This is a genomic window from Bradyrhizobium sp. WSM2254 (assembly GCF_000472645.1).
Lineage (GTDB): Bacteria > Pseudomonadota > Alphaproteobacteria > Rhizobiales > Xanthobacteraceae > Bradyrhizobium > Bradyrhizobium niftali.
Genome location: NZ_AXAB01000046.1, coordinates 1 through 82,146 on the forward strand (window position 1 = coordinate 1; position 82,146 = coordinate 82,146).

Here is an 82,146-nt window from a genome sequence, read left to right on the forward strand (position 1 = left end):
CGACAGCGTCTTCGCATGGCTTCGGGTGCGAGCACACGCCAGCTCTCGAAGGCCCAGCGAGGACGTGCGCGGACGGCGAAGTCGTGTGGTCCTGACGCCCGGGGTCTGTGCGTCAAGTCTCGTGGTGATGTGCGCTGCCCGANCGGACGCGCACATCAGCCATCCGCGAGGCGACGGGGGCAATAGTGCATCGCTCCCCGGGGAGAGCACGAAGGACACCGTTAAAACCATTCGCGCAGGGAAGGCCGGGCGATCCGGCGAAACCTGTGGTCCACCCCGTGTGCATCTTTTGTAGCGCACGGACCTGCGGGTGCCAGCCGGCGCCCGGCCTTCCCTGCGCCCTTGTCTTTGCGAGGGCCCTTGCGAGAAGCAAAACTCGGGCGCTATCCGCCGCGAGAATGCGAACGCTCGCCCGCTGTTTGAAACGTGTATCGGCACGACGGCAAGTCTTGCCCCACTCTCGGTGTCATCGCCCGGCTTGACCGGGCGATCCAGTACTCCGAAACGGCCGTGATTGAATCGATCGGCCGCGGCGTACTGGATGCCCCGCCTTCGCGGGGCATGACACCGTTGTTATAACGCTATCGCATCATCATCCGCGCAATCGCCTCGCCGATCACCACCGTCGTGAAGTGGGTGTTGGCGCGGCAATCCGACGGCATGATCGAGGCGTCGGCGACGCGCAAGCCCGCGATGCCCTTCACCGTGCCGTCGGGGTTGACGACACCGTCGGCGTTGTTGACGCCGCTCATGCGGCAGCTGCCGGCGGCGTGTTGGATGTCTCCGGTCTCACGGCGCAGCAGCGCATCGAGCTCGTGATCAGGCAAGGCCGCAGCTTGCGGAAGCGTCAGATCGGTGTCGGTCAGCCTGATCCGGTCGGCAATGCCTGACAGCGCCGGCTGGGAGGTGATCACGGCCAGTCGCTTCACCGCATCCATCATGCGCAGCATGTCGCGGGGATCGGCCAGCATGTTCTCCTCGACAACGGGATCAATCGCGGGATCGGTCGAGGCCAGTTTAAGCGTGCCCCGCGAATAGGCGTTGAACAGTCCGGCGCCGATCGCGCCGGGCACGCCGATGCCGCGGTGGTTGAAGGCGATCAGGATCATGTCGCGCTTGCCGCCATTGGCGAGCCCCGAGGAATAGGTCACGCAGCAATTGGTGTGGCGGGTGTCCGGGTCGGTGGGACGCAGGTTTTCGTGGAGCTGGATCGTGGCGCGAAACAGCGGATGGTCGAAGAAGTGGCGGCCGACCGGCAGATCGCGCTCGACCGCAATCCCCATCGCCTTCAACTCGTCGGCCGGGCCGATGCCCGAGCGCAGCAGGATCGCCGGGCTGTGGATGGCGCCAGCGCAGAGCACGATCTGGCGCGCACCGATATCGCTCGTGCCCTGCCCCTCGATGTGAACGCGGACGCCGGTCGCCCGGCCGTCGCTGATCAGCACGCGATCGACCAGCGCATGCCCGCGAATTTCCAGATTGGCGCGGCCGCGCGCGGGCTCGAGGTAGCCCTCATTGGTCGTGATGCGGCGGCTATCGCGGCTGTTGATGGGGTAGCAGGCGACGCCCTCGCCGTCAGGGCCGTTGACGTCGGCGCACCAGGGATAGCCGCTCGCCAGCGCCGCATCGCGCAAGCCGCGATCGATCGGGCCCCATGTCTCGGGCGGCGCGCGATAGACCGGCAGCGGTCCGCCGCGTCCATGTCCCTCGGCGTCGCCGAATTCCATGTCGTCCTCGATCACCGAGAACAGCGGCATCACTTCTTTCGCCGACCAGCCGGTGCAGCCATTGGCCGCCCATTCGTCGAAGGCGTCCGCAACGCCGCGGATGGCGATCTGGCCGTTCATCATCGATGAGCCGCCCAGCCCCTTGCCGCGCCAGTAGAAGCGCGGCTCCTGCCCGGCCACGCGGCGCGTCAGGAGATCAGGCCACTGCCATTTCTCCTGATACTCGCGCTTGTGGATGATCGGGATGGGATTCGGCGTCATCACTTCCCAGGGCGCATCAATGGCGCGCCAGTCGAGGCCGGCTTCGAGCAGCAGGACGCGACGTGCGGGATCCTCGGAGAGCCGTGCCGCAACAGCGGCGCCGGCGGAGCCGCCGCCGACAACAATGACATCGTACATCGTGTTACTTCTCAACGTTCCAGAACACCGGGATGGCGGACGGTATCAGATTGCGCAGCGCCGCGCGAGAAAGCGCCGGCTGGGCGAACTGGCCCCACGGAATCCCGGGCGCCTGATCGTACATCACCGTCTGAATCTCGGCCGCGATCTTCTTGCGGTCCTCCTCGGCAGGCGCCTTGGCGAAGGCTTCCATGAGTGGCGTGATGCGCGCATCGCATTGCCAGCCGGTGAAGTCGGCGCAATTGAAGGCGACCATGACGTTGGTCAGCGGCGAGCCGAGATCGAAGCCGCCGGCGTGAACGCCATAGACGCTCCAGCCCTCCTTCTTGGCGCGGCGCGCCAGCACGCTGGCCCAATCCATCACCTGGAGATCGACGTTGAAACCCGCCTGCTTCAGCCGCTCGGCCAGCACCTGTGCCGAGACGCGTGGCGCTTCGAGGTCGTTGGCCTCCATGACGACAACGGGCTCGCCGGCATATTTCGTCGCCTTCAGCGCGGCCTTCGCCGCTTCGATCGACGGCTTGGCGGCGGCTTCCGTGCCGGCCTTGCTGTCATAGGTGGTGCCGCACGTGAAGAAGGTCGCGCAGGGCGTGGCGTATTTGGCATCGAGACCGAGCGCATCCAGCACTTCGCGCTGGTCGACCAGCTTCCACAGCACGCGCCGGATCGCGGGATCGTCGAACGGTTTCGACGCGGCGTTGAGGCGATAGGCCCCTGCGAACATGTTGCCGCCGGTGAAATTGACCAGCTTGACGCGGGAGTTCTTCTCCAGCGTCGGCAGCAGATCGAACGGCGCGTATTGCATGAAGTCGACCTCGCCGGCCTGGAGCGCGGAAGCCGCGGTCGCACCATCAGGAATAACGCGGATCTCGAGCGTGTCGACATTGACGCGCTTGCCGCCGGCGAGGAAGTCGGCGGGCTCGGGGCGCGGCACATAGTCGGCGAATTTCTTCAGGATCATGCGGTCGCCGGTGCGGTGATCGGCCTTGCTGTAGACGAACGGGCCGGAGCCGACGATCTCGGTGATGCGCTGGTCGCCGGGCGTCCTGGCGATGCGCTCGGGCATCATGAAGGCGACCGGGCTGACGGGATTGCCGAGCGCGTCAATGACGAGGCCGGACGGCTCCTTCAGCGTCAGCACGAACGTCTTGGCGTCCGTCGGCTCGAGCGAGGCCGTGATGGCGAAGATGCGGCGGCCGAGCGCGCTGCGGGTGCCCCAGCGACGCAGCGAGGCCACGCAATCGGCCGCCGTGACCGGCTGGCCGTCATGCCATTTCAAGCCGTCGCGCAGCGTGAAGCTGTAAGTCAGGCCGTCGGGCGAGACCTTCCAGTCCTGCACCATCTGCGGCTTGATCTCGCCCCTGGAATCCTTCGCGAACAGCGTGTCGAACACCATGTAGCCGAACGTGCGCGAAATATAGGCCGTGGAGAAATGCGGATCGAGCGTGACGATCTCCGCCTCGAGCACCGCGACGAGATTGCCCGCCGCATGCGCAGGCGCCGCCACCAGCGCGAGGGCGAACAGCGCCGGAATGAAAGACTTTGGTTTGAACATTGGGGCCTTTTGCCTGTTGACGAGACGTTTGCAGTCGCCAGGAAAAAGCAATGTTCGTGCCCGATCGACGCAGGCACTCATGCGCTCACGACTATCAGCCAAGCGTTTGCGCGCCACACCGCCGGTGTCATCGCCCGGCTTGACCGGGCGATCCAGTATTCCAGAGACGACTGAGGGATCCGGAATGGAGGAGCGATGCACTCGCCGCTCGTCATTGCGAGCCAACGGGTCCGCGCAAAGCGCGGCCCGATGGCTCGCAATGACGATGTGGAGGCGACGTCGCGCTACACCCTCAATCGTCATGCCCGGGCTTGACCCGGGCATCCACGTCTCTTCTCAATCGCGGCGGCGCGTGGATGGCCGGGTCAAGCCCGGCCATGACGATGTGGCGAGAGCCCGCCCTACCCGATCCCCCGGCCGAACTTGTTCGACTTCGGGAATCCCTTCGGCGGCAGGCGGCCGGCGTCGGCGCGGGTGCCCTGCCACTCGGCGAGCTCCTTCATGGTCGCGGAGAATTCGCGACCGGCGGAGTCCTTCCAGGTCAGGCCAGCCTTGGCGTCGAACACGACGACGTCGGAGAGACCACCGTCCTTGTACTTCTGCAGGCGGACGCCTCGGCCGCGGGCCATCTCCGGGACCTGGTCGAGCGGGAATACCAGCATCTTGCGGTTCTCGCCGATGACCGCGACGGTGTTGCCGACCACCTCGGTGACCGTGCGTGCCTCGTTCGGCATGTCGACGTTGAGGACCTGCTTGCCCTTCTTGGTGGTGCCGACGCAATCGTCCTCGTTGACGACGAAGCCCTGGCCCTCGTGGCTCGCGACCAGGAATTTGCGTCCACCCTTGTTGACGAACAGCGCGACGGGTGCCGCCTCCTGCTCGAGGTCGATGAACAGGCGGATCGGCTCGCCATGACCGCGCCCGCCCGGAAGTTTCGCGACATCGAGCGAGTAGAACTTGCCGTTGGTGGCGAACAGCAGCAGCTTCGACGTCGTCTCCGCGAAGAACGCGAAGCCGAGCTTGTCGTCCTGCTTGAAGGCAAGGCCCGAGAGATCCTCGACATGCCCCTTCATGGTGCGGATCCAGCCCTTGTCGGAGACGACGACCGTCACCGGCTCGCGCTCGACGAAGGCCTCCTCGATCGCGGCAAGATCGTGCTCGGGCGCATCGGCAAAGGTGGTGCGGCGCTTGCCGAGCGGGGTCTTCGGCCCGAACATGTCGCGGAGCTTGCCGACCTGCTCGCCGACCTTCTTCCACTGCTCGGCTTCCGAGGCGAGCACCGCATTGATGCCCTTGAGCTCGTTGCGCAGGTTCTTGTCCTCGGTGCGGATCTCCATTTCCTCGAGCTTGCGCAACGAGCGGAGCCGCATGTTGAGGATGGCTTCGGCCTGCACCTCGGTGAGCTTGAACGCCTTCATCAGCGCCGGCTTCGGCTCATCCTCGGTGCGGATGATCTTGATCACCTTGTCGATGTTCAGATAGGCGATCAGGAAGCCGCCGAGAACTTCCAGCCGATGCTCGATCTGCGCCTTGCGGTAGTTGCTGCGCCGGATCAGGACGTCGCGCAGATGGTCGAGCCATTCGCGCAAGCACTCCGCGAGCCCCACGACCTTGGGGATGCGGCCCTTGATCAGCACGTTGAGGTTCAGCGGAATCTTGTTTTCGAGCTCGGTCAGCCGGAACAGCGATTCCATCATCAGCGCCGGATCGACGTTCTTCGACTTCGGCTCGATCACGATGCGGACGTCTTCGGCCGACTCGTCCCTGACGTCGCCGACCAGCGGCAGCTTCTTCTGGTCCTGGAGCTCGGCGATCTTCTCGATCAGGCGCGACTTCTGCACCAGGAAGGGGATCTCGGTGACGACGACGACCCAGGTGCCGCGTGCGCCCTCTTCCTGCTCCCACCTGGCGCGAACGCGGAACGAGCCGCGGCCGGTCGTGTAGGCTTCGGCGATCGCCTGCTTGGAATCGACGCAGATGCCGCCGGTCGGAAAGTCCGGGCCCTTGACCCACTTCAGCAGCGCCTTGGACTTCGCGTCGGGCTTCTCGATCAGATGCAGCGCGGCGTCGCAGAGCTCGGCGGCGTTGTGCGGCGGGATCGAGGTCGCCATGCCGACCGCGATGCCCTGCGCGCCGTTGGCGAGCAGGTTCGGGAAGCCGCCGGGCAGGACGACCGGCTCCTTCGACTGGCCGTCGTAATTGGGACGGAATTCAACGCCGTCCTCGTCGATGCCCTCGAGCAGAAGCCGCGCGACATCGGTCATGCGCGCTTCGGTGTAGCGGTAGGCGGCGGGGTTATCGCCGTCGATATTGCCGAAATTGCCCTGGCCGTCGACCAGCGGGTAGCGCGAGGAGAAATCCTGCGCGAGGCGCACCATGGCGTCGTAGATCGCTTGGTCGCCATGCGGATGGAACGAGCCCATCACGTCGCCGACGATCTTGGCGGATTTCTTGAAGGCGGTGCCGGGGTCGAGCCTGAGCAGGCGCATGCCGTAGAGGATGCGCCGGTGCACCGGCTTCAGGCCGTCGCGTGCGTCCGGCAGCGCACGATGCATGATGGTGGAGAGCGCATAGGCGAGATAGCGCTCTTCCAGCGCCTCGCGCAGCGGCACCTCATGGATTTCGGCCGGTTCCGGCGGAATCAATCGTTTTCCCATGCCGCCCGGTTAAACCGTGGAAGCGAATCGGGCAAGGATGGATTGGTTCCCTGTGGGCGGCTTACTGCCCCGCCCAGCCGGCGGTCACAGTCTGGGTGGAGTGGGGATTTTGGGCCTGTGTGGTGGTCGGCGCGTTGGCCAAGCAGCGCCGGGCGGCCTCGATTTCCGCTTCCGTCGCGCCCTTGGACCGGGCCCATGCCTCTGCGGCTGCTGCCGAATATTTGGCCACGTAGAACCTGACGACCGTGCAGGAGGCACGGCGAACCAGTCCTGTTTGCTCGCCTGCGAGGGCGTCCGGCGCCAGCGCGATCAGCGCTGCCGACACAATAAGTCCCTTGATCAGCATCAGGTTTATCCCCGGGTTGGAACCCCACGGGCCAATCCGGGAAACCCGGTTTGGTTCCGGGATATTTCATCTGATCAGGCAATACAGAGCCGCGCTGACGTCATGGCGCCGGGATCGCAGCCCTCGCCTGCTGCCGCGTCAAGGCATTGATGAAGCCGGCCCGCGCGTCGGAATGGACCTGCCCGCGCGGCTCCAGCACGTGGCGCAGCAGAAACAATCCGGTCAGCCGAAAACCGTCCTGGAGATCCTGGTCGGTGAGTTCGCTCGCGGTTTCGCCCTGGCGCAAGAACGGCGGCAGGCGCAGCAGCCGGTCGCGCCATGGCTCGCCCGCGCCGCGCGACACCGCGCCGCCGGACTTCGGCGAAACGTAGATCAGGTCCGTGGTCTCCCCGGTTACCGCGCAATTGTCCAGCGCGAGCCCGAAGCCGAGCTCGGCGAGCATCGCCAGCTCGAAATGGATCACGTGGACGGCGGCGCTGCCGATGTCGTCGAAATCGTCGAGCGAATGTTCGAGCAGCGCAAAGATTTCCTCGTGCGGATCGCGCTCGGGAAGGAGCCGCGCAATCGAGGCCAGATGGGTGACGCCGTAGACGCCGTGGGACGATGCCAGCAGCGTGGCCGCACGCAGCTTCAGGCCCTCGACCGCGTAGGTGCCGAGATGCTCGTCGAGCCGCGCCCGCCACACCGCGCTGACGCTGTTGCCCGGTTGCAGCAAGGGCCGCATCCGCGAGCCGGCACCGCCGCGGACGAGACCGAGATGACGGCCGTGTTCGCGCGTCAGCAGCTCGACGATGGCGCTGCTCTCGCCATGCCGCCGCACCCCCAGCACGATGCCTTCGTCGGTCCATTCCATTTAAGGAAGTCTAGCATTTCGAGCGACCGTAGGGTGGGCAAAGCGAAGCGTGCCCACCAATTTTGATCCCCCGCGATCGTGGTGGGCACAGCGCGCAAGGGCGCGCCTTTGCCCACCTACGGCACCGCGCAAAACCTCACGCGTTGAACCAGCCCTGCGCGTCGCCGCTGAAGGAGAAATACAGGCCCATCGTGGTCAGCACGCAGGAGACGATCTCGATGGCGCTGTCGAGCTCCATGCCCTTCTCGCCGATGATCTGGCCGAGCGAGATCACCGACAGCACCAAGGCTGCGGCCAGCACCCAGCGCGGCCAGTTCTTGCGCCAACGCGCAGCGAGCCAGACGAAATAGACCAGCAGCAGGATCATGCCGCCGGCGAGCAGCGTCGCCGTCATGATCATCTGCTCGGTCATCTCGGCATTGGGCGTGCGGTCCTGCACCGCCACCGACAGCGCATCCAGCATCAACGACGCATAGAGCAGCGCTTCGAAGCGCCGGACGTTCGTGGGCACGCTCATCAGATACCGATCTGTTCTTGCTTATTCTTTGGGAAATTCCAGGCCCATCTCGCGATAGCGATCGGGATCGTCGCCCCAGTTCTCGCGCACCTTGACGAACAGGAACAGGTGCACCGGCACGCCGAGGATCTCACTAATCTCCTTGCGCGAATCCGCGCCGATCGACTTGATGGTGGCGCCGCCCTTGCCGAGCACGATCTTGCGCTGGCTTTCGCGCTCGACGAAGATCGTCTGCTCGATCCGCACCGACTTGTCCTTGCGCTCCTCCCACTTGTCGGTCTCGACCGTGGACTGGTAGGGCAATTCCTGGTGCAGCTTGCGATAGATCTTCTCGCGCGTGATCTCGGCCGCCAGGTGCCGCATCGGCGCGTCCGACATCTGGTCCTCGGGATAGAGGAACGGCCCCGGCGGCACCATCTCGGCAAGTGTATTCCTGAGATCATCGACACCGTCGCCGGAGATCGCCGCGATCATGAAGGTCTTGGCGAACGGCATGCGCTCGTTGGCGGCCTGCGCCAGCGCCAGCAGCTTCTCGCGCTGGACCAGGTCGACCTTGTTGATGACCAGGATCTTCTCGTGATTGACGCTGGCCGCCTTGGCGAGGATCGCCTCGGCCTCCTCGTCGATGCCGGTCTTGGCGTCCAGCAGCACGCAGACGAGATCGGCGTCATGCGCCCCGCTCCAGGCGGTCGAGACCATGGCCCGGTCCAGCCTGCGCTTGGGCGAGAAGATGCCGGGCGTGTCGACCAGGATGATCTGCGCGTTGTTCTCGATGACGATGCCGCGGATCAGCGCGCGCGTGGTCTGCACCTTGCGCGAGACGATCGTGACCTTGGCGCCGACCAGCGCGTTGACCAGCGTGGACTTGCCGACATTCGGTGCGCCAATGAGCGCAACGAAGCCGCAGCGCGTCGCAGCGGGCGCCTCGCCGCTTGCTTCAACCGTCATTGCCGCCGCCAACGCCTTCACGTTCGATCATCACCGAGGCCGCCACCTTCTCTGCCGCGCGCTTGCTGCCGCCGATGCCTTCGGCCGGCGCCAGTCCCGGCAGGTCCACCGCGACGCGGAACTGCGGATCGTGATGCGGGCCGGTGCGCTCGACCTCGCGATAGACCGGCGTCGGCAGGCCCTTCCCCTGCGCCCATTCCTGGAGCACGGTCTTGGGATCGCGCAACGGACGCCGCGGCTTGTGCATGCGCTCGGTCCAGTTGCGCTTGACGAATTCGGCCGCCGCCGCATGGCCGCCGTCGAGGAAGATGGCGCCGATCACGGCCTCGCAGATGTCGCCGAGCACGCTCTTGCGCAGGCGGGCGTCGGCGCTGGGGCCGACCGAACCGAGCTTGATGTCGTCGAGCAGCCCGAGCGACTTGGCGACGTCGGCACAGCTCTCCTTGCGCACCAGTTCGGCGAGCCGCTTGGACAGCTCGCCTTCGTCGGCGTTCGGGAATGCGTGGTAGAGCATGTCGGAAACGACCAGCCCGAGCACGTGGTCGCCGAGGAATTCCAGCCGCTGATAGCTGTCGCCGCGCTTGCGCCCGGACTTCAGCGCCGAGACATGCGTGATCGCCTGGATCAGCTGGTTCGGATCCGCAAAGCTATAACCAATGCGCGCCTCGAGTGCCGCATTCGCGTCAGTCGCCTTGGCCTTGCGTACCCGCTTCTTCTTCGCAGGCGTCTTCGGTGCAGCTTCGCCCTCAGGAGCGGCTTGCGCCTCGATAGGTTGGGTCGCGATGTCCTTGGCTTCGTCTTTCATCGGACGATTTTGAAGAAGCGATTCCAGCGCACCGCCCACGGCCAGCGCCAGAACATCCAGGCATGCTCGCCTTCGGCGATGGAGAAGAAGATCATCTGGGCTCGGCCGATCAAATTCTCCTGCGGCACATAGCCGACCTGGCCGAGGAAGCGGCTGTCGGTGGAATTGTCGCGATTGTCGCCCATCATGAAGAAATGGCCTGCTGGCACCGTGTAGACGTTGGTGGTGTCCATGTAGCCGTTGTCGGCGCAATCCAGCGTCTCATAGGACACGCCGTTCGGCAGCGTTTCCTTCCAGCGCTTCACCCGGGAGATGCCGCCGCCTTCGGAGCCGCACGGATCCTCGCCGACATATTCGCTCATGCGCTGCCGCTCGACCGGGGTGTCGTTGATGTAGAGCAGCCCGTCCTTCATCTGGACGCGGTCGCCGGGAAGCCCGATCACGCGCTTGATGTAGTCGGTGGAATCGTCCTTGGGCAGGCGAAACACGACGATGTCGCCGCGGTTCGGATCCGAGCCCCAGAGCCGCCCCGAGAACAGCGGCGGCGAGAACGGGATCGAGTAGTGGCTATAGCCGTAGGAATATTTCGAGACGAACAGATAGTCGCCGACCAGCAGCGTCGCCTTCATCGAGCCGGACGGGATGTTGAACGGCTGGAACAGAAAAGTGCGGATCACGAGCGCGATCAGGAGAGCGTGGATCACGACCCGGATCGTTTCGCCGACGCCGCTTTCAGTTTTCGTTCCCGAAGTCACGCTCATTGCTCTCTCAATTCCGGCCGGCGGTCACAGAGCGCCCTCCTCCCGCGAACAGCCCATTGCTTCGCGGCCCAAGGAGATTGTCCTGATTCTGATAATGAGGGCCAATTCCGGCGTAAAGCCGAATTCGCCCAGCCTGATTTGCGTCCGCGGACTTTTAGACGGTTGTCGGAGACCACGCAATCAAGGATCGCATCAAAACTGCATAAGATATTGATCTTTAACAAGAATTATAAAATGACCCCGGAACGGTCAGGGCTTGGCCAGCGGAACGGCTGAAATGATGACGAAGGCCTGTGCGAGCGGCCAGTCATCGGTGATCGACAGGTCGATCCTCGCCTCGAAGCCAGCAGGCGTCAGGGCCTGGAGCCGAGCCAGGGCACCGCCGGTCAGCTGCATCGTCGGCCGTCCCCCAGGCAGGTTGACCACCCCCATGTCGCGCCACCAGACGCCGAGCCTGATGCCGGTGCCGAGCGCCTTCGAGCAGGCCTCCTTGGCGGCAAAGCGCTTGGCGTAGGTCGCCACCACCATCTTCTCGTTCTTGGCGCGCCGCTCCGCCTTGGCCCGCTCAGCCGCGGTGAAGATGCGGTCGAGGAAACGCTCGCCGTGGCGCTCGATCACTTTGCCGACGCGGGTGATGTCGATCAGGTCGGAGCCGATGCCGATGATCATGCCCGGCTCCGTCCGCGGTCCATCGCCGCGCGCATGCTGCGCACCGTCTCGGCAAGACCGACGAACAGCGCCTCGCCGATCATGTAGTAGCCGATGTTGAGCTCCATGATCTCGGGCAACGCCGCAATCGTCTCCGCCGTCGCGTAGTCGAGCCCGTGGCCGGCGTGAACCTCCAGCCCCGCTTCCTTCGCCAGCTTCACGCCCGCCACGATCCGCTGCCATTCGGCGTCGGCCTTCGCGGTGTGGCTATCGACCACGGCGTCGCACCAGGCGCCGGTGTGAATCTCGATCACGGGCGCGCGCAGCCGCGCCGCCATCTCGATCTGCGCAGGGTCGGCGGCGATGAACAGCGAGACGCGGATGCCGGCATCGTTCAGCCGCGCGATGTAGGGCGCGAGCGCATTGTGCTGGCCGACCACGTCCAGTCCGCCCTCGGTCGTCACCTCCTGCCGGCGCTCCGGCACGAGGCACACCGCATGCGGCCTGGTGGCGAGCGAGATGCGCATCATGTCGTCGGTCGCCGCCATCTCGAAATTGAGCGGCTTGGAGATCTCGGCCTTCAGCCGCGCCATGTCCTCGTCGCGGATGTGCCGGCGATCCTCGCGCAGATGCGCGGTGATGCCGTCGGCGCCGGCCTCGATTGCCAGCAGCGCGGCGCGCACCGGATCGGGATTGCGGCCGCCGCGCGCGTTACGCAGGGTCGCGACATGGTCGACATTGACGCCGAGGCGGAGCGGAGAAGCGGGCATTGCAAGGCTCACAAAGGTAACATTTCTCAACTTGTCATGCGCGGGCCTGACCCGCGCATCCATCCTCTTCGAAGAGATGGGTTGCCGGGTCAAGCCCGGCAACGACGAGCTTCATCCATTAACACGTTCGACGCGGGCGACGACCGCCTTCGCGCGCAACTGGGCCAGGATCGCGCTCAGGTGCTTCAGGTCGTAGACTTCGAGATCGATCGTCGTCTCCGTGAAGTCCGGAGAGCGGCGCTGCATGCTGATGTTGTCGATGTTGCCGTCGTGCTCGGCGATCACGGTCGCGATCTGCGCGAGCGCGCCGGGCTCGTTGACGTTCTCGACCCTGATACGGGCCGGGAAGCGCTGCGGCGCGGTGTCCTCGATGTCCCAGCGCACGTCGAGCCAGCGCTCCGGCTCCTCCTCGAAATCCTTCAGCGCCGGCGCCTGGATCGGGTAGATGGTGATGCCCTCGCCCGGCGTGACGATGCCGACGATGCGGTCGCCGGGTACCGCGCCGCCGTTCGGCGCGAACTTCACCGGCAGGTCGGAATTGATGCCGCGGATCGGGATCGCGACCGGGGTTCGCGGCGGCTCGGAGGCCGCCTTCTCCTTGAGCTTGGCGGCGAGCCCCTTCTTGATGCCGTAGCGGGCGACGCGCTCCTCCTTGTAGTCGGGATACATCGCGCGCGCGACGTGGGAGGCCTTGATCTCGCCGCGCCCCACGGCCGCCATGACGTCCTCGATCGAGGTGCGCGCAAGCCGCGGCAGCGCGCCCTTGAGCTTGTCGTCGGCGTATTCGATCTTGGCGCGCTCGAACAGGCGCTCGACGATGCGCCGGCCGAGACCGACATATTGGTCGCGCACGGCGGTGCGCGTGGCGCGGCGGATCGCGGCGCGCGCCTTGCCGGTGACCGCGAGCGTTTCCCAGGCCGAAGGCGGCGCCGATTGCGCCTCCGAGGTCAGCACCTCGACCTCGTCGCCGTTCTGCAACTCCGACGACAGCGGCGAGAACTTGCCGTTGATCTTGCAGCCCACCGCGCTGTTGCCGACATCGGTATGCACCGCATAGGCGAAGTCGATCACGTTGGCATGGCGCGGCAGCGCGATCAGCTTGCCCTTCGGGGTGAAGCAGAACACCTGGTCGTGGAACAACTCAAGCTTGGTGTGCTCGAGGAATTCCTCGGGGTTGGCACTCTCCGAGAGGATTCCGACGGTGTGGCGCAGCCAGGCGAACGCGTTGGATTCGCGCTTGAGGAACTCGGTCGGCGAGCCCGCGCCTTCCTTGTAGAACACGTGCGCGGCGATACCGCGCTCGGCGATCTGGTCCATCGCCTCGGTGCGGATCTGGAGCTCGGCGCGCTGGTTGCCCGGACCGATCACGGTGGTGTGGATCGAGCGGTAGTCGTTCTGCTTCGGCGTCGAGATGTAGTCCTTGAAACGCCCCGGCACGACCGGCCAGGTGGTGTGGACGATGCCGAGCGCGCGGTAGCAGGCCTCGACGTCGTTCACGACGACACGGAAGCCGAAGATGTCGGACAATTGCTCGAAGCCGACCGATTTGCGCTCCATCTTGGTCCAGATCGAGAACGGCTTCTTGCGGCGACCATAGACCCGCGCGCCAAGGCCCCGGTGGCGCAGATTGTTGGAGAGCTGGGCCTCGATCTCGCCGATCAGATTGCGGTTGCGCTCGGCGAGCGCATCGAGCCGCTGCATCACCACCGAATAGGCCTCGGGGTCGAGCGTGCGGAAGGACAGATCCTCCAGCTCCTCGCGCATTTCCTGCATGCCCATGCGCCCGGCGAGCGGCGCGTAGATGTCGAGCGTCTCCTCGGCAATGCGCCTGCGCGATTCCGTCGGCACGAATTCCAGCGTGCGCATGTTGTGCAGGCGGTCGGCGAGCTTGACCAGGAGCACGCGGACATCGTCGGCAATCGCCAGCAACAATTTGCGCAGGTTCTCGGCCTGCTTGGCCTCGCGCGACACCAGCTCCAGCCGTTTCAGCTTGGTCAGGCCCTCGACCAGCGCGCCGATCTCGGGCCCGAATATCTGGTCGATCTCGGCCCGCGTCGCTTCGGTGTCCTCGATCGTGTCGTGCAGCAGCGCGGCCACGATGGTGGCGTCGTCGAGCTTCAGGTCGGTGAGAATCGCCGCCACTTCGAGCGGATGCGAGAAGTACGGATCGCCCGAGGCCCGCGTCTGCGAGCCGTGCGCCTTCATGGCGTAGACATAGGCGCGGTTCAGCAGATCTTCGTTGGTGTTGGGATTGTAGGACCTGACGCGCTCGACGAGGTCATATTGACGCATCATGCGCGCACGCGGCTTGGCCGGGCGCGCCACCGGCGCAGTCGGGGCCACGGCAACCGATTCGGTTGCGGCCTGCATCTGCGTTGGTCTGCGGCGTCGATACACCATGCCGTCCTGCCTTCAAACGGACCTCAAGGCGGCCCGTTGTATACATCTTAGCTCCGATCCCGCGCGCGTCCGATCAATTCGGTGACAGGCGCGCAGCGCGAACCGGCAACACTATGGTAACCACGAAAACGCCAACAAAAGCAAAGGCCCGAACACAGGTTCGGGCCTTTGATAAGATCACAAGAATTCGACGATTGCGACGGGACGATCTACTCGTCCTCCTCGGGCTGCTCTTCCGGCGGCGCGAGGCCTTCGAGGCCCTTCAGGAGCTCCTCTTCGGTCATGCGCTCAACGGCAACTTCGGTATCGTCCGCATCGACGCTGGCGCCGGCGGAACCGATCAGCGGCACCGTGTCGGGCTCGGGCTCGTCGACCTCGACGAACTTCTGGAGCGAGTGCACCAGCTCCTCGCGGAGGTCCTCCGGAGAGATGGTCTGGTCCGCAATTTCACGCAGAGACACAACAGGGTTCTTGTCGTTATCGCGGTCAACCGTTAGTTGTGAACCCGACGAAATCATGCGGGCACGGTGGGCGGCCAGCAGGACCAGGTCAAACCGGTTATCGACCTTGTCGATGCAATCTTCTACGGTGACGCGAGCCATGGACTGTCGCTCCGTTGTGGGTGGGACGAAATATGTGGATGATTGGGGCTAGTTATAGGGACCAAGACAATTTCGCAAGGCCAATTTGTGATTTGGCCTCGCCAAATGGCTCTGCTACCCCCACATTGGGGCTGGGATGGGCGATTTCCAGGGCTGCCATTGAGGGCGGCCCCGGGTGTTTGAGAGTTCGCCATAACTATACCTTGATTGCCCCGACTTCTCCGGATTTGCGGTTTCGACGGGTTTCGGCGGCACTCTAGAACTGCGCGGCCTGCTGCAGCGCCAACAATAAACGATCAATCACGAGCACTTCGCGAGCAAACTGAATGTCACTTTCTCCTACCAACAAGATCGCGCTCTTCATCGACGGGGCCAATCTCTACGCGACGGCGAAAACTCTGGGCTTCGACATCGACTACAAGCGCCTGCTGAAGGAGTTTCAGAGCCGCGGGACGCTGTTGCGGGCGTTCTACTACACCGCCATCATCGAGGATCAGGAATACTCCTCGATCCGCCCGCTGATCGACTGGCTGGACTACAACGGCTACACCGTCGTCACCAAGGCGACCAAGGAGTTCATCGACGCCTCCGGCCGCCGCAAGGTCAAGGGCAACATGGACATCGAGCTCGCCGTGGACGCCATGGAGCTCGCCGAGCACATCGACCAGATGGTGCTGTTCTCCGGTGACGGCGACTTCCGCTCCCTGGTCGAGGCCGTCCAGCGCCGCGGCGTACGGGTCACGGTGGTCTCGACCATCGCCAGCCAGCCGCCGATGATCGCCGACGAGCTGCGCCGCCAGGCCGACGTCTTCACCGACCTCGTCGAGCTGCAGTCCAAGCTCGGCCGCGACCCGTCCGAACGCCCCGCCCCGCGCGATCGCGGCGATCGCGAGGCCCGCCACCACGCCCCGCAATTCCTCCAGCGCGCGACCACGATGGCGCCGAGGGGCGATGACGACTTTGAGGAGTGAGGCGGCCCGGTCAGGCCGCCAGCCCCCCACCCTCGTCCCCGACCGTGACTGTCCGCTCTGTCCGCGCCTTGTCGCCTTTCGCGAGGCGAACCGCGCGCGCGAGCCGTCCTGGCATAACGCCCCGGTCGCGCCCTTCGGTGACATCAAGGCGCGTCTCCTGATCGTTGGCCTCGCGCCGGGCATGCAGGGCGCCAACCGCACCGGCCGTCCCTTCACCGGCGACTACGCCGGCGACCTGCTCTACGCCACGCTGCTCGAATACGGCTTTGCCAAGGGAACCTACCAGGCGCGTCCCGATGACGGGCTGAAGCTGATCGACTGCCGCATCGCCAATGCCGTGCATTGCGTTCCGCCGCAGAACAAGCCGCTGCCGGTCGAGATCAACACCTGCCGCCAGTTCCTCGCGGCAAATCTCGCGACGATGCCGAAGCTGCGCGCGATCGTCGCGCTTGGACGCATTGCTCACGACACGGTGCTCAAGCCGCTGAACCTGAAGGCCTCGCAAGCCCCCTTCGGCCACGGCGCGGTGCATCATGCCGGCGCGTTCAGGCTCTACGACAGCTATCACTGCTCGCGCTACAACACGAACACCGGCGTGCTGACGCCGGACATGTTCCGGTCCGTGTTCGCGAAGGTGAAGGCCGACCTGGATTAGCCCTTGGACTAGCCCTTGACGGGATTGGCCTTCAGCCAGTCCAGGACATCGCCGGCGTTCCGGTCGGGCGGAAACACCGGATAGAACACATGCGTGACCTTGGCGTCGTCGATGATCAGCGCAAGGCGCTTGATCAGCGTCAGGCCTGCGACCTCCATGGTCGGCAGTTTGAGGGCGCTCGTCAGCGCCAGCTTCTCGTCCGACAGCACCGGAAACGGCAGATGCAGGCGCGAGGCCATCTCGGTCTGGTATGCGTTGCTCTGGGTCGAGAGGCCGTACACTTGAGCGGCGCCGGCGGCCTTCAGCTCGGCGAACAGATCGCGAAACGCACAGGTCTGCGGCGTGCAGCCGCGCGCGCCCGGGATCATGTCCCAATCGTCAACCAGCGAGATCTTGCCGGGCTCGCCGGTGCGGGGATAGGCGAACACCACGGTTCGGCCGGAGAGCGCCGACAGCATGACTGATGTGTCGTCGGTCGCGAGCAGGCCGATCGCGGGTAGCGTCATGCCCGGCAGATGCGCGGCGCCGCCATCATCGACCGGCGCCGGAATCTTGCTCCAGTCAACCTCGAGCAGGTTCTTCTGATTCATCCCGCTATCCCCTCGCCCTGAGCAGGCGGCCCTTCTCCCGGCTCCAGTCGCGCTTCTTCTCGGTCTCGCGCTTGTCGTGCAGCTTCTTGCCTTTGGCAACCGCCAGCTGCAGCTTGGCCCGACCGCGCTCGTTGAAGTAGAGCTTGAGCGGGATCAGCGTCATGCCCTCGCGGTCCACCGCGCCGATCAGCTTGTTGATCTGCCGGCGATGGAGCAGCAGCTTTCGCGGCCGTTTGGGCTCGTGGTTGAAGCGGTTGCCCTGGAGGTATTCGGGAATGGTGGCGTTGATCAGCCAGATCTCGCCGTTCTTCGAGTCGGCGTAGGATTCCGCGATCGTGCTCTTGCCGTTGCGGATCGACTTGACCTCGGTGCCGGTCAGCGCAATGCCCGCCTCGATCGTATCCTCGATCGCATAGTTGAAGCGGGCCTTGCGATTTTCCGCCATGACCTTGATCGGTCGTTCGTTCTTATCGGCCATGACCTTCAAAAACCTGGCAAAAAAAACCGAGTGAGATACGCGCGGACGCTAACAGTTTGGGTGAAGCGCGCGCGTCAAGACTTCTTGAGGAGATCGCGGATCTCGGTCAGCAGCTCGACCTCGGCCGACGGCTTCGGTGGAGCGGCCGGTGCCGCCTCCTCCTTGCGCTTCAGCGTGTTGATGGCGCGGATCACCAGGAACAGCACGAAGGCAATGATGATGAAGTTGATCGTCAGCGTGAGGAAGCTGCCCCAAGCCAAGACCGCGCCTTGCTTTTTGGCATCCGCTAAGTTGGTGGCGGTGACCGCTTTCGACAAGGGGGTGAAGTAGTTCGAGAAGTCGAGGCCGCCGGTGACGGCGCCGATCAACGGCATGATCACGTCGCCGACCAGCGAAGTGACGATCGCGCCGAAGGCCGCGCCGATGATGACGCCGACCGCGAGATCGACGACGTTGCCCTTCATGGCGAATTCGCGGAACTCCTTGAGCATCCGCCTGCCCTTTTCATCGACCCCGCTCATGAAAGGCTCCCCGGAAAGGCTGCCGCGTCAGTTGATCAGGCCGGCGTGAACCATGGCGCTGCGCACGGCAACGCGCGTCGGCTCGGACACCGGCACCATCGGCAGCCGCAGCGTCTCGTCGAGCTTGCCGAGCAGCGACATCGCATACTTGATCGGCGCCGGATTGCTCTCGATGAAGAGGTTGTTGTGCAGCGGCATCAGCTTGTCGTGCAGCTTCAGCGCGGTGGCGTGATCGCCCTTCTGCCAGGCGGCGTGGAACTCCGAGCACAGCCGCGGCGCGACGTTCGAGGTCACCGAGATGCAGCCATGGCCGCCATGGGCCATGTAGCCGAGGATGGTCGCGTCCTCGCCCGAGAGCTGGTTGAAATCCTCGCCCATCGCCGCACGCTGCTGCGACACGCGGACCATGCTGGCGGTAGCGTCCTTGACGCCGGCGATGTTCTTCAGCTCCCACAGCCGCTTCATGGTGTCGACCGACATGTCGATCACCGAGCGCGGCGGGATGTTGTAGATGATGATCGGAATCCCGATCGCATCGTTGATCGCCTTGAAGTGCTGGTACATCCCTTCCTGGGTCGGCTTGTTGTAATAGGGCGTCACCACCAGCACGGCGTCCGCGCCCGCCTTCTCGGCGTGCTGGGCCAGCTCGATCGCCTCCTTGGTCGAGTTGGAGCCGGCACCGGCGACCACGGGCACGCGGCCCTTGGCCTCCTCGATGCACCACTCGACGACCTTCTTGTGCTCGTCATGGCTGAGTGTCGGGCTCTCGCCGGTCGTGCCGACCGGGACCAGGCCGTTGGTGCCCTCGGAAATCTGCCAGTTGACCAGGGAGCGGAACGCCGCCTCGTCGAGCGAGCCGTTCTTGAACGGCGTGACCAAGGCGGTGAACGACCCCCGGAATTTCGTCTTGGCTGCCATGGACTTCCTCCGTACGCGGCGAGTTTTGAGAGCAAGCCCCATTCATATCGGGTCTATCCCGCCGGTAAAAGGGCCGCTCCCGTGCGACGCACCGTTTAGGCCGCGATTTTGCCGCGGTGATGGTGCAAACCCGCCCGCGGTAAGCGGCTGTTGGTATTTTGTCCGCATATTCAATCAAATTCAGCTAGATCTTGAGCCACTTGACTGATTCGGGGCGACGAAACGCCGTGACCTCATTTCCTCGTGCCACATGGCGATCCACCGGTCTGGTCGTGTGCCTGATGGCAGGCCTGTCGGTCGGCTGCGCCGCCTGGGCCAAGTCCAATGAGACACCTGCCGAAGGGGCCAAGGACACCGCGAAGCCAGCCGCCAAGGACGCCACGAAGGGATCCGGCAAAGGATCGGCCAAGGACACAGCGAAGGAAACAGCCAAGGGAACCGGCAAGGACACAGCGAAGGCCGCGAGCAAGGGGACGGCTGGCGCCCCGGCCAAGGATGCCGCGAAGAAACCGGCCCAGAATGCCGGCAAGGATGCTGGCAAGGAACCCGCCAAGGACAAGCCCAAGCCTGCGGCAGCGGCGCCCGCGCCGAAATCGCAGCCGACCGCCAACGGCTCAGCCCCCAAAGCCGCCCCCGCGCCGGCCGCAACGGCCACCGTCAGACCTGCCGCCGCTCCGGCCGCCAAACCGATCGCAGCTCCCGTGCTGGCTCCCGCGACCCGCCAGCACGCGACGCCGCGCAAGCCGGTCACGCCGGCCGCGGTCGCTGCGACCTCCTCGACGTCGCAAGCCGACAAGGACACGCTCGAGAACGTCATCGACCTCGTGCGCAAGCGCAAGGCGGCCGACACCACCAATTACGCTGCCTCGATCTCGGATCCCGTTGCGCGAAAGCTCGCCGAATGGATCATCCTGCGCAGCGAGGACAACGGCGCGACCGTGGAACGCTACCGCGCCTTCCTCTCCGCCAATCCAAGCTGGCCGTCGCAGACCTTCCTGCGCCGCCGGCTCGAGGCTGCGATGTGGGACGACAGGCGCGATGATTCAGTTGCGTGGTCATGGTTCGAGAACGAATCTCCAGTGTCCGCCAAGGGCCGCTTCACGCTCGCCAAAGCGATGCTGGCGCGCGGCGACCGCGCCAATGCCGAGCGGCTGGTGCGCGAGGCCTGGCGCAGCGATCCGATGTCGGAGGACACCGAGAACAACGCGCTCGACCAGTTCGGCGCCCTGCTGACGCCGGGCGACCAGAAGGCGCGGATGGACACCCTGCTCTACGGCAGCGAGAACGAGGCCGCGCTGCGTGCCGCAAAACGTCTCGGCGCCGGCTATGTCGCGCTCGCCAAGGCCCGCATCGCCGCCGTCAAGAAGGCGCCGAACGCGCACGCCTTGCTCGACGCGGTGCCGCGCGAGCTGCACAACGATCCCGGCTTCATCTTCAGCAAAATCCAGCTCCTGCGCCGCGAGGAGAAGTTTGCGGAAGCGGCCCAGCTCATGCTGTCGGCGCCGAAGGATCCGAACCGGCTCTACAATCTCGACGAATGGTGGATCGAGCGGCGCCTGCTCGCGCGCAAGATGATCGACACCGAGGAATTCCGCAGCGCCTATCTGATCGCGCGCGACGCGGCGCTGCCCTCGCGTGACATCTACAAGACCGAGCAGGAGTTCACCGCCGGCTGGATCGCGCTGCGCTTCCTCAACGATCCCGCCACCGCCACCCAGCATTTTGCCCGCATCGGCGTCGGCAGCGTCAATCCGACCACGCTGGCGCGCGCCGGCTATTGGCAGGGTCGCGCCGCGGAAGCCGCTGGCCGTCAGCAGGAGGCGCGCAATGCCTATGCGCGGGCCGCCGAGCAGTCCACGAGCTATTACGGCCAGCTCGCACGCGCCAAGCTCAGTCTGCCGCAGATCGAGCTCAACAGTCAGCCGCGCGGCCGTGGCGCCGAACGGCTGGAGATCGTGCGCGCCGCGCAGCTGCTCTACGAGCTCGACGAACGCGAGATGGCGGTGCCCATGCTCGCCGACATGGGCGAGAATGGAGATCCCGAGGCGTTGGCCGGCCTCGGCGAGCTGACCCAGCGCCACAGCGATGCGCGCGGCATGCTGCTGCTCGGCAAGGCCGCGCTCAACCGCGGCCTGCCGTTCGACTTCTACGCCTATCCCGTCAACGGCATCCCGCAGTTCACGCCGATCGGCCCCGAGGTAGAGCGCAGCATCGTCTATGCGATCGCGCGGCAGGAGAGTGCGTTCAATCCCTCGGTGGTCTCGCCGGCGCAGGCCTATGGGCTGATGCAGGTGACGCCGGACGCCGCACGCTATGTCTGCAAGCGGCACGGCGCGACTTACGATCTCGGGCGGCTGAAGAACGATTCGGTCTACAACGCCACGCTCGGCTCGGCCGAGCTCGGCGGGCTGCTCGAGGATTATCGCGGCTCCTACATCATGACCTTTGCCGCCTACAATGCCGGCCGCGGCAGCGTGAAGAAGTGGGTCGACCGGTACGGCGATCCGCGCGACCCCAAGGTCGATGCGGTGGACTGGGTTGAGCTCATTCCATTCTCCGAGACGCGCAACTACGTGCAGCGGATCATGGAGAACCTTCAGGTCTACCGCGCCCGCTTCGGCGGCGGCACGCGGTTGCAGATCGAGGCCGATTTGCGCCGCGGCACCGGCAGCGTGGAATAGCGGGGCTGGATCGACCCGGCTTGGTCCTGAGCCGTGGCAGCGATGCAGCAAAGCTTCGGGGTAGAATGTCGTTACGGGGCGGACGGCCTCGCGATAGGGCTGGAACAAGCATGACCAATAGCAGTTGGTTAGCCCTCACGAACCCGGAGAGGTCTCATGTTCCGCGTGGTCGGTGTGCCCATGTTCGCAGCCGTGGCCTTGTCCGGCTTGGTCGTTGCCGGCTCGCCCGCCCACGGCAAGAATCGTCACCATTCCCAGCCGCAGGCAACCGGCCTTCAGGATCGTTATTGCCTGCAAGGACGGCGTTGGGGCTACCCTGGCAACTGCCTGTTTTCCACCTACAGCCAGTGTATGGCGACTGCTTCGGGCACAATCGATTCCTGCGGTTTGAATCCAACCTACGCCTTCCAGGAATGGAAGGGACCCAGATGATCGTCTGATCGCTCTCGTTGAGCGGTCAGACCGCACGGAAGCTGCGGGGCCCGATTTCGCAGAGGATTTCGATTCTCACCCGGCCGGAGCGGACCGGCCGCGGGGCGCGCGAGCCGGACCAGCTGAACCCGGCGGGGACCAATACGGGTTGTCCATGCACATCGCTGACAACCCCATCGCGGCAGCCCTGCAGTCTTCCCACGATAGGTAGCTGCAGTAGATCCTGTTGCTGCCGCCCCACTCCCATTTCTGGAGGCACACGGGATAGCGCGGATCCAGGGGTTCAGCAGCCGCCGGCGCGAAGAACGGGGTGAGCGCAGCGACCATGGATGCCGCACCCAGCACGCTCAGCACCCGTCTCCAGATCCTCGAAAAATTCACGCTCAGAAACTCCCGTACCGCGCGCAGACGAACGATCTGCCTTTTAGACGGTCTCCGCGAGACCCACAAAGAAAAACCCCGGCAGTTTCCTGCCGGGGTTCGCAGATCAGTCAGACGACCGATCTTAGAAGTTGCGCTGAGCGCGGAGGAGCAACTGGAGGTTGCCCTGATCCTTCAGCTCGTAGGTGGCGACCGGCTTCGCAACCGCGGCGTTCGCCGTGGCAGCGCCCGTGATCGTGCCCGAGTACTTCTGGTCGAGCCAGACGTAGCTCAGGTCGGCAGTGAAGGCCAGGTTCTTGACCGGGGTCCAGACCACGTTGCCGCCGACAACCGCGAGGTTGAAGTCCGGGTTACACGTGGCAGTGGCGGCGCCGAAGGCGGCGACGAAGTTGGCGCAGATCAGAGCCTTGCCCGTGTCGCCGTAGCGAAGCGAAGCGTAAGCACCATAGATCGACGAAGCCCAGTTCGGGGACCAGTTGTGGGTGTAACCACCGCGGAAGCCCCAGGTCTTGACCGTGTCGATACCGGTACCGGTACCGAAGACGCCATCAGCGAGACCGGCGAAGCCGAGGCTCTGATAGGCGATGCCGCTGCCACCGTAGATGTAGATGTTCTGCGGGAACAGGCTCTGGAAGTTGTAGCGGGTCGCACCGTCGGTGTAGACGGCCTGCAAGTTGATCGAGTCACCCGCACCAGTCGGGATGTTCTTGATCGACAAGGCACCCTGCACCGCAAAGCCCCACTTGTCGTCGGGATGGCCGGTCGGCTCCGTCGTGCCGTAGTAGGCAGTGTGGAGTTCGTGCGCGGCAACCGAGAACTGGGCAAGACCCCAGGCCTGGTCAACGCGAACCTGACCGACGATGTCGGGAGTACGCGTGCCACCCCAATCGTTGGTGCCGTAGATGCCCTGGATGAAGGCAGCGCCAGCAGCCGAAGCCGAGGTGAAGCCGCTGAGACCACCAGCAGTGATGCTGGCGTTATAGAGGTTCGTCTGGCCGCCAGCGGCGGTCGTCAGGTCCTGCAACGCCACCGAAGCGGTGATGCCCTGGCCGAAATCAGCCGTGTAGGCGACCTGGTTCACACCGGTCACGTTGTTGCTGCCGCCCGGAAGGAAGTCGGGACCACCAGCCGGATAGCTCTGCCACGGTGCGTCGAAGATCGAGACCGTGCGGCCGAAGGTGAAACCAGCGAACTGGATGAACGCATGGTAGAGGCCAAGCGTAGCCGAGCCGGTCGAGAACGCCGACGGGTTGCTGGCGGTGGTCGCCTGGCTATCCCAGGAGAAGATCATATCGGCGTAGGTGCGCACCACGCCATACTCGGTCGCCGTCCGCGTATCGACGGTGAAGTCCATACGAGCGCGGCTCTGGTAGTAGTTGTCCAGACGGTTGTTGCCACCGCCGGGAGCGCCCTGGCCGATGCCGTAGTCGCTGTTCGTGTTCCCCAGCATGTCCGCACGGACGTAGCCGCCGAACTTGATGCAGGTGTCAGTGCCCGGCATGTAGTAGAAACCGGCTCCGTACAGGGAGCAGATCTTCACGTATTCGACCGCCTTGGCCTTCACGGGAAGATCGGCTGCCTGAGCTCCGCCAACGGCGATCAGACCCGCCGCCGTACCGAGCAAAAGGCTCTTAAAGTTCATGTTAAACCTCCAAGTTTGCTCTATAGGGAAGGTTCCGGATCCGCTGGGTGACGACACCCTAAGGTTGGTTCCCTTGTCCCTTGTAACCACCGCTTAGCCGCTTCGCGCTTTCGGACACACCCGCTGAAAACGCGAGGGACTTAAGCGAACCACCTAGAACGGGACGACCTCGGGATGCCCCCCTCCGTCGCTCGCTCACAATTACTGAACGTCTTTGCACACACAACAAAAGAACGCTTCGGACCGGGCCTCAAACACGTGTTTTCCGATGGGTGTTGCACAAATAACACGCAGTTGTGATCGACGCGCCCGCGTAACCGACTGAAAAACATAGAGAAATTTCTCCAGTTCCAGCCGCCTTGAAAAATCCCCGGTTTGGGCACCGCTCTCTATGGCGCTGCTGCGCCTCCGTCCCACTCGAATCGAGCGGGCGAATCCCCGCCGAATCTGTGCGGCCGCTCCTTCAGGCAAAAAGCCGAATAGTCACATGGAACACGGCTGGGAACATCGAGAACCAGGCATCGGCTACTCGCGGCTCGATCCGGATCAACCGATCGGCCGGTGTTCCAACCATCAGACGGATCGTACCGAGGACACCTCGATGTGATCGGGCGGCAATCCGGCGCGATACCGCCGAACCATGGCCTCAAACGCTTGTTCCAGGTTTCGGGCAAGCAGAGACGTATCGAACAGCGGCATCGTATGACGACGCTTTTCCAGAGTTTCCCTGATGCCGCGGAGCTTTTCGCGATCTAGCGCCAGTTCAATCGCGCGTTCCTCATATTCATCGCGAGAATGCGTGATGAGTTCGACCAATCCGAGAGCATGCAGCAGGCTGGCTGCGACCCGGCCTGCATAGGTTTCTCCGGCCAGCGTCAGCACGGGCAGGCCGGCCCAGAGAGCGTCGCCTGCGGTGGTGTGGGCATTGTACGGCAGCGCGTCCAGGAACAGGTCTGCCAGGCCGTGACGCGCCAGGTGATCCGCGGTCGAGGCAACGCGCGTCGCAAAGACCAGGCGCTGGGGATCGATGCCGCTTGCCTCGGCCGCTCTCCGCAAATTGGATTTTGCGACATCCTGGAGATCGGAAAGCCAGACGACGGAGCCGTCGACCTCCTTCAGGATGCGCATCCAGCTCCCAAAGGTCGCAGGATTGAGTTTGTAGGCGTTGTTGAAAGCGCAGAAGACGATGCCTTCGGCAGGCAATCCCTGCGCCCGCCTGTCGAGCCCGGCATGCGAGATCGCGCGTCCCTCCGCATCGTGAGGCATGAAGCAATGCGGCAGCCAGGCGACCTTCTCTGAAAAGTGCTTGCGGTCCTCGGCAGGAATGACCCGCTCGTCGGCGATCACATAATCCAGCAATCCGCCGCCGACGGTGCCGGCAAAGCCGAGATAACCTGCGAGAATTGGAGCTGGCCGCTGCGCGAGAACAGCGAGCCGCGCTCCGAGCGTATGCCCCATCAGGTCCACGAGGATGTCGATTTTGGCCGCCTTGATGCAGCCCATGATTTCATCGTCGCTCCGCCCGAAGAGATCGGTAAACTGGTCGAAGCTCCGCTCCAATCGCGCACGCAGATCGCTGTCGTCGGTCGGGCCGATCGAGAAACCATGCGTTTCAAATCGGGTGCGATCGTGGGCCTCGAAAAGACCTGCGGCCAGATAGCTGACCGGATGGGTGCGAAAATCCCCCGACAGGTAACCGATGCGGATCTTGTCCGCCTGAACGGGAACAGCGTCGACGGATTTACGCGCGGCAAGACCGAGCATCCTTTCGATCCAGAAATCGGCGCTTCGTCGCTGGTCCTCGGCCGATGCCGCAATCGAGAGCAGCGCAAACGGCTGACAGCCCCCCTCGCCCGCACGAATGGATGCGATCAAGCGCGTTCTTTCAGCCTCTATCTCTGTCCAGTCGCAGCAATTCAGCTTCGAATAGAGCCTCGCGCCTTCCACCCCGGGCAGGTCGCGATTGAGCGAGAACGCCCTGTCGAAGGCCGCGAACGCGTCGTCGTGGCGACGAAGGTCGGCGAAGATGTTCCCTCGCCCGAACCAGGCCTCCGCCAGGTCGGACCTGATGGACAGCGCCTTGTCGTAGCCGTCGAGCGCCTCCCCGTAGCGCTTGACGTCGGCGAAAACATTGCCTCGGCCCAGCCAGGCTTCCGCCCGGTCCGGCGCGATGGAGAGCGCCTTGTCGTAGGCGGCGAGCGCATCATCGTGACGCCGCAGATCCAGGAAGACATTGCCGCGGCCGAGCCAGGCTTCGGCCGAATTCGCTTTGCTCGAGAGCACCGCGTCGTAGAGCGCGAGGGCATCGTCGTGGCGCTTGAGGGCCGTGAAGACGTTGCCGCGGCCAACCACGGCTTGGATTGAATCCGGCTTGATCGAAAGGGCTTTGCCGTAGGCCGTGAGCGCTTCGTCATAGCGCTTGAGATCCGCGTTGACGTTGCCCCGGCCAAGCCAGGCGGCGGCCGATTGAGGGGCGATGCCGAGTGCGCGGTCGTAGGACGCGTCGGCATCCGCGTAGCGCCTGAGCTCGTACAGGACATTGCCCCTGCCGATCCAGCCCTCCGCCAGATCGCCCCTGATGGAGAGTGCCCTGTCGTAGGCGGCAAGAGCCTCGTCGCGGCGCCCGCCACGAGCCAGCGCCGTGCCGCGGCCGAGCCAGGCTTCCGCCAGTTCGGGCCTGACGGAGAGCACACGGTCATAGGCGGCCAACGCCTCGGCATGGCGCCCGAGTTCGAGCAGCGACTTGCCCTTGTTCGCATGAGCGTCGGCGTAGTTCGGATCGAGGGCAATCGATCTGTCGAAGTCGGATATGGCCGCTTCGTATTGGCCGAGATCGTTGCAGGCTACGCCGCGGTTGTTCCAGCTCTCGCGCACATTTGGATTGAGCCGCAAGGCCCTGGTGAATTGCTCGTGCGCGAGCGCGGGCTTGCCAAGCTGCTTCGCGATCAGCCCGTAATTGTAGAAGGAAACATCCGATCCCTGGTTGAGCTTGACGGCGCGCGCGATGAATGGCTCGGCCTCGGCGAACCGGTTCGTGTTCACCAGAACGATCGTCAGCAGGTTGAGCGCAGGCACATGCGACGGCTCGGACTTGATGACCCGCCTGAAGCCCTCTTCAGCCTTCTTGAGATCGCGCGCATTGAGGGCCGAGAGCGCCTCATTGAAGATTGCTGCAATGTTCTTCATCGACGGGAACAGACCTCTTGCACGGCGTCCCACTACGTCCACGGATCGACGTCGCGCTCAGCACCCAAACCATGCCCATATCCGCCCAATCGAGCGAAAGACCGGTGAAGTACCTCACGCCGGCGCGGTTGAACATACGCCGGGCACTATGTTTTCTCGGGCAAGGCGCAGGGGATAAGGTCCATTAGGCCGGGAGGACCTCGGCAGAGCCGGATTTGACGGTTCCAGGACTTCCTCACGGCGATTCGCCGAGCTGCAAACCGGCCGCCGCGGACCATGTGGGATGGTAAGGCCGGGGATGCTCCGCCCTTCAGCCCATCCGGACCGCCGAGCGCGCGGTCAATCCGCGAAAAATGGAAGATATTTCAATTGGATGCATCTGGCGGAGACGGAGGGATTCGAACCCTCGATAGGCCTTTACAAGCCTATAACGGTTTAGCAAACCGCCGCCTTCAGCCACTCGGCCACGTCTCCAACGCGCCGGGTATGCCCGACACGGCGGCGGGCTGCAAGCGGCAGAATTGGGACGAGCGGGTTTCTTTGCACATGAAAGCTCTGGCCGTGATGAAAGAAGGGCGGGCGGGACTGGCTGACGCCCCGGGCCGGCGGGCCGTCATCACGCCCGCATAGCGGGCAGCCCTCGCGTCGGTTGGCCGGCATCGAGATTGTCATGCGTGAAATCTCGGCCCGAGCGCGATAGTTTCGTGCCTCGAAGCGCGGCGGCGCGGCCGTTGTTCTCTCCGGCGAAGGCGGCTAGAGTTTTTGCACCAGTTCGCCAAAGCACAGCCCCGTCATCGGGGTCCAGAAACCCAATCACATGTCGCAGCACAGCCGCAACAAGGGAGCTTCGGCCCCCTCCTCACTCCATCCGTCGACTGTTCTGGACCAGGCAATTGCGGCGCACCGTGCGGGCAATGTGTCGGATGCGGAGCGGGCCTACACGGCGATCCTGAAGGGAAGCAGAACGCACCCCGTCGCGCTCCACATGCTTGGGCTGTTGCACGCACAGCGCGGCAATTTCGCGGATGCCGAGCCATTGCTCAAGAAAGCTGTCCGCGTCGATCCCGGCAATCCCGACGTCCTCTTCAACTATGCCAACGTGCTGCGTGCATTGGACAAGACGGACGATGCGCTCGACTGGCTTGCGAAAGCGATTGCCCTGGCGCCGAACTTCGCCGGTGCGCATCTCAATCGCGGAGCGATCCTGATGGCACGGAAGGAGCTTCACGATGCCATCGCGGAATTTGATCGCGCCATTGCGATCGCGCCGTCGAGCGCAGCGTTCGCAAATCGAGGTAGCGCGTTTCACCAGCTCGGTCGGCTCGACGAAGCGCATGACAGCTACCAAAGGGCCGTCGAGCTCGGACCGTCGAATCCACAGAACCATTTCCTGTTGTCTGAAGTCCTTACCCAGATGGGCCGGCACGACGAAGCGATCGGAGCGCTCGAAAGAACGGTCGCGCTGGATAAGGCTTTCCCGTTCGCATTGAGCAAGCTCGTTGGTTCCAGGCGCAAGCGTGCCGACTGGCGCAATTTCGAACGTGAACAGGCCGCCCTGGACGAGGCCGTCGAAACCGGCGTGGCGGTCGACCCCTTCACCTTCTTTCATGCCTCGTCGTCTCCCGCACACCAATTGACCTGTGCGAAGACATATGTCGCCAACGTCGCCCCGGAACGGGGTGCAGCGATATCTGGAACGCCGTCACCGGCTTCCCGGCTGCGGGTCGCGTACCTGTCTGCCGATTTTTACAATCACGCCACCGCGCATTTGATGGCCGGAGTTTTCGAGGAGCACGACCGCGAGCGCTTCGAAATTAGCGCCATCTCCTACGGACCGGATGACCGCGGCGAGATGCGCGGCCGCCTGAAGGCAGCATTCGAGCGCTTCGAAGACGTCAGCCATCTTCCCGACGAGGACGTGGTCGAGCTGATACGCCAGCTCAACATCGAGGTCCTCGTCGATCTGGGAGGCTTCACCGCCGGTGCGCGGCCGAAGATCCTGGCGAGCCGGGCGGCTCCCATCCAGGTCAACTATCTCGGCTTTCCCGGCACAATGGGCGCGCCATATATCGACTACGTCATGGCCGACCGGATCGTCATCCCCGAAGGAGAGCAGAAGCATTACGCCGAGAAGGTGATTTATCTCCCCGACAGCTATCAGGCGACCGACGCGAGGCGACCGCCCCTGCCAAATGGTCCCACCCGGAGCGAGGTCGGTCTACCGGAAGACGCATTCGTCTACTGCGCGTTCAACAGAGCGTCCAAGATCACGCCCGTGCTGTTCGATGTCTGGATGAGGCTGCTGACCAAGACCGCGGGCAGCGTCCTTTGGCTGCTTGATGGGGACCCGATCGCTAGGGAGAACCTGAGGCGTGAAGCCGTTGCGCGCGGCATCGCCGCCGACAGGATCGTGTTCGCCCCACTCGTCCCTGCCGACGAACATCTGGCGCGCCACCAACTCGCCGATCTGTTCCTGGACACATTGCCCTACAACGCCCATACCGGGGCCAGCGACGCCCTTTGGGCCGGCTTGCCGGTCCTGACCTGCCTCGGCACCGCCTTTGCGGGACGTGTTGCAGCCAGTCTCCTGAATGCGGTTGGCCTTCCTGAGCTAGTGACGCGATCGCTGGACGAATATGAGGACTTGGCGCTTCAGATCGCGCGTGATTCCGAACTTCGAACCGCCCTCAAGAGCAAGTTGGCGGCACGTCGGACCACTTGGCCTCTGTTCGATACTGCCCGGATGACGCGACACATCGAAAAAGCCTTCAATGAAATGTGGCGCCGCCACTACGCTGGCGAGGCGCCGGCCTCGTTTGCCGTCTAAATCTCATCATGAGGTCGCTTGGCGTGAAGCCTCATGTCATTCCTTCCATGGGCTTCTCCGCGCATGACTGACAACGAACCGGACCTTCTAAACAACCTCATCCGGCCGGCACGGCTGACCTCGGTGGTTGATGTCGGGGCCAATCCGATCGATGGCGAGCCGCCCTACAAGGCGATGCTGCAACGAAGACTTTGTACCGTCGTTGGCTTTGAACCGCAGGACGAAGCGCTTGCAGAGCTCAATGCCCGCAAGAGCGACCTCGAGAGCTACTATCACTATGTCGTTGGGAATGGGCACAAGGCAAAGCTGCGTCTGTGCCGACTCCCGGGAATGACGAGCCTGCTGCTTCCGGATCAGAATGTGCTGTCGCATTTTGCGAAATTTTCCGAATGGGGCAGCGTGGTCAGCGAACATCCGGTCCAGACCCGCCGGCTCGACGATATTGCCGAAATCCGGGATCTGGATTTCCTGAAAATTGACGTTCAGGGCTCCGAATTAGCAATTTTCGGAAGCGGACGGGAAAAGCTGAAGCAGGCGGTCGCCGTCCAAACGGAGGTCTCGTTTCTTTGTTTCTACAAGGACCAGCCAACATTCGGCGATATTGATGGCGAACTGCGCAAGCAGGGGTTCATTCCTCACGCTTTTACGGCCGTCAAACAGCGCATGATCGCTCCATTGAGCGACCCATCCAATCACCATGCGGCCATGAACCAGCTACTGGAGGCCGATATCGTCTATGTGCGAAACTTCATGCGGCCGGCTGCCATGACGGTCGAGCAACTCAAGCATCTCGCAATGATCGCTCATCATTGCTACCGCTCGTTCGACCTTGCCGCGAACTGCGTTCACCACCTGATTGCGCGGAAGGCGATCCCCGATCAGTCGATTCACGATTACATGGCGTCGATCCAGCTTCCGCAACGCTGAACTGATTGCACGATCGCGGGACGCGTATGAGTGCGCGTCGGTCGGCTCGACGAAGCGGCCTCGTTTGCAATATCGCTGCGAGCTCGCCTTGGCGCGCAATCGCACCGACCGGTCGAAGTCCAGTTCCCCGGGTCGGGGTGAATCGCTCAGTGGGTGGAAACCCACGCCCTCGCCTCGCGCTGAGCGGCCGAAATCTCGGCGTCCGACATCTGCCCGGCGACTTCCTGGCGCAGCGCCACGGCGTCCTTGCGGCCCTTCAGGGCGGCGAGGTTGAACCATTTGTGCGCGGCGACGAGATCGACGAGGCCGGCGCGGCCGCTCGCCCAATAGATCCCGCGCTCGAACAGCACGTCCGACAGCGCGCTCGCGTCGATCGGCGTCGCGGTCTCCAGATCGAAAGTACCCTGAAACATAACGCATCCCCTGTTTTCTTATGCCGCCTCGTTCCCCCGAGCGCGGCTCCCGTCCAACTCTGATTTGCGTGATCCCTTCTGGGATCATGCGCCGTTCAACTCTCCCCATGCCGTTTGCCGGCTTGTTGGAGGCGATGATGGCGGGCAAATTTGAATGGCAGTTTAAGTATCGCGATGAAGCAGACGTAAACGCGGGCCGCCGGCGCCCGCATGGAGAATGCAAAAAGCCTCCGTTTTGCAGGCACTTCTGCAATTCGTCAGATTTGGTTTACCTTGGGATTTTCGGACAACGATAACCATCGCGCGCGGTGGCGGGGCGCTGCGGCGTACATTCCGCCACTCATTGTCGTCACCCGCGACCCGGCCACGCCGGGGCTTGCGGTCCTGGGACGCTGAAGCTTCAGCCAACGGCTGGCGGGTGACCCGGTACTCCGCAGACGCCAGTCATCTATCAAGAGCCGCGGCGTGCTGGATCGCCGGTCGGAACCGGGCGATGGGTCCGCAAATGGGGAAACGGCGCGCGGACGCCGCGCAACGACAAGGCCGCAGCCCTCGCCTGCCCCGAGGCAATGCACAGCGGCAGCGCGGTCACGTCGCGATCAGATCGGCAATGTCGGGAAAAGGAATGCCGTCAATACCCCGGCCTCAGGAGAACGAGGGCGTCGGCGAACACGTCAGGACCAGATTTCACTTTGACCGCGAGGCTACTCGTGAAATTGCAGAACCGAAAGAATCAGCCCCGCACCGAACGAAGAAAACTCGTTTCTTCTGCCGGACCGTGAAGAGAACGATCCGACCGTTGACCTGATGTCTCGCCGACACCCTCTATCGTCGACCAGAACCTTCTAGGAGGCGCTGATGACGTGCCGGCTGTCTAGCAGCCGGCAACTTCAGAAGTCGAAGTTACTTCTTCTTCTTCGCGACCTTGCGGGTCTTCTTCGCAGTCTTCTTCACTGCGCTCTTCGCCTTCTTCGCCTTCTTCGCTTTCTTGGCCATGTTGCCCTCCGATGTGTGAGATGGCTTTAATCGCTGCGTGCACTCGGGGATCGAGATGCACACTCATCCCGAATACACCAACACGACGAAAAAAACAGCTTCTCGCTTAAAGAAGTGTTGACGCAGCAAGGCGCGTGCGCTTGGCCAGCGCGACGCAAGCACACTGCATGACGCGTTCGCGCGATCGCGGAGAGCGGGCGCATCATCGGCGTTTGCGAGAGTAATGATTGCAAGAAAACACTATGCAGAAAGTATTTTCCTGCACTCACGCATTGCGCATGACCGGCGCGACGACGCGTGTCGCGACGCGCGGGATCGCCTCGCGAAGGCGTTTCGCGGACTCTGAGTCGCAGATTTTGGCAACGAAAATATTTTCATGCTTAACGGCGCGAGCGCTCGTCGGAGCGTGTGCAAGCCGCCGTTTTGCGCGAATCGCGTGACGGCGATTCGGTCGCCGCGGAGCTGTCGATCGGGATGAAGTTTGCCGCCGAGGACGCGCGCGAGCGTCGCATCGCGAACCGAAGGCGAGGTGACGAAGCGTGTCCGTCACCTCGTCCGAACGCGTGAGGCTAGACGCCGAGCTTGGACTTGAGCAGCTCGTTGACGCTTTGCGGGTTGGCCTTGCCGCCGGACGCCTTCATCACCTGGCCGACGAACCAGCCGAGCGACTGCGGCTTGTCCTTGACCTGCGCGGCCTTGTCGGGATTGGCCGCGATGATGTCGTCGACCACCTTCTCGATCGCCGAGAGGTCGGTGACCTGCTTCATGCCGCGGCTCTCCACCAGCGCGCGGGGATCGCCGCCTTCCTGCCAGACGATCTCGAACAGATCCTTGGCGATCTTGCCTGAGATCGTGCCCTCGCCGATCAGGTCGATGATCCCTGAGAGCTGCTCGGCGCTGACGGGAGAGTCCGTAATATCCCGGCCTTCCTTGTTGAGACGGCCGAACAGCTCGTTGATCACCCAGTTCGCCGCCATCTTGCCGTCGCGGGCGCGGTTGCCGAGCCTGTCGAGCACGGTCTCGTAGAACACCGCGCTCTCGCGCTCGGCGACCAGCACGCTCGCGTCGTAGGCCGACAGGCCGAAATCGGCGACGAAGCGCGTCTTCTTCTGGTCCGGCAGCTCGGGCAGCTTCGCCTTCAGCTCGTCGACGAGGTCTTGCGAGAACTCCAGCGGCAGCAGATCGGGATCGGGGAAGTAGCGGTAGTCATGCGCCTCTTCCTTCGACCGCATCGAGCGCGTCTCGCCCTTGTTGGGGTCGTAGAGCCGCGTTTCCTGGTCGATCTGCCCGCCGTCCTCGAGGATCTCGATCTGGCGCCGCGCCTCGTACTCGATCGCCTGTCCGATGAAGTTGATCGAGTTCATGTTCTTGATCTCGCAGCGGGTGCCGAGCGGCGCGCCCGGCTTGCGCACGGAGACGTTGACGTCGGCGCGCAAGGATCCCTTCTCCATGTCGCCGTCACAGGTGCCGAGATAGCGCAGGATCGAGCGCAGCTTGGTCACATAGGCCTTGGCCTGCTCGGCATCGCGGATGTCGGGCTTGGAGACGATCTCCATCAGCGCCACGCCGCAGCGGTTGAGATCGACAAAGGACATGGTCGGCGACTGGTCATGCAGCAACTTGCCCGCATCCTGCTCCAGATGCAGCCGCTCGATACCGATGGTGGCCGTCTTGCCGCCGTCCAGCTCGACGACGACCTCGCCCTCGCCGACGATCGGCGACTTGTACTGGCTGATCTGGTAGCCCTGCGGCGAGTCCGGATAGAAATAGTTCTTGCGGTCGAACACCGAGCGCAGATTGATCTTTGCGTTGAGACCGAGCCCGGTCCGGACAGCCTGCCTGACGCATTCCTCGTTGATCACAGGCAGCATGCCCGGCATCGCGGCGTCCACCAGCGACACGTGGCTGTTCGGCTCGCCGCCGAACGTGGTGGAGGCACCCGAGAACAGCTTCGAGTTCGACGTCACCTGGGCATGGATCTCCATGCCGATGACCATCTCCCAGTCGCCGGTTGAGCCTTTGAGCAGTTTGTGAGGTGTCGCGTCAGCGTTCATGGCGAAGATATCGTTCTGTGCTGGAGGATGCGGGTCGGACCCCGGCCAGGCGGGAGCTACCACGCTAACTAATTAAGCCGGCGCGGAAAGCGATGCAACCTGGCCCCCGCTCCCCAACCGGCCGAATTGGGCGTGAAACTGCACGCAATCCGTGCCATGACAACCCTAAATGGATCGAGGCGGGAGGGACATGATGGGCGAGCTATCGCTCCGGATGACTGACGGGACGCATATCGTTGTGCCGGCCACGCTCGGCGCCATCACCACTTATGTCATCCTCGAGCAGGAATCGTGGTTCGAGAAGGAGACGGCGTTTCTCGCAAGCTGGCTAAAGCCGGGCATGACCGTGCTCGACATCGGGGCCAATCTCGGCGTCTACAGCCTGCCGATGGCGCGGTTGCTCGCGCCTCATGGCCAGGTGTTCGCCTATGAACCAGCCAGCGAGCCGCGCCGCCTGCTCGCGCTCAGCAAGGCCAAGAACGAGGCCACCAACCTGCATGTCGTCGCCGCCGCGCTGTCCGACGGTGAGCGCGAGGGTCAGCTGGTGCTGGGCAGCTCCAGCGAGCTCAACTCGCTGCAAGGCAGCGGTCCCAGCGAAAGCGTTCAGATCACGTCGCTCGACGCCGAACAGAAGTCAAGGAACTGGGGCGCCATCGACTTCGTCAAGATCGACGCGGAAGGAGAGGAAGAGCGCATTCTGGCCGGCGCGCAGGCATTTTTTTCCGAGCACTCGCCCCTGGTGATGTTCGAGATCAAAGCCGGCGAGAAGCACAACGACGGCCTGCCGGCAGCGTTCGCCAGTCTCGGCTTCGGCATCTACCGGCTTCTCGGCGGCGCACCCGTCCTGGTACCGGTCAAGATCGGCGAGCCGCTCGATCCCTACGAGCTCAACCTGTTCGCAGCCAAACCCGAGCGCGCCGCAGCACTCGCAGGCGAGGGTTTCCTGATCGAGACCATTCCGGTGTGGGAGCCCGACGACACCGCACGCGACTGGGCGCTTGCGCAGTTCAAGGCGCAATCCTTTGCGCCGATTTTCAATGCGCTGCCCGGCGGCGCCGCGGCTCAGGACCCGATCTATCGCGACGCTCTTGCCGGCTATGCGATCTGGCGCTCCCAGGAGCACGCATGGCCTCAGCGTTACGCGGCGCTGAAGTTCGCTTGCGATACGCTCGGCGCGCTCTGTCAGCAGCAAGCTTCGCTGTCGCGCCTTTCGACGCTCGCCCGCATCGCCTCGGACATCGGCAACCGCACGATGGCCGTCAACGCGCTGCGGTTCGTGGCGGAGGTGCTCAAGGGCGGCAAAGGCCGCATCCTGGAACCATTCTGGCCGGCAAGTCCGAGGTTCGACCATCTTGCGCCCGGGGACAACGTCGTCGGCTGGTTCGTGGCTGCAGCGCTCGAGCGGTTCGAACAGCTCGCGTCGTTCTCCTCATGCTTTGCACCGCCTTCCGTCGATCTCGACTGGCTGGCAAAGCAGCCGCTGGTTGCCACCGAGATCGAACGCCGCCGTGTTCTCCAGCGGGCACGCGCAGGTCAAAAGGTCGCGGTGCCATCGCGTCTGCGCAGGGCGGCGCCGGACCACCTCAACGCCGCGGCCTGGCGCGCCGGCGTAGTGCCCAACACGAGCCTGTGAAGGCTCAGGCGCGCCCCGTTTCGAGCAGCGCCGCCGCGATCCGCTGCCACTCCGCTTCCAGCGAATCCTTTGCCGCCGGCTGGCCGGCCTGGCGGTACCAGTAGCCGGCGTTACCGAGATCGCCTTCGACGCGGTGGAGATAGGCGTGCACCCAGGCGGCCTCGCGGCTGCTCTCGTCCTGGACGATCTTGTGCGCGCGGTCCCAGTCGCCCTTCGCCGCCCACCAGAGACCGGCGAGCGGCGCGTTCAGGTCCGGCGCCGGCGCTGCGCCGTCGAGGCTCGCGATGAAGGCGGCGACATTCACCACCACCTCGCGGGCGTGAAGCGGCCGGCGGCCTGCTCGATCACCTCGCCGAGCGAGAACAGCGTCTCCTCGTCGAAGGGACGGCCGATCAATTGCAGGCCGAGCGGCAGGCCCTGCGCGTCCTTGCCGGCGGGCACGGCGATCCCGGGCAGGCCCGCCATGTTCACGGTCACCGTGAAGATGTCGTTGAGATACATCTCGACCGGGTCGGCGCCGCCCTTCTCGCCGATGCCGAAGGCCGCCGACGGCGTCGCCGGCGTCAGGATCGCGTTGACGCCCTTGGCGAAGCAATCCTCGAAGTCCTTCTTGATCAGCGTGCGCACCTTCTGCGCGCGCAGATAATAGGCGTCGTAATAGCCGGCCGAGAGCACGTAGGTGCCGATCATGACGCGGCGGCGCACTTCGGCGCCAAAGCCTTCGGCGCGGGTGTTCTCGTACAGCTCGATGATGTTTTTGCCCTGATCGCGCAGGCCGTAGCGCACGCCGTCGTAGCGCGCGAGGTTGGACGACGCCTCCGCCGGTGCCACGATGTAATAGGCCGGCAGCGCATATTTGGTGTGCGGCAGCGACACTTCGACCAGCTCGGCGCCGGCCGCCTTCAGCCAGGCCGCGCCCTCGCTCCACAGCTTCTCGATCTCGGCCGGCATGCCGTCGAGACGATATTCCTTGGGGATGCCGATCTTGATGCCCTTCACGGACTTGCCGATCGCGGCCTCATAGTCCGGCACGGGAATGTCGACCGACGTCGTGTCCTTCGGATCGTGCCCGGCCATCGAGCGCAGCAGCATCGCGCTGTCGCGCACGCTGCGCGCGATGGGACCTGCCTGGTCGAGCGAGGAGGCAAAGGCGACGATGCCCCAGCGCGAGCAGCGACCGTAGGTCGGCTTGATGCCGACGGTCGCGGTGAACGCCGCCGGCTGGCGGATCGAGCCGCCGGTGTCGGTCGCGGTCGCGCCCATGCACAGCAGCGCCGCCACGGCCGAGGCCGAACCACCGGACGAGCCGCCCGGCACCAGCGTCGTGTTGCTGCCGTCACGCCGCCACGGATTGCCGACGGGACCGAAGCACGAGGTCTCGTTGGCCGAGCCCATCGCGAACTCGTCATTGTTGAGCTTGCCGAGCATCACCGCGCCGTCGCGCCAGAGCTGCGAGGTGATGGTGGACTCGTAGGTCGGCACGAAATTGCCGAGGATCTTCGAGCACGCCGTGGTGCGCACGCCCTTGGTCGCGAACAGGTCCTTGATGCCCAGCGGGATGCCGGCGAGCGGGCCGCCCTCACCCTTGGCGATCTTCTCGTCCACGGCCTTCGCCATGTCACGCGCCTGGTCGGGCGTCTCCATGACGAAGGCATTGAGCACGCGCGCGGCTTCGATCGCGGACAGATGCGCGTCGGTCAGCTCGAGTGACGTGAAAGTCTTGGCCGCGAGACCCTTGCGGGCCTCGGCGAGCGTCAGTGATGTCAAATCGGTCATTTATTGATCGGGCTGCAGAAGAACGGAGACAGGGTTTTGTCGTTGGCCGGATCGTCCTTCTTGGCGGCCGCTTTGGCGGCGGCCTCGATCTCGTCGAGCACGGCATTGACGGCGACATTGGGATCGGCAGCCTTGCCCTGCCGCTCCATCTTGTCGAGATAGTTCATGTAGGCCTGGTAGGCCTTCTCATCGTCGCAAAGCAGGCACATCGGACAACGTCCTGAATTAGAGACTTACTCGACGACCTTCGGCACCAGGAAGAAGTGACCTTCGGTCGCGGGCGCGTTGGCAACGATATCGTCGGCGACCTCGCCGTCGTTGACCACGTCCTGCCGCTTCTTCATCTGCATCGGGGTGACCGAGGTCATGGGCTCCACGCCCTCGACATTGACCTCCGAGAGCTGCTCGACAAAGGCGAGCATGGCGTTGAGCTCGCCCTGCAGATGCGGAACCTCGTCCTCGGAAACCGCGATGCGCGCCAGATGCGCGATGCGGCGGACGGTAGTGGCGTCGACGGACATTATATAAGGCCTCTCACGGCAAAACCTAACCGCCGTATAGCAGAGGCCGCTTTTGCGCCGCAACCGGCGCTCCCGCCTATCTCCCGCCTATCCAGCGAGCGCCTTAAGGCGAGCCAAGGCCGATTTGGCCAGATCCCGGGTCAATTCGGCCGCGGGGATCTCGCGGCCCAGGGCGACGGCCTGGCCGGCCCAGAGGTTGGTGAAATCCACCCTGCCCTGCTTTTCGGCAGCCGCCTTGAGCGGCCCCAGTGCGGTCGCGGCATGGGGAAAGGGAGGCGCATCGGGCGAGATCGGGCCCGCCTCGCGCATCAGGCGGTTCTGCACGCCCCGCGCCGGACGGCCGGTCATGACATTGGTGATGACGGTGGAATCGTCACGCGCTTCAGAAAGCGCCTTGCGGCCACCCGCGCTGACCTTGGATTCCGGGCAGCGCAGAAACGCGCTGCCGATCTGCACGCCGGAGGCACCGAGCGCAAGGGCCGCGGCAATGCCGCGCCCGTCGGCGATGCCACCGGCCGCGATCACCGGCACCTTCACGGCATCGGCGACCTGCGGCACCAGTGCGAAGGTGCCGGGCTGCTCGGCAATCTTGTCGGTCAGGAACATGCCGCGATGGCCGCCCGCCTCGGCGCCTTGCGCGATCACGGCGTCGGCGCCGTGCTGCTCGAGCCAGACCGCTTCCTTCACCGTCGTGGCGGAGGAGATGACGAGACAGCCGGCCGCCTTGACGCGCTTGAGCAGCGCTTGCTCCGGCAGACCGAAATGGAAGCTGACGACCTCCGGCTTCAGCTCCTCGACGACCTCGCAGAAGGCTGCGTCGAATGGCGCACGGTTGGCCGCGGCGATCGGTGCCGCCGGATCGAGGCCATGTTCAGTGTAATAGAGGGCGAGCCGCTGCTTCCACCGCGCTTCGGCATCCGTCGTGAGATCGACCGGCGTATGGCAGAAGAAGTTCATGTTGACCGGCGCCTTCACGCGCTGGCGGATGAGACCAACCTGCTCGCGCGCCTTCTCCGCCGAGATCATCGCGCAGGGCAGCGACCCCAGCGCCCCGCCCTGTGCAGCCGCGATCACCAGCTCCGCATCCATCACGCCGGCCATCGGCGCCAGCACGATCGGGAATTCGGTCTTGAAGAGGTCGATCAGTCGACGGTCAGGCCACATGGTTCTCGCCTCATGTTCGCTCTTCCCTCTCCCCTTGTGGGAGAGGGTGGATCGCCGCGCAGCGGCGAGACGGGTGAGGGGTTTGCATCCGCGGAGACAGACCCCTCATCCGGCGCGGATTGCATCCGCGCCACCTTCTCCCACAAGGGGAGAAGGAAAAGAAGAAACCGAATTGCGCCGGCCAGCAAGATGCTGCTCGGCTTCGGTCGCGATCCGCTCCACGATCTCGACCGCGGGTGGGATATCATGGATCAGGCCGACGGCCTCGCCCGCGATCACCGCGGCGATGTCGAAATTGCCGGCCGCCTTTGCCGCGGCATACTGCGCCGCGACCGTGGCGACATTCTGCATCAGCTCGACCTCGCGCCCGATCCAGCGCCTGGCGTGGTCGTTGACCAGGCACCGGCCGGTAAACGGCGCCGGCCAGACATTGTTGCGTGACAGGTCGAAGATGATGCCGCGCACGGTCGAGCCGCTGCTTGCCGCGCAAATTCGCCGCTTGGCCTCGTCGGCGCCGTCGGCCTCCTCGCTCGCATAGAAGCGCGTGCCGAGCAGCACGCCGCTCGCGCCCAGCATCATCATGGCGGCGAGACCGCGCCCGTCGGCGATGCCGCCGGCCGCCACCACGGGCACACGGCCCGCCGCGAGATCGACGATGGCAGGCACGAGATCGATGCTGGTGCGTGACGCGCCGTGACCGCCCGCCTCCGTGCCCTGCGCGACCAGGATATCGGCGCCGGCATCGAGCGCCTGCCGCGCCATTGCCTCGTCCTGCACCTGGCAGATCAGGCGCGCTCCCGCGGATCTGATCTTGGGTGCGAACGGCGCGGGATCGCCGAAGGACAGCATGATCGCGGATGGTCTGGCGGCGAGCGCGATGTCGAGCAGCTCGGGCCGCTTGGCGAGGCTCCAGGTGATGAAGCCGACACCGAACGGCGCGCGCAGGCCGGCGAGCAGAGCGGTCTCCCGCTCCAGCCAGATCCTCTCGCCGTAGCCGCCGCCCAGAATGCCGAAGCCTCCGGCGCGGCTGACGGCGGCCACCAGACGGCTGCCCGCGACGACATCCATCGGCGCCAGCAAGATGGGATGCCTGATCTCCAGCAGGCTCGTCAGCGGCGTCGCAATGGGCATGGCTCTCCCCGATCTGGACAGTGAGACTAAGCGCGACTAGCATTCTCGAAAAATGAATTGTTGCGAACGCTGCCATCACAAAAGCGAAACGACGCCATGGAACTCAGCGATATCCAGACCTTCGCCGCCGTCGCCCGTACCGGCGGCATCACCCGCGCTGCCGAGGAGCTCAACACGGTGCAGTCCAACGTCACCCAGCGCGTGAAGGCGCTGGAGGCGGAGATCGGCACGCCGCTGTTCGAACGCCACAGCCGCGGCATGACGCTGACCGGCGCCGGCAAACGCCTCCTGCCCTACGCGCAACGGATGGCCGCGCTATCGCGCGAGGCCGTGCTCGCCGCACGCGACGACGGCGAGCCGAAGGGACCGCTGGCGATCGGTTCGATGGAAACGACGGCCGCCGTGCGGCTGCCGCCGCTGCTCGCCGATTTCCACCGCCGCTTCCCGGCCGTGCGCCTCTCCTTGCGCACGGCGACGACGGCCGACCTCGTCGCTGGCGTGCTCGAAGGCACGCTCGACGGCGCCTTCGTCGCAGGTCCCATCGCGCATGCCGACCTCACCGCGACCAGCGCGTTCCGCGAAGAGCTGGTGCTGGTCAGCGCGCGGCGCTGGAGCTCGCTCGCGGAGCTGCGCGCCGGCACGCCGGAGTCCGGTCCGACGGCGCTGGTGTTCCGCACCGGCTGCACCTATCGCCAGCGGCTTGAGCAGATCTTCGTCGAGTTCGGCTGGCCGTCGGCCGCACGCTTCGAGCTCGGCACGCTCGACGGCATGATCGGCTGCGTCGCCGCCGACATGGGCGTGACGCTGCTGCCGCGCACGGTGGTCGAGCGCAGCGCGATGAACGGCAGCGTGTCGATCCACCCGCTGAGCACCTCGCACGCGCGCGTCGAGACGCTCTTCATCCAGCGCGGCGCCGGACATCAATACAGCGCGCTTCAAGGCTTTGCGGCCTGCCTGAAGACGGATGACGACGTCATCGCGGCCTGACGCAGGCGCGGGTGTTCCACGCCGCGAAATTCACTGTCACAAATCTGTCGTACTTGAATCGATCCAAGCGGCGCGCAGCTGATGCTGCGTTCAGCCGTCGCAGCACGGCACATCGAAAAGCTTTGAAGGCCGCGGATTTTCTACGTTAGGATGCGCGACTAGCCAGCGCAAAAACCATAACGAAGCCAAAACATCGGGAGGACTATCGATGCGCAATACGCTCGTGTTGTGCTGTGTCGCTGCGTTGTCGGCGACGATCGAAACAGCAAGCGCCCAGGACTGGACCAAATCGAAATGGGGGCCGAACGACGAGATCGGCGCCGCCAACTACATGACGCCCGAACTCGTGGTGAAAGCGGCATCGCTGGTGAAGACCGGCAAGACCTACGCACTCGGCATTCCCGTCACGTCCAGCACGCCGGCCTATCCGCCACGCACCTTCAAGATCACCGTGGTGCAGCCGGGACAGGCCGGCAGCCCGGGTCTCGGTCCCAACAAGGCCACCTACAATGACGACATCCTCGACACCTGGGTTGGCATCGGCAGCCAGCTCGACGGGCTCGGCCATCTCGGCGTCGAGCACGTCTATTACAACGGCAACAAGCTCGCCGATTTCGCCGATCCGAACGGGCTGAAGAAGCTCGGCATCGAGAAAGTGCCGCCGATGGTCACCCGCGGCGTGCTGCTCGACATGGCCGCCTATTTCAAAACCGACGTGGTGAAGGAAGGCACCGCCTTCAACGTCAAGGAGATCGAGGAAGCCGCCAAGCAGCAGAACGTCGAGATCCGCCAGGGCGACGTCGTGCTGTTCCACACCGGCTGGCTCAGCCTGATCGGCAAGGACGACAAGCGCTACTCGGCCGGCGAGCCGGGTCTCGGCGTCGAAGGCGCGAAGTACCTCACCGGCAAGGGCGTCGTCGCGATCGGCGCCGACACCTGGGCGCTCGAGGTGCTGCCGTTCGAGTCCAAGAACGTGTTCGAGGTGCACCAGATCCTGCTCGCCATGAACGGGACCTACATCCTCGAGAACATGGACACCGCCGCGCTCGCTCGCGACAAGGGCTATGAATTCCTGTTCGTGCTCGGACAGCCGCGCTGGACCGGCGGCGTGCAGGCGATGATCAACCCGATCGCGATCCGCTGACCTGAGACCCGGGCGAGGAACTTGCGGCAGGTCCCTCGCCCGCCCCTTCCGTCAGCGCGGCCTCAGATGCCACCGCCGCAATGCAACCACGGCCCAGATCGCCTCGACGAGACCGAACGGCCAGGCGCCCTGCAGGAAGCCGTAGGCGGAGCCCAGCGCACAGGACATCGCGAATAGCAGCACGAACCGGTGGCTGCGATCCTCCAGGGCATAGCAGACCAGCATCGCCGTCACGGCAAACAGGCCGAATAGTGTCAGTGCATCCATTGTTACCGGTTCACCCCGCAGCGCGACGCGTGTTATGCGCTAACGCCATGCCCGCTCTTATCCTGCCCCTCGTCGACGCTGCAACCCACTGGCCCGAACGCGGAGGGCTGATCGGCCTCGACCTCGGCACCAAGACCATTGGTGTTGCCGTGTCCAATCCGGACCGGCGGCTGGCGACCGGCGTCGAGACCATTCAGCGCAAGCAATTCAAGCAGGACGCGGCGCGGCTCCTGGCGATTGCGACCGAGCGCAAGGTGGTCGGCTTCGTGCTCGGCCTGCCCATCAACATGGACGGCAGCGAGGGCCCGCGCGCGCAATCGACCCGTGCCTTCGCTCGCAACCTCGCCAATCTCACCACGCTCCCCATCGGCCTCTGGGACGAGCGGCTATCGACCGCGGCGGTCGAACGCGAATTGATCGGCATGGATGTCAGCCGGGCCAAGCGCGCCGAAGTGATCGACGAGCACGCCGCGATCTTCATCCTGCAAGGCGCGCTCGACCGGCTCGCCAATTTGCGTTCAACCTGACCCCGGAAGCGGCAAGATGGCATCGCCGGCGAGCCTAGGGATTTCGACCGTCGCGGCCGTCGGCGCTTTGCTCCTTGTCCTCGCCGCGCCGCGCTCCCTTGCCGCCGACGACCATGCCATGTCGGAGCTCAAGGGCACGTGGTCCGGGACGTTCAATCAGTATTCGCATGACATCAACGGCAGCTTCCCGGTCAAGCTGACCATCGAAGCCATCTCCGGAACCGAATTCACGGGCACCATGGACTGGCCGACCTTCGACAATACCCGGACAAGGGTGAAGGGAATGGTCGACGGCACGCTGATCAAATGGACCGAGACAGAATATCTGAGAGGCGACGACGCCGTCCTCGGCGGACTTTACGTCGCGCATTTCAAGGCGGACGACGAGATCGGCGGCGACTGGATGGACCCGAAGCACACCATCACGCCAAAGGGCCCCCGCTACGGGACGCGAGGAGCCGACTTCGTTCTGAAAAAGGAATAGGCGCCCGCCATGGCCGTCGTGATCGCGGCGCTGCTGCCGGTCTTCATCCTCATCGTGCTCGGCGTCGTGCTCCGGCACAGCCTGATGCGGCTGGATACGCAATGGCACGGGCTGGAGCGGCTGACCTATTTCGTGCTGTTTCCGATGCTGCTGATCCAGACGCTGGTGAAGGCCGACCTTTCCAAGGTGCCGGTCGCCGGCGTCGGCGGCGCGCTGCTGCTGTCGGCGCTGGCGATGTCGCTGCTCTGCCTCGCACTGCGCCCCGCGCTGGCGCGGCTCGACATCGACGGCCCCGCCTTCACCTCGATCTTCCAGGGCGCGACGCGCTGGCAGACCTATGTGGCGCTCTCCGTCTCCGCCAACATGTTCGGCGATGTCGGGCTGGCGCTGGCATCCGTCGCGATGGTCGCGATCATCCCGCTGGTCAACGTGTTCAGCGTCGCCGTGCTCGCCCATTATGCCGCGCCGGAAAAACAGTCCGCACGCGCGATCGTGACGACGGTGATCCGCAATCCTCTGATATGGGCCTGCGCGATCGGCCTCCTCGTCAATCTCATGCACCTGCCGCTGCCGAACATCTGGCATGAAGTTGCGGACGCGCTGAGCCGGTCATCCCTGGCGATCGGCCTGCTCGTCACCGGTGCGGGCCTGCATCTGAAGGGCCTCCTGCGTCCCAGCCTGAGTGCGACGATCGGCGTCGCCTTCAAGCTGGTCCTGATGCCTGTGCTGGCGCTGGCACTTGCGGCCTGGTTCGGGCTGTCGGGCAACAGTCTGGCAATCGTCGCGATCTGTGCGGCGGTGCCGACCTCCCCCAGCGCCTATGTGCTGGCCCGCCAGATGGGCGGCGATGCGCCGCTACTGGCGCAGATCATCACACTGCAGACCATCCTGGCGGCGGTCACGATGCCGATCGCGATCGCGCTGGTGGCCTGAGGCGGGCCTGGCGGCGGTTCAGCCCCCCAGCCACATCGTCAGCACCACCGCAGTCATGTTGTTCAGCGCGTGCAGCACGATCGTGAGCCAGAGCGAGTTGGCGCGATGGCGCATGTAGCCGAACCACAGGCCGATGGTGAAGACCTCGGCGAGGAAGTACATGTCGTACTGAAGATGCACGACCGTCCACACCAGCGACGACAGGATGATCGCGCCGGGCACGCGCAGGAAGCTCGCCAACCAGCCGCGATAGAGGAAGCCGCGTGCCAGCACCTCTTCCGACATCGGCGCCGCCACGCTGAAGGCGAACAGCAGCAGGATGGCCGCGCCCTTGTCGCGGCCCGATTGCAACAGATCGGTCATGAAGCCCGGTGTCGCCTCGCGGCCGAGGCTCCGCGACATCGTCTCCCAGGCCAGCACGACCAGGATAAGCCCGACCACGCCGAACAGAAGCTGCTTCCAGGACGGCCAATGCAGCGCGAGATAGTCGACGAAGGAGGCCTTCTTGATGCGGATGGCGAGCCATACCGCCGCCAGCGTCGCCGGCAGGCCCACAATGACCGACAGCGCGAGCGCTGCCGGCTCGCGGCCGACCGACTGGATCGAGGCCATGTCGATCGGAAGGCCGCGCAGCGCGGCCAGCAGCAGGATCGCCCCGACCTGGCCGACGAACATCGCGACGAAGATGAGAAGGCCCCACAGCGCCGTACCGAAGAACTTCCAGACGCGCGGCGCGGGATCCGCGGGCGTCATGATCAGTGGCGGATGCTCGGGATTGAGGGAGTCCATCAGGGGGCTTTCGTCAGGGGCGGCGAAACATCGGAGGGTCGTCATGCCCGGGCTTGTCCCGCCTGCGAGGCCGAAGCCGCTTCGGCGCGGCGAAGGCCCGGGCATCCACGTTCTTCATGCCGCGCAGCAAGACGTGGATGGCCGGGTCAAGCCCGGCCATGACGGAATGGAGAGAGCTCGTCCCTTTCAAGGCAGCGCCCTCTCCAGTAGCGCGCGCACGTCACCGCTCTCAAGCTCCACCGCGCCGTACATGCTGGCGTGGGTGGTGGCGAGGCGCGTGGCCGCGAACAGTTCGGCATGGCGCGGCGACACGCCGTTGAGCGCCGCGGCCGCCGCAAGCAGTGCCAGCTTCTCGACCGCGAGCCGCGCGACGCGCTCGCCGTCGGCGCGGCGGAAGGTCTTGCCGATAAACGCCGCCGCCTCGCCTGTCCCCGGCAGAGCTTTGGTCTCGGCGGCAAGCGATTGCAGCACCGCCGTCGCCGCCTCCGGCTCGCGCGAGAGCGCGCGCAGCACGTCGAGGCACATCACGTTGCCCGAGCCTTCCCAGATCGCGTTGACCGGCGACTCCCGGTAGTGGCGCGCCAGAATGCCGTCCTCGACATAGCCGTTGCCGCCCAGGCATTCCATCGCCTCGTAGAGGAAAGCGGGCGCGCTCTTGCAGGTCCAGTATTTGATCGCGGGCGTGAGCAGCCGCATATAGGCGGCCTCCGCCGCATCGTGCGGGGTGCGATCGAAGGCGCGGCAGAGCCGCATCACCAGGGCGACGCTGGCCTCCACATGCAGCGCCATGTCCGACAGCACCGCCTGCATCAAGGGCTGATCGGCCAGATGCTTCTGGAACACGCTGCGGTGACGCGCATGATGCAGCGCATGCGCGAGCCCCGAGCGCATCAGGCCGGTGGAGGCAATCGCGCAATCCTGCCGCGTCAGCTGCACCATCTGGATGATGGTGCGGATGCCCTTGCCCGCCTCGCCGACCGCTTGCGCATAAGCGCCGACGAACTCGACCTCGGAGGACGCATTGGAGCGATTGCCGAGCTTGTCCTTCAGCCGCTGGAACTGGATCGCATTGACGGACCCGTCGGGCGCAAAACGCGGCATGAAGAAGCAGGTCAGCCCCTCATCGGCCTGCGCCAGCACCAGGAACGCATCGCACATCGGCGCCGACATGAACCATTTGTGGCCGGTGATGCGATAGGCGTCGCCGTCACGCACCGCGCGCGTCATGTTGGCGCGCACGTCGGTGCCGCCCTGCTTCTCGGTCATGCCCATGCCGAGCGTCATGCCGCGCTTGTCCCACCACGGCGCGAATGTCGGATCGTAGCTCTTGGTCGCCAGCACCGGCATCACGCGCGCGAGCAGATCAGGCTGCATCGCCAGCGCGGCGACGGAAGCGCGCGTCATCGTGATGGGACAGAGATGCCCGGTCTCGACTTGCGAGGCGATGTAGAATTTTGCGGCGCGAATGACCTCGGCGGCATCACCCGCCGGCTTCCCCTCCGCCGTCCAGGTCGAATTGTGCACGCCCGCATGCGCGCTATGCGCCATCAGCTCGTGATAGGCAGGATGAAACTCGACCTGGTCGCGGCGATTGCCCTTGGCGTCGAAGCTGCGCAGTTTGGGCTTGTTCTCATTCGCCACGCGCCCGCGATCGGCCATCGCGGCCGAGCCCCAGTGCTTGCCGAACTCGGACAGCTCCCGCTCCGCCGTAGCGCCGCCATTGGCCTTGACCGCCTCGACCAGCGGCCGGTCCACGGCGAACAGATCGACATCCTCGAACGGCGGCGATTGGTTGAAAACCTCGTGAGTTGCGAAGCTGGGCTGGGTCATCTTGCTTCCCCGGCGCGGAATCAGTTCCGCCGCGGCTGGATCGGGAAATCATAGGCCGCCCCGCCTGCGCCCGGCAGGGAAAAATGCCACCACTCCTTCGAATAGTTCACAAAGCCTTGCTTGGCCATCGCAGCCACCAGCCGCTTGCGCCAGGCGCGCTGGTCCGGTGTGATCGACGGTGCTGCGGTATGGCCCTTCGCGTCCGTACAGTCGTAGCCGGTGCCCATGTCCACGCTGCCCTCCGGCGGCCGCGCCTCAACCGGCGCGGTGCAGTCGGCATAGGTTTTCGACGGATCATATTTGCCGGCGTTGTCGGCTTTGAGATCGACCAAGGTGAGATCGAGCGCCGCGCCCGTCGAATGCTGCGAGCGGCTTGCGATGTAGCCGAGGCGAAACAGCTCGGTCTTGGGAATCCTGGGATTGTAGCGCCGCTCGGCGGCCGTCTCACGGCCGTTCTGCGACCACGCGACCATGTCGAGCGAGGCCCGCGCCGGCCGGTAGCAGTCGAACATCTTGAGCGACAGGTTTTGTGCGGCGAGGTCCTGCTGGACCGCCTTCAACCGCAGCCCCACCTCCCGCTTCACCACGCACTCGCCGGCGCCGTAGCCGGCGAGCGGACGGCCGACGAAATTGTTGGACGTGGCGTAGCGGATGTCCTGGATGATGGCCGGATCGATGTCGCGCAGATAGACGAAGCCGCCGGGGAGCGATTGGGCGTGGGCATCGCCAACAAATGCGACGACCAAGAGCGCTGTCAGAGTTGTCTTCAACAAAAGCCTCCACATCGTCATGGCCGGGCTTGTCCCGGCCATCCACGCCCTATTTGCGTCAAATGCGATAGAAGAACGTGGATGCCCGGGACAAGCCCGGGCATGACGGAGAGGATGAGCCCGCACCGACAGATCAGGGGATAACTCCCCGCCCCGGCATTGGCCCTTGCCCCCCCAGCCATCCCCGCCTATAGCTCTCGTTTTAATGACATCGAAATCGACCTTCGTCCTCGGCCACCGGCATTTGCTGGGCATCGAGGGCCTTTCCGCGGCCGACATCACCGGCCTGCTCGACCTGTCCGAAGAATATGTCGAGCTCAACCGCCAGGTTGACAAGAAGCGCACCGTCCTGCGTGGACGGACGCAGGTGAACCTCTTCTTCGAGGCCTCCACCCGGACCCAATCCTCGTTCGAGCTCGCCGGCAAACGGCTTGGCGCCGACGTCATGAACATGTCGGTGTCTTCCTCGTCCATCAAGAAGGGCGAGACGCTGGTCGACACCGCGATGACGCTCAACGCCATGCACCCGGATATCCTGGTGGTTCGGCATCACGCCTCAGGCGCGGTGGAACTGCTGGCCCGCAAGGTTGACGGTTCCGTGATCAACGCCGGTGACGGCGCGCACGAGCATCCGACCCAGGCGCTGCTCGACGCCCTGACCATCCGTCGCAACAAGGGCCGGATCGAGGGCCTCGTGGTCGCGATCTGCGGCGACGTGCTGCATTCGCGTGTGGCCCGCTCCAACATCATCCTGCTCAACACCATGGGCGCCCGCGTCCGCGTCGTCGGCCCTTCCACGCTGCTGCCGACCGGCATCGAGCGGATGGGCGTCGAGGTTGCGCGCGACATGCGCGAGGGACTCAACGGCGCCGATATCGTCATGATGCTGCGGCTCCAGCGCGAGCGCATGAACGGCTCCTTCGTGCCGTCGACCTCCGAATATTTCAACTATTTCGGGCTGGACCAGAAAAAGCTTGGCTATGCCAAGCCGGACGCTCTCGTCATGCATCCCGGCCCGATGAACCGCGGCGTCGAGATCGACACCGCGGTCGCCGACGGCGCGCAATCGCTGATCCGCGAACAGGTCGAGATGGGCGTGGCGGTGCGGATGGCCGTGCTCGAAGCGCTCGCCCGCAACTTGCCGAACGCGTGATGCTCATGCTGACTGACCGCCGTCCCATCCTGCTCGCCAACGCCCGCGTCGTCGATCCCAGCAGGGATTTCGACGGCCCCGGCGATGTCCTGATTGCCGACGGCATCATCCGCGAGACCCGCCGCGGCATCGGCGCCGCCGGCGTCCCCGAGGGCACCGATGTCGTCAACTGCGCCGGCAAGATCGTGGCCCCGGGCCTGATCGACATGAAAGCTTTCGTCGGCGAGCCCGGCTTCAGCCATCGCGAGACCTTTGCCTCCGCGAGCCAGGCGGCCGCGACCGGCGGCATCACCACCATCATCTGCCAGCCCGATACGGAGCCCGTTATCGACAATTCGGCGACGGTGGACTTCGTGATGCGCCGCGCCCGCGACACCGCGATCGTCAACATCCAGCCGATGGCGGCGCTGACCAAGGGTATGCGCGGCGAGGAGATGACCGAGTTCGGCCTGCTCAAGGCCGCCGGCGCCATCGCCTTCAGCGACGGCGACCGAAGCGTCACCAACGCCCAGGTGATGCGCCGGGCCCTGACCTACGCGCGCGATTTCGACGCGCTGATCGTGCATCACGCCGAAGACCCCGATCTCGTCGGCGAAGGCGTCATGAACGAGGGCGAGTTCGCCTCGCGGCTCGGCCTGATGGGCATTCCGAACGCAGCGGAAGCCGTGATGCTGGAACGCGACATGCGCCTCGTCGCGCTGACCGGCGGCCGCTATCACGCCGCCTCGCTGTCCTGCATCGACTCGCTCGACGTCCTGAAGCGCGCCCGCGACGCCGGGCTCGCCGTCAGCGCCTCGGTCTCGATCAATCATCTTGCGCTCAACGAGAACGATATCGGGCCCTACCGGTCGTTCCTGAAGCTGTCGCCGCCGCTGCGCACCGAGGACGACCGCCGCGCACTGGTCGCAGCCGTCGCCTCCGGCCTCATCGACGTCATCATGTCCGACCACAATCCGCAGGACGTCGAGGTCAAGCGCCTGCCATTCGCGGAAGCCGCTCCCGGCGCCGTCGGGCTCGAGACCATGCTGCCCGCCGGCCTGCGTCTGATGCACAATGGCGAGCTGGACCTGAAGACGCTGATCCGGGCGATGTCGACCCGGCCGGCCGAAATTCTGGGCCTGCCCGGTGGAACCCTGCGCGCAGGTAGCCCGGCGGATGTGATCGTGATCGACCCCGACGTCCCCTGGGTGGTCGATCCCGCCGAGCTCAAATCGCCCTGCAAGAACACCCCGTTCGACGAGGCCCGCTTTACAGGCCGCGTGGTGCGCACCATTGTCGGCGGACGGACGGTCTACGAGCATGTCTAGGGTGACGGTATTGGGTGTCGCCCTGCACCGCGGCAGCGGATCGGGACAGGATCATGCGTGGCGTCGCAGTTCAGCATGGAGATGCGGCCAAAGGATTTGCAGCCATGGGTCTTGAAGCATTTTTGCCGGTGGCGCTCCTCATCGGCTACCTCCTCGGCTCGATTCCGTTCGGGCTGATCCTGACCAGGCTCGCCGGCACGCAAGATATCCGCTCGATCGGCTCCGGCAGCATCGGCGCCACCAATGTGCTGCGCACGGGACGCAAGAGCCTTGCTGCGGGCACCCTCTTGCTCGATGCGTTGAAGGGCACCGTGGCAGTCGTGATCGCCGGCTCCATCGCCGGCCCCAATGCCGCGATGGTGGCGGGCCTCGGCGCCTTCCTCGGCCATCTCTTCCCGGTCTGGCTCAAGTTCAAGGGCGGAAAGGGTGTCGCCGTCTATATCGGCATCCTGCTCGGCCTGTTCTGGCCGGCCGCGGTGGTGTTCTGCCTGCTCTGGTTGGCTACCGCCTTCACCACGCGTTATTCGTCGCTCTCGGCGCTGGTGGCATCCTTCATCACGCCAATTTTCCTGTGGTGGTTCGGCCACCTCGCATTGTCTGCGCTGTTCGCCGTGCTGACGCTGCTGCTGTTCTACGCGCATCGCGAGAACATCAAGCGGCTGCAATCGGGCAAGGAAAGCCGCATCGGCGAGAAGGCCTAGAGCGTTTTCGAGCGAAGTGGATACCCGTTCGCGTCAAGAAAACGCGTCAAAACAAAATCTGACGCCGGGAAAAAGTACGGATACCGCCCCGCTCCTTCCGCATTATGCGCCAAATCCTGTTCGCAACTCAAAAGCCAGTCGTGGCCAGAGTGGCGAACGAGTTCCATGCCTGTCATCCTGACAGCGCAAAAGGCGTTACGCGGTTGCTCAGAATGAGCGAGAAGATGGTCGGCGCGCATATCGACGGTGGTTCGCAAGCTGCGCCACGCACTGCGGCGAGCCGACTGCTGTCCATGACGGACATCTGGTCCGATGCGCCCTCGCCGCCACCGGCTCCAGAGCCCGCCGCCGTCCCATCGCCAGCGCCGCCGCCCGCGTCCGTTGCGCAAACGCCGCAGCGCGTCGAGACCGCGACCGTCGCCGCGCCTGTCGCGCGCGAGGTCCCTTCAAGACAATGGCCACCGCGAAAACTTTCGCTGGCGCTGCAGGGCGGCGGCAGCTTTGCCGCCTTCACCTGGGGCGTGCTGGAGCGGCTCTTGGAAGAGCCTGATATCGAGATCGACACGATCAGCGGCGCCAGCGCCGGCGCCGTCAATGCACTGCTGCTCGCCTGCGGCCTCGCCGAGGGCGGCCGTGAAGCTGCACGCTCGCGGCTGAACCGGTTCTGGGTCCGCCTGATGCACGAGGCCTCGTTCCGCTCGCTGATGCTGGTCGGCGGCTTTTCGCCGACGGGAAGCTCGGTCGCGTTCGGGCCGACGCTGCGCTCGGGCCAGTTCGATCCGTTCGATCTCGATCCGCTGCGGCAGGCGCTGTCGCGCGACATCGATTTCGCGGCGCTGCGCGCGGCGAGGTCGCCAAAGCTCCTGATCGCGGCGACGCGGATCCGCGACGGGCAGCAGCAGATCTTTCGCAATGAGGCCATCACGACCGACGTCGCGCTGGCCTCGACCTGTCCGCCCCTGGTCCACTGCGCCGTCGAGATCGACGGCGAGGCCTATTGGGACGGCGGCTTCGGCGGCAATCCGCCACTGCTGAAGCTGGCGCAGGAGACGGCGGCGACCGACGTGCTGCTGGTCCAGCTCACCCCGTCCCGCGACAGCTACGTGCCGATCACGCTCGCCGCCATCGACCGCCGGCTCGACCAGATCACCGCCAACGCCGTGCTCAATGCCGAGGTCGCGGCGATCGCATGGGCGCAATCGCACGCCGCAACCTCGCTGCGGCTCTCCAGGATCGCGGCGGAAGACTCGATTGAAGGCCTGGCGCAGCGCAGCTCAGCCGATCTCGGCCGCGGCTTCATCCGCCTGCTGCACCGGAGCGGCCGCGAAGCCGCTGGGCGCTGGCTCGGGCAAGGCGCGACAGGCGCCGAGGCCCAGCGCGCCCTGCCCGCTATCGAGCCAGCACTGTCCTGAGCTTTCAACTCAGGCCGCGACGCCGGCCCGTGCAAGCGTCTCGCTCAGCGGCTCGATCGCCATCCGGTAGCCGGCGAGCCGCGCCACCGGAGCAAGGAGAGCGAACAGCAGCTTCTGAAGCCAGATCGGCACGCCGGCGAGATAGAGATGATCGCGATAGGTGTGCAGCACCAACGCGATCAGAAGAAAGTTCGCCTCGCCGGCACTCGAAAACCACGCGGGCTGCTTGACCGTGAGCGTGGCGAAATTGGCGAAGAAGCGCAGATGCTGCTGCGCCGGGACGAAGGAGATCTCGAGATCGGCATTGCTCTCGCCGACATTGGCAAAATAATGCGGCCGGCCGCGGGGCACGATCGCGGTGCCGCCGGCATCGACCAGTTGCTCGCGCCCGTCGACGACGACCTTGATGCGCCCGCTCTTGACCGCAAAGTGTTCGTCCGCGCCGGGATGAACGTGCACCAGCGCATTGCCGCCGCCCGAGCCGCCTTTTTCGAGGATCACCCCGAAGCGCCCGACGCCGGGATTGTCGAGCGGTCCTGAGAAGACAAAAGTCTCCTTGTTGAAGGCATTGCGCAGCCGCGTGCCGCGGGCGATCTCGGTCAGCATGTTTGCTTCTCCTTGCAATCCAGGGAGATGCGCTGGTAGCGGCCTAGGCGACGAAGGTATTGTAAAAATCCGACGCCGCGAGCTCGGCGTTCCAGGCCCTTACGTTGGCGATCGACGACTGACGGCAGAACGCCTCCGGCGAAGCGTACGCGAGCGTGCGGAAATCGCGGATCAGATGCGCCTGGTCGGTAAAACCGGTCGCGTGCGCGACATCGGCCCAGTCGGAACCAGCCCGGCGCGCGGCAATCGCCCGCTGCATCCGCTCGATCCGCGCAAACTGCTTTGCGCTTGCACCGGTCTCGGCCTTGAAGCGCCGCTGCAGGCTACGCTCGCCGATGTCGAGATCGCCGGCAAGCCTGCGCATGGAGATCGCCGGATCCCGCCTGATCGCGCGCATCGCCTGCGCGACCAGCGGATCGAGACGGCCGGGCCCTGTCCTCGTCCGGAGGAAGTCTCGCATGCAGGTCACGCGCGCGGCCGCGCTGCCGGCCTCCGCGAGCTGTTCTTCGAGCAGCGCGGCAGCGCCATCGCCAAAAATGTCCGACAGATCGATGCTGGCATCGAGCAGATCGGCAGGCTTCACGCCGAGCACGCGGTCGGCCGCGTCGGCCTTGAGCCGCACCGACACGACGCCGAGCGAACCGCTCGGCTTCAGCACTGCTGCGCGGGTATGCATGCCGTTGATGGTGCGCTTGTAGACGCCGCGTTGCGAGGCCATCGGCGCGCGATAGTGCACGATCAGGACTGGCGACGGCGTCGGCAGAACCTTGATGGTCCGTGCGCAGGCGGCTGCGGCATCGTCGAGATCGGCATCCCAGAGGGACTCGACGATGTCGCCGAGTCCCTCGCCCGCGCCGAAAAATTGCGAGCTGCGTGGGGTCTGTTTGTCTGGGAGAGCCATGAGTTCAGTTGGTCGGCTCAGCCCGGGCGCGGTTGCATCCTTCGCGCTCAAATAAAGTTGAGGTGCCCCGCGTCAGGCCCGCGCCAGCGCATCCTCCAGGAACCACGCCGTCGCGAGCGCGCCCGGATCGTTGCCGAAGCGCGCGATCACCTGCACGCCGATTGGCAGGCCATTAACCTTCAGCACCGGCACGTTGACGCAAGGATTGCCCATCAGCGTCCAGAGCCTGTTGTACCGGGGGTCGCCGGTGCTCGCGAGCTCCTTGGCCGGCGCCGTGCCGGGCGCCGAATAGGTCAGGAGCACGTCGAAACCTTCGAACAGCTCGCCGAGCTCGCGGCGACCGCGGCGGCTGATCCGGCGCGCCTCGTCATAATCCTTCGGCGTCAGGCCGACCGTCGCATCGAGACTGGCGCGCAGCATCGGCGCGATCTCGTCGTGATGCTCGGAAAACTCCCAGGCGAGGGCGCGATGCGCCTCAAAGTCCTGGACGATCGGATGGATGCGCCAGGCCTCCTGCACCGCTTCGGGCAGGTCGATGATCTGCACGCTGGCGCCGGCGCGCTCGGCCGCCTTGATCGCGGCTTGCAGGCCCTCTTCAGCGGCCGGCTCGACAGCGCCTGCGAACTCCTGCCTGACCACGCCGATGCGCGGTGCCTTGGCCGGGACGATGCCGGAGAATTCGCTGCGGCCGGTCATCGCCAGCAGTCCGCGCGCGAGATCCTCCGCGCGCGCGCCGAACAGGCCGACCGTGTCGAGCGCCCACGAATAGCACTTCACGCCGACCGTCGGCAGCATCCGGAACGACGGCTTGATCGCGGCCGTCCCGCAATAGGCGGCGGGCCGGATCACCGAGCCGCCGGTCTGGGTGCCCAGCGCCAGCGGGATCATGCCGGCGCCAACCGCCGCCGCCGAGCCCGAGGACGAGCCGCCGGGCGTATGGCCAAGATTGTGCGGATTGAGCGTCGGCGTCGGATCGCGCGAGGCGAACGCCGTGGTCGTGGTCTTGCCGATGATGGTGGCGCCCGCCCGCTTCAGCATCATCACGACCGGCGCGTCCGAACGCGGCTGCCAGCCGCGATAGATCTGCGAGCCCATCTCGGTCGGCATATTGGCGGTGTCGATGATGTCCTTGATGCCGACGGCGATGCCGCGCAACGGGCCGGAGGCTTGCGCTCTTGCCGATTTGTCGTGGCGGACGAAGGCATGGACCTCCTTCTCCCGCGCCTCGATCGCCGCGTGCGATTGGGCGATGGCGGCATCGGGCGAAAGCTCGCCCGCTTCAATGCGGCGCTGGAGGTCGGCGAGTGAGATCATGGCAATACCCTTCTTATTGGTATCGCTTTTAGCATCGGGGCAAAGTCGCGCAAACGCATGTAGACGCGGTCGATCCATGCGTGAAATCGAGCGAGACCAACGGCGCGACCAGAGCGTCCGCCTCCGTGACATCGCGCCGTCAGGATCAAAATTGGAAACAATGACTTTCAATCATTTCTATTTCGGCTGCAATTGGATCGGGCCAGTTTGTGGACACAGGCCGAGCGGCGCGCCGTCGGCCCCCAACAAGCACAGGAGCGACTACCATGGATACGACCCGTTATGCTTCTCTCGTGGGCCGGCTGCTGATCGGCGTCCCCTTCGCAATGAGCGGCTTCAGCAAGCTCGCCGCTTATGGTGCGACGACCGCCTACATCGCCTCCGCAGGATTGCCGGTGCCGCCGTTGGCCTATGCGATCGCGGTTCTCGTCGAGCTCGGTGGCGGCCTGCTGCTGATCGCCGGCTATCAGGCGCGCTCGGTCGCGCTGGCGATGGCGGTGTTCTCGCTGGCCGCAGCGGTCTCCTTCCACAACAACTTCGCCGACCAGAACCAGATGATCCATTTCCTCAAGAACGTGATGATGGCGGGCGGCCTGCTTCAGATCTTCGCCTTCGGCGCCGGTGCGCTCAGCCTTGACGCGCGCGTCTCGCGGAACGGCGTCGCCGTCGCTCAGCCGGCGCACGCGCGCTGAATGGACGACCCTCCGGAGGACCCGTCGGACGACGTCGGGTCTTCTCGCCGTGCCTCTGAAGCCTGATCAAGCGCACGTCGCTGTTGCCCACGCCCTCAGGTTGTTCCATGCTGTGCCTGCAAGGAGACACCGTGGACGCCATCAACCCCAGTGTGGAGCTGACCGAGACTGAGCGGATCGACCGCCTGCGGCTGATCCGCTCCGACAATGTCGGGCCGCGCACCTTCCGCTCGCTGGTCGATCATTTCGGCACCGCGCGCGCCGCGCTCGAGCGGCTGCCGGATCTCGCGCGCCGCGGCGGCGCGGCGCGGTCGGGGCGCATCTGTAGTGCGGACGAGGCGAAAGCCGAGCTCGCCGCCAGCCGCAAATTCGGCATCGCCTGGCTCGCGCCCGGCGAGGACGGCTATCCGGCGCGGCTTTCGACGCTCGACGACGCCCCGCCGCTGCTCGCGGTGCGCGGCGACACCAAAACCTTGATGCGGCCGATGATCGCGATCGTCGGCTCGCGCAACGCTTCCGGCGCCGGGCTGAAGTTCGCCGGGCAGCTCGCACGTGAGCTTGGCGAAGCCGGCTTCATCATCATCTCCGGGCTCGCCCGCGGCGTCGATCAGGCCGCGCATCGCATGAGCGTCGCGAGCGGAACGATCGCCGTGCTCGCCGGCGGACATGACTGCATCTATCCGCCCGAGCATGGCGATTTGCTCACAGCGATCCTCGATCACGCGGGCGCGGCGATCTCCGAGATGCCGCTCGGCCACGAGCCGCGCGCCCGCGACTTCCCCCGCCGCAACCGGCTGATCTCGGGCGCTTCGCTCGGCGTGGTCGTGGTGGAGGCCGCCCACCGCTCGGGCTCGCTGATCACCGCGCGCATGGCGGCCGAACAGGGCCGCGAGGTGTTCGCGGCGCCGGGCTCACCGCTCGATCCGCGCGCCGCCGGCACTAACGATCTGATCAAGCAGGGCGCAACGCTCGTCACCGAAGCTGCCGACATCATCAACGCGGTCGCACCGATCATGGAGCGACCGCCGATGCATCGGGCGCGCGAACCCGACAGCGAGCCGTTCGAAGCCGATCCGCAGACGCACGACCGCGACCAGATCACCGGCCTGCTCGGCCCTGTGCCGATCTCGCTCGACGATCTCGTCCGGATGTCCGGCGCCTCGCCGGCCATCGTCCGCACCGTGCTGCTGGAGCTCGAGCTCGCCGGCCGGCTCGAACGCCACGGCGGCGGATTGGTGTCGCTGCTTTAGTGCTCGCCGCGCTTGTCGAACCGCGTCCGTGCGGCCTCGATCTGCGCCAGATGCTCCATCGCCCACTTGCCGAGCGCCTCAACGGGCCGCGACAGGCCGCGGCCGAGATCGGTCAGCTCATAGTCCACGCGCGGCGGAATGGTCGGGAAGATCGTGCGCGTGACGAGGCCGTCACGCTCCAGCCCGCGCAGCGTCAGCGTCAGCATCCGCTGCGAGATGCCGTTGATCATGCGCTTCAGCTCATTGAAGCGCTTCGGTCCGTCGCCGAGCATCATGATGACGAACACGCTCCATTTGTCGCCGACCCGGGACAGCACGGAGGCGACCCCGCGGCAGTCCGCATGGTTGGGATCGGGCCTTTGACCCGGCCTTGGCGAAGCGGGCAGATCGATGTGCGCAGGTTTCAATAATGTGCCCATGGCTCAAAAAAGTGCGTTCTTGCGGGGGTTTCGACAGTCACTCATGTAGTGCGGGTTACAAATCTATACCATGGGTGACCTCAATGAAACTCCTCCATATCGACTCCAGCGTGCTCGGCCCCCACTCCGTCAGCCGGCAGGTTTCCGCCGCCATCGTCGACCGTCTCCGGCAGGCGACGCCCTCGCTGGACATCATCTATCGCGACCTGACCCAGACCCCGCTCGCTCACCTCTCCGGCTCGCATCTGGCGGCCGCGCAAGGCGCGCCTGCGCCGACGGAACTCGGACCCGACCTTGCCGCGAGCGCGGCCGTGCTCAACGAGTTCCTCGCTGCCGACATCGTCGTGATCGGCGCGCCGATGTACAATTTCACCATCCCGAGCCAGCTCAAGGCCTGGATCGACCGTATCCTGGTGGCGGGAAAGACGTTCCAATACGGCGCCAATGGCCCGCAAGGCCTTGCCGGCGGCAAGCGGGTGATCGTGGCCATCTCGCGCGGCGGCTTTTACGGCGCGGAGACGCCATACGCGGCCGGCGAACATCTCGAAACCTATCTGCGCTGGGTGTTCGGCTTCATCGGCATCACCGATCCCGAGTTCATCTCCGCCGACGGCATCCAGGTCGGGCCGGATCATCGTGAGAAAGCGCTGGCCGGCGCACTTCAGGCAGCCACCAGCCTTCAGGCGGCGTGAGGCTCACGCCAACCGCAACGGCCGCCGCCGGATTCCGGCGGCGGCTGACAGGTCGCACGGGCTAAAACCAGGCGCCCTGCATGCCCAGGATGACGGCCACGAGCGAAATGAACAGGCCGATGCCGGAGAAAAGGGCCACCGCGATGAGCTCCGATCTGTCGGAGCGCCTGGCGGGAATGGCGGAACGCTCGGTGAAAATGCGCGGTGCTGAAATCGACGAAAAAATGCGAGCTGCCTTTGGCATGACGGGCTCCCTGAAAATGAGTCTTGTGACCCCCTGCCCGTAAAAGTGTCTTGGCAGCTTGCGGCAAGGTTCAACCTCATCACGCAAGGTTCAGAAAATACATCCTGCAGGACGAGGAAACCGGCCGGCGCAACCGATGTGGCCGCGTCGACCGATTCAATTTGCGCTTGATTTGATCAGCCGCGATAGATCGGCGCGCCGCTCGGCGAGGCGACCGCGCCGCCATCGACGAAAATCTCCTGGCCTTGAATATGCGCGGAGTCATCGGAGGCGAGGAACAGCACCGTCTTCGAGATGTGATCGGGTTCACCAATGCGGCCGAGCGGCGTCGACAGCGCGATCCGTTTCTCGAACGCCTTCTCGGCTTCAGGCGTTGCGATCGCGGCGCCCCAGATCGGCGTGCGGATCGCGCCCGGCGCGACGACGTTGACGCGGATGCCGCGCGGCGACAGCTCCGAGGCCATGATCCGCGCCATCGCCCGCACGCCGGCCTTCGCCGCGCCGTACGCGGAGTAACCGGGGATGCCGAGCACCGAGATCACCGAGCCGTTGAGGATGATCGAGGCGTTGTCGTTGAGATAAGGCAGCGCAGACTGGACCGTGAAGAACACGCCAGTGAGGTTCGTGCTGATCACCTTCTCGAAGACCTCCAGCGTCGCCGCACCGAGCGGCGTGCTGCCGGGAATGCCGGCATTGGCGAACACGATGTCGAACTTGCCGAACTTCTCGGCGCCCTGCCTGATCGCAGCTTCAGTAGCGGCGATGTCGGTGGCATCAGCGACGACCGCAAGCGCGTTCGGGCCGAGTTCCTTGGCGGCGGCCGCCAGCGTCTCCTTGTTGCGCCCGGTGATCACCACCTTGGCGCCCTCGGCCACGAACAGCTTTGCCGTCGCAAGACCGATGCCGCCGTTGCCGCCCGTAATCAATGCCGTCTTGTTCTTCAGTCTCACGTTCGCCTCCAGCGGTTTCATTATGAAACTACGTTGCCATCTAGGCCATTTGGTTTTATGATGCAACCACACAAGCGCGTGATCGCCGCAGGAATCGGGCGAACGCGAAAGGACCAAGACGATGGTGAAACGAACCAGCTTCGAGGGCGATACCTGCCCGATCGCACGCTCGCTGGAGGCGATCGGCGACTGGTGGTCGCTCTTGATCATCCGTGAGGCGCTGTTCGGTTTGCGCCGCTTCGGCGAGTTTCAGAGCAAGCTCGGCATGGCCAAGAACATCCTGGCCGCGCGGCTGCGCGCACTGGTCGATCACGGCATTCTGGAGACCGCCCCCGCCTCCGACGGCAGCGCATATTCTGAATATTTGCTGACGCCGAAGGGCCGCGGCACCTTCCCGATCCTGGTCGCGCTCCGGCAATGGAGCGAGGCGTTCGACGACCACCCCGAGCAGATCGCGACCATCCTGGTCGATCGCGCGAAGGGCCGCCCGGTGCGCAAGCTCGAGCTGCGCGCGGAGGACGGCCGGCTGCTCAGCCAGGCGGATACGGCGGTAAAGCTGCGGCCGGCGCCGCGGCGGCGCGCAACAGGATGACAGCGCGCACGATCTCTCCTCATGGTCGTCCCGGCGAAGGCCGGGACCCATAACCACAGGGAGCGATTAGGCGAAGACTCGTGGTTCGGAATTAGCCCCCCGCTCAGATCGATAGACCTCGCGGTATGGGTCCCGGCCTTCGCCGGGACGACATGAGAGCCTCACGACAGCTTGCGCCTGGTGCGCAGCCGCAGGTGCTCGTCGGCCTCGAGCTGCGTCATCCCTAGGAGATAATGCAGCACGTCGAGCCTGTGGCGCTCGGCGAGCTTGCGCAGCACCGCCACCTGCTCGGCGATATAGGCCACCGCCTCGTCGGCGCCGCCCTCTCCCGGTTCCTCGTGACGCGAGCCTCCCGGCGCGCCTGATGCGGCGCGCGCCCGTTTCCTTCCTGGCTTAGTCACCAGACCCCACCCCGAATCCATGCCCCGCGGCAACATTACGCCCACATCGATCGCAACTCCAAGGTGGTAATTTGCAACTTTCTCGATATGAAACTTTTCCCATCGCGGCCGCTTTCTGCACCCCTCGATTTGACAGCGACGGCCTCACCACCCATGTTCGGTTCGAAACGGCCGACCCGAATCTCGTCGAATTCGGCCCAGAATTTCCCCGTAAGTTACTGGAACTACATGAATATCGTCATTGTGGAGTCGCCGGCGAAAGCCAAGACGATCAACAAGTATTTGGGCTCGTCCTACGAGGTTCTGGCCTCGTTCGGCCATGTCCGCGACCTCCCGGCGAAGAACGGTTCCGTCGATCCCGACGCCAATTTCAAGATGATCTGGGAGGTCGACCCCAAGGCGGCCGGCCGGCTCAACGATATCGCCAAGTCTCTGAAGAACGCCGACCGCCTGATTCTCGCCACCGACCCTGATCGCGAGGGCGAGGCCATCTCCTGGCACGTGCTGGAGGTGCTGAAGGAGAAGCGCGCGCTCAAGGACCAGAAGATCGAGCGCGTGGTGTTCAACGCCATCACCAAGCAGGCGGTCACGGACGCGATGAAGCATCCGCGCCAGATCGACGGAGCGCTGGTCGACGCCTATATGGCGCGCCGCGCGCTGGACTATCTCGTCGGCTTCACCCTCTCCCCCGTGCTGTGGCGCAAGCTGCCGGGCGCCCGCTCGGCCGGCCGCGTGCAGTCGGTGGCGCTGCGCCTCGTCTGCGACCGCGAACTCGAGATCGAGAAATTCGTGCCGCGCGAATATTGGTCGCTGATCGCGACCCTGCTCACCCCGCGCGGCGATGCGTTCGAGGCCCGCCTCGTCGGCGCCGACGGCAAGAAGATCCAACGTCTCGACATCAGCACCGGCGCGGAAGCCGAAGACTTCAAGAAAGCTCTGGAAGCCGCCGCCTACGCGGTCACCACGGTCGACGCAAAACCCGCCCGACGCAATCCGCAGGCGCCTTTCACCACGTCCACGCTGCAGCAGGAAGCCAGCCGCAAATACGGCTTTGCGCCCGCGCACACGATGCGCATCGCCCAGCGCCTCTATGAAGGCATCGACATCGGCGGCGAGACCACCGGACTCATTACTTATATGCGTACCGACGGCGTGCAGATCGATCCGTCCGCGATCACCCAGGCGCGCAAGGTGATCGGCGAGGATTACGGCAACGCCTACGTGCCGGAGGCCCCGCGCCAGTACCAGGCCAAGGCCAAGAACGCCCAGGAAGCGCACGAAGCGATCCGCCCGACCGACATGTCCCGCCGCCCGGACAGCATGAGCCGCAAGCTCGATTCCGATCAGGCACGGCTCTACGAGCTGATCTGGAAGCGCACCATCGCGAGCCAGATGGAAGCGGCCGAGCTCGAGCGCACCACCGTCGACATCACCGCGAAGGTGGGCGGCCGTACGCTGGAGCTGCGCGCCACCGGCCAGGTCGTCAAGTTCGACGGCTTCCTCGCGCTCTACCAGGAAGGCCGCGACGACGAAGAGGACGAGGACTCCCGCCGCCTGCCCGCCATGAGCGCCGGCGACGGCCTGAAGCGGCAGTCGCTCGCCGTCACCCAGCATTTCACCGAGCCGCCGCCGCGCTTCTCCGAGGCTTCGCTGGTCAAGCGCATGGAAGAGCTCGGCATCGGCCGGCCCTCGACCTATGCCTCGATCCTCCAGGTCCTGAAGGACCGCGGCTACGTCAAGCTCGAGAAGAAGCGCCTGCACGGCGAGGACAAGGGCCGCGTCGTGGTCGCGTTCCTCGAGAGCTTCTTCAGCCGCTACGTCGAATACGACTTCACTGCCAATCTGGAAGAGCAGCTCGATCGCATCTCCAACAACGAGATCTCCTGGCAGCAGGTGCTGAAGGATTTCTGGAGCGGCTTCATCGGCGCCGTCGACGAGATCAAGGATTTGCGCGTGGCGCAGGTGCTTGATGTGCTCGACGACATGCTCGGACAGCACATCTACCCGCCCCGCGCCGACGGCGGCGACATCAGGCAGTGCCCGAGCTGTGGCAATGGCCGGCTCAATCTGAAGGCCGGCAAGTTCGGCGCCTTCGTCGGCTGCTCGAACTATCCGGAGTGCCGCTACACCCGCCAGCTTGCCGCCGACAGCGAGGCGACCGCCGACCGTTCGCTCGGCCAGGATCCCGACACCGGCTTCGACGTCTGGGTCAAGGCCGGCCGCTTCGGGCCCTATATCCAGCTCGGCGAGCAGAAGGACTATGCGGAGGGCGAGAAGCCGAAGCGCGCGGGCATCCCGAAGGGCACCTCGCCCGGCGATGTCGAGCTCGAGCTTGCGCTCAAGCTGTTGTCGCTGCCGCGCGAGATCGGCAAGCATCCTGAAACCGGCCAGCCGATCACCGCCGGCCTCGGCCGCTTCGGGCCGTTCGTGAAGCACGAGAAGACCTATGCCAGCCTCGAGGCCGGCGACGAGGTGTTCGACATCGGCCTCAACCGCGCGGTGACGCTGATCGCGGAAAAGGTCGCCAAGGGCCCGAGCCGCCGCTTCGGCGCCGACCCCGGCAAGGCGATCGGCGATCATCCGACGCTCGGCACCGTCACCGTGAAGAGCGGCCGCTACGGCGCCTATGTCACCGCGGGCGGCGTCAACGCGACGATCCCGGCCGAGTTCGAAAAGGACACCGTCACGCTGCCGCAGGCGATCGCGCTGATCGACGAGCGCGCGGCCAAGGGCGGCGGCAAGACCAAGGCGAAGAAGGCGGCGAAGCCGGCCAAGGCCAAGAAGGCCGCCGCGGCGAAGGCCGCCGACGGCGATGATACCGCGCCGAAGCCCAAGAAACCGGCCGCGAAGAAAGCCGCGGCCAAATCCGAATCCACCAGCAAGGCGCGCGCCGCCGTGTCGTCGACCGCAAAGACGTCGCCGACCAAGGCCGCCGCCAGCAAGAATCCTGCAAATACTCCGGCCAAGAAGAGTGCCGGCAAGAGTTAGAGGTTAAGTGAAACGCAAGAATGACCGTGGCTTTCCCGACAGGCAAGCCATCGTCGCCTTCATCAAGGCAAATCAGGGAAACGTCGGCACCCGCGAAATTGCGCGCGAGTTCGGCCTGAAGAACGCCGATCGCGTCGAGCTCAAGCGCATGCTGCGCGAGCTCGCCGACGACGGGACCATCAAGAAGAAGCGCCACAAGGTCTCGGAACCGGACACCCTGCCATCGACGCTGGTCGCCGACATCACCGGCCGCGACTCCGATGGCGAACTGATCGCCTCCCCCACCGAATGGGACGAGGTCGAAAGCGGCGAACCGCCAAAAATCCTCATCGTCATGCCGCGCCGGCCGAAGCCCGGCACCGCCGCCGGTGTCGGCGACCGCGCGCTGCTGCGCGTCGAGCGCCTCGACGAGGCCGAAGGCCCGGCCTATCGCGGCCACATCATCAAGGTCTTCGACAAGGCCAAGAGCCGCATCCTCGGCGTGTTCCGCGAGCTGCCCGAAGGCGGCGGACGGCTCGTCCCCGTCGACAAGAAGTCTGCCGACCGCGAGCTGAACATCGCCGCGGCCGACACGCAGGGCGCGCAGGACGGCGACCTCGTCAGCGTCGACATCATCCGCTCGCGCGCCTTTGGCCTTGCTTCAGGCCGCGTCAAGGAAAAGCTCGGCTCGGTCAAGTCGGAGAAGGCGATCAGCCTGATCGCGATCTACGCGCACGACATCCCCCTGCAATTCCGCCCCGCGGCAGAGCGTGAAGCCGAAGCGGCTGAGCCGGCGAACCTGAAGGGGCGCGAGGATTGGCGCGACGTCCCGCTCGTCACCATCGATCCGCCCGATGCGAAAGATCATGACGACGCGGTGCATGCGCAGGCCGATGACGATCCCAACAACAAGGGCGGCTTCATCGTCAACGTCGCCATCGCCGATGTGAGCTTCTACGTCCGGCCCGGCACCGCGCTCGACCGCGACGCGCTCGATCGCGGCAACTCGGTCTATTTCCCTGACCGCGTCGTGCCGATGCTGCCCGAGCGCATCTCCAACAATCTCTGCTCGCTGGTGCCGGGCGAGCCGCGCGGCGCGCTCGCGGTGCGGATGGTGATCGGCCCCGACGGCCGCAAGCGCTCGCATACCTTCCACCGCATCCTGATGCGATCGGCGGCCAAGCTCAATTACGCGCAGGCGCAGGCCGCGATCGACGGCCGGCCGGATGACACCACCGGTCCCCTGCTCGATCCGATCCTGAGGCCGCTCTATACCGCCTATGCCTGCGTCAAGCGCGCCCGCGACGAGCGCGATCCGCTCAATCTCGATCTGCCCGAGCGCAAGATCCTCCTGAAGAGCGACGGCACCGTCGATCGCGTCGTCGTGCCTGAACGTCTCGATGCGCACAAGCTGATCGAGGAGTTCATGATCCTCGCCAACGTCGCGGCCGCCGAGATGCTGGAGAAGAAGTCGCTGCCGCTGATCTACCGCGTGCATGACGAGCCGACGCTGGAGAAGGTCCACGCGCTCGCAGAGTTCTTGGAGACGCTCGACGTTCCCTTCGCCAAATCAGGCGCGCTGCGCCCGGCCCTGTTCAACCGCGTGCTGGCCCAGCTCGAAGGCCACGACCACTTCCCGCTGGTGAGCGAAGTCGTGCTGCGCGCCCAGGCCCAGGCTGAATATTCCTCCGAAAATTACGGTCATTTCGGCCTCAACCTGCGCCGCTACGCGCATTTCACCTCGCCGATCCGCCGCTATGCCGACCTCGTCGTGCACCGCGCGCTGGTCCGCGCGCTCGGCCTCGGCGAAGGCGCGCTGCCGGACAGCGAGACGCCGGAAAGCCTCGGCGAGGTCGCCGCCCACATCTCGGTGACCGAGCGGCGCGCCATGAAGGCGGAGCGCGAGACCGTGGACCGGCTGATCGCCCATCACCTCGCCGACCGCATCGGCGCCAGCTTCCAGGGCCGCGTCTCCGGCGTCACGCGCGCCGGCCTGTTCGTCAAGCTCACTGATACCGGCGCCGACGGCCTGATCCCGATCCGATCCCTTGGCACGGAATATTTCAACTATGACGAGAGCCGCCACGCCCTCGTCGGCACGCGCAGCGGCACCATGCATCAGCTGGGTGACGTGGTCGACGTCCGTCTGATAGAAGCAGCCCCCGTCGCAGGCGCGCTGCGCTTCGAGCTGCTGTCGTCGAGCGGCGAAACCGCGCCGCAGGGCCGCAGGCGGCCTGGTCCGCAACGCCGCCCCTCGTTCAAGGCGCATCCCGGACGCAGTCCGGCGAAGAAGCACAAGCCGGCGAAGCCGAAGAAGCCCGGCAAGGGCAAGAAGAACAAAGGAAAAGGCAAGGGTCAAAAGGGCAAGGCATGGTGACGATGAGCACGGCCCCAAAGATCTGGACGCGCGAGACCGGCCTCGTCGAGAAGCGCGACGTCTGGACAGCAATGAAGCGCGGCTTCCGCGGCCGCTGCCCGCGTTGCGGCGAAGGCAAGCTGTTCCGCGCCTTCCTGAAGACCGCCGATCATTGCTCGGTGTGCGGCCTCGACTTCACGCCACATCGCGCCGACGATTTGCCTGCCTATCTCGTCATCGTCATCGTCGGCCACATCGTGGTGCCCGGCATCCTCTGGATCGAGACCAACTACACGACGCCGGTCTGGCTCAGCTTCGCAGCCTATCTGCCCTTCACGTTCTTCGCCTCGCTCGCGTTGCTCCAGCCGGTCAAGGGAGCCGTGGTCGGATTGCAATGGGCTCTGCGCATGCACGGCTTTGACGACAACCCTCCGGATGGTATTCCGCCGGTGTAAGCAAATAAGAAGCGTTGGGTGAGGACATGACGGATACGGCGCAGGTAGCGGACAAGGCAAAGGTCCACGAGGAGAAGGAAGCCGACCATCATCCCTATTTCCGCCCGAAGGATGCGGCGACACTGATCCTGGTCGATCGCAGCGGCACCATTCCAAAAGTCCTGGTCGGCAAGCGCCACGACAAGGTGGTGTTCATGCCCGGCAAGTTCGTCTTCCCCGGCGGCCGTGTCGACAAGGCCGACTACCGCGTCCCGTGTGCCGCCCCCATCACCTCCGAGCTCGAAGCCAATCTCGCCAAGGGCAGCCCGAAGACGCCGGCCTCACGCGCCAAGTCGCTGGCGGTCGCCGCGATCCGCGAGGCCTGCGAAGAGACCGGCCTCTGCCTCGGGCGCAAGGCCGAGGGCAAGGCCAGGCTCGAAGGCCCGTGGCAACCATTCGCTGATGCGGGCCTGCTGCCCGACCCCTCGAGCCTGTTCCTGATCGCGCGCGCCATCACCCCGCCCGGCCGCGTCAAGCGGTTCGACACGCGCTTCTTCACCGCGGATGCCTCCGCGATCAGCCATCGCGTCGAGGGCGTGATCCATGCCGATGCCGAGCTGGTCGAGCTGGTCTGGGTCGAGCTCGGCTCGAAGCCGCTCGCCGATCTGCATCCGATGACGCGCAACGTGCTCAACGAGCTCGACACGCGCCTTGCCACCGGCCCGCTCTGCCACGACGCGCCGGTGCCGTTCTTCCATTTCTACGGCGGCAAGATGCAGAAGGATATTTTGAGCTAGGCCGTCATTCGGGGGCGCGCGAAGCGCGAACTACGATGCGCAATTGCGCATCTGAGAATCCATTCATCCACAATCCCCGCGGCCAGATGGATTCCGGGCTCGCGCCAAGAGGCGCGCCCCGGAATGACGAGGAAGTTCCTTCTCAGTCCGCGTCCGGCTCGGTGCCGACATAGTCGCGCGCCGGAAGTTTGAGCGCCCGCCCGAGTTCGCTCGCAAGCTTGTCGGCCTCCCCGCGCCTGATGAAGCTCATCAGGTTGATCGGCTCGGTGCCCTTGCTGCCGCAGAGATTGACGTCATAGGTCGTCAGATCCGCGTCGTAATCGTCGGTGATGCTGATGAAATGATAGTCGGCGAGATTGCGGTGCTTGCGAATATTCAGCGGGCCGAACTGACTGGTGATGACGATCTGGCGCAGCGTCTCGTTGAGCACGACGAAATAGCGGAAGGTGAGCAGGATCAGGCCGGGGATGCCGACGAGCAGCCCGAGGCCGGTGAACACCAGCACCGGCACGAGGTCATCGGCGAGCCGGCCGAAGCCGGAAAAATCCTGGCGCAGGCCGAGCGCGACATTCCAGAGCAGATAACTGCTCGCCGCCAGCAGCGGCAGCGACAGCAGCCGGCCGATCCAGGGCATGGGGCGGTCGATGCGGACCATGCCGCCATCCACTGTCATCGCGCCTGCCATTCAACGTCTCCTCACGAGGTCATGGCTTGGTCGGAGCGAGCGGCAGGATGGTTCGATGGGGCGACCCCTCTCCCCCCGTCATTCCGGGGCGCCGCGTAGCGGCGAGCCCGGAATCCATCGGGCCGCAGAGACTGCCGAGGGATGGATTCCGGGCTCGCCGCTCCGCGACGCCCCGGAATGACGCGATTGTGCTGAGCGTGTCGCGAAAAACGAAAAAATCTTCCCGCCTGCCCCAATGGCAGAGTTCCTCCGCGTCCCTATGTCTTTGCGAACGACACCCAGAACGGATACGGGGCGATGGCACAACGGCAACTCAAGCTTGGCGCGTTCATGCGCCCGATCAGCATCCACACCGGCGCCTGGCGCTATCCCGGGGCCTGGCCGGACGCCAATTTCAATTTCGGTCACATCAAGACGCTGATCCGGAAGCTCGAGGCCGGCAAGTTCGACGCCTTCTTCATGGCCGATCATCTCGCCGTGCTGAACATGCCGATCAACGCGCTCAAGCGCAGCCACACGGTGACCTCGTTCGAGCCGTTCACGCTGCTGTCGGCGCTCTCGGCCGTCACCGAGCGGATCGGCCTGATCGCGACGGGCTCGACCACGTTCGACGAGCCCTATCACGTCGCGCGCCGCTTCGCCTCGCTCGACCATCTCAGCGGCGGGCGCGCCGGGTGGAACATCGTCACCACCTCGAACCCGGACGCGGCGCTGAATTTCGGTCTCGACGACCACATGGAGCACGCCGAGCGCTACAAGCGCGCGCGCGAATTCTATGACGTGGTCACGGGTCTGTGGGATTCCTTCGCCGATGACGCCTTCGTGCGCGATGTCGAGGATGGGCTGTTCTTCGACCCTTCGAAGATGCACACGCTCGATCACAACGGCAAATATCTGAAGGTGCGCGGGCCCCTCAACATCGCCCGCCCGGTGCAGGGCTGGCCGGTGATCGTGCAGGCCGGCGCTTCCGAGGACGGCAGGCAGCTCGCGGCCGAGACGGCGGAGGCCGTGTTCACCGGCGGCGGCAGCCTCGCCGACGGGCAGAAACTCTATGCCGACATTAAGGGCCGTATGGCAAAGGTCGGCCGCGATCCTGAACATCTCAAGATCCTCCCCGGTGCCTTCGTCGTGGTCGGGGACAGCGTCGATGAAGCCAAGGAGAAGCGCGCTTTGCTCGACAGCCGCGTGCACTACGACAGCGCCATCGCCTCGCTCTCGGTCATCCTCGGCACCGATGCCTCCGGCTTCGATCCGGACGGCCCGCTCCCCGAAATCCCCGAGACCAACGCCAGCAAGAGCGGCCGCCAGCGCATGGTCGATCTCGCCGCGCGCGAAAAACTCACCGTGCGCCAGCTCGCCCAGCGCGTCGGCGGCTATGGCGGGCTCGCCTTTGTCGGCACCGCCAAGACCATCGCCGACCAGATGGAGGAATGGCTGGTCGGGCGCGGCTCGGACGGCTTCAACATCATGTTCCCGTTCCTGCCCGCCGGCCTCGACGATTTCGTCGACAAGGTGGTCCCGGAGCTCCAGCGCCGCGGGATTTTCCGGAAAGAGTATGAAGGGACCACTTTGAGGGAGAATCTGGGCCTGCCGCGGCCGAAAAACCGGTTCTTCGAGGGGTAATCGGCCCGATTTGAGTGGTTTTGGAGCCCTAGAGCCCCTACGGGGCTCTAGGTTGTTGTTTTTGACGCGTTTTCTTGACGCGAACCGGTGCCCACTTCGCTGGAAAACGCTTCGAAACCTTGACATCAGGCGGTTTCTGGCTAGGTTGCCGGCCAACGCGGGCCGTTTGGCCGGCTCCAGATTCCCTTCATTTCTGAGGTTCAGAACATGGCCAAAGCGGTCACCATCAAGGTCAAGCTCGTGTCCTCGGCCGACACCGGCTTCTACTACGTCGCCAAGAAGAATTCGCGCACCATGACCGACAAGCTGGTCAAGAAGAAGTACGACCCGGTCGCGCGCAAGCACGTCGAATTCCGCGAAGCCAAGATCAAGTAAGATCGCGGGATACGCTGAAGGACTTTGACGGGGCCTCACGGCCCCGTTTTTATTTTAGATCCGTTATCCCCGCGCAACGGCGAAGCCGTTGTCGCTGGAGGTGCGAGCCAAGCGGCGCAACGCGCCGTTTGGAGAGCCTCGAAGGATGAACGGCCCCGGCGACCGCATCGCCTCTTACTTCTTCGGGCTAGGCGCTCCAGCGCGACGGCTTCTTGACCCGGCTCCAGCCCTTGAGCTGCCGCTCAAGCGCGGTGCTGCGCACCGCACGGAGAGCACCTCGTCAGATGCGCGCTGATGCAAACCCTCTCGTATTTCGGGAAGCTTCCGGAAAGACAGCCGGCATCGCGACATCAGGCGTTGGCTCGGGCACTGCGCCTTCCGCTTCCCGTCCCGGTCAAGGTGAACGTCGCGGCGTCGATGCCGGCGGCAACGGCCAGCAAGCCGGGCCGGCTCCTTTCAGGCTCCAATTGTTTTCAGAATGCTCTATGATCTGTCGGCTTTAGATGAAGGAGGGTCGAATGCGACTCGCTTTGTTCGTTGTATTCACGCTGGTGGGGCTTTCGTCCGCCGCGAACGCTGAACGCGACTATCCTTGGTGCGTCTTCGGTGGCCAGCTCGGCTATTCCGGCGACTGCATGTATGTGACGAGAGAGCAGTGCCTGGCATCGGCGTCCGGCCGGTCGAACACCTATTGTGATATCAACCCGCGCGTGAGGTTCAGGCAGGAAGCTCCGCGTTGGACGACGTGCGACTCCCAGGGTCGCCGATGCGCGCCAAAACCGTGAGCCTTGTGAGCTCGCGTCCGGTTAAGCCGTCCGCAGCACCGGCGCCGGCGGTTGCGACGGCCGGATCAGCGCGAATGCGACCTGCACGATGCCGCCGGCGAGGCCCAGCGCCACGCCGATGCGCCAGGCCATCGTGTACGAGCCGAGCGCGTCATACAGCACCCCTCCCCCGTAAGCGCCGAGGAAGCTGCCGATCTGGTGGCTCATGAAGGCAAGGCCCTGGATCATGGCCTGCCAGCGCAGGCCGAACATCTCGGCGACCGCGCCTGCCACCAGCGGCCCTACTCCCATCCACAGGAAGCCCATGATGGCGCCGAACAGCAGCGTCGAGAACGACGTCGCCGGCAGCATGAAGTACCAGGCGAGCGCGAGCGAGCGCAGGATGTAGATTGCGCCCAGCAGCGCCAGCTTGTTCCAGCGCTGGCCGGCCCAGCCGAAGAACAGCGAGCCCAGCACGTTGAAGCCGCCGATCATGCCGAGCGTCTGCGCGCTCAGCATCGGATCGAGACCGCAGATCGCGAGATAAGACGGCAGATGCGTGGTCAGGAACACGAGCTGCATGCCGCAGACGAGATAGGCGCAGGTCATCACCACGAAGGAGGCATTGCCGAACGCCGTCTTCGCCGCCGTCGCGGCCGTGGCATCGCCGATGTCGTCGGCAGACGGTTTCGGCAGCGGAATCCTGTCGACGCGTCCGGCATACCATGCGGCGGGGATCATCAGCACCGACATGATGACGAAGCCGGCGAGTCCGATGCGCCAGCCAAAGCCTTCGTTGAGCAGTTGCCCGATCGGCGCCGACAGCAGCGCGCCGAGCGACCCCGCGCCCGAGACGATGCCGAGCACGGTGGAGCGCACCGTCTCGGGGACAGCGCGCGCCGCCACCGACATCGCGATCGCCGCCGCCGTGCAGGCCAGCGACGTGCCGATCAGCACGCCGGCGCCGATCATGATGCTGACGAGGCCGTTCGCGGTCGCCATCAGGATCAGGCCCGCGATGTACATCAGCGCGCCCACGATCATGATCGGGCGGAAGCCGTAGCGCACCGTCATCGCGCCGGCGAGCGGCTGGAGGAAGCCCCAGGCGAGGTTCTGCACGGCCAGCGCCAGCGTGAAGTCCGAGATCGAAATGTGGATGTCATGCGTCAGCGGCTGCATGAAGATCCCGAGGCTCTGCCGCAGCCCCATGCTCAGCGTCAGCATGATCGAGGCGCCGATCAGGATGGGCAATGTCGGACGCAGGACCTGCAACAGGGGCATGTTCTTCTCCCTCGTCGGCGCGGCGCGCGCACCGGCGTCTGCAATATCAGTTGATTTTGGTTACACAGACCTGTGTACTTAGGCTATGAAAGGCGAAGGCTGTCAAGCGAAGAGGACGCGCGCTGCTGCATGGCTCCCCCGCCGACCAAACAGACGATGAAAGAGCGGATCCTCGAGACCGCCGACAAGCTGTTCTATCTGCAAGGCATTCGCGCCATCGGCGTCGACACCATCGCGGCCGAGATCGGCATCTCCAAACGCACGCTCTACAACCACTTCCCCTCCAAGGACGCGCTGATCGCGGCTTACCTCGAGCGCCGGTTCGTGCAGCCGCGTCCGTCCGACAAGCCGCCGGCCGAGCAGATCCTCGCCACCTTCGATTCGCTGGAGCGGCGCTTTGCGGCCAAGGATTTTCGCGGCTGCCCGTTCGTGAATGCGGTCGCTGAGCTCGGCCCGGCGGACCGCGCCGTGAAGAAGATCGCAATCGCCTTCAAGGAAAGCCGCCGCGTCTGGTTTCGCGAGCGGCTCAACGAGCTCGGCGTCACGGAGGCGGATGCACTCGCCACCCAGCTCGTGCTGCTCGTCGACGGCTCCATCGCCCAGGACCTCGTGCGCGACGACCCCGCGATGGCGCGCGCCGCGAAGGAAGCGGCGACCGTGCTGCTGCGGAATGCGGGGGTGGATGTGGGGGATGCGACGGCGGCAAAGGGACGCAAGCCCGCTCCACGATAACCGCTGTAGCGATATCGCACAGTGTCATGCCCCGCGAAGGCGGGGCATCCAGTATTCCAGAGACAGTGAGGCTAGACCGAGAGGCCGCGGCGTACTGGATTCCCCGCTTTCGCGGGGAATGACAGCGGAACTTGTGGAGCTTCGCGCCACACCACCCGCACTTCTCGATCCTACTAAAATGCGCCTGTCTTGCCCGACGAGTCAAACGGCGTTGCCACCTGCACAAGTCATTGATCCGACTAGCGCCGGCTACTGTGAATGGGGTTGTTTTCGCAGTCTTTGTTGCAGGCGGCCTCACGCCGCCTGCGACACCACGCGGTTGCGGCCGTCGTGCTTGGCTCGATAGAGCGCGGTGTCGGCGCGCTTGAGGACGTCGGCGACCGCCTCGCCCTTCTGCTCCAGCGTGGTGAGGCCGATCGAGATCGTGACCTCGATGCGCTTGGTGCCCTTGTGGATCGCGAACGGTTCGCCCGCGATCGAGCGGCGCAGGCGCTCGGCGACCATGCCGGCGACATGGAGATCGGTCTCCGGCATCACGATGACGAACTCCTCGCCGCCGTAGCGGCAGGCCAGATCAATGCCGCGGATCGACTTGCGGACGCGCACCGCGAATTCGCGCAGCACGTCGTCGCCGGCATCGTGGCCGTAATTGTCGTTGATCGACTTGAAATAGTCGATGTCCAGGATCATCAGCGCCAAGGGCTTGCCGCGGGTCGCGGCCTGCTCGGCGAGGGTCGCCAGATGACTCTCCATGTAGCGGCGATTGTGCAGGCCGGTGAGCGCGTCGGTGATCGCCATCTCGATCGAGTTCTGCACGTTGTCGCGCAGATGATCGGTGTAGCGGCGGCGGCGAATCTGGGTGCGGGCGCGCGCCAAGAGCTCGGTCTTGTCGATCGGGCGCAGCAGATAGTCGTTGACGCCGATCTCGAGGCCGCGGAGCAGCCGCGTCGAGTTCTCGGGGTCCGCGATCGCCAGGATCGGCACGTGGCGCGTGCGCTCCAGCGAGCGCGCCTGGCTGCATAGCCTGAGGCCGTCGAAATTGTTGAGGTCGAGCGAGACGATCAGCAGGTCGTAATTGCCCTCGGCGGCGTGGAACAGCGCTTCGGTCGGGTTCGGCTCGACATCGACGGTGTGCTCGGCGGCCAGCAGCGTTGCCAGCCGCTCATAGGAGGACTGGCGGTCGTCGACCAGGAGGATGCGGCCGCCCTTGCCGGTGTCGGCGACCGCAGTGCGCTCCGGCGCCTGCATGCCGATCTCGAGCGAGGTGATGGCGCGCATGCGCAGCTCGTCGGTCATCATCTTCAGCCGCGTCAGCGAGCGCACGCGCGCGATCAGCACGACGTCGGAGACGGGCTTTGTGAGGAAATCGTCGGCGCCGGCTTCCAGCCCGCGGTTGCGGTCGGAGGGGCTGTCGAGCGCCGTGACCATCACGACGGGGATGTGGTGCGTGGCCGGATCGGTCTTCAGGCGGCGGCAGACCTCGAAGCCGTCCATGTCGGGCATCATCACGTCGAGCAGGATGATGTCGCATTCGGCGCGGCTGGCCAGCACCAACGCCTCGGCGCCGTTCGAGGCGGTCATCACGTCGAAATATTCGGCGGACAGGCGGGCTTCGAGGAGTTTGACGTTGGCAGGAACGTCATCGACAACCAGGATACGCGCGGACACTTTGCACTCACTTCCTATCCGATGAAACGCCGGACCGTCTCAATGAATTTGCCGACCGAGATCGGCTTGGACAAATAGGCTTCGCAGCCGCCCTCGCGGATGCGCTCTTCGTCGCCCTTCATCGCGAAGGCCGTGACCGCGACGACGGGGATGGCGCGCAGCTCCGGATCGTCCTTGATCCAGCGCGTCACCTCGAGGCCCGAGACCTGCGGCAGTTGGATATCCATCAGCACGAGGTCCGGCCGCATCTTCCGAACGAGATCCAGCGCCTCGTAGCCGTTGCTGGTGCCCGTGGTCTGGTAGCCGTGCGCCTCCAACAGGTCGCGGAAGAGCTTCATGTTGAGCTCGTTGTCTTCCACGATCAGGACGGTCTTAGCCATCCCGTCCTCCTGATTGGCACGAAGCCCGATACATGTGACGCCTCAGGCGCCGCTCCCCGGCGCTTCGAAAACTGGATTCAAACTAGCCTCAGATTCGCTCTAGTTTCGTTAAACCCGAGGGGCCACTTTCTGCGATGTGGTTTCCAGTTGCTTGTCGGGGGTCGCAAGACTCAGGCGCGAGACTCGGGCATATTCCAAAGTAGACACTGAAAGTTAACGGAAAGGCAAACCGGCCCCTTGAAAAAGCCTGTTCACAACCCCCGCGAAGTCGCTGAAATCGTTGCGATTCAGGCATTGTCCTTTGTCGCGGGCGAGCCCGAGCGGCTGGGCCTGTTCCTGGCCGAGACAGGTGTCGGCCCGGAGACCCTGCGGAACGCCGCCTCGGACCCGAATTTCCTCCTCAGCGTCCTCGATTTCGTGCTGCGCGATGACGCGACCGTGAAGGCCTTTGCCACGGCATCGGAGCTGCATCCGACCAACGTTGCGGCGGCGCGGCAGGTGCTGGGCGATGCGCTCGGCGACCGCACCTGGGAGCGTGACGTGCCGTGAGCGTCCCGGAGGCGGCCGGGCCCCGCTGCTTCTGCCGGGATTGCCTGGCCGACCTGGATGTTGACGTGCAGAACCTGGGCGTGCGGCGCTGCTCGGCTTGCGGTTCCCCCCGCCTCGTCCGCCACCCCGCGCTTTCGAGCCTGACCATCGCCCATATCGATTGCGACGCCTTCTACGCCACGGTCGAGAAGCGCGACAATCCTGACATCGCCGACAAGCCCGTCATCATCGGCGGGGGCAAGCGCGGCGTCGTGTCGGCCGCCTGCTACATCGCACGCACCTATGGCGTCCGCTCCGCCATGCCGATGTTCAAGGCGCTGGAAGCCTGCCCGCACGCGATCGTGATCCGACCCGACATGGCGAAGTACGTCCGCGTCGGCCGCGAGGTGCGCCAGGCCATGCAGGCGCTGACGCCGCTGGTCGAGCCGCTCTCGATCGACGAGGCCTTCCTCGACCTCTCCGGCACCGAACGGGTTCACGGCATGATCCCGGCAAAGGTGCTGGCGCGGTTTGCCCGCAACGTCGAACGCGACATCGGCATCAGCGTCTCGGTCGGCTTGTCCTGCAACAAGTTCCTCGCCAAGATCGCCTCCGATCTCGACAAGCCGCGCGGCTTTGCCGCACTCGATCAGGAGGAAGCGCGTTCGATGCTGGCTTCGAGGCCGGTCGGCTTCATCTTCGGCGTGGGCCCTGCGACGCAGGAACGCCTGGTGCAGCGCGGCTTCCGCATCATCGCCGACCTTCAGAAGGCCGACGAGATCGAGATAATGCGGCAATTTCCGAGCGACGGCCGCAGGCTGTGGCGTCTTGCCCGCGGCATCGACGACCGCCGCGTCGAGGCCGATCGCGGCGCCAAGACGATCTCGAGCGAGACCACGTTCGAAACCGACATCCGCGATTTCGCAACGCTGGAGAAGATTCTCTGGCGCCTCTGCGAGAAGACGTCGTCGCGGCTGAAGAGCAGCGAGCTTGCCGGCTCGACCGTCACGCTGAAGCTGAAGACTTACGACTTCCGCCAGCGCACGCGCTCGCAGTCGATCGCAGCGCCAACGCAGCTCGCCGCAAAGATCTTTTCGATCTGCCGCGAGATGCTGGCCAAGGAGATCGACGGCACCGCCTTCCGCCTGATGGGCGCCGGCGTCAGCGCACTGCGCGAGGGCTCGCCCGCCGACGACACCGACATGCTCGACCGCCGCGCGGCCCATGCCGAGCGCGCCGTCGACAGCCTGCGCAAGAAGTTCGGCAGCGCCGCGGTGATCCGCGGCATCGCCTATGACGGGCCGGAGAAGGCGCGGGAGTGATCGAGCCCTGCTCAACTCAGTCGCGTTCGAAGATCCGTGCCCCCGGATAGACGCGCCTGGCATACTGAACGACCAACTGCCGATCCTGAGTTTCCAGGAACGGGGTTCGGATCTGACAAGACCCGACAATGAGGTGCCACAAGCCGTTGAGCTTTCGAATGACGACGTTCATTTGAGTCTCCTCGCAGTGACCCGAGTGGACTCAAATTGTAAGAATCTCCCGCCGTCGCTCAATTGTACCAGCGTAAGGTCAGCGTATGAGAAGGATTAGGAAAGATATACAAAGGTATGTCGGCCATGGCTCCAACAGCTTCCGGCGTCGATAGCTTCGCAAGGGCTCAAACGGTCCTACCCGCTCGCGGACTGGCACCATGACAGGCGAACGCGCTCTCGACGCGCTGCTGAGGAACATGAAGCCGGAAATGCAGCCCGGCACCTTCGTGTTTTGCACGATCCCACCCGGCGAGCCCATTCCCGCAGCGGTCAACCCACTGCTGACGTTCCGCGAGCAGGAAGGAACGACGCTGGTGATCCTGCGCGAAGAAGCCGAGGCGTCAGGCTTACGCCACGCGTTTGCCTCGCGCCTGATCACGCTGACGGTTCACTCCGCGCTCGATGCGGTAGGCTTTCTGGCGGCCATCACGGCGCGACTGGCCGAACCCGGCATCAGCGTGAATGCCGTTTCGGCCTTCCATCACGATCATCTTTTCGTGCCTGCCGACAGGGCCGAAGAAGCGATGGCTCTCTTGCATGACAGGTTCAGTCCGAAACAGGGTTGATTGAGCTTGATCTAGAGCATGCTCTAGCCTGTAAGGAGATGGCTGGCCTCGATTCAAGGAGACAGCCCATGACGGTGACCGACAACAAGGCGCTCATTCAGGACATCATGGATGCGCGCGCACGCCGCGACCCCAACCCGTTCATCGCCGCGATGGCAGATGACTTCGTCTGGCGGATCACCGGCTCGACGGCCTGGTCCGGCGAGTATGTCGGCAAGGCCGACGTGCTGGAGCGCCTGATGAAGCCTCTCCACCGACAATTCACCGCTCCCACCAGCCTCACGGCATCCCGCATCATTGCTGAAGGCGACTACGTCGTCGCCGAGTGCCGGGGCAATGCGACGACGCTTGCCGGCGAGCTCTACGCCAACACCTACTGCTTCGTCATTCGCATGGCGGACGGAAAACTGCGCGAGCTGACCGAGTACATGGACACCGCATTGGTCGAGAGGGTGCTAAGGCCGCCCGGCAGCCAATGAGGCCGGCGCAGCCTTGAGGCGTCCATGCGGCGACACGGCGGGTCTTTCACCGCCGGCGATCCACTCCTGATAGAATTCGACCTTGGCTTCGATGAGCGCCAGAGCCTGCGACCAACGCTGGATGTTGTCCTGCACGCGCTGCTGGTGGGCTGCGAGCAGCGCGTGACGCTCGTTCAGCGTTGCTTCGCCCCGTTTCGCAAGCGCCGCATATTCGCGCATCTGCTTGACCGACATGCCGGTGCCACGCAGGCGCTCCATCAGATCCAACCAGCCAACGTGAAAATCGCTGTAGACGCGCCGTCCCCCGCGATCCCTGATAACGCCGGGGATCAAGCCCTGAGCTTCGTACCAGCGGATGGTGTGAATACTGCGGCCCGTTCGGCTGGCGACCTCTCCGATGCGAAGCTCCCGCGACATGGTCTTCCCTCTCGTTCGAAACCGCCGCGCAGGGCCCAACCCATCCTGCGCGGTCTCCTCAATCAGCGACCGCCACCGCCTCGATCTCGATCAGCCATTCCGGCGCGGCAAGCGCGGTGACGCCGACGAGGGTGGAGGCCGGCGGCTCCATGCCTTCGAAGAAGGCGGAGCGGGCCTTACCGATGATCGGGCGCAGCTCCGGCTTGTAGTTCACCACGAAGGTCGTGATCTTGACGATGTTGGCGTAGCTCGCGCCGGCAGCTTTCAGCGCCAGGCCGAGATTCTGCATCACCTGCGTCGTCTGCGCGGCGATATCGCCCTCGCCGACGATCCGCCCCTCCTCGTCGGTCGACACCTGGCCCGAGATGTAGATGGTGCGCGCACCCGTGGCGGTGACGACGTGGGAATAGGCCGGATTGTGGTGCAGGCCGCTGGGGCGGAGATGGTCGAGCTTGGGCATGGTGCTTGCCTCCCGGAGTTTGTGGTTGGGAGGGAGCGTAGCTGGAGAGGGTCCCGAGGGCTAGCCCGTCATTGCGAGGAGCTCTTGCGACGAAGAATCCAGAATCCTTCCGCGGAGGCAGTCTGGATTGCTTCGCTTCGCTCGCAATGACGGAGGAGAGAACGGCGACCCTCTCAATTACAGGGCTTGCTGTCCTTCACGTCGAACTTGCCCATCGCGCCGGAGATGACGAAATCATTGTAGTCGAGCACGAGCTGGCGCGAGACGCCGTTCTCATAGAGCTCGAACGCCATTGCATAGATCGGCGTCTGCTCGCCTTCCTTCTGCTGGGCGTCGCGGTCGAAATAGCTGACAGTGACGGGCCAGCGCTTGAGCGATTTCATGTGCTCGTCCGTGGTCGACGGATCGATCGAGCTGGCGCGGTCGGCGGGGATCGCTTGGCCGATCACGGTCAGCGTGTTGTAGACCTTCTGGCCGTCGTCGGAGCCGTCATAGACGGACAGTTCGAGCAGCGATTTGCCGTCCTTGGCGGCGGCGATGATGCGCTGGATCTGCTCGGTCGGGAACACGATCTTGCCGTCGAGCGTAAAGCTCTTCGGCGCAGGCAGCTTCAGCTTGACGTTGATGTGGTCGCCGTCGCGCTCCGCCGAGCCGTCGACCCGGCCGGCATCGGCCTCGTTCATCCGCGTCTCGATCTTGAAGCGGTAGCTCTTGCCCGCGGCATCCTCCCAGGAATTGGAACGGAGGTCGCTGAGCGTGACCTTGCCCTCGCCGCTGTCGAGCTCGGAGACCTGGCGGAATTCGGAGGTGTAGCCCTCGCAGGAGCTTCCGGTGAAGTTGTAGAGGATGCGGCCGCGCGCGCTGTTGACCGAATTGGAGCGCGATTTGACGAGGCTGAGGTCATAGAGCGCCTGATGCGCGAGGAACGGACCGTTGGCGGCCAGCGCCCCGCCTCCGGGGCCACAAGCGGCCGCCGCGAGCGCCATCACACCGAGCGAAGTCCGGAAAAGGTGCATCATGTCTGTTCCTTGAAGATGCGTCCTTGGGGACAGCAGATTCGACATTTTAATGACCGTTCCATTGCGTCGCAACTGAGGCCGTTTCACGTAAAGTTGCGGCCCTCGCCCTGAACCTCCTGCCCTGCCTCAACAAAATGCAGCCCCTTGGGGTTGCTTGCATGTGGCGGCACGATGGGCGAAACAGGACGCTCCCGGGCACCAATGGGCCGCGCCGGGGTGAATGATTTTTGGACAACGAGGTCGAAGATGGCGGGCACGGTCGAGCAGAAACTGGCGGAACAGGGCATCAAGCTGCACGAGGCCCCCACCCCCGTGGCCAACTACGTCCCGTTCGTGCGCACCGGCAATCTGCTGTTCGTCTCCGGCCAGGTCTGCTTCGATCCCGCCGGCAAGCTGATCGCCAAGGGCAAGCTGGGTGCCGGCGTCTCGATCGAAGACGGCGCCGCGGCAGCGCGCGGCTGCGCCGTCAACCTGCTCGCCCAGGTCAAGGCGGCCCTGGGCGATCTCGACAAGGTCGCGCGCGTGGTACGCCTCGGCGGCTTCATCAACTCGGCGCCGGACTTTCTCGACGGGCCGAAGGTGCTCAACGGCGCCTCCGACCTGATGGTCGCCGCCTTCGGTGACAAGGGCCGCCACGCCCGCACCACCGTCGGCGTCGCCTCGCTGCCGGCGGATGCGGCGGTGGAGGTCGAGGGCGTGTTCGAGGTCGCCTGAGGCCAGCATCGTGCGTGCCCCTGATTGGCTGACAGCCCGGCCGGTCGCCCACCGCGGCCTGCACGACATTTCCCGCGGCATCGTCGAGAACATGCCGGGCGCGGTCCAGGCCGCGATCGTTGGCAATTTCTCGATCGAGGTCGACATCCAGCTCTCCGCCGACGGCGAAGCCATGGTCCATCACGACCATGCGCTCGGCCGCCTCACCGAGGCCACCGGCGAGGTGGTCGAGAAGACCGCCGCGGAGCTGAAGGCCATCAGGTTCAAGGACACGGACGAGCGGATGATGTCCCTGTCCGACCTCTGCGCCATGGTCGCCGGCCGCGTTCCGCTGGTGATCGAGGTGAAGAGCCATTTTGGCGGCGACCGCAAGCTGGTGAAGCGGATGGCTGAGGTGCTGGCGTCCTATCAGGGCCCGGCGGTCGGCATGTCCTTCGATCCCGACCAGGTCCTGGCCTTGCGCGAGCTATTGCCCTCCCGCCCGCGCGGCATCGTCGCGCAGCGCAGCTATGAGGACGAGTACTGGGCGAAGCTCACCGAGGTGCAGCGCGACGGCATGCTGTACCTGCGCCACGGCTTCCAGACCCAGCCGCATTTCGTCGCCTTCAAGGTCGACCACCTCCCGGCGCCCGCCGCCTGGATCGCCCGCAATGTGTTCGGCTGCGCCCTGCTCGGCTGGACCGTCCGCACGCCCGAGCAGCGGACCCGGGCCGGGCAGTATGCGGACCAGATGATCTTTGAGGGGTTCGTGCCGTAGGGCTGGCGTCGTCCTGGCGGAAGCCAGGACCCATTACCCCAGGGAGAAGTTGTGGCGCGAAGCTGCAACTCCGAGTCATCGCCAAACCACATCCTGTGGTTATGGGTCCCCTGAGTTCACAAACGAAGTGCAACACTTCCAACTGGAGGTGTTGCCATGGGGCGGACTTACAAACAGCTCTCCCTTGACGATCGATGCGAGATTGCCCGCCTTTCGGCCAATGGCAACTCGGTCGGGCAAATCGCGGCAGCTTTGGATCGCCCGCCATCAACGATCTCTCGGGAGCTGAGGCGGAACCGTGGCAGGCAGGTCGGCTACAAGCCAAGCTATGCTCAGCAGCAGACCCGGGCGCGGCGCTG

82 protein-coding genes and 1 tRNA gene are annotated in these 82,146 nt (G+C 65.0%); 35 read left to right on the forward strand and 48 right to left on the reverse strand.

Annotated features, from left to right (window positions below):
• Positions 1–581 precede the first annotated feature (581 nt).
• The 13 genes from A3M7_RS0129485 to rpoZ form a co-directional block, all read right to left on the reverse strand.
• A complete protein-coding gene (locus A3M7_RS0129485; protein WP_027547156.1) occupies positions 582–2,126 on the reverse strand; it encodes a GMC family oxidoreductase in 1,545 nt (514 codons plus the stop codon).
• A 4-nt stretch (positions 2,127–2,130) separates the two neighbouring features.
• Entirely contained in the window at positions 2,131–3,681 is a 1,551-nt protein-coding gene (locus A3M7_RS0129490) for an ABC transporter substrate-binding protein (RefSeq protein ID WP_027547157.1), read from the reverse strand.
• 401 nt (positions 3,682–4,082) lie between these two features.
• Entirely contained in the window at positions 4,083–6,338 is a 2,256-nt protein-coding gene (gene parC, locus A3M7_RS0129495; RefSeq protein WP_027547158.1) for a DNA topoisomerase IV subunit A, read from the reverse strand.
• Between the two features lie 61 nt (positions 6,339–6,399).
• A complete protein-coding gene (locus tag A3M7_RS0129500; protein ID WP_027547159.1) occupies positions 6,400–6,684 on the reverse strand; it encodes a hypothetical protein in 285 nt (94 codons plus the stop codon).
• A gap of 100 nt (positions 6,685–6,784) precedes the next feature.
• The gene (gene recO, locus A3M7_RS0129505) at positions 6,785–7,537 is read right to left on the reverse strand and encodes a DNA repair protein RecO (protein WP_027547160.1); all 753 of its coding nucleotides are present in this window, start codon (positions 7,535–7,537) and stop codon (positions 6,785–6,787) included.
• A gap of 136 nt (positions 7,538–7,673) precedes the next feature.
• Positions 7,674–8,054, reverse strand: a complete 381-nt coding sequence (locus A3M7_RS0129510) for a hypothetical protein (protein WP_027547161.1) — start codon at positions 8,052–8,054, stop codon at positions 7,674–7,676.
• A gap of 21 nt (positions 8,055–8,075) precedes the next feature.
• A complete protein-coding gene (gene era / locus A3M7_RS0129515) occupies positions 8,076–9,002 on the reverse strand; it encodes a GTPase Era (protein ID WP_027547162.1) in 927 nt (308 codons plus the stop codon).
• Positions 8,992–9,807, reverse strand: a complete 816-nt coding sequence (gene rnc, locus A3M7_RS0129520; protein ID WP_027547163.1) for a ribonuclease III — start codon at positions 9,805–9,807, stop codon at positions 8,992–8,994. The genes era and rnc overlap by 11 nt, the downstream gene beginning before the upstream one ends.
• Entirely contained in the window at positions 9,804–10,568 is a 765-nt protein-coding gene (lepB, locus tag A3M7_RS0129525) for a signal peptidase I (protein WP_011087823.1), read from the reverse strand. The genes rnc and lepB overlap by 4 nt, the downstream gene beginning before the upstream one ends.
• A 249-nt stretch (positions 10,569–10,817) precedes the next feature.
• Positions 10,818–11,237 carry a holo-ACP synthase gene (gene acpS / locus A3M7_RS0129530; protein ID WP_027547164.1) on the reverse strand — a complete coding sequence of 140 codons (420 nt, stop codon included), beginning with the start codon at positions 11,235–11,237 and terminating at the stop codon, positions 10,818–10,820.
• Complete coding sequence (locus A3M7_RS0129535) at positions 11,234–11,986, reverse strand: pyridoxine 5'-phosphate synthase (protein WP_027547165.1); 753 nt, start codon at positions 11,984–11,986, stop codon at positions 11,234–11,236. Before A3M7_RS0129535 ends, acpS begins: the two co-directional genes overlap by 4 nt.
• A gap of 111 nt (positions 11,987–12,097) precedes the next feature.
• Positions 12,098–14,386 carry a bifunctional (p)ppGpp synthetase/guanosine-3',5'-bis(diphosphate) 3'-pyrophosphohydrolase gene (locus A3M7_RS0129540; protein ID WP_027547166.1) on the reverse strand — a complete coding sequence of 763 codons (2,289 nt, stop codon included), beginning with the start codon at positions 14,384–14,386 and terminating at the stop codon, positions 12,098–12,100.
• Between the two features lie 209 nt (positions 14,387–14,595).
• Complete coding sequence (gene rpoZ / locus A3M7_RS0129545) at positions 14,596–14,988, reverse strand: DNA-directed RNA polymerase subunit omega (protein WP_027522935.1); 393 nt, start codon at positions 14,986–14,988, stop codon at positions 14,596–14,598.
• 326 nt (positions 14,989–15,314) lie between these two features.
• Here rpoZ and A3M7_RS0129550 point away from each other — a divergent pair, with 326 nt between their 5' ends.
• Positions 15,315–15,959: an NYN domain-containing protein gene (locus A3M7_RS0129550; RefSeq protein ID WP_027547167.1), complete on the forward strand. Its 645-nt coding sequence runs from the start codon at positions 15,315–15,317 to the stop codon at positions 15,957–15,959.
• On the forward strand, positions 15,940–16,614 hold the full coding sequence (locus A3M7_RS0129555; protein ID WP_027547168.1) for a uracil-DNA glycosylase: 675 nt from the start codon (positions 15,940–15,942) through the stop codon (positions 16,612–16,614). Before A3M7_RS0129550 ends, A3M7_RS0129555 begins: the two co-directional genes overlap by 20 nt.
• An 8-nt stretch (positions 16,615–16,622) precedes the next feature.
• Here the strand turns inward: A3M7_RS0129555 and A3M7_RS0129560 are convergent, their stop codons facing one another.
• The 4 genes from A3M7_RS0129560 to dapA form a co-directional block, all read right to left on the reverse strand.
• Positions 16,623–17,204 (reverse strand): peroxiredoxin, encoded by a 582-nt coding sequence (locus tag A3M7_RS0129560; RefSeq protein WP_027547169.1) that lies wholly within the window; start codon positions 17,202–17,204, stop codon positions 16,623–16,625.
• Between the two features lie 4 nt (positions 17,205–17,208).
• Positions 17,209–17,682 (reverse strand): SsrA-binding protein SmpB, encoded by a 474-nt coding sequence (gene smpB, locus A3M7_RS0129565; RefSeq protein ID WP_011087830.1) that lies wholly within the window; start codon positions 17,680–17,682, stop codon positions 17,209–17,211.
• A gap of 74 nt (positions 17,683–17,756) precedes the next feature.
• Positions 17,757–18,173 (reverse strand): large conductance mechanosensitive channel protein MscL, encoded by a 417-nt coding sequence (gene mscL / locus A3M7_RS0129570; protein ID WP_027547170.1) that lies wholly within the window; start codon positions 18,171–18,173, stop codon positions 17,757–17,759.
• Between the two features lie 57 nt (positions 18,174–18,230).
• On the reverse strand, positions 18,231–19,121 hold the full coding sequence (gene dapA / locus A3M7_RS0129575) for a 4-hydroxy-tetrahydrodipicolinate synthase (RefSeq protein WP_027547171.1): 891 nt from the start codon (positions 19,119–19,121) through the stop codon (positions 18,231–18,233).
• Between the two features lie 281 nt (positions 19,122–19,402).
• Between dapA and A3M7_RS0129580 the strand changes: the two genes are divergently transcribed.
• Both A3M7_RS0129580 and A3M7_RS47320 read left to right on the forward strand, forming a co-directional pair.
• The gene (locus A3M7_RS0129580; protein WP_049823749.1) at positions 19,403–21,802 is read left to right on the forward strand and encodes a lytic transglycosylase domain-containing protein; all 2,400 of its coding nucleotides are present in this window, start codon (positions 19,403–19,405) and stop codon (positions 21,800–21,802) included.
• A 156-nt stretch (positions 21,803–21,958) separates the two neighbouring features.
• The gene (locus A3M7_RS47320) at positions 21,959–22,234 is read left to right on the forward strand and encodes a DUF3551 domain-containing protein (protein ID WP_084302624.1); all 276 of its coding nucleotides are present in this window, start codon (positions 21,959–21,961) and stop codon (positions 22,232–22,234) included.
• A 75-nt stretch (positions 22,235–22,309) separates the two neighbouring features.
• On the opposite strand, the gene A3M7_RS47325 is transcribed toward A3M7_RS47320, so the two are convergent.
• From A3M7_RS47325 to A3M7_RS0129595, 4 genes are all read right to left on the reverse strand, one after another.
• On the reverse strand, positions 22,310–22,615 hold the full coding sequence (locus tag A3M7_RS47325; protein ID WP_371090220.1) for a DUF3551 domain-containing protein: 306 nt from the start codon (positions 22,613–22,615) through the stop codon (positions 22,310–22,312).
• A gap of 124 nt (positions 22,616–22,739) precedes the next feature.
• Positions 22,740–24,257 carry a porin gene (locus A3M7_RS0129585; protein WP_027547173.1) on the reverse strand — a complete coding sequence of 506 codons (1,518 nt, stop codon included), beginning with the start codon at positions 24,255–24,257 and terminating at the stop codon, positions 22,740–22,742.
• A gap of 573 nt (positions 24,258–24,830) precedes the next feature.
• Positions 24,831–27,443 carry a tetratricopeptide repeat protein gene (locus A3M7_RS45075; protein ID WP_049823750.1) on the reverse strand — a complete coding sequence of 871 codons (2,613 nt, stop codon included), beginning with the start codon at positions 27,441–27,443 and terminating at the stop codon, positions 24,831–24,833.
• Positions 27,444–27,823: 380 nt separating this feature from the next.
• Positions 27,824–27,917, reverse strand: a tRNA-Ser gene (locus A3M7_RS0129595).
• Positions 27,918–28,260: 343 nt separating this feature from the next.
• On the opposite strand from A3M7_RS0129595, the gene A3M7_RS45080 reads away from it, so the two are divergent.
• On the forward strand, positions 28,261–30,270 hold the full coding sequence (locus A3M7_RS45080; RefSeq protein WP_049823751.1) for a tetratricopeptide repeat protein: 2,010 nt from the start codon (positions 28,261–28,263) through the stop codon (positions 30,268–30,270).
• A 63-nt stretch (positions 30,271–30,333) separates the two neighbouring features.
• Positions 30,334–31,197: an FkbM family methyltransferase gene (locus A3M7_RS0129605; protein WP_027547174.1), complete on the forward strand. Its 864-nt coding sequence runs from the start codon at positions 30,334–30,336 to the stop codon at positions 31,195–31,197.
• 146 nt (positions 31,198–31,343) lie between these two features.
• Here the strand turns inward: A3M7_RS0129605 and A3M7_RS0129610 are convergent, their stop codons facing one another.
• Positions 31,344–31,610: a hypothetical protein gene (locus A3M7_RS0129610; protein ID WP_027547175.1), complete on the reverse strand. Its 267-nt coding sequence runs from the start codon at positions 31,608–31,610 to the stop codon at positions 31,344–31,346.
• 1,565 nt (positions 31,611–33,175) lie between these two features.
• The gene (gene gatB / locus A3M7_RS0129620) at positions 33,176–34,660 is read right to left on the reverse strand and encodes an Asp-tRNA(Asn)/Glu-tRNA(Gln) amidotransferase subunit GatB (protein WP_027547176.1); all 1,485 of its coding nucleotides are present in this window, start codon (positions 34,658–34,660) and stop codon (positions 33,176–33,178) included.
• A gap of 190 nt (positions 34,661–34,850) precedes the next feature.
• Here gatB and A3M7_RS0129625 point away from each other — a divergent pair, with 190 nt between their 5' ends.
• A complete protein-coding gene (locus A3M7_RS0129625) occupies positions 34,851–36,293 on the forward strand; it encodes an FkbM family methyltransferase (protein ID WP_027547177.1) in 1,443 nt (480 codons plus the stop codon).
• A gap of 4 nt (positions 36,294–36,297) precedes the next feature.
• Here A3M7_RS0129625 and A3M7_RS0129630 read toward each other — a convergent pair whose 3' ends face one another.
• The 6 genes from A3M7_RS0129630 to A3M7_RS0129655 all read right to left on the reverse strand — a co-directional run bounded on the left by A3M7_RS0129630 (position 36,298) and on the right by A3M7_RS0129655 (position 40,885).
• Positions 36,298–36,603: a hypothetical protein gene (locus tag A3M7_RS0129630; protein ID WP_027547178.1), complete on the reverse strand. Its 306-nt coding sequence runs from the start codon at positions 36,601–36,603 to the stop codon at positions 36,298–36,300.
• Positions 36,594–38,069 (reverse strand): Asp-tRNA(Asn)/Glu-tRNA(Gln) amidotransferase subunit GatA, encoded by a 1,476-nt coding sequence (gene gatA / locus A3M7_RS0129635; protein WP_027547179.1) that lies wholly within the window; start codon positions 38,067–38,069, stop codon positions 36,594–36,596. Before gatA ends, A3M7_RS0129630 begins: the two co-directional genes overlap by 10 nt.
• Positions 38,066–38,278, reverse strand: a complete 213-nt coding sequence (locus A3M7_RS0129640; protein ID WP_027547180.1) for a hypothetical protein — start codon at positions 38,276–38,278, stop codon at positions 38,066–38,068. Before A3M7_RS0129640 ends, gatA begins: the two co-directional genes overlap by 4 nt.
• 24 nt (positions 38,279–38,302) lie before the next feature.
• Positions 38,303–38,590, reverse strand: a complete 288-nt coding sequence (gene gatC, locus A3M7_RS0129645; protein ID WP_027547181.1) for an Asp-tRNA(Asn)/Glu-tRNA(Gln) amidotransferase subunit GatC — start codon at positions 38,588–38,590, stop codon at positions 38,303–38,305.
• 87 nt (positions 38,591–38,677) lie between these two features.
• Complete coding sequence (locus A3M7_RS0129650) at positions 38,678–39,754, reverse strand: nitronate monooxygenase family protein (RefSeq protein WP_027547182.1); 1,077 nt, start codon at positions 39,752–39,754, stop codon at positions 38,678–38,680.
• A 105-nt stretch (positions 39,755–39,859) separates the two neighbouring features.
• Positions 39,860–40,885, reverse strand: coding sequence for a nitronate monooxygenase family protein (locus A3M7_RS0129655; protein WP_027547183.1), 1,026 nt, complete (start codon positions 40,883–40,885; stop codon positions 39,860–39,862).
• Positions 40,886–40,981: 96 nt separating this feature from the next.
• Between A3M7_RS0129655 and A3M7_RS0129660 the strand changes: the two genes are divergently transcribed.
• Together A3M7_RS0129660 and A3M7_RS0129665 are read left to right on the forward strand one after the other, a co-directional pair.
• Positions 40,982–41,872: a LysR family transcriptional regulator gene (locus A3M7_RS0129660; RefSeq protein ID WP_027547184.1), complete on the forward strand. Its 891-nt coding sequence runs from the start codon at positions 40,982–40,984 to the stop codon at positions 41,870–41,872.
• A 208-nt stretch (positions 41,873–42,080) separates the two neighbouring features.
• Entirely contained in the window at positions 42,081–43,016 is a 936-nt protein-coding gene (locus A3M7_RS0129665; protein ID WP_027547185.1) for a cyclase family protein, read from the forward strand.
• Positions 43,017–43,067: 51 nt separating this feature from the next.
• On the opposite strand, the gene A3M7_RS0129670 is transcribed toward A3M7_RS0129665, so the two are convergent.
• The gene (locus tag A3M7_RS0129670) at positions 43,068–43,283 is read right to left on the reverse strand and encodes a hypothetical protein (RefSeq protein ID WP_027547186.1); all 216 of its coding nucleotides are present in this window, start codon (positions 43,281–43,283) and stop codon (positions 43,068–43,070) included.
• Between the two features lie 47 nt (positions 43,284–43,330).
• On the opposite strand from A3M7_RS0129670, the gene ruvX reads away from it, so the two are divergent.
• The 3 genes from ruvX to A3M7_RS0129685 are packed head-to-tail and all read left to right on the forward strand — an operon-like array spanning position 43,331 to position 45,227.
• A complete protein-coding gene (gene ruvX, locus A3M7_RS0129675) occupies positions 43,331–43,810 on the forward strand; it encodes a Holliday junction resolvase RuvX (RefSeq protein ID WP_027547187.1) in 480 nt (159 codons plus the stop codon).
• Positions 43,811–43,826: 16 nt separating this feature from the next.
• Positions 43,827–44,294: a hypothetical protein gene (locus A3M7_RS0129680; protein WP_027547188.1), complete on the forward strand. Its 468-nt coding sequence runs from the start codon at positions 43,827–43,829 to the stop codon at positions 44,292–44,294.
• Between the two features lie 9 nt (positions 44,295–44,303).
• Positions 44,304–45,227 (forward strand): AEC family transporter, encoded by a 924-nt coding sequence (locus A3M7_RS0129685; protein WP_027547189.1) that lies wholly within the window; start codon positions 44,304–44,306, stop codon positions 45,225–45,227.
• An 18-nt stretch (positions 45,228–45,245) separates the two neighbouring features.
• Here A3M7_RS0129685 and A3M7_RS0129690 read toward each other — a convergent pair whose 3' ends face one another.
• From A3M7_RS0129690 to A3M7_RS0129705, 3 genes are all read right to left on the reverse strand, one after another.
• Positions 45,246–46,016, reverse strand: a complete 771-nt coding sequence (locus A3M7_RS0129690; protein WP_027547190.1) for a CPBP family intramembrane glutamic endopeptidase — start codon at positions 46,014–46,016, stop codon at positions 45,246–45,248.
• A gap of 186 nt (positions 46,017–46,202) precedes the next feature.
• Positions 46,203–47,846 carry an acyl-CoA dehydrogenase family protein gene (locus tag A3M7_RS0129700; RefSeq protein ID WP_027547191.1) on the reverse strand — a complete coding sequence of 548 codons (1,644 nt, stop codon included), beginning with the start codon at positions 47,844–47,846 and terminating at the stop codon, positions 46,203–46,205.
• A 20-nt stretch (positions 47,847–47,866) separates the two neighbouring features.
• Positions 47,867–48,631 carry a M15 family metallopeptidase gene (locus A3M7_RS0129705; RefSeq protein WP_245284350.1) on the reverse strand — a complete coding sequence of 255 codons (765 nt, stop codon included), beginning with the start codon at positions 48,629–48,631 and terminating at the stop codon, positions 47,867–47,869.
• A gap of 190 nt (positions 48,632–48,821) precedes the next feature.
• On the opposite strand from A3M7_RS0129705, the gene A3M7_RS0129710 reads away from it, so the two are divergent.
• From A3M7_RS0129710 to A3M7_RS0129725, 4 genes are all read left to right on the forward strand, one after another.
• Positions 48,822–49,769, forward strand: coding sequence for an aspartate carbamoyltransferase catalytic subunit (locus tag A3M7_RS0129710; RefSeq protein ID WP_027547193.1), 948 nt, complete (start codon positions 48,822–48,824; stop codon positions 49,767–49,769).
• 5 nt (positions 49,770–49,774) lie between these two features.
• Positions 49,775–51,076, forward strand: a complete 1,302-nt coding sequence (locus tag A3M7_RS0129715) for a dihydroorotase (RefSeq protein ID WP_027547194.1) — start codon at positions 49,775–49,777, stop codon at positions 51,074–51,076.
• A 104-nt stretch (positions 51,077–51,180) separates the two neighbouring features.
• Positions 51,181–51,777 (forward strand): glycerol-3-phosphate 1-O-acyltransferase PlsY, encoded by a 597-nt coding sequence (plsY, locus tag A3M7_RS0129720; protein WP_027547195.1) that lies wholly within the window; start codon positions 51,181–51,183, stop codon positions 51,775–51,777.
• A 212-nt stretch (positions 51,778–51,989) separates the two neighbouring features.
• Complete coding sequence (locus A3M7_RS0129725) at positions 51,990–53,189, forward strand: patatin-like phospholipase family protein (protein WP_027547196.1); 1,200 nt, start codon at positions 51,990–51,992, stop codon at positions 53,187–53,189.
• A gap of 9 nt (positions 53,190–53,198) precedes the next feature.
• Here the strand turns inward: A3M7_RS0129725 and A3M7_RS0129730 are convergent, their stop codons facing one another.
• From A3M7_RS0129730 to A3M7_RS0129740, 3 genes are all read right to left on the reverse strand, one after another.
• On the reverse strand, positions 53,199–53,795 hold the full coding sequence (locus A3M7_RS0129730) for a cupin domain-containing protein (protein ID WP_027547197.1): 597 nt from the start codon (positions 53,793–53,795) through the stop codon (positions 53,199–53,201).
• Between the two features lie 43 nt (positions 53,796–53,838).
• Positions 53,839–54,696 (reverse strand): AraC family transcriptional regulator, encoded by an 858-nt coding sequence (locus tag A3M7_RS45085; protein WP_049823752.1) that lies wholly within the window; start codon positions 54,694–54,696, stop codon positions 53,839–53,841.
• A 72-nt stretch (positions 54,697–54,768) separates the two neighbouring features.
• A complete protein-coding gene (locus tag A3M7_RS0129740) occupies positions 54,769–56,010 on the reverse strand; it encodes an amidase (protein ID WP_027547198.1) in 1,242 nt (413 codons plus the stop codon).
• A gap of 266 nt (positions 56,011–56,276) precedes the next feature.
• Between A3M7_RS0129740 and A3M7_RS0129745 the strand changes: the two genes are divergently transcribed.
• Positions 56,277–56,702, forward strand: a complete 426-nt coding sequence (locus A3M7_RS0129745) for a DoxX family protein (protein ID WP_027547199.1) — start codon at positions 56,277–56,279, stop codon at positions 56,700–56,702.
• A 107-nt stretch (positions 56,703–56,809) separates the two neighbouring features.
• The gene (gene dprA, locus A3M7_RS0129750) at positions 56,810–57,952 is read left to right on the forward strand and encodes a DNA-processing protein DprA (RefSeq protein WP_049823753.1); all 1,143 of its coding nucleotides are present in this window, start codon (positions 56,810–56,812) and stop codon (positions 57,950–57,952) included.
• Here dprA and A3M7_RS0129755 read toward each other — a convergent pair.
• Complete coding sequence (locus A3M7_RS0129755; RefSeq protein WP_027547201.1) at positions 57,949–58,371, reverse strand: helix-turn-helix domain-containing protein; 423 nt, start codon at positions 58,369–58,371, stop codon at positions 57,949–57,951. The two genes, dprA and A3M7_RS0129755, sit on opposite strands and share 4 nt — an antisense overlap.
• 83 nt (positions 58,372–58,454) lie before the next feature.
• Here A3M7_RS0129755 and A3M7_RS0129760 point away from each other — a divergent pair, with 83 nt between their 5' ends.
• Positions 58,455–59,063: an FMN-dependent NADH-azoreductase gene (locus A3M7_RS0129760; protein WP_027547202.1), complete on the forward strand. Its 609-nt coding sequence runs from the start codon at positions 58,455–58,457 to the stop codon at positions 59,061–59,063.
• Between the two features lie 61 nt (positions 59,064–59,124).
• Here the strand turns inward: A3M7_RS0129760 and A3M7_RS0129765 are convergent, their stop codons facing one another.
• Positions 59,125–59,307 carry a hypothetical protein gene (locus A3M7_RS0129765; RefSeq protein WP_027547203.1) on the reverse strand — a complete coding sequence of 61 codons (183 nt, stop codon included), beginning with the start codon at positions 59,305–59,307 and terminating at the stop codon, positions 59,125–59,127.
• 176 nt (positions 59,308–59,483) lie between these two features.
• A complete protein-coding gene (locus A3M7_RS0129770) occupies positions 59,484–60,257 on the reverse strand; it encodes an SDR family oxidoreductase (protein ID WP_027547204.1) in 774 nt (257 codons plus the stop codon).
• 121 nt (positions 60,258–60,378) lie between these two features.
• Between A3M7_RS0129770 and A3M7_RS0129775 the strand changes: the two genes are divergently transcribed.
• A complete protein-coding gene (locus tag A3M7_RS0129775) occupies positions 60,379–60,849 on the forward strand; it encodes a helix-turn-helix domain-containing protein (RefSeq protein WP_027547205.1) in 471 nt (156 codons plus the stop codon).
• A 161-nt stretch (positions 60,850–61,010) separates the two neighbouring features.
• Here the strand turns inward: A3M7_RS0129775 and A3M7_RS0129780 are convergent, their stop codons facing one another.
• On the reverse strand, positions 61,011–61,250 hold the full coding sequence (locus A3M7_RS0129780; protein WP_027547206.1) for a hypothetical protein: 240 nt from the start codon (positions 61,248–61,250) through the stop codon (positions 61,011–61,013).
• Positions 61,251–61,478: 228 nt separating this feature from the next.
• Between A3M7_RS0129780 and topA the strand changes: the two genes are divergently transcribed.
• Genes topA through A3M7_RS0129800 form a run of 4 tightly spaced genes read left to right on the forward strand, consistent with a single transcriptional unit; the run spans position 61,479 to position 67,804 of the window.
• Positions 61,479–64,238: a type I DNA topoisomerase gene (gene topA, locus A3M7_RS0129785; RefSeq protein WP_027547207.1), complete on the forward strand. Its 2,760-nt coding sequence runs from the start codon at positions 61,479–61,481 to the stop codon at positions 64,236–64,238.
• A gap of 7 nt (positions 64,239–64,245) precedes the next feature.
• Entirely contained in the window at positions 64,246–66,594 is a 2,349-nt protein-coding gene (gene rnr / locus A3M7_RS0129790) for a ribonuclease R (RefSeq protein ID WP_027547208.1), read from the forward strand.
• The gene (locus tag A3M7_RS0129795) at positions 66,588–67,028 is read left to right on the forward strand and encodes a DUF983 domain-containing protein (RefSeq protein ID WP_027547209.1); all 441 of its coding nucleotides are present in this window, start codon (positions 66,588–66,590) and stop codon (positions 67,026–67,028) included. Before rnr ends, A3M7_RS0129795 begins: the two co-directional genes overlap by 7 nt.
• Positions 67,029–67,054: 26 nt before the next feature.
• Positions 67,055–67,804: an NUDIX hydrolase gene (locus tag A3M7_RS0129800; RefSeq protein ID WP_027547210.1), complete on the forward strand. Its 750-nt coding sequence runs from the start codon at positions 67,055–67,057 to the stop codon at positions 67,802–67,804.
• A 142-nt stretch (positions 67,805–67,946) separates the two neighbouring features.
• Here A3M7_RS0129800 and A3M7_RS0129805 read toward each other — a convergent pair whose 3' ends face one another.
• Positions 67,947–68,489, reverse strand: coding sequence for a hypothetical protein (locus A3M7_RS0129805; protein WP_027547211.1), 543 nt, complete (start codon positions 68,487–68,489; stop codon positions 67,947–67,949).
• 297 nt (positions 68,490–68,786) lie between these two features.
• On the opposite strand from A3M7_RS0129805, the gene A3M7_RS0129810 reads away from it, so the two are divergent.
• The 3 genes from A3M7_RS0129810 to A3M7_RS47350 all read left to right on the forward strand — a co-directional run bounded on the left by A3M7_RS0129810 (position 68,787) and on the right by A3M7_RS47350 (position 71,272).
• Positions 68,787–70,112, forward strand: coding sequence for an LLM class flavin-dependent oxidoreductase (locus tag A3M7_RS0129810; RefSeq protein WP_027547212.1), 1,326 nt, complete (start codon positions 68,787–68,789; stop codon positions 70,110–70,112).
• A 207-nt stretch (positions 70,113–70,319) separates the two neighbouring features.
• Entirely contained in the window at positions 70,320–70,487 is a 168-nt protein-coding gene (gene rpmG, locus A3M7_RS0129815) for a 50S ribosomal protein L33 (RefSeq protein ID WP_007603295.1), read from the forward strand.
• A 518-nt stretch (positions 70,488–71,005) separates the two neighbouring features.
• Entirely contained in the window at positions 71,006–71,272 is a 267-nt protein-coding gene (locus tag A3M7_RS47350) for a DUF3551 domain-containing protein (RefSeq protein ID WP_245284348.1), read from the forward strand.
• Positions 71,273–71,293: 21 nt separating this feature from the next.
• Here A3M7_RS47350 and A3M7_RS0129820 read toward each other — a convergent pair whose 3' ends face one another.
• Positions 71,294–72,532, reverse strand: coding sequence for an MFS transporter (locus A3M7_RS0129820; RefSeq protein ID WP_027547213.1), 1,239 nt, complete (start codon positions 72,530–72,532; stop codon positions 71,294–71,296).
• Positions 72,533–72,661: 129 nt separating this feature from the next.
• Here A3M7_RS0129820 and A3M7_RS0129825 point away from each other — a divergent pair, with 129 nt between their 5' ends.
• Complete coding sequence (locus tag A3M7_RS0129825; protein WP_027547214.1) at positions 72,662–73,264, forward strand: TetR/AcrR family transcriptional regulator; 603 nt, start codon at positions 72,662–72,664, stop codon at positions 73,262–73,264.
• Between the two features lie 294 nt (positions 73,265–73,558).
• On the opposite strand, the gene A3M7_RS0129830 is transcribed toward A3M7_RS0129825, so the two are convergent.
• Positions 73,559–74,932, reverse strand: coding sequence for a PleD family two-component system response regulator (locus tag A3M7_RS0129830; RefSeq protein ID WP_027547215.1), 1,374 nt, complete (start codon positions 74,930–74,932; stop codon positions 73,559–73,561).
• Between the two features lie 14 nt (positions 74,933–74,946).
• Positions 74,947–75,312, reverse strand: coding sequence for a response regulator (locus A3M7_RS0129835; protein WP_027547216.1), 366 nt, complete (start codon positions 75,310–75,312; stop codon positions 74,947–74,949).
• A 237-nt stretch (positions 75,313–75,549) separates the two neighbouring features.
• Between A3M7_RS0129835 and A3M7_RS0129840 the strand changes: the two genes are divergently transcribed.
• Positions 75,550–75,861: a DUF3572 domain-containing protein gene (locus tag A3M7_RS0129840; protein WP_011087883.1), complete on the forward strand. Its 312-nt coding sequence runs from the start codon at positions 75,550–75,552 to the stop codon at positions 75,859–75,861.
• Entirely contained in the window at positions 75,858–77,162 is a 1,305-nt protein-coding gene (locus A3M7_RS0129845; RefSeq protein ID WP_027547217.1) for a DNA polymerase IV, read from the forward strand. Before A3M7_RS0129840 ends, A3M7_RS0129845 begins: the two co-directional genes overlap by 4 nt.
• A 16-nt stretch (positions 77,163–77,178) precedes the next feature.
• On the opposite strand, the gene A3M7_RS49925 is transcribed toward A3M7_RS0129845, so the two are convergent.
• Entirely contained in the window at positions 77,179–77,334 is a 156-nt protein-coding gene (locus tag A3M7_RS49925; protein ID WP_162832276.1) for a hypothetical protein, read from the reverse strand.
• A gap of 199 nt (positions 77,335–77,533) precedes the next feature.
• Here A3M7_RS49925 and A3M7_RS0129855 point away from each other — a divergent pair, with 199 nt between their 5' ends.
• Both A3M7_RS0129855 and A3M7_RS0129860 read left to right on the forward strand, forming a co-directional pair.
• Positions 77,534–77,941 (forward strand): ACT domain-containing protein, encoded by a 408-nt coding sequence (locus A3M7_RS0129855; protein ID WP_027547218.1) that lies wholly within the window; start codon positions 77,534–77,536, stop codon positions 77,939–77,941.
• Positions 77,942–78,009: 68 nt separating this feature from the next.
• Positions 78,010–78,420: a nuclear transport factor 2 family protein gene (locus A3M7_RS0129860; protein WP_027547219.1), complete on the forward strand. Its 411-nt coding sequence runs from the start codon at positions 78,010–78,012 to the stop codon at positions 78,418–78,420.
• On the opposite strand, the gene A3M7_RS45090 is transcribed toward A3M7_RS0129860, so the two are convergent.
• The 3 genes from A3M7_RS45090 to A3M7_RS0129875 all read right to left on the reverse strand — a co-directional run bounded on the left by A3M7_RS45090 (position 78,397) and on the right by A3M7_RS0129875 (position 80,316).
• Positions 78,397–78,837 carry a MerR family transcriptional regulator gene (locus tag A3M7_RS45090; protein ID WP_049823754.1) on the reverse strand — a complete coding sequence of 147 codons (441 nt, stop codon included), beginning with the start codon at positions 78,835–78,837 and terminating at the stop codon, positions 78,397–78,399. The two genes, A3M7_RS0129860 and A3M7_RS45090, sit on opposite strands and share 24 nt — an antisense overlap.
• Positions 78,838–78,895: 58 nt before the next feature.
• Positions 78,896–79,297 (reverse strand): RidA family protein, encoded by a 402-nt coding sequence (locus tag A3M7_RS0129870; RefSeq protein WP_027547220.1) that lies wholly within the window; start codon positions 79,295–79,297, stop codon positions 78,896–78,898.
• A 173-nt stretch (positions 79,298–79,470) separates the two neighbouring features.
• Positions 79,471–80,316, reverse strand: coding sequence for a cell envelope integrity EipB family protein (locus A3M7_RS0129875; RefSeq protein ID WP_027547221.1), 846 nt, complete (start codon positions 80,314–80,316; stop codon positions 79,471–79,473).
• A gap of 246 nt (positions 80,317–80,562) precedes the next feature.
• On the opposite strand from A3M7_RS0129875, the gene A3M7_RS0129880 reads away from it, so the two are divergent.
• The 3 genes from A3M7_RS0129880 to A3M7_RS47360 form a co-directional block, all read left to right on the forward strand.
• Positions 80,563–81,030: a RidA family protein gene (locus tag A3M7_RS0129880; RefSeq protein WP_027547222.1), complete on the forward strand. Its 468-nt coding sequence runs from the start codon at positions 80,563–80,565 to the stop codon at positions 81,028–81,030.
• Positions 81,031–81,040: 10 nt separating this feature from the next.
• On the forward strand, positions 81,041–81,787 hold the full coding sequence (locus tag A3M7_RS0129885; protein WP_027547223.1) for a glycerophosphodiester phosphodiesterase: 747 nt from the start codon (positions 81,041–81,043) through the stop codon (positions 81,785–81,787).
• 156 nt (positions 81,788–81,943) lie between these two features.
• The coding region (locus A3M7_RS47360; protein WP_156937065.1) for a helix-turn-helix domain-containing protein at positions 81,944–82,146 on the forward strand (203 nt) is incomplete at its 3' end.

What these genes read in the sequence shown, in the direction of transcription:
- A3M7_RS0129805 (WP_027547211.1), bottom strand. Translation starts at nt 68,489, where the DNA reads ATGGCAGGCGCGATGACAGTGGATGGCGGCATGGTCCGCATCGACCGC.
- A3M7_RS0129655 (WP_027547183.1), bottom strand. Translation starts at nt 40,885, where the DNA reads ATGCCCATTGCGACGCCGCTGACGAGCCTGCTGGAGATCAGGCATCCC.
- A3M7_RS0129730 (WP_027547197.1), bottom strand. Translation starts at nt 53,795, where the DNA reads ATGCTGACCGAGATCGCCCGCGGCACGCGGCTGCGCAATGCCTTCAAC.
- gatB (WP_027547176.1), bottom strand. Translation starts at nt 34,660, where the DNA reads ATGAACGCTGACGCGACACCTCACAAACTGCTCAAAGGCTCAACCGGC.
- A3M7_RS0129870 (WP_027547220.1), bottom strand. Translation starts at nt 79,297, where the DNA reads ATGCCCAAGCTCGACCATCTCCGCCCCAGCGGCCTGCACCACAATCCG.
- parC (WP_027547158.1), bottom strand. Translation starts at nt 6,338, where the DNA reads ATGGGAAAACGATTGATTCCGCCGGAACCGGCCGAAATCCATGAGGTG.
- gatA (WP_027547179.1), bottom strand. Translation starts at nt 38,069, where the DNA reads ATGACCGATTTGACATCACTGACGCTCGCCGAGGCCCGCAAGGGTCTC.
- A3M7_RS0129800 (WP_027547210.1), top strand. Translation starts at nt 67,055, where the DNA reads ATGACGGATACGGCGCAGGTAGCGGACAAGGCAAAGGTCCACGAGGAG.
- A3M7_RS0129560 (WP_027547169.1), bottom strand. Translation starts at nt 17,204, where the DNA reads ATGAATCAGAAGAACCTGCTCGAGGTTGACTGGAGCAAGATTCCGGCG.
- A3M7_RS0129550 (WP_027547167.1), top strand. Translation starts at nt 15,315, where the DNA reads ATGTCACTTTCTCCTACCAACAAGATCGCGCTCTTCATCGACGGGGCC.
- A3M7_RS0129540 (WP_027547166.1), bottom strand. Translation starts at nt 14,386, where the DNA reads ATGGTGTATCGACGCCGCAGACCAACGCAGATGCAGGCCGCAACCGAA.
- A3M7_RS0129700 (WP_027547191.1), bottom strand. Translation starts at nt 47,846, where the DNA reads ATGACCCAGCCCAGCTTCGCAACTCACGAGGTTTTCAACCAATCGCCG.
- rpmG (WP_007603295.1), top strand. Translation starts at nt 70,320, where the DNA reads ATGGCCAAAGCGGTCACCATCAAGGTCAAGCTCGTGTCCTCGGCCGAC.
- A3M7_RS47350 (WP_245284348.1), top strand. Translation starts at nt 71,006, where the DNA reads ATGCGACTCGCTTTGTTCGTTGTATTCACGCTGGTGGGGCTTTCGTCC.
- A3M7_RS45085 (WP_049823752.1), bottom strand. Translation starts at nt 54,696, where the DNA reads ATGGCTCTCCCAGACAAACAGACCCCACGCAGCTCGCAATTTTTCGGC.
- A3M7_RS0129510 (WP_027547161.1), bottom strand. Translation starts at nt 8,054, where the DNA reads ATGAGCGTGCCCACGAACGTCCGGCGCTTCGAAGCGCTGCTCTATGCG.
- A3M7_RS47320 (WP_084302624.1), top strand. Translation starts at nt 21,959, where the DNA reads ATGTTCCGCGTGGTCGGTGTGCCCATGTTCGCAGCCGTGGCCTTGTCC.
- A3M7_RS0129825 (WP_027547214.1), top strand. Translation starts at nt 72,662, where the DNA reads ATGGCTCCCCCGCCGACCAAACAGACGATGAAAGAGCGGATCCTCGAG.
- A3M7_RS0129880 (WP_027547222.1), top strand. Translation starts at nt 80,563, where the DNA reads ATGGCGGGCACGGTCGAGCAGAAACTGGCGGAACAGGGCATCAAGCTG.
- A3M7_RS0129490 (WP_027547157.1), bottom strand. Translation starts at nt 3,681, where the DNA reads ATGTTCAAACCAAAGTCTTTCATTCCGGCGCTGTTCGCCCTCGCGCTG.
- A3M7_RS0129725 (WP_027547196.1), top strand. Translation starts at nt 51,990, where the DNA reads ATGAGCGAGAAGATGGTCGGCGCGCATATCGACGGTGGTTCGCAAGCT.
- dprA (WP_049823753.1), top strand. Translation starts at nt 56,810, where the DNA reads ATGCTGTGCCTGCAAGGAGACACCGTGGACGCCATCAACCCCAGTGTG.
- smpB (WP_011087830.1), bottom strand. Translation starts at nt 17,682, where the DNA reads ATGGCCGATAAGAACGAACGACCGATCAAGGTCATGGCGGAAAATCGC.
- A3M7_RS0129705 (WP_245284350.1), bottom strand. Translation starts at nt 48,631, where the DNA reads ATGTGGAGGCTTTTGTTGAAGACAACTCTGACAGCGCTCTTGGTCGTC.
- A3M7_RS45090 (WP_049823754.1), bottom strand. Translation starts at nt 78,837, where the DNA reads ATGTCGCGGGAGCTTCGCATCGGAGAGGTCGCCAGCCGAACGGGCCGC.
- A3M7_RS0129820 (WP_027547213.1), bottom strand. Translation starts at nt 72,532, where the DNA reads ATGCCCCTGTTGCAGGTCCTGCGTCCGACATTGCCCATCCTGATCGGC.
- plsY (WP_027547195.1), top strand. Translation starts at nt 51,181, where the DNA reads ATGGGTCTTGAAGCATTTTTGCCGGTGGCGCTCCTCATCGGCTACCTC.
- A3M7_RS0129660 (WP_027547184.1), top strand. Translation starts at nt 40,982, where the DNA reads ATGGAACTCAGCGATATCCAGACCTTCGCCGCCGTCGCCCGTACCGGC.
- A3M7_RS0129500 (WP_027547159.1), bottom strand. Translation starts at nt 6,684, where the DNA reads ATGCTGATCAAGGGACTTATTGTGTCGGCAGCGCTGATCGCGCTGGCG.
- A3M7_RS0129585 (WP_027547173.1), bottom strand. Translation starts at nt 24,257, where the DNA reads ATGAACTTTAAGAGCCTTTTGCTCGGTACGGCGGCGGGTCTGATCGCC.
- acpS (WP_027547164.1), bottom strand. Translation starts at nt 11,237, where the DNA reads ATGATCATCGGCATCGGCTCCGACCTGATCGACATCACCCGCGTCGGC.
- A3M7_RS0129610 (WP_027547175.1), bottom strand. Translation starts at nt 31,610, where the DNA reads ATGTTTCAGGGTACTTTCGATCTGGAGACCGCGACGCCGATCGACGCG.
- A3M7_RS0129580 (WP_049823749.1), top strand. Translation starts at nt 19,403, where the DNA reads ATGGCAGGCCTGTCGGTCGGCTGCGCCGCCTGGGCCAAGTCCAATGAG.
- A3M7_RS49925 (WP_162832276.1), bottom strand. Translation starts at nt 77,334, where the DNA reads ATGAACGTCGTCATTCGAAAGCTCAACGGCTTGTGGCACCTCATTGTC.
- A3M7_RS0129755 (WP_027547201.1), bottom strand. Translation starts at nt 58,371, where the DNA reads ATGGGCACATTATTGAAACCTGCGCACATCGATCTGCCCGCTTCGCCA.
- recO (WP_027547160.1), bottom strand. Translation starts at nt 7,537, where the DNA reads ATGGAATGGACCGACGAAGGCATCGTGCTGGGGGTGCGGCGGCATGGC.
- A3M7_RS0129855 (WP_027547218.1), top strand. Translation starts at nt 77,534, where the DNA reads ATGACAGGCGAACGCGCTCTCGACGCGCTGCTGAGGAACATGAAGCCG.
- A3M7_RS0129555 (WP_027547168.1), top strand. Translation starts at nt 15,940, where the DNA reads ATGACGACTTTGAGGAGTGAGGCGGCCCGGTCAGGCCGCCAGCCCCCC.
- lepB (WP_011087823.1), bottom strand. Translation starts at nt 10,568, where the DNA reads ATGAGCGTGACTTCGGGAACGAAAACTGAAAGCGGCGTCGGCGAAACG.
- A3M7_RS0129670 (WP_027547186.1), bottom strand. Translation starts at nt 43,283, where the DNA reads ATGGATGCACTGACACTATTCGGCCTGTTTGCCGTGACGGCGATGCTG.
- dapA (WP_027547171.1), bottom strand. Translation starts at nt 19,121, where the DNA reads ATGGCAGCCAAGACGAAATTCCGGGGGTCGTTCACCGCCTTGGTCACG.
- A3M7_RS0129775 (WP_027547205.1), top strand. Translation starts at nt 60,379, where the DNA reads ATGGTGAAACGAACCAGCTTCGAGGGCGATACCTGCCCGATCGCACGC.
- A3M7_RS0129745 (WP_027547199.1), top strand. Translation starts at nt 56,277, where the DNA reads ATGGATACGACCCGTTATGCTTCTCTCGTGGGCCGGCTGCTGATCGGC.
- A3M7_RS0129535 (WP_027547165.1), bottom strand. Translation starts at nt 11,986, where the DNA reads ATGCCCGCTTCTCCGCTCCGCCTCGGCGTCAATGTCGACCATGTCGCG.
- A3M7_RS0129605 (WP_027547174.1), top strand. Translation starts at nt 30,334, where the DNA reads ATGACTGACAACGAACCGGACCTTCTAAACAACCTCATCCGGCCGGCA.
- ruvX (WP_027547187.1), top strand. Translation starts at nt 43,331, where the DNA reads ATGCCCGCTCTTATCCTGCCCCTCGTCGACGCTGCAACCCACTGGCCC.
- A3M7_RS0129860 (WP_027547219.1), top strand. Translation starts at nt 78,010, where the DNA reads ATGACGGTGACCGACAACAAGGCGCTCATTCAGGACATCATGGATGCG.
- A3M7_RS0129650 (WP_027547182.1), bottom strand. Translation starts at nt 39,754, where the DNA reads ATGTGGCCTGACCGTCGACTGATCGACCTCTTCAAGACCGAATTCCCG.
- A3M7_RS0129665 (WP_027547185.1), top strand. Translation starts at nt 42,081, where the DNA reads ATGCGCAATACGCTCGTGTTGTGCTGTGTCGCTGCGTTGTCGGCGACG.
- A3M7_RS45080 (WP_049823751.1), top strand. Translation starts at nt 28,261, where the DNA reads ATGTCGCAGCACAGCCGCAACAAGGGAGCTTCGGCCCCCTCCTCACTC.
- A3M7_RS45075 (WP_049823750.1), bottom strand. Translation starts at nt 27,443, where the DNA reads ATGAAGAACATTGCAGCAATCTTCAATGAGGCGCTCTCGGCCCTCAAT.
- A3M7_RS0129710 (WP_027547193.1), top strand. Translation starts at nt 48,822, where the DNA reads ATGACATCGAAATCGACCTTCGTCCTCGGCCACCGGCATTTGCTGGGC.
- A3M7_RS0129715 (WP_027547194.1), top strand. Translation starts at nt 49,775, where the DNA reads ATGCTGACTGACCGCCGTCCCATCCTGCTCGCCAACGCCCGCGTCGTC.
- rnc (WP_027547163.1), bottom strand. Translation starts at nt 9,807, where the DNA reads ATGAAAGACGAAGCCAAGGACATCGCGACCCAACCTATCGAGGCGCAA.
- A3M7_RS0129680 (WP_027547188.1), top strand. Translation starts at nt 43,827, where the DNA reads ATGGCATCGCCGGCGAGCCTAGGGATTTCGACCGTCGCGGCCGTCGGC.
- A3M7_RS0129640 (WP_027547180.1), bottom strand. Translation starts at nt 38,278, where the DNA reads ATGTGCCTGCTTTGCGACGATGAGAAGGCCTACCAGGCCTACATGAAC.
- A3M7_RS0129685 (WP_027547189.1), top strand. Translation starts at nt 44,304, where the DNA reads ATGGCCGTCGTGATCGCGGCGCTGCTGCCGGTCTTCATCCTCATCGTG.
- A3M7_RS0129485 (WP_027547156.1), bottom strand. Translation starts at nt 2,126, where the DNA reads ATGTACGATGTCATTGTTGTCGGCGGCGGCTCCGCCGGCGCCGCTGTT.
- A3M7_RS0129625 (WP_027547177.1), top strand. Translation starts at nt 34,851, where the DNA reads ATGATGGGCGAGCTATCGCTCCGGATGACTGACGGGACGCATATCGTT.
- rpoZ (WP_027522935.1), bottom strand. Translation starts at nt 14,988, where the DNA reads ATGGCTCGCGTCACCGTAGAAGATTGCATCGACAAGGTCGATAACCGG.
- A3M7_RS0129795 (WP_027547209.1), top strand. Translation starts at nt 66,588, where the DNA reads ATGGTGACGATGAGCACGGCCCCAAAGATCTGGACGCGCGAGACCGGC.
- mscL (WP_027547170.1), bottom strand. Translation starts at nt 18,173, where the DNA reads ATGCTCAAGGAGTTCCGCGAATTCGCCATGAAGGGCAACGTCGTCGAT.
- gatC (WP_027547181.1), bottom strand. Translation starts at nt 38,590, where the DNA reads ATGTCCGTCGACGCCACTACCGTCCGCCGCATCGCGCATCTGGCGCGC.
- A3M7_RS0129835 (WP_027547216.1), bottom strand. Translation starts at nt 75,312, where the DNA reads ATGGCTAAGACCGTCCTGATCGTGGAAGACAACGAGCTCAACATGAAG.
- A3M7_RS0129740 (WP_027547198.1), bottom strand. Translation starts at nt 56,010, where the DNA reads ATGATCTCACTCGCCGACCTCCAGCGCCGCATTGAAGCGGGCGAGCTT.
- A3M7_RS0129760 (WP_027547202.1), top strand. Translation starts at nt 58,455, where the DNA reads ATGAAACTCCTCCATATCGACTCCAGCGTGCTCGGCCCCCACTCCGTC.
- era (WP_027547162.1), bottom strand. Translation starts at nt 9,002, where the DNA reads ATGACGGTTGAAGCAAGCGGCGAGGCGCCCGCTGCGACGCGCTGCGGC.
- A3M7_RS0129690 (WP_027547190.1), bottom strand. Translation starts at nt 46,016, where the DNA reads ATGGACTCCCTCAATCCCGAGCATCCGCCACTGATCATGACGCCCGCG.
- topA (WP_027547207.1), top strand. Translation starts at nt 61,479, where the DNA reads ATGAATATCGTCATTGTGGAGTCGCCGGCGAAAGCCAAGACGATCAAC.
- A3M7_RS0129765 (WP_027547203.1), bottom strand. Translation starts at nt 59,307, where the DNA reads ATGCCAAAGGCAGCTCGCATTTTTTCGTCGATTTCAGCACCGCGCATT.
- A3M7_RS0129810 (WP_027547212.1), top strand. Translation starts at nt 68,787, where the DNA reads ATGGCACAACGGCAACTCAAGCTTGGCGCGTTCATGCGCCCGATCAGC.
- A3M7_RS0129875 (WP_027547221.1), bottom strand. Translation starts at nt 80,316, where the DNA reads ATGATGCACCTTTTCCGGACTTCGCTCGGTGTGATGGCGCTCGCGGCG.